The sequence below is a fragment of the Aureibaculum sp. 2308TA14-22 genome (assembly GCF_040538665.1).
Lineage (GTDB): Bacteria > Bacteroidota > Bacteroidia > Flavobacteriales > Flavobacteriaceae > Aureibaculum.
In genome coordinates, this window is sequence record NZ_JBEWXT010000001.1 from 1 (window position 1) to 115,343 (window position 115,343).

Below are 115,343 nucleotides of genomic sequence, written 5' to 3' on the forward strand. Positions count from 1 at the left end.
TAGAGATTTACGAATAGGTTATGCCTATGATTACACGACAACCAATTTAGGGAACTATAATAGTGGTACCCATGAGGTATTTATGCAATGGGATATAGATTTTTCAAAGAAAAACCTAAAATCTCCTAGATTCTTCTAAAAGAATTAGGTTAAAAAAGAATATATCTGATATTCGTGCATTTTATTAATAATTTCAGATAACGGGAAAAGTAATTAAAAATAACTCTATAACAACCATAATTTATTTACAGTATTCTCCATTAATTTTAGGGCTAAACTTTTTTTTAGGATTAGTAAATGTTAAATTATTTTACCTAAACAATACTATAACTACATATGATGACGTTATTAGAGGTAATAATTAGAATTTAATTAAGTTCTAACGTTACATAATTGGCTTCAGTTATGTAATAAACTATGAAAAAGAGCAAGGAATTAAATGTAAATAAATAACCTAATAATGAAAAAATATATTGTAATAGTTTTATTGCTAAGTGTGGTATGTCTATATGCTCAAGGCAGTGGAGGTAAATATTCAATAAATAATTTAGAGGTAAATACTGAACAATCTGAATTTGGTACTGCTTATCATGGAACAGACAAATTAGTTTTTGCAGCTCCAAGACGTGGTTTCAGAGTAATTCGCGATGTTTGGGAGCCTAATGGACAACGTTTTTTAGATTTATATGAAGGAGACATCAGTGAAGATGGATCTGTAGCAAATAAAAGAAGACTTAAAGGAGAAGTAAATTCTAGATACCATGAAGCTAGTGTAACCTTTTCTAAGGATGGTAAAACTGTTTATTTTACTAGAGATAATTATTACAATAAAAAGTTAGGTATAGACAATCAAGGGTATACCAACTTGGCCATGTTTAAAGCAACAGTAAATAATAAAGGAGAGTGGATTAATATAATACCGATGCCTTTTAATAATGTTGAATATTCGGTTGGACATCCTACGTTGAGTGCAGACGAAAAAACATTATATTTTACTTCTGATATGCCTGGAACCTTAGGTGAGACTGACATTTATAAAGTGGAAGTGAACGAGAGTGGATTTGGAAATCCAATAAATTTAGGAGATAAAATTAATTCTACTGCAAAAGATTGGTTTCCTTTTGTTGATGGTGATATACTTTATTTTTCTTCAACTAGAAGTGGAGGTAAAGGAGGTATTGATATATATGCAAGCAAACTAAAAGGGTATGTAACCGATCCGGTAAACTTAAGTTTAAATACTGCAAGTGATGATTTTGCTTTTATCATTAATAGTGAAACTAGAAGAGGCTACTTTTCTTCAAACAGAGAAGAAGGCAGTAAAGGAGATGACGATATTTATTCTTTTATTGAAGAAGAGCCAGTTGACTTTAAATGTATTCAAATGGTTACAGGAGATGTTAGAGATCAATTATCTACAAGTTTATTACCAGGTTCAGAGGTAATTCTAAGTGATAAAGATGGCAATATGATAACATCTACTATTGTTAAGGATGATGCAACTTTTTCATTTGAAGTATCTTGCGAGATAGAATACAAATTAGAAGGTAAAAAAATTGGTTTTTCACCACAATCTATAACATTTACAACATCTAATGAAGCAGATAAAGAATTAAAAATGCCATTATTGTTAGGTGCTGGCAATATAATAGCTGGTAATAATAATGGTACTCAAGGTGAGGGTGTTGATAAAAAGCCTGAAGGATTGCCAGATGTGTTGCCAGATGAAATCGTTAAATTGCCTTCTGGTAATTATGGTGTGAATATTGAACCTATATATTTCGATTTAAACTCTTCTTATTTGAACAAGCAGGCTAAGACTGAATTGCAAAAAGTGGTTGATTTAATGAATAAATACCCTAAAATGATTATTGAGGCAGCTTCGCATACAGATTCTAGGGCACCAGCCGGATATAATATTTGGTTATCTAATAATAGAGCTAAAAGAACTGTCGAGTATATTATAGGAAGAGGTATAGACCCTTCACGAATAGCGGGTAAAGGCTACGGAGAAACACAGCTGATTAACGGCTGCGATGATAATACCCCATGTACCGAAGCTGAACATCAGCAAAATAGACGGTCTGAGTTTGTAATTATCAGAATGTAATAAAAAAACGAAAAGACCTTCAAGTTAAATGAAGGTTTTTTTGTTTAATAGAGATATGCTTTGGCACAACCTTTGAATTATAGGAGCAAAGAACAACCCAATGAGAAGCTTAATAACCTTAATTTTTACCTTAACTACTTTAATTACAACGGCTCAAATTGAAAGAGCAGATTCTATTAAAGCGGCTGAATACAGTGTTAAAAACCTAAGAGTAAATACAAAATATCAAGATTTTGGTTCTACTTTTATGGGTAATGATAAAGTTGTTTTTTCCTCCTCCAGAAGAACTGCAGGAATATCAAAACGAGTTTGGAAAGAAAATAATCAGCCTTACTTAAATTTATTTATTGGCGATTTAACCGATGATGGTGAAGTTGTAAATGTTAAACCTTTTTCAAGTGATGTTAACTCTAAATATCATGATGCTTTTGTAGCTTTTACCCCAAAGAGAAACGAGGTGTATTTTACCTCTAACAATTATATTGGCGGTAAGTTAAAGTCTGAAGGGCTTAAAATTTTTAAAGCTACTATAGATGAAAAAGGACATTGGAAAGATTTTTCTTCACTCCCTTTTAATGATGACGATTATGATACAGGCCATCCAATGATTAGTGCTGATGGTAAAAAGCTGTATTTTGTTTCTAACATGCCTGGCACCATAGGAGATACTGATATTTTTGTAGTAGACTTAAACCAAGGGCATTACGGAAAGATTATTAATCTAGGAGAAACGATTAATTCTAAATATAAAGAATATTCACCTTATGTTGATGGTGATGTAATTTACTTTTCTTCTAATAGACCAGGTGGTAAGGGCGGCTTTGATATTTACATGACAAAATTAGATGGTTCAATTCCTGAACCTATTAATTTGGGAGAACCAATGAATAGTAAAGGCGATGATATTTCTTTCATTATAGATAGTGAAAAACTACAAGGTTATTTCTCATCCAATAGAAATGGTGGAATGGGAGATGATGATATTTACTCCTTTAAACAAAAAACTACTATTGCAATCTGTGATCAGATAGCTACTGGTATCATAAAAGATAAAGTTACAGGCAACAGAGTTGGAAACGCTTTTGTTGCTTTATTGGATGAAAACGGTAATCGTATCCGAAGAATTGAAACCGCTTTTGATGGTGAATATTATTTTGGTGTAGATTGTGCTACAAATTACACAATAGAAGTTACTAAAAATGGATATTTTAGTACAACCATTGAATTGAACACTTCGAATAAAAATGGTTTCGATAATAATGAAGTCATATTTATTGAAGAAAAAGAGTTTATGGATAGAAAGGATTATGAAATTTTAAATGTTCCTAATATTACGTTTACAATCAATACAGCAGAAATTACCGAGGCCTCTGATATAGCCCTAGATAAAGTAATGCGATTGATGAAAAAATATCCTAACATGGTTATAGAATTTGGAGCTCATACAGATTCTAGAGGGCCAGACGCTTATAATTTAAGTCTTACAAAAAGTAGAGCAGTCGCAACAGTTGACAACCTTATTGAAAGAGGTTTAGACCCTAGAAGAATCACAGGGAAAGGATATGGAGAAACGCAATTACTCAACAAGTGTGCTAACAATGTAAAATGTACCGATTTACAACACCTAGAAAATAAGCGAACGGAATTTGTAGTTATAAAGAGATAACAACGGAAGTAAACAAACCATTATAATAGAGCATCTTAAAATTTTTTAAGATGCTTTTTTGTTGTGATAAAATCAATATTTTCAATAAAATACGTAATTTCGCGACTCGAAAGAATTAAGATAGAAAATGAGTACGCCATTTAGAGAATATAAAGGTTTAGATTTAACAAAAGTAGCTGATGAAACCCAACAATTTTGGGAAGAAAACGATATATTCCAAAAGAGTATTACTTCACGTGATGCCGATAAACCTTATGTGTTTTATGAAGGGCCACCTTCTGCCAATGGATTGCCTGGTATTCATCATGTTATGGCACGTACCATTAAAGATATTTTCTGTAGATATAAAACCCTGCAAGGCTTTCAGGTAAAACGTAAGGCAGGTTGGGATACGCATGGTTTGCCGATTGAATTAGGCGTTGAAAAAGAGCTGGGTATTACTAAAGAAGATATTGGTAAAAAAATATCGGTTGAAGAATACAATGAAGCTTGTAAAAAAGCGGTAATGCGTTATACCGATGTCTGGGAAGAATTAACACGCAAAATGGGACATTGGGTAGATATGAATGACCCTTATGTTACTTACAAACCAAAATATATTGAATCGGTTTGGTGGTTATTAAAACAAATTTATAATAAGGGGCTTTTGTATAAAGGCTATACCATTCAACCCTATTCACCGAAAGCAGGAACTGGATTAAGTTCGCACGAGTTAAATCAACCTGGTACCTATCAAGATGTAACAGATACTACTGTGGTGGCTCAGTTTAAGGCAAACGAAGACTCGTTACCAGACTTTTTAAAGAAATTTGATCATTTGCATTTGTTGGCCTGGACAACTACGCCTTGGACATTGCCAAGTAATACAGCCTTAACGGTTGGTTCTAAGATTGATTACGTTGTAGTTGCTACCTACAATCAATATACCTTTGAACCAATTCATGTTATCCTGGCTAAAAATTTGGTTTCAAAACAATTTACTGGAAAATATATACAAACCGAAGAGGTGTCTGATTTGAAAAATTTTTCAAAAGAAGATAAAAAAATACCATTTTTGGTTGCTGTGGAATGTAAAAGTAAAGACCTTGTCGGAATAAAATACGAGCAGCTGTTAGATTATGCCCAACCTTATCAAAACCCTGAAAATGCGTTTAGAGTCATTGCTGGTGATTTTGTAACTACTGAAGATGGTACAGGTATTGTACACACCGCACCTACTTTTGGTGCTGATGATGCTTTAGTCGCAAAACAAACAAAGCCAGAAATTCCGCCAATGTTGGTGTTAGATGAAAACGGAAACCCTGTTCCTTTGGTTGATTTACAGGGTAAATTTAGACCAGAAATGGGCGAATTTGCAGGTAAATACGTAAAGAACGAATATTATGAAGATGGTAAAGCCCCTGACCGTTCCGTGGATGTGGAACTGGCAATTAAATTAAAAGAGGAAAACAAGGCCTTTAAAGTAGAAAAATATAAGCACAGCTATCCCAATTGTTGGCGTACAGACAAACCTATTTTGTATTATCCATTAGATTCTTGGTTTATAAAAGTATCTGATAAAAAGGATAGAATGTTTGAGCTAAATCAAAATATTAATTGGAAACCAAAATCAACAGGTGAAGGGCGTTTTGGCAACTGGCTAAAAAATGCCAATGACTGGAATTTGTCGCGTTCACGTTTTTGGGGCGTTCCATTACCAATTTGGAGAACGGAAGATGGTAAGGAAGAACTTATTATCGGTTCAGTTGAAGAATTGAAAGCTCAAATGCAAAAAGCCGTTAATGAAGGAGTAATGGATACGGATATTTTTTCCGATTTTGAAGTTGGCAACATGAGCGAAGAAAATTACGACCTTTTAGATTTGCATAAAAATATAGTTGATAAAATCACTTTGGTTTCACCATTAGGTAAACCAATGCAACGTGAATCAGATTTAATAGATGTATGGTTCGATTCGGGCTCAATGCCCTATGCTCAATGGCATTATCCATTTGAAAACAAAGATTTAATTGACGAAAACAAGTTTTATCCAGCTGACTTTATTGCAGAAGGAGTTGACCAGACCAGAGGTTGGTTTTATACGTTACATGCCATTGGTACATTGGTTTTTGACTCAAACGCTTATAAAAATGTAGTCTCGAACGGATTAGTATTGGATAAAGAAGGTAAAAAAATGTCCAAGCGATTAGGCAATGCCGTTGACCCGTTTGAAACTATGAAAAAATACGGTGCTGATGCCACACGTTGGTACATGATTTCCAATGCAAACCCGTGGGACAATTTAAAATTTGATATCGAGGGTATCGAAGAAGTCAGACGTAAATTCTTTGGCACGCTGTACAATACCTATTCGTTTTTTACACTGTATGCCAATATTGACAAATTTACTTATGACGAAGCCGATATTGATATTGTAAAAAGACCCGAAATTGACCGTTGGATACTTTCTGAACTCAATACATTGATAAAGAATGTAGAAGATTATTACAACGATTACGAGCCGACGAAAGCTGCTAGAGCTATTCAGAATTTTGTTACTGAAAATTTGAGTAACTGGTTTGTACGTTTAAGCAGGAGACGTTTTTGGAAAGGTGATTATCAACAAGATAAAATTTCAGCATATCAAACATTGTATACCTGTTTGTTGACAGTTGCAAAATTAGGTTCGCCTATAGCTCCTTTTTACATGGATCAGTTATACCGAGATTTGACAAATGCCACTAACAGCAAAAAAGAGGAATCGATCCATTTGGCTGATTTTCCTGTATATCAAGAAGCATTGGTAGATAAAGTATTAGAACGTAAAATGCAGAAGGCACAGGCTATATCTTCTATGGTGCTATCATTACGTAAAAAAGAAATGATAAAAGTACGTCAACCCTTACAGCGTATAATGATTCCTGTTTTAGATAAACAAGACAAAGAAGATATTGATGCCGTTGCAGATTTAATAAAATCTGAAGTTAATGTAAAAGAAATTGAATTGATAGACGATGCCTCGGGTATTTTAGTAAAAAATATTAAACCGAACTTTAAAGTATTGGGTCCTAAATTCGGAAAAGATATGCGTTTGGTGGCTTCCGAAATTCAAAAATTAACTCAAGATGATATTTCAACTATAGAAAAACAAGGTGAAATTTCTTTAAAAATTGGAGAAAAATCCGTAACTTTAACCTTAGAAGAAGTGGAAATATCTTCGCAAGATATAGAAGGGTGGCTGGTTATCAACCAAGGCAATTTAACGGTTGCTTTAGACGTTACCATTTCAGAAGATCTACGTAAAGAAGGTATTGCAAGAGAGTTAGTAAATCGTATTCAGAATTTAAGAAAAGAGTCTGGTTTAGAAGTTACAGATCAAATAAAATTAAAAATAGAAAAAGATGGCATAGTTGATGCTGCCATTGAAGCAAATGCAATCTATATTAAAAACGAAACATTAACCAATGAATTGATATTGGAAGATAGCGTTAACGATGGTGTAGAAATTGCTTTTGACGATGTAAATACAAAATTGTTAATACAAAAAAATTAAACAGATATGACTGAGAATAAAGAAAAATACTCGGACGCTGAATTAAATGAATTCAAAGAGATTATATTAAAAAAGATTGAAAATGCTGAAGAAGATTTAGCGTTGATAGAAAGTGCTTATAAAAACGATAGTAATAATGGCACAGACGATACATCACCTACATTTAAGGCTTTTGAAGAAGGTTCAGAAACAATGTCTAAAGAATCTAATGTTCAGTTAGCCATTCGTCAAGAAAAATTTATTAGAGATTTAAAAAACGCTTTGTTACGTATAGAAAATAAAACGTATGGTATTTGCCGTGTAACGGGTAAATTAATTCAAAAAGAGCGTTTAAAATTAGTGCCACATGCTACACTTAGTATAGAAGCTAAGAATATGCAGTAATTGAAAAAATTATAAAAGGCTTCCTAAAAGGAAGCCTTTTTTGTTAAAGACCGAATGAGAATTATTTTTTACATATACTTTTTGCTATTAGCTGCTCCTGTAATTGCTCAAAAAACAATTGTAAAAGAAATTGATTTTAATAACCAAAAAATTGAAATACAATTAGAAGATATTGATTTGTTAGAAATAGTTAATACCGATAAGCAAAAGGTAAGTCTATCAATGCAAGACCATGCTGAAAATCCTACACAAATTGAAATTAAAAATAGTGAAAAGACAATTGCTATTACCGCCTCAACTATTTTACCTATTGTTGACAGTTCTAAAATGGATAAATTTTGTTATGAGCAACCATTATTTTCATCCTATAAATTGATGATCCCCAAAGGATGTGAAGTATTGGTTGTTTATCATAAAGGAAACTTTAGTACAAAAAACTTTACTGGAAATATGAATGTTAGATTAAACACTGGTGATTTAACAATTGATGATTTTAATGGTAGTATAAATATTGAATCATTCTCTGGGAATATTGACGCTACTATTAATGATACGGAAGCAATCATTCTATCGAGTAAAGGAAGAATTACAACTGCTTTTTCTTCAACTAATTGGGAAAGAACAGCTATTTCACTAAAAGGAACTTTAGGAAAAAAAAGTAACCTGTTGACAATTCAGTCTGTTAATGCAAATATTATGTTAAACTCCGGCACAACTGAATAATATTCTTATTTTTGCTAAACTTTTTGGAAAAATCCCACTAATGAAAAGAGCCATTATTATAATTATTATCATTTTATTGATAGACCAATGGAGTAAGGTTTATATTAAAACGAACTTTGTCATAGGTGAAGGTTTTAACGTAATGGGCTTAGATTGGTTTAGAATTCACTTTATCGAGAATTACGGTATGGCTTGGGGTACTGAATTTGGAGGTAAAAACGGTAAATTGTTTTTAACTTTTTTTAGGTTAATAGCAATTGTAGGTATAGGTTATTGGCTGTATTCAGCTGTTAAAACAAATGGACATAAAATTTTAATTGTAGCCATTGCTTTTATTTTTGCAGGAGCATTGGGCAATATTATTGATTCGGTTTTTTATGGCGTTTTATTTGGCGATAGCCATGGTACAGTAGCTACTTTTTTACCAGAAGAAGGTGGTTATAGCACGTTGTTCCATGGAAAAGTAGTGGATCTTTTTTACTTTCCCATTATAGAAAATGCCCAATTGCCCTCATGGATTCCTGAGATTAGTTTCAATTGGCCAGATTGGATCCCAGGTATTGGTGGCAAAAATTTCTCGTTATTTGTCGATAGAAATTTCACTTTTTTCCAATATATTTTTAATGTAGCTGACTTTGCTATTTCAACGGGTGTAGGTTTGTTACTTGTCTTCAACAAAAGAGTTTTTCCTAAAAAGGAAAAGGAAGAAGAGTCAAAAGATCATATTGTTCCACCTGTTGTGGTTAGGCATTATGAAAAGCCGAAATCTTAAATTCAAAATGAAGTTAATTTCTTAACTTCGTTGTATGCAAAACACCGATTTAGAACTTCAACTCAAAACGTTACCTAATACACCCGGTGTTTATCAATATTTTGATAAAAATGATACTATTTTATATGTTGGTAAGGCAAAAAACCTAAAAAAAAGAGTAAGCTCTTACTTTACCAAAAACCATGAATATGGTAAAACCAAGGTATTAGTCAAAAAAATTGCTTCCATAAAGCATATAGTGGTTTCTACTGAAATGGATGCACTATTATTAGAGAACAATCTTATAAAAAAATACAAACCACGCTATAATATTTTATTAAAAGATGATAAGACTTATCCTTGGATTTGTATTAAAAAAGAGCCTTTTCCCAGAGTTTTTTTAACCAGAAAAGTGATTAAAGATGGTTCGGAATATTTTGGGCCCTACACTTCAGTAAGAACTGCGAAAGCATTACTTTCTTTGGTAAAGGAATTATATCAGCTCCGCACCTGTGCTTATGATCTATCTCAAAAAAATATTGAATCAGGTAAGTATAAAGTTTGCTTAGAATATCATATTAAAAATTGCCAAGGCCCATGTGAAGGTTTGCAATCAGAAGCTGATTATTTAAAGAGCATTGACGCTATCAGAAATATTATTAAAGGCAATTTTAAAGACGCATTACAACATTTTAAAAGTGTTATGCTACAATTTGCTGAAAACCATGAGTTTGAAGAAGCTCAAAAAATTAAAGAAAAAATAGATTTGTTGGCCAATTATCAGGCAAAGTCTACCGTGGTCAACCCATCCATTTCCAACGTGGATGTTTTTTCGATCACTTCTGATGAGAGTTTTGCCTATGTCAATTTTTTTAAACTGATGAATGGTGCTATCATTCAATCACATACCACAGAAATAAAAAAGAAATTAGACGAGTCGGACAAGCATTTATTAGAGTTGTCAATTATTGAAATCAGACAACGTTTCAATTCACAATCTAAAGAAATTTATGTCCCTTTTAAGGTAAATGTTGGTGATGAAATTAAAGTAACTATCCCAAAACAAGGAGATAAAAAACATATTGTTGATCTATCTTTACGTAATGCAAAATATTATAGACAAGAACGTTTCAAACAAATTAAAATCGTTGATCCTGATAGGCACACCAATAGAATAATGGCTCAGATGCAAAAAGATTTACGTTTACCAAAAGAGCCACGCCATATTGAATGTTTTGACAATTCTAATATACAAGGTACACACCCTGTAGCTGCTTGTGTGGTTTTTAAAGATGGTAAACCGAGTAAGAGCGATTATCGTAAATATAATATTAAAACTGTTGAGGGCCCTGACGATTTTGGCTCTATGGAAGAAGTGGTACACAGGCGTTATAAACGGTTGTTGGACGAAGGACAAGAATTGCCACAGCTAATCGTTATAGATGGTGGTAAGGGGCAGTTGTCATCAGCTTTAAAAAGCTTGGATGTTTTAGGTCTGCGAAAAAAAATAGCCATTATCGGGATTGCAAAACGATTAGAAGAAATTTTTTATCCCGACGATCCTATTCCATTATATTTAGATAAGAAATCGGAAACTTTAAAAATCATTCAACAATTACGAAACGAAGCACATCGATTTGCAATTACGTTTCATAGAAATAAACGAAGTAAAAGTGCCATCCAAACAGAATTAGAACAAATTCCAGGTATAGGTAAGCAAACTGTTGAAAGTTTGTTAAAACATTTTAAATCGGCCAAACGGGTTTCGAAGGCATCATTTAAGGAAATAGAAAAAATTATTGGGAACTCTAGAGCAACCAAAGTACATAATTATTATCATTTAAAAGAGAATTAACGTTAATGCTAAAAAGAATACTACTCATACTACTACTGATTCAAGCACAGCTTTTGTTTGGACAAGATAGTATTAAATCTCAAAAAGATTTAAAAGTAGGTTTAGTGTTAAGCGGTGGTGGAGCCAAGGGTTTTGCCCATATTGGAGCTTTAAAAATATTGGAAGAAGCGGGTGTGAGAATAGATTATATTGGTGGTACGAGCATGGGTGCTATAATTGGGGCATTGTATTCTTCAGGATATTCGGCAAATGAATTGGATTCTATTGTAACTTCATTTGATTTGAATGAATTAATGCAGGATAATCTTCCCCGAAAATCAAAATCAATTTATCAAAAAGAAAATACGGAAAAGTATGCTTTAACGCTACCCATAAAAAACAGGGGAGTATTATTGCCAACTGCTCTTTCAAAAGGTCAGAACGTTTTTAATCTCTTATCTCAACTCACAGAACACGTTCATAATATTAATGATTTTTCTAAAATGCCTATTCCGTTTTTTTGTGTGGTTACAAATTTAGAAAATGGAAAGGCAGAGATTTTAGAAGAGGGTTTTTTACCCGAAGCTGTTAGGGCTAGCGGTTCTTTTCCTACGTTGTTAGATCCAGTTGAGATTGATGGTAAATTATTAACCGATGGCGGTGTCACAAATAATTTTCCGGTAGATATTATGAAAAAAAAGGGCGTTGATATTATAATAGGTATTGACGTTCAAGATAAATTAAAAGGTCAAAAAGGGTTGAATTCTGCCTTAGAAATCGTAATGCAAATTGTGAGTTTTCAAATGTATAACGATTCCGATAACAAGCGAAATAAAGCGGACATTTACATACATCCTGACATTAGCGATTTCAACGTTATTTCATTCGATTTGACTAAGGATATTATTGAAAGTGGCGAAAGTGCAACACGCAAACAATTAAATGCTCTGCAAGAAATTGCTAAAAAACAAAGATTTGAAAATGATAAGAGGAAAAAAGTTGTTCAGATAAATAAAAAATTATTTATTGATGATATTAGTATTTCTGGTAATAAAAATTATACAGATGAGTATGTCATTGGTAAATTAAACTTTAAAAAGAAAGACACGATAACTTACGAGAAATTTACCGAGGGTTTAAATAATTTATCTGCTACGGGTAATTTCAGAAATATTCAATATCAATTTGTTCAAAATAAAGAAAGGACAAAAATCCAGTTAAAATTAAGGGAAGAAGAATTATCAACCTTTTTACAACTAGGGGTTCACTATGATGATTTATATAAAACAGGAGTACTTTTAAACTTTACAGGAAAGCACATGATTTTTAAGAATGATGTGCTTTCGGCAGATTTAGTATTAGGCGATAATATTAGATACAATATAGATTACTTCATAGATAATGGGTTCCATTGGAGTTACGGTATTAAAACAAGATATAACAAGTTTAACAGATCGTTTTTTGAAAATTTAATAAACGATGATGCAGCAGGTGTTAATGTTGGTAAAGTTCCAATTGAATACAATGATTATACTACTCAGCTTTATGTACAAAATGCTTTTACCAGAGGGATTGCACTACGATTGGGAGTGGAGAATAAATATGTTAGAACTTTTTTTGAAACAATTGAAAATAACCAAACTATTAAAAATTTTATAGATAATACCTCTTACGTAAGTGCATACACTAATTTATTATTAGACACTTACGATAATAAATACTTTCCTAAAAAAGGACTCTATTTTTTTGCTGATTATCATGCTTATTTATTGGCCTCTAATTTTGACACTAACTTTAAAGCTTTTTCTCAATTAAAAGGTGAACTAGGTGGTGCATTTACTATTGGAGATAAATTTACAACGCATATTGTTTCTCAGGCAGGAATTACTTTAGGAGATGGTACTAATATATTTAATTTCTTTTTAGGTGGTGGCAATCAAAATTTGATAAATAACTTCTATAATTTTTATGGTTATGATGTTGCTGACCTAGGTGAAAGTGCTTTCTTAAAAACAGCTGTTACCTTACGTTACGAATTGTTTAAAAAGAACCACATATCTTTTATTGCCAATGCCGCTAGAGTTGAAGATGACATATTCAATCAAGGAGACATTTTTGACAATACCAAGCTAGGTTTTGCTGCGGGGTATAGTATTGAATCTTTTTTAGGGCCAGTTGAAGTAAAATACACTTGGTCACCAGATACACAACAAAACTACTGGTTATTTAATGTAGGATTTTGGTTTTAAGAATTTTAGCTAAAACATGATGCAATTTTAGAACATTATTACATCATGTTTTATAGACTCAATAAGTTAACCTTCAACAATAACATCCTTATTGCTAGTAACATGTACTTTATGTTTTCTGTCAAAAACTCTAAACTTAAATTTAGTAATTAAATAAAACAATATTGGTACAACTATTAAAGTTAAAAAAGTAGCTACTATTAAACCGTAAATCACTGTCCAAGCTAAAGGCCCCCAGAAAATAACATTATCACCACCCATATAAATGTTAGCATCAAACTCGCTAAAGAATGTAAAGAAATTTATATTTAGACCAATAGCAAGCGGAATTAACCCTAAAATTGTCGTAATAGCCGTTAATAAAACTGGTCTTAAACGTGCTTTACCTGCCCTAACTATACATTCAAAAATTTCATCTAATTGAAGGTGCTCATCTTCGTTCAAATCTTTTTCAACGATCTTTCTATCAATAAGAAGTTGAGCATAATCGAGTAATACAACACCGTTGTTAACTACAATTCCTGCTAAAGATATAATACCCATCATAGTCATCATAATAACAAACGGAGCTCCTGTTATTACCAAACCTCCAAAAACACCGATAAGACTTAAGAATATGGCTATCATGATAATTCCGGGTTTTGAAACGGAATTAAATTGAAATATTAAGATAAAGAAGATTAAACTTAATCCTGTAAAAAAGGCAGTCATTAAAAATGTCATTTGTTTATTCTGTTCTTCAATTTGTCCAGTGTAATCGAACTCAATATTATCGGGTAATCCTTTAAAGCTCTTCATTTCATTTTGAACTTGAGCTACAATGGCACCTGCATCGGTAAAACCAGGAGACAAAGCCGAGTAAACAGTTACTACACGCTTTAATTTTTTGTGTTTAATGGCACTAAAACCAGAGGTATTATTGTGCTTGGCCACAGTAGAAACGGGTATTTCTTTTACTTGACCAGAAGCAGGATCTCTAAAAGTTATATTTTGGTTGAAAATTGCACTGGTATTGTATCTATTTTCTTTGTTAAAACGTACATAGATATCGAAATCATCACCGTCCTCTTTGTAAATACCTGCTTTGGCACCAAAGATTGAATTTCGTAATTGTTGCCCTACTTGCCCTGAATTAACACCTAGCTCGCCCGCTTTTTTTCTATCGACAATCACTTGGGTTGTGGGCTTGTCTTTATTTACATCAATTTTAAGTTCATCAATACCTGCTATATTTCTAGAATTGATAAAGTCACGCATTCTTTCGGCAGTATTTATTAATTCATTATAATCTTTACCGGTAATTTCAATATTTATTGGAGCACCTGCAGGTGGTCCATTAACGTCTTTTTCAACAGAAATAAGTACACCTGGATAAATACCGACCAATGCTTTTTGCACTTTTTGCCGTAATAGTTCACTGTCTTCTCCACGTCTGTATTTATACTCACGCATGCTAGCGGTAATTTTTGCTTTATGTGGCATTTCAGATGCAGAACCACCGTCTGTATTTGGATTTCCTGCACCTTCACCTACCTGTGCCACTACACTCTCAACCATAAAGTTGTAATCACCATCTTTATACTGATTATTGTTTAGTTCTGCGTAAACACGTTTTTCAATTTCTTTGGTTATGGTATTGGTTTTTTCTATATCAGTACCTTGAGGATATTCTATGTATACAATAATCTGATTGGGTTTGTTATCAGGGAAAAACTCTACTTTAGTACGTTGTGTTGCTAGAGAAGCTCCAAATGACATAAATGCTATTATTAACAAAACAAATGTTGCAATTGTAATTGCGTAAGGTCTCCATTTTGTTAATGCCCATCGTATTTGTTTTTCATACCAATTTTCTAGCTTCACTAAGGCTTTGGTTTGGAAACTATTAGCCCACTTTCTTAAAAACAACCTATAAATCCATAATAGTATAGCTGTTAAAATCATTAAAGAACCTAAACCTCTGTAAGCACCTCCAAAAATGATAACCAATAAACCAATAAAGGCCATTACACTAGTAATAATTATGATATTTTTCAGCGGCATATCTTTATCTTCGGTTGTCATAAATTTTGATACCAAAACAGAATTAAAGAAAATAGCCACAAAAAGTGACGAGCCTAGCACAACGGACAACGTTATCGGGAAAAATTTCATAAACTCGCCCATCATTCCGGGCCATAAACCTAACGGTATAAAAGCAGCAACGGTAGTTGCGGTGGAGATGATTATGGGGAATGCAATTTCACCAATACCTTTTTTGGCGGCTTCAATACGGCTCATGCCCTCCTCGTCCATCAATCGATAAACATTTTCTACAACAACAATACCATTATCTACCAACATACCAAGACCCATAATAAGCCCAAATAAAATCATGGTGTTTAATGTATAACCAAACATATTTAATATCATTAAAGACATAAACATTGACATGGGTATGGCAAAACCAACAAAAATGGCATTTTTAAAACCTAAAAAGAACATTAATACCGTAACCACTAGTATTATACCAAATATGATATTGTTTACCAGATCATCTACCATACCTGTAGTAATCGAAGATTGGTCATTGTTTAAGGTTATGCTAAGGTCTTGTGGAAATTGATCTTTTTCGGCAACCTTAACTATCTCTTTAATTTGGTCAATAGCGGCAACCATATTTTTTCCAGCACGCTTTTTTACATCAAGCATTACAACAGGTTTTCCGAATTCTCTTGCATAAGTGGTTCTATCTTTTTCACGAAAAGAAACTTCTGCAATATCTTTTAAATAAATGGGATTGTTATTTTCAGACTTTACAACAAAATTGTTCAGATCGGCAGGGTCTTCAATTTCTCCTAAAATACGCACTGTTCTTCGTTGACCACTTGCTATCAAATTACCTGCTGACATAGTGACATTACCATTATTAATAGCACCAATTACATCGTTAAAACTAACTTTTGCAGCCATCATTTTGTAAATATCTACTGCAACTTCAACCTCTTTTTCTTGAGCACCGCGGATGTCAGCTTTTTTAATTTCGGAAAGATCTTCAATTTCATCTTGCAATACCTCTGCGTACTCTTTTAGCTTTTCAATAGTGTAGTCACCAGAAATACTAATATTTAATATTGGAAATTCTTCTGACAAACTCAATTCAAACACATTAGGCTCAACTTTAGCACCATTAAAGGTAGGCCAGTCTTCGCTAGAGGTTTCTGAATCAATTTCGTCTTTTACTTTTTGCTTGGCTTGTTCAACAGTAATGTTTTCATCAAACTCTACAATAACCATAGAATAATCCTCTTGTGAGGTTGAAGTTATTTCTACAACATTACTAACCGTTTTTAATTTGTCTTCTAATGGATCTGAAATGAGTTTTTCAATATCCTCTGCAGTATTGCCCGGAAAGACGGAGCTAATGTAAATTTTTGTTTCCTTGACTTCTGGAAAGCTTTCCCTAGGCATTGCAAAATATGCTGAAATACCTAAAAATAGAATGACCGCTATCATTACATAAATGGTTGTACTATTATTGATTGCCCAAGATGATAAACCGAATTCTTTATTTACATTCTTTTTTTGTTGTTTCGCCATTTTTGTAACTGTAATGATTAGATTTAGAATAAACTATAAATACTGATTATTGGACACTGTCTTTAGGTTGATCTGCACTCAGAATCTTTACGGTTTGCCCATTTTTTACACTTCTTGCTCCTTCTTCAATAACCTCGGTACCGTTTTCCAACCCTTTTAAAACCTCAATAATATCACCTTGTGTTCTACCCGTTTCTATAATTACCTTTTCGGCAACACCTTCATTGTTTCCGTTAATATTTTTTACTATGTAAACATATTGTTCGCCATTTGCATTTTCAGAAATAATACTTTGCGGAATTAAATAGGCCTTATCGTTTGAGTAATCGTTTATCTTTAACTTGGCTGTTAAATTGGGCTTAATATCTTTGTCTTTATTAGGTACGGGTACTTCAATTTTAAAAGTACGATTACTTGGATTAATATAATCTGCCGTTTGTCTGATTTTTGATTCAATTGTTTTTCCAATAACGGGTAGCTCTACATAAACATCTTTGTTCTTTATAACATCGTTCAGGTACCTTTCAGGAACTTCGGTTTCAATGTACATATTGTTGAGGTTTACAATTCGCATTAATTGCGATTGGCCAGCACCTACAACGCTTCCTTGTTCGGTTATAATATCATCAATAGTACCTGAAAATGGAGCTCTAACAGTCGTTTTTGCTAATTGTTGATCTAATTGATTAATAGCTTTAGACTGAGCTTCATAGTTTGATTTAGCTTGTAAATACTGAATTTCGCTTCCAATGTTTTGTTTCCATAAACGTTCTTGACGCTCAAATGTGGTTTTTGCCAAATCAGCTTGAATTTGTAATTGAGCTTTTTGCTGACCGAGGCCTCCATCATCAATTTTAGCTAACAATTGACCTTTTGACACTCGCTGACCTTCTTTTACATAAACCTTGGAAAGAATTCCAGAAAATTCAGGGTATAATACCAATAAATTTTTGGTGGTTACATTCCCTTGCAATTCTAAATAGTGATTAAAAGGTTTTTCCTTTGCTGTTAGTGTAGTAATTAGCGGAATATGTTTTACTGTATCTAAACTTGATATTCTGGCATCAAGCTGCTTTAGTTGCTCTTCAAACTCCTGTTGTTTTGCTACTACTTCGGCACGTTTTGCTCTTATTTTTTCTAAATCGTTACCTGTAATAACATCTTCAACAGATTGATTTTTATCTCCACCACAAGATGATAGAATTAAGGTTATAAGTGCTATTAATGTTATATTTTTCATGTTGTATATGTTAATTGTTCGGTGTATTTAATATAGTTTCTAGTTCAGCTTTTTTGTTAATAACATCAAGCATAGATTGTAATAATTCTTGTTGAGCTGTGTATAATTGCATTTGTGCCTGACGCAATTCAAAACTTGAACCAATACCTTCAAAATATTTTGTCTGGTTCTTTTTCTCTATACGCTCAGCCAAGTTTAAATTTTGTTTTTTATTTTGATAATCTTCAATAGCAAATTGATAATTACTTTTAGCTCTTTCTAATTGCAACTGCAACTGCTTTTCAGTTTCTGTCAAATCATTCTCTGATTTTTCCAAGTTTATCTTGGCACGTTGCGTGGCTGCACTTCGCTTACCAGAACTGAATAAAGGAATGTTAAGACTAACTCCAAATAATGAAGACCCAAACCATTGTTGATCTTTATCCGCAAATGTAAAAGTATCACTATTGCCCATGTAACCTCCGTTCACAAAAGCATTTAAGCTTGGCAATGCTTTGCTTTTTTCTAATTTTAATAATAATTCTTTAGATGCTTTATCGTTAGATGCAATTCTGTAATCTACTGTATTTTTAACATTGTTACCGGTCTCTAATAACTCCAGGGTTATATTTTCTAGTGTCAAATTTTCCAAATTTTCTGTCAAAATTGTATTAGCGTAAATATCAATCCCCATAGTTACATTCAGCATTTGATATGCTAACTTTTTTAAACGTGAAGTGTTATTTAAATTACTTTCTACGCTAGATAATGTTATTTGCAATTGCTCTACACTTTCTTGTTCGTCTAAACCATTTTCATATAGTTTGGTGACTTCGTTTAGGTTTTTTTCTAGGACAGCTTTATTTTTTTCTAAAATTTTCACGCTTTCTTCAGCTAACAAAACGTTTCCGTAGGCATTAATTACTGCCTTCCGTACCTCTAAATCTGTTTTTTCTTTGGCATTTTTAGAGATTTCTAAAAAAACTTTAGCCGATTGCAGACCAACCAAATAAGACCCATCAAAAAGTAATTGACTTAAAGTTGCCGTAGCTGACATACTCTGTTTGGTGCCAAATCGTAAAGGAATAAATCCTTCTGGAGTAGCAACTTCAAAATTAGTCTGATTAGTATCGAAATAATCATTTACTACATCAATTACACTTTGGGTATTGTCAAAAGCAGCAGCAGGTAAAAGAGATACTTGCTGTTTTAACCAATTTTGATAATCTATTTTGGCATTAATTTGCGGCAAACCTATTGCAGTTGTTTCCCATTTTTGTTTTTTTGCAGCATCAATATCCAGTAAAGCGTTTTTTGCAGCTCGGTTATTTTCTATGGCATAATCAATAGCCTGTTGCAGGCTAAAACTGTTGGAATCTTGTTGCGAAAATCCCAATATGGAAAATAATAAACCAATTATTAGTAGCTGTATTTTTTTCATCTATATCAGTTGTTTTTTATCAATAATCATGTTTAATTTTTCTAATCCTTTAGTTGTACATATTCCCCGTAAATGATATTCTAAAAAATATTCCATAAGTATTTTTTTTGAGAATTTCTGAGGTGAAAAAATATCATTGTCCTTAATAGACATTACACCAGCAAAATATATTTTAGAAATGAACTCAACATCAATAGTCTCTCTATACAACTTTAATTCAATCCCTCTATTTAAATTTTCGCTTACACAATCTAACATTACTTCAAATTGTTTTGCTTTAAGTGTAGTAAATATTTTAGGATAGTATTTTTGCAATTGATATTGTGGCGATGATTTTTCATCTTTTAAATGATCCATAACAAACTGTTTGATGTCATAGATTTCTTCAATAGGATTTTTTTTAAGTTCACAAATATTATCTATTCCGCTATTAATCATACCAAAAGTATGCATCGTAGTTGCCTCAACTAATTGAGTTTTGTTAGGATAATGTTGGTATATTGTTTTTTTCGAAATTCCCATTTTATGGGCAATATCATCCATTGTTACGCTTTTAAACCCGTAACTAAGAAACAAATCAGTAGCAATATCTAATATTTTTTCTTTCATATTTGGTGCAAAACTACAATAAGGAAACTTTATAAACAAAAAAAGTTTCCAAAGTTTTATAATTTTCTATATTTTTTACAACTCATTACATTATTTTTACAAAAAAATATAGGATTTGAAACTAGACAGTTATAAAACACTTTTTTTACAACATTTATCTAAAAAAATAGAAATAAAAGAACCCGTAAATTTATATGAGCCTATTTATTACATATTAAATTTGGGTGGAAAAAGACTGAGGCCCATTTTATGTTTGTTAAGTTGCGATATTTTTGGAGGCAAGGTAAATGAAGCATTAGATGCCGCCTTGGCAATTGAAATGTTCCATAATTTTTCTTTAATCCACGACGATATTATGGATGCTGCCCCATTAAGAAGGGGTAAGGCAACAGTGCACGAAAAATGGAACATCAATACTGGTATTTTGTCAGGAGATGCATTATTAGTTTGGGCAAAACAACTACTAGAATCTTATGAAGGCAACAAGTATAAGGCATTAAATACATTATTTACAAAGACGGCGTTAGAGGTTTGTGAAGGTCAACAGTACGATTTTGATTTTGAATCTACTTTTAATGTTAATGTTACTGAGTACATAGCAATGATTACACAAAAAACAGCCGTGTTGGTGGCTGCATCATTAAAGTTTGGAGCTATAATAGCAGATGCTAATGAAGAAGATTCTGAAAATATTTATAATTATGGACTAAATCTGGGAATAGCATTTCAGTTACAAGACGACTATTTAGATGTATATGGTAAAGAAGATTTTGGTAAACAGAAAGCGGGAGATATTATTGAAAATAAGAAAACGTTTTTGTTTTTAAAAGCATTGCAATTAGCTGAGGAAGAGGATAAAGTAAAATTATTAAATTTATACAGTTCAAAAGAGTATTCAGAAAGTAAAATTGAAAATGTAATAGCTTTATTTAATACATATAACATACCAACTCTAATTGAATCAGAAATTGAAAAATACACTATGAAAGCTATTAGTTGCGTAAATAGTTTATCAGTTAATCAGAGCAAAAAAGAAGGTTTGATGAGTTTTGCAAAACAATTAATGGATAGAAAAATATAAATGAAAATCAATTTTTAATAAAAAATTGTACAGTTTCTAAATAAGTAGTAATATTGCACTCCAAATTTGGACCCATAGCTCAGCTGGTTAGAGCACCTGACTCATAATCAGGGGGTCGAAGGTTCGAGCCCTTCTGGGTCCACTTTTTTAATTAGGATTTAAGCTTTTAGATTAAAACATTTAGTTAGATAGCTTGTTGAAATTATGTGATTATTAGTATTTGTTTAAAATTTTAAAATAAATTTTATATAATCAAAAATATAATTACTTAAAGATTGTTTGAGTTATAATTTTAATTAAAAGTGTTAAAATTAATGGCGACTAACTTACATATCCTAAAAAAGAATTTATATATTTGCAATTAATTAGCGAGTTTTTCGTTAGTACTTGCAAAAAGGGGAAAGTTTATGTTTAGAAAATATATAACGTTAATATCAGTTGCACTACTTATTTTTATTTCAAGTAGTGTTTTTGCTCAAGGCTCAGGTCCGCCCGCCCCGGGTGGAGCTCCAGGAGATTGTCCAGCTTGTCCTCCATCAGACCTTCCTATTGACGGAGGGCTTGGCGTTTTACTTGCTATTGGCATAGGCTATGCAGTTAAGAAATTAAGAAAAGAAGATTAGCTATCATATGATGTTGCAAGCCTAGCAACATATTTCCCAATTACGTCAAATTCTAAATTCACCAAATCATTTGCCTTTAGTGTATTGAAATTAGTATTTGCATATGTATAAGGTATTATTGCCACACTAAACTTATTTTTACCAGAATTTAGTACGGTTAAGCTTACACCGTTTATTGTTATTGATCCTTTTTCTACAGTAAGATTGCTTTTATTTTTTTTGTACTCAAAAGTGAAAATCCAACTCCCGTTTTTTTCTTCTATGGTAATACATTTTCCAGTTTGATCAACATGACCTTGAACTATATGCCCATCTAGCCGATCACCCAACTTCATAGCTCTTTCTAGATTGATGTTGTCATTTATTTTGATTAAATTTAAATTAGTTTTAGATAATGTTTCGTCAATAACTGTTACTGTATATTTATCTTTATCAATATCTACCACAGTCAAACAAACACCATTATGGGCAATGCTCTGGTCAATTTTTAACTCATTGGTCAATTTGCTTTTTATAGTGATATGAAGATTGGTTTTATCCCTTTCCAAGCCAACTACATTACCTATATTTTCTATAATTCCTGTAAACATCTATATTAATATTAATCAGTACTTTTGTAGGCTCAAAAATACGAATTTAATTGGTGTATGAAGAAAAATGAAACCATAAAAGTAGGCATCTCGGTTGGAGACATAAATAGTATTGGTATAGAAATTATACTAAAGACATTTGAAGATAATAGAATGTTAGAATTGTGTACACCCGTTATTTTTGCTTCAAATAAATTATTTTCAACTCATAAAAAAGAATTGAATATTCATACGCGAACACATGGAGTTGATACGATTTCTAAATGTGTGCCCAACAAAGTTAATTTGGTTAATGTCTGGAAAGAACAAGTTGAGGTTGAGTTTGGAAAGGAAACTAAAAATGGCGGAAAATATGCTTTTTTATCGCTACAAGCCGCATTAAAAGCTCTAAACAAAAACGAAATTGATGTTTTGGTGACCGCACCAATAAATAAACACAACATTCAATCCGAAGATTTTAAATTTAATGGGCATACCGAGTACTTAGAAGCAAATTTGGAAGGTAAGAGTTTAATGATTTTAATGACCGATGAACTTAAAATAGGTTTGATTACTGGTCATATTCCAGTACAAAAAATAGCAGAAACCATTACGCCTGAGTTAATAGAGAGTAAAATTGACCTAATGTATAACTCGCTTTTACAAGATTTTAAAATCAACAAACCGAAAATTGCAGTGTTAGGGTTAAATCCGCATTGTGGCGATAATGGTGTAATTGGAGATGAAGACGACAAACTTATCAAACCTACTTTAGAAAAAATTCAAGTAAATGGAAAGTTAGTTTATGGTCCTTTTTCTGCGGATAGTTTTTTTGGTTCGAGTTCCTATAAAAATTTTGATGGTATTTTGGCGATGTATCACGATCAAGGTCTAGCACCTTTCAAAACACTAGCCTTTGGTAAGGGTGTAAATTTTACGGCAGGTTTAAATAAAATCAGAACTTCGCCAGATCATGGTACGGCTTTTGAAATTGCAGGGAAAGGAGTAGCTGATAATAGTTCTTTTAAAGAAGCTCTTTACACGGCTATTGATGTTTTTAAGAACAGATTGGAGTTTGAAGAGTTGTCAGAAAATAAATTACGTACTAGAAAATAATTTTTATAAAAAATTTATTACATTTGCACGCTCAATTTTGATGGATGCTTATGGAAAAGAAAATGTTTGTAATTCCGTTTAAGGGGTTAAAAGAAAAAAAACATCAATTTGAGTATAAAATAAGTCAAGAGTTCTTTGAGTTTTATCAATATGATGATGTTAGCAATGCAGATATAGCGTTGCATTTAGACTTTAATAAAAAGAGTACATTAATTGAGGTACATTTTATGTCTAAAGGTATTATAGAAGTGTCTTGCGATTTGACCAACGAGCCTTATTGGCAACCGATTAAAGCCGAGCTAGATTTGGTTATTAAATTTGGTGATACATATAATGACGAAGATATTGATATTCTGATATTACCGCACGGTGAGTATGAAGTAGATCTTTCGCAGTATATCTATGAAATGATAGTATTGGCAATACCTACAAAAAAAATTCATCCAGGAGTAAAAGATGGTACGTTAAAATCAGAAATATTAAATAAACTGGAAGAGTTAAAACCGAAAATAGAAAGTAAAAATAATAAAAGTTCTGACCCTAGGTGGGATAAATTAAAAGGACTTATAACAGATAAAAAAGAATAAAATGGCACATCCTAAAAGAAAAATTTCTAAGCAAAGAAGAGATAAAAGAAGAACGCACTATAAAGCAGCAACTCCTCAAATTGCAAAAGATCCTACAACAGGTGAAGCACATTTATATCATAGAGCTCATTGGCACGAGGGTAAATTATATTACCGTGGTCAAATAGTGATTGATAGTGAAGAGTCTGCTGCTTAGTAAAAAGCTAAAAAATACAAAAAAACCCTCTTTTTTGAGGGTTTTTTTGTATTTTTTCGTTAAAACAGACTAAAACTACTCTTTTTTTGATAAAAAACGAAATAAATTTCATTACATTTGAAAACTGTTTTGTTAAAAAATACCTACTAAAAAAAACATATGACTAAAATTACTGCTGCAATTACAGCTGTTGGGAAATATGTTCCTGACCATGTACTAACAAATCAGATGTTAGAAACCATGGTAGAAACCAATGACGAATGGATTACTACACGTACAGGCATTAAAGAACGAAGAATATTAAAAGAACCAGGAAAAGGAACCTCATTTTTAGCCATAAAAGCGGCTGAAAATTTAATTTCTAAATCTAATTTAGATCCTAAAGAAATTGATTTGGTTATTGTGGGTACTGCAACACCAGATATGCAGGCAGCGTCAACAGCAGCTTTTGTAGCTTCAGAAATTGGAGCCACAGAAGCTTTTTCATTTGATCTAGAGTCTGCTTGCTCAAGTTTTTTGTATGGAATGTCAACAGCAGCCAGTTACATAGAATCTGGAAGGTATAAAAAAGTATTGCTCATTGGAGCAGACATGAATTCTTCAATGATAGATTATACAGATAGAATAACATGTATAATATTTGGCGATGGAGCTGGAGCTGTATTGTTTGAACCTAATACAGATGGTTTAGGTTTGCAAGATGAGTATTTAAGAAGTGATGGCAAGGGTAGAGAGTTTTTGAATGTAGCCGCTGGAGGCTCAATTTTGCCAGCATCGGAAGAGACGGTTAAAAACAAACAGCATTTTGTACGTCAAGAAGGAAGAACGGTTTTTAAATTTGCGGTATCGAATATGGCTGATGTTAGTGAAAAAATACTGGAAAGAAACAATTTGACCAAGGATGATATTGCTTGGTTGGCACCACATCAGGCAAATAACAGAATTATTGAAGCAACTGCTAATAGAATTGGGCTAGATATGGATAATGTAATGGTAAATATCCATAAATATGGTAATACCACATCTGCCACACTACCACTTTTATTAGCTGATTACGAAAATCAACTCCGTAAAGGAGATAATATAATTTTTGCCGCATTTGGTGGTGGCTTCACTTGGGGAGCCATCTATTTAAAATGGGCATATAACTCATAATAATTAACCTATTAAAGCCTAAATAAAATGGATTTAAAAGAAATTCAAAACTTAATTAAGTTCGTTGCAAAGTCTGGTGCAAACGAAGTTAAATTAGAAATGGAAGATGTTAAAATCACCATTAAGACCGGTGCTGGAAAAACCGAAACTACTATTGTTCAACAAGCTCCTGCGGTTCCTATTCAGGCAGCTCCGGCTCCAGCTCAAGCACCAGCAGTCACAACAGACAAACCAGCTGAACCTACAAAGGATGATGACTCAAAGTATATTACTATAAAATCACCAATTATAGGCACTTTTTACAGAAGACCTTCACCAGACAAACCAATTTTTGTTGAAGTGGGTAGCACAATCAATGTAGGCGATACTGTATGTATTATTGAGGCTATGAAATTGTTTAATGAAATTGAATCTGAAGTTTCAGGTAAAATTGTTAAAATTTTAGTAGATGACTCTTCTCCAGTAGAATTTGATCAACCATTATTTTTAGTTGATCCATCATAATTTAAAAACCAATAAATTATGTTTAAAAAAATACTTATTGCAAATAGAGGCGAGATAGCACTTCGTGTTATACGAACTTGTAAAGAAATGGGCATAAAAACTGTAGCTGTGTATTCAACTGCAGATTCTGAAAGTTTGCATGTTAGGTTTGCTGATGAAGCTGTTTGTATAGGGCCTCCTTCAAGTAGTGAATCCTATCTGAAAATGTCAAATATTATGGCCGCGGCAGAAATTACCAATGCTGATGCCATACATCCGGGTTACGGATTTTTATCAGAAAACGCCAAATTTTCAAAAATGTGTGCTGAGCATGATATAAAATTTATTGGAGCTTCTCCCGAAATGATAGATAGGATGGGAGATAAAGCTTCTGCAAAAGCTACTATGAAAGCCGCTGGCGTACCTTGTGTTCCCGGTAGTGATGGTATAATTGAAGATTTTGAAGCTTGTCAAAAAATAGCTAAAGACACCGGCTATCCAGTTATGTTAAAAGCAACAGCTGGTGGAGGAGGAAAAGGTATGCGTGCTGTTTGGAAAGAAGAAGATCTAAAAAAGGCATGGGATTCCGCTCGACAAGAATCTAAAGCCGCTTTTGGAAATGATAGTATGTATATGGAAAAGTTGATAGAAGAGCCACGCCATATAGAAATACAGATTGTTGGTGATTCTTATGGAAAAGCATGTCATTTGTCAGAAAGAGATTGTTCGGTACAACGCCGACATCAAAAGTTAACAGAAGAAACACCTTCGCCGTTCATGACCAAGCCATTGCGTAAAAAAATGGGTGAAGCTGCGGTTAAAGCAGCTGAGTTTATAAAATATGAAGGTGCGGGTACTGTAGAGTTTTTAGTAGATAAACATAGAAACTTCTATTTTATGGAAATGAATACTAGAATTCAAGTAGAGCACCCAATTACCGAACAGGTTATAGATTTTGACCTGATTCAAGAGCAGATATTGGTTGCTGCGGGCGTACCTATTTCTGGAAAAAATTACACACCTAAATTACATTCAATAGAATGTAGGATTAATGCAGAAGATCCTTATAACGACTTTAGGCCTTCACCGGGTAGAATTACAACGTTGCACTCACCGGGTGGGCATGGAGTTAGATTGGATACACATGTTTACGCAGATTATATAATACCACCATATTACGATTCGATGATTGCTAAGTTAATTACTACAGCTCAAACTAGGGAAGAGGCGATTAATAAAATGAAAAGAGCTTTAGATGAGTTTGTTATTGAAGGCATTAAAACAACTATTCCTTTTCACAGACAATTGATGGATCACCCAGACTATTTAGCGGGTAACTATACTACAAAATTCATGGAAGATTTTGAGATGAGTGAAGAATAGTTTATCACTGATAAATACAAATCCTGATTTAACCGTCAGGATTTTTTTTGCTTTATACTTAACAATTTTCTTTACTTTTGATTGAAAATTTTAACCAAATGAAAGGAAAAGACTTACATATTGACGGTATTGATAAAATTATCCTTAAAAGTTTAATGGAAGATGCTAGAGCACCAATACTTAGTATTGCTAGAGAGGTAGGTATTTCCGGAGCAGCTATTCATCAAAGATTACGTAAATTAGAAAAATCAGGATTAATTGCAGGATCAAAATTTGTTATTAATCCAAAGGTTCTTGGATATAAAACGTTAGCTTTCGTAGGTATTTTTTTAGACACTACCAGTACATACAAAGAGGCATTAAAAAGGCTGAAAGAAATTGATGAGGTAATAGAAAGTCATTATACTACAGGTAATTACGCCATCTTCGTAAAAATATTATGTAAGGATAACGAACACTTAATGCAAGTATTGAATAAACAGATTCAGGGTATTAAAGGTGTTTCAAGAACAGAAACATTTATTTCGCTTGATCAACAAATAGACAGACAGCTTAAAATATAGTCTTAGGTACATAATCAAATTTAAGATTCAATAGTTGTAAAAAAATAATGGGAAAATCCCTTTTAAATAGAAACTTACCCCATTATCTTATATTTTTTCGTCTAACGTCTAACGTCTAACGTCTAACGTCTAACTAATCCCTACTTCCTAAAATTTGAAGTCCCCAATATAGAAGCATTGCCAAAGACCCTAAAGCAGCTACTAAATAGGTTCTAGCAGCCCATTTTAGTGCATCTTCTGAACCTTTATATTCTTCTTGGCTCACCATATTTTTATTCTTCAACCAAGCTAATGCACGGTTACTAGCATCATATTCAACGGGTAGTGTAATAAAACTAAAAATGGTGCCTAATGCCATAAAAGCTAAACCAGCTATGGCAATCCAGAAACCTAACCCTCCTGTAGTTCCGCTTGTTGCTGCACCCAAAATAATACCACCTATAACCATATACTGTGAAAATTTTGAAGTAATACTTACGGCTGGTACTAATTTAGAACGCATAGTAAGCCATTGGTAAGCTTGTGCATGCTGCACCGCATGTCCAACCTCGTGTGCTGCAACTGCGGCTGCAGCTGCATTGCGTTGGTTGTAAACGCCTTCGCTTAAATTTACTGTTTTCTTCGCTGGGTTATAGTGGTCTGTTAACATACCAGGTGTTGAAATTACTTCGACATTGGTAATACCATGATCCGCTAACATTTTTGTTGCAATTTCAGCACCGCTCATACCATTTCTAAGCTGTACCTTAGAATAATGTTTGAATTTACTTTTAAGCTTGTTACTTATCAGCCAACTCACTAAAGAAATCGCACCTATTAATACATAAAATCCTATCATAATATTTATTCATTTAAATTAATGTCATTTTTTGTTGAGGGTAACACCTCTCATTAATTATTAATATAACCTTTATGAGGGTAAAAATAAATAATCTTGATAAATTTACAGCATAAAGTATTCCAAATTATTAGAAATTGTAAAATTTGATATTTTTTCAGAAAAATAACTGCCAAATATTATTTTAAGTGTACATTTAGTATTCAAGATGACAATATGACAACCAAACCAGAATTATTATTAATTTATACAGGAGGTACCATAGGTATGATAAAGGATTACGAGTCAGATGCTTTAAAGGCATTTGATTTTAATCATTTATTTGAAAAAATACCAGAGTTAAAGCAATTGCATTGCAATGTAGAAAGCATCTCGTTTGATGAGCCAATAGATTCCTCAAACATGAATGCTAATTATTTGATTCAAATACTTGAGATTATAGAAAGGTACTATTATAAAAAAGACGGTTTTGTTGTGCTTACAGGTTCAGATACAATGTCATACACATCTTCTGCTATTAGTTTTATGATAGAAAACCTTAAAAAACCAATCATTTTTACAGGTTCTCAATTGCCAATTGGAGATTTACGCACAGACGCAAAGGAAAATTTAATAACAGCCATACAAATTGCATCAGCAACAAATAATAAAAATGAAGCTATCATCACCGAAGTAGGTTTGTATTTTGAATATAAATTGTACAGAGCTAATAGAACCACGAAAATTAATGCAGAACAGTTTGAAGCTTTTGCTTCTGCTAATTACCCTCCTATTGCAGAAAGTGGGGTTCATTTAAAATTTGAAAATCACCTTTTGCTAAAACCAGAAAACCAAAAAGAGACTTTATTTAGGAAAAATTTAGACACTAATATTGTTGTTCTAAAGCTTTTTCCTGGCATTACCGAAGCCGTTGTAAAATCTATTTTAGAGATTCCGAACCTTAAAGGTGCTATTTTAGAAACGTATGGTTCGGGCAATGCACCAACTGATAGTTGGTTCTTGTCACTCATTAAAAAAGCAATGGATAATGGAATACAAATAGTAGATGTTACCCAATGTATTGGAGGTAGCGTAATTCTGGGTCAATACGGTACAAGTGTACAGTTAAAAAAAATGAACCTGATAAACGGCAAGGACATTACAACGGAATCTGCTGTTGCCAAACTGATGTATTTATTGGGTGAAAATATAGAACCAAAAGTTTTTAAGACCATTTTTGAAACTTCTTTAAGAGGAGAAATGAGTTAAAATAGTTAACCAAAACTTTTTCACTTAAAAAAAAATTGTTTTATTTGATGCCTGCTTAAAAAACAGTTGTTTTTTAATGGAGAGGTGGCCGAGTGGCTTAAGGCGTACGCTTGGAAAGCGTATTTACGAGAAATTGTAACAAGGGTTCGAATCCCTTTCTCTCCGCAATAAATGTTGTATATAATAAAAAAATTTATATCTTTAACCCGTTAACTAAATTAATAATTAAGAATCAAACAATGAAAAAACTACTTACTATCCTCGCAATCACAGGATTATTATTTCTAGGTACAGTACAAAACAGTCATGCATTTACAACTGTTCAAACTGAGCAAGCTGCTGAAGACACAGCTGAAGCTAAAACATTTCACCAAATTTTAAAACAACGTTTTATTGAAGGTGGCCCTTTCTTTATGGGAATTGTATTAATTACCTTAATACTAGGATTGGCAATTGCTATTGAAAGAATTATTTATTTGAACATGGCTAGTACCAATACAAAAAAATTAGTAAACAGTGTTGATGAAGCACTATCATCTGGTGGAGTTGAAGCTGCAAAGGAAGTTTGTAGAAATACAAAAGGACCAGTTGCCTCAATTTTCTATCAAGGTTTAGATAGAATGGACGAAGGTGTAGAGCAAGCTGAAAAAGCTGTAGTGAGTTATGGTGGAGTACAAATGGGTCTATTAGAGAAAAACATTTCTTGGTTATCTCTATTTATTGCCTTGGCACCGATGCTTGGGTTTATGGGTACGGTAATTGGTATGATTAGTGCATTTGACTCTATTCAAGCTGCTAACGATATTTCTCCTGGAGTTGTTGCTGGTGGTATTAAAGTGGCACTTTTAACTACGGTATTTGGTCTTATTGTGGCTATTATACTTCAAATATTTTATAACTACATTATTTCTAAAGTAGATAGTATTGTAAACAATATGGAAGATGCTTCAATTTCTTTAGTAGATTTATTAATCAGACACAAAAAATAAACAACCATGGATAAATCAAAAATAGTAACTATTGTTGCCGCTGTTTTAGGGTTGATTGGTGTATTTTTCTTGGTCAGAATTATTATGGCTGGAGACGATGCCATTGAAACTGATGCAGCTCTGCAAGGTAGTATAGTAGATCCGCTTATAACGTTTTCTAAATTTCTATTGATAGCAACAGCAATAATAGCCATTGTTTTTTCAATTTTAAATATAGTAAAGCATCCTGAATCCTTAAAAAAGACCTTAATTACCTTTGGTATTTTTATAGGTCTGTTTTTGTTGGCTTATTTTACAGCTGGTGACGAATTGGCAACAGATGCACAGGGTAAGGCTATTGAAATAAAGGACATGTCGGATAAAGTTTTAACAGGGGATGCTGCACATTCACTAACCAAAAAAGTAACAGGATTAATTAACTTTACCGGTATTTTGGGTCTTATAGGTCTGTTAACTATCGGATGGGGATTTGTTAAATCATTAGGTAAATAAATAAATTATGGCAAGAAGAGACACACCTGAAATTAATGCAGGATCTATGGCAGATATTGCATTCTTGTTATTAATATTCTTTTTGGTAACAACCACTATGGATACTGATGCTGGTATTTCCCGTAAATTACCACCAAAACCAGATCCTAATTTTGTGCCGCCTATTTTAAAAGAGAAGAATGTATTTGAGGTAAACGTTAATCGAAATGATGAAATCTTAATTGAGGGTAATGAGTACATGCAGGTTAAAGATTTGAGGGAAGCTGCTATAAAGTTTATAGATAATGGAGGCGGAACAGCTGCAGATTTACAAGCAAGTGGGCTATCACCATGCACTTGGTGTGAAGGTGAAAAAGATCCGGCATCTTCTGATCATCCTAAAAAAGCTATTATATCATTACAGAGTGATAGAGGTACTTCTTATGCAATGTATGTCGCAGTACAGAATGAATTGGTGGGTGCTTATACGGACTTGAGAAACAAATATGCTCAGAAAAAATATGGAAGAGCTTTTGATGATTTAAAAATTAGTCAACAAAAGGAAATTCAAGAAAATATTTACCCTCAAATTATTTCAGAGGCAGAACCCACTAAATAAATATAGATATGGCGAAATTTGGAAAAAAGAAGAAAGGAATGCCAGCAGTTAATACAGCGGCATTACCAGATATTGTATTTATGTTATTGTTCTTTTTTATGGTAACAACTGTTATGCGTGAAACAGAACTTAAGATAAAGCCACCTAAATTGCCTTCAGCTGATCAGGTTAAAAAGCTAGAGAAGAAGAGTTTGGTTAGTTATATTTACGTAGGGAAATCAAAAGATGGAACACCCGGTGATAAAATTCAGTTGAACGATAGAATTTCTAGTGTGGAAGATATTAAAAGTTTTATTTATGCTGAAAGAGCCCAACGTTCTGAAGCAGAAATACCTTTACTGACTACTTCTATCAAAGCAGATAGTGAATCTAATGTAGGTACAATTACTGATATTAAACTACAATTAAGAGATGTAGAAGCATTAAAAATAAATTATTCTACAATTAAAGGTAGTGCATTAGATAATATTAAATAGATATTTATTGTTTTAAAATTTTACAAAGGCAATCTGAAAAGATTGCCTTTTGTTTTATATTTGTTTTATGGTAAAATACTTTTTGTTCTTTTTTATGATTTGTGGAGTGCTTTCAGCACAAAATGATAATACCCAAAGCAATGATACCATTGTAGATAATCAATATTTAGAAGATCAAATTTATGTAGGCCTTTCCTACATACTAATGAACAATTTGCCTAAAGGTATATCTAGTAATGGATTTTCTAATAGTTTAGCCTTTGGGTTTATAAAAGATTTACCTTTAAACGAAAGAAGAAATTTTGCATTAGGTATAGGCTTGGGTTATGGACGGCATACGTATTATCAAAATTTAAAAATTACCAAAGTCGAAAATATTACTGAGTTTGGTATAGCAGATAATTTTAAGAACAATAAGTTTTCAATGCATACCTTAGAAATGCCCATTGAACTACGGTGGCGTACTTCTACAATCAATAAATATAAGTTTTACAGAATTTATTTTGGAGGTAAAATAAGCTATGCTTTTGCTACTAATTCAAGGTTCAGAGAAAACGATAAGAATTCTATTAAAGTTAATGGTATTGATGAGCTTAATAAGTTACAATATGGCTTAACGCTGTCAATGGGCTACGGAACATGGAATGTAAATGTGTATTATGGACTGTCAGATTTGTTTTCTAATGCAAACCTATCTGAAACAACTCCAATCAAAATTAGAGACTTTAGGGTTGGGTTGATTTTTTACATACTTTAGAGTGCAAAATATGCATACATTACAATTTGGGATAAAAGGCCTACAAAAAAACCAATAATTACCTCGGTTAAAGTATGTGCTTTTAACTTTAGTCTTGCTGTAGCTACTATGCCAAATAATAAAAACAAGACAATAAGCATAAGTAATAGATTGCTTTTATATTCATAACTAATAACCGAAATAAAACCAATAAGGCCTGCTATTGCCAATGCATGTAAACTTGTTTTAAATTTTAAAAAAAATAATACATACACTACAGCCAAGGCTAAGCTACATGCAAAAAAAGAAATAGCAAGTATATTTATAATATCGGGTTTTAACAGCAAATAGCCTATTAAAAAACTAAGAACAGTAAAAAAAGTGACAGGGAACTTGCGTTCATCTATTGAGTTGAGATAAAAATCTTCAATTAGTTTTATTTTCTTCAAAAAGAATAACAATATTACCGGCAAAATATAAGTTGTAATAAAAATAAGCCCTAAGATTCGATACGCTATTTCTTTTGGTATATGATTAGGAATAATTATAAAATACAATAGAGCACTTGCTATTGGTATTATGATGGGATGAAAAACAAAAGAAATTAGTTTAGCAAACTTCATCTGTTGACATTTAAATTTCTTTTCGTAATCTGGCAACAGGTATGTTCAACTGTTCTCTATATTTTGCTACCGTTCTACGAGCAATTAAATACCCTTTGTCTTTTAAAATTTTAGCTAATTTCTCGTCAGTTAACGGTTTTTTCTTGTTTTCTTCTTTAACAACAGTATCCAATATTTTTTTAATTTCTCTGGTTGATACTTCTTCACCTTGATCTGTCATCATAGATTCAGAGAAGAAATTTTTAATCAATTTTGTGCCATAGGGAGTATCAACATATTTACTATTGGCCACCCTAGAAACTGTTGAAACATCCATGTTTATTTTGTCCGCAATGTCTTTTAAGATCATAGGTTTTAATTTGCGTTCATCTCCTGTTAAAAAATATTCCTCTTGCATATGCATAATAGCATTCATAGTCAACATTAAGGTTTGTTGACGTTGTTTTATGGCATCAATAAACCATTTTGCGGCATCTAATTTTTGCTTTATAAACTGCACAGCGTCTTTTTGTGATTTTGATTTGTCCTTAGAAGCTGCGTAACCTTTTAACATATTATTATACTCATTAGAAATATGTAGTTCTGGTGCATTTCTTGAATTTAATGTCAAGTCTAATTGACCTTCAATAATTCTAATGGAAAAATCGGGTACTATTTGCTCTACAATTTTATTAGTATTAGCAAAAGATCCGCCTGGTTTTGGGTTCAACTTCTCAATTTCACCAATAGCACTTTTTAGCTCATCTTCAGTGATGTCAAATTTTTGCAGCAATTTTTTGTAGTGCTTTTTTACAAAATGTTCAAAGGCTTTTTCTAAAATGGTAATGGCTAGTTTCCGTTCTTTAGTTTCGGATTTTCTTTTTAATTGAATCAACAAACATTCTTCCAGACTTTGTGCACCTACACCAGCAGGATCCAATTTTTGAACATAACCTAACATTCGTTTTACTTCAGAGGCTTCGGTAAATATATTTTCAGAGAATGCCAAATCATCAACTATATCTTCAATATCCCTTCGTATATAACCACTTTCATCGATACTGCCTACCAAAAACTCAGCTATTTGATGTTCTTGTTCGCTTAGCCTAAAAGTATTTAATTGGTTGGTCAAAAATTGATTAAATGAAGTGCCAGCTGCATACGGCACTCTTTTTTCGTCATCGTCACTACTGTAATTATTGCTTCGTAGTTTATAACTGGGCATTTCGTCATCACTCAGATATTCATCAATATTTACATCGGTTTCAATAGTTTCGTTACCAGTATCGTCATACTCATTTTGCAGATCGCTGTCATAATCATCACCTTTGTCTTTGCCGCTGTCCAATGCCGGGTTTTCTTCAATTTCTTGTTTTACTTTTTGTTCAAAAGCCTGCGTAGGCAATTGAATCATTTTCATCAGCTGTATTTGCTGAGGTGATAATTTTTGTAACAGTTTATATTGAAGACTTTGCTTAAGCATTAATTATATTAATTGAATTTTGTAAATTACAATATACGGATTTTCTTACCTTTTATACTAATTTGAAGCTGTGTGCTAAAACTCCGCGTTTTGCGGTGTTCTAGGAAACGGAATAACGTCTCTAATATTACCCATTCCAGTTGAAAATTGTACTAAACGTTCAAAACCTAGTCCAAAACCAGAGTGAACAGCAGTACCAAATTTACGCAAATCCAAATACCACCACAACTCCTTTTCATCAATATCTAAGACCTTTATTTTTTCTTTTAGGACATCTAGACGTTCTTCACGTTGTGAGCCTCCAACAATTTCCCCAATTCCAGGGAAAAGGACATCCATGGCTCTAACGGTTTTCCCATCATCATTTAAACGCATATAAAACGCTTTTATGTTAGCAGGGTAATCAAAAAGTATTACTGGACATTTAAAATGTTTTTCAACTAAAAAGCGTTCGTGCTCACTTTGTAGGTCTGCACCCCATTCGTTAATAATATACTGAAATTTTTTCTTTTTGTTGGGTTTACAATTTCTTAAAATATCTATGGCTTCGGTATAAGTTACTCGTTTAAAATTATTTTCAACAACAAAGTTCAGTTTCTCCAATAAAGTCATTTCGCTACGCTCCAGCTTAGGCTTAGACTGCTCTTCTTTGTTGTAGCGTTGATCTAAAAAGGCTAAATCGTCTTTGCAATGCTCTAAGATATATTGAATTACATTTTTGATAAAATCTTCAGCTAAATCCATATTAGCATCTAAATCATAAAATGCCATTTCGGGTTCAATCATCCAAAACTCGGCCAAATGCCTTGCGGTATTGGAATTTTCAGCCCTAAAAGTTGGTCCGAAAGTATAGACCTTGCTCAAGCCCATCGCATAGGTTTCAGCTTCCAGTTGACCAGATACGGTAAGATTGGTTTCTTTGCCAAAAAAATCTTTGGAATAATCGATGTTCCCATTTTCATCTTTTGGAGGATTTTCAGGATTTATAGTGCTAACCCTGAACATTTCTCCAGCACCTTCGGCATCAGAACCTGTAATAATTGGAGCGTGGAAATTGTAAAATCCATTTTCCGTAAAGTACTTATGTACAGCAAAAGAAAGAGCGGATCGCACACGCATTACTGCACTAAACGTGTTTGTTCTTACTCTTAAATGAGCGTTTTCTCGTAAAAATTCAAAGCTATGTTTTTTAGGTTGTATTGGATATTCCTCAGGATTGGAATCTCCTAGTATTTCAATAGTTGAAACTTCAATTTCTACACGTTGACCTTTACCTTGGCTCTCTACTAAAATTCCAGAAATACTAAGGGCAGCTCCTGTAGTGATTCTTTTTAAAATATTTTCATCAGTATTTTCAAAATCAACTACACATTGTATGTTGTTTATTGTTGAGCCATCGTTTAGAGCGATAAATCGGTTTGCCCTAAAGGTTCTTACCCATCCTTTTATAGTTACTTCTTGTAAAAATTTTTCTGCTTGTAATAATTCAGCAACGCTCTTTTGCATTTTCTTAAAAAATTAATGAAACGCAAAGATACTGATAGATTTTAAAAAAAGGAATAAATGAGTTCTAAGAAATTAGAATTTTATCCATGTTGTTTATGGCCAGCTATATTCATTAAATAATTACCATAACCACTTTTTACTAGAGGTTCAGCAATTTTTTTAAGTTGAGCAGATGAAATGAATCTTTTTTTGTAAGCAACTTCTTCTATACAGCCAATTTTTAGGCCTTGACGTTCTTCAATTACTTGCACAAATTGTTGTGCTTGCATTAGCGATTGAAAAGTACCAGTATCTAACCATGCAGTACCTCTGTTAAGGATGCTTACGTGCAATTTGTCCTGTTCTAAATAAACTTTGTTAACATCGGTTATTTCATATTCACCTCTAGCAGAAGGTTTTAGATTTTTTGCAATTTCGACAACCGAATTATCATAAAAATAAATTCCCGGTACAGCATAATTAGATTTAGGCTGTTTTGGTTTTTCTTCTATGGAAAGTACTTTGTTGTCGTCATCAAACTCAACTACTCCATAACGCTCAGGGTCATTAACGTGGTAAGCAAAAACGGTTCCTCCTTGTTTGTCAGCTGCTTCCAAGAGTGCAATTTGCAGCCCTGTTCCGTAGAATATATTATCTCCAAGTATTAAAGCTACACTATCATCTCCAATGAAATCCTCACCAATAACAAAAGCTTGTGCCAATCCGTTAGGTACTTCCTGAACTTTATATTGAAAATTGCATCCTAGTTGTTTGCCGTCCCCTAAAAGCCTTTCAAACATTGGCAAATCATGCGGTGTAGAGATAATTAAGATATCTTTTATACCAGCCAACATTAACGTAGAAAGAGGGTAATAAATCATTGGTTTGTCATAAATAGGCATCAACTGCTTACTTACGGCTAACGTTAATGGATGTAATCTTGTGCCGCTTCCACCGGCTAAAATAATTCCCTTCATATTATTTACATTTTATCTTTAGGCTCTTCGTCTAATTCATCTTTAGGTATAATTTGCAGAGCAGGTTTTTTTAATACTTCTTTGTTAGCTATTCGTCTTTCTAAAGATAATAATAACGAAGGAAGTAATAATAAATTGGATACCATGGCAAATAATAACGTAACGGATACCAATCCGCCCAGAGCAATTGTTCCGCCAAAACTAGAGACTATAAATACTAAAAATCCAAAAAACAATACTATAGAAGTATAAAACATACTTACCCCTGTTTCTCGTAAAGCATTATAAACAGATACTTTTACTTTCCAATTATTGGCTTGTAACTCTTGTCTATATTTTGCTAAAAAGTGAATAGTGTCATCAACAGAAATGCCAAAAGCAATACTAAATACCAAAATTGTTGATGGTTTTATTGGGACACCCAAATATCCCATTAAACCAGCGGTTACCAATAAGGGTAAAATATTTGGTAATAACGAGATGAGTATCATTTTAAAAGACCTGAACATCCAGGCCATAAACATTGAGATAAGAAGAATGGCCAGTGACAGTGAAAGTACCAAGTTTCTAATTAAATAATTTGTTCCTTTTAAAAACACTAATGATTTACCAGTTAAGGTTACATTATAATTTTTTGCGGGCAATACCTTATCAATTCTTGCCTGTAACCTTTCCTCTATACGTTCCATTTTATCAGTTCCAATATCCTTCATAAAGGTAGTAATACGTGCAAATTGGCCTGTAGAATCAACAAAATTATTTAGCAAATCTGAGTTTGTATTTGAATTTTTGGTGTAGGATAGTATAAAATTTTGTTCTTGTGATGTAGGCAATTGGTAATATTTTGGATTACCGTTATAATAAGCTTGTTTAGAATACTTAACTAAATTTAAAACAGAAACCGTAGGTGAAAGTTCCGGAATTTCATCAATGATTTCAACAAGCTTGTCCATTCGTTTTAACGTAGAAAGTTTCATCACGCCTTTTTTACGTTTGGTGTCAATAATTATTTCTAAAGGCATAATACCACCAAACTCATTTTCGAAAAAAACAATATCTTTAAAAAAAGTTTTCCCCTTAGGCATATCTTCAATCAAACTGCCCGAAACCTTTATCATATAAACACCAATAATACTGAAAATAATAACCGCCACCGTAGAAATATATACTCTTATGCGTTTGTGACGAACGGTGCGTTCCATCCAACTTACTATTTTGTCAATCCACCGTTTTTCTAGGTGTTTTAAGTGCTTGTATTTCGGTTTTGGTAAAAAACTATAAATAATAGGAATTATTAATAGGGATAATATAAATATGGCAAGGATATTTACCGAGGCAATTATACCAAACTCATTTAACAACTGACTTTTTGTAAAAATAAAAGTGGCAAAACCAGAAGCTGTCGTAACATTGGTCATTAAAGTAGCATTACCAATTTTGGAAATTACACGCTGTAAGGACCTTGCTTGATTGCCATGATCTTTAATTTCCTGCTGATATTTATTGATAAGAAATATACAATTGGGAACACCAATAACAATAATCAATGGAGGGATTAATGCGGTTAAAACAGTAATTTCGTATCCGAACAAACCAATAAACCCGAAGGCCCAAACCACACCAATGCTCACTACTATCATCGTTATTAAAGTAGCTCTATGCGATCTGAAAAAGAAAAAGAAAATAACAGAGGTTACCAATAATGCCAATACTACAAAAATGCCAATTTCATCTGTTATATTTTTAGAATTCATTGTTCTGATATAGGGCATACCAGAGACTTTTACATCTAAATCATTGTCTTTTTCAAATTTTTCAATAGTTGGGTTTAATACCTCAAGAATAAACTTTTTACGTTCAATGGTATTTACAATATCCTTTTTAACATAAATAACCGTCCTAATGGTTCCTGTTTTTTTATTGAATAAAAAATTATCAAAAAAGGGAAGGTTCTCAAAAAGATCATTTTTTATTTCTTTAACTTCCTTATCCGTTTTGGGCTTATTTTCGTAAATTGGTTTTACATCAAAGCGTTCGTTTTCAGTATCTTTATATAACTTTTTTATATCGCCCACGGAAACTGTGAAATCAATTTGTGGTAAAGAATCTAGTTGATTGGATAAGGCATTCCAATTATTAAATTTTTTGGCAGTGTAAATAGTAGAATCTTGAGTAGCTAAAATTATTAAATTACCTTCTTCACCAAAAATTTCCAAAAACTTATTGTATTCTAAATTTACTTCATGATTTTTAGGGAGTAAATTGGCTTCGCTATGAGAAAAACGCATGTGCTGCATTTGCGTAGCTAAAAGATAAGTAATGATTGCGAGAATTATTAATATAGGAATGCGTCCTTTAATAATAATACGTGAAATATAAGCCCAAAAATTCATTAAAAAGTTTGTGAATTTATAATGTTGGCAAAGGTACTAAAATATGCTAAAATCCTAAGCTTAGCACATAAGTTAGTTTCACTGCTAAATTGTCAGAAAATTTTGCATTACTATAAGCCCCATATCTGTAAAAAGAGCTTAACCCAAAACCTCTAAATAAATGATTTAAAACCAAACCCGACTCTAAATAGCCTTTATTCATTTTTTTAAATGAAACTCCAAAGTGTTCACTGGTACTATCTATAGTTCCGATAGCGAGCCTTGATATAATACTTAGTCGAGGTCTGAATTTGTCACTTATTTTAAAACGTTGAAAATTGTAGCGACCCTGAATAGAAACATACCTGTCTGAGATAAATTCGTTAAATGCCATAGTTTCAAAAGCATTTGTGCCTGAAAAATTAATACGCTTTCGCCATGGGTTTGCAAAAGAATAGTTAGGCGTGGCATTGTACAAATGTGTAAGTGGTGCATCTCCAAAAGTATAACCACCTTGAATTAAAAAACTGGTAGAACTTTTATTTAAAAATTTAATGTCGTGTTCATATTTTAATTTAAGTTGATTGAATTCTAAATCACCACCTAAAAAATTATTAAAAGTTTTTGCAAACTGGGCAGTAATTTTTGGATACCCATTTTTTATTGGCATTTTACCAATGGGGGTATTTAAATATTTGCTGAATGGCGTCCATTTTAAAGCGAAAGTTGCCGTAGTTAAATCATATTCAGAATAGACTAAATTATTTGTAATAAACTGATAGTCAAACTTTGGTAAATAGCTACCGACGCTTAACCTAAATTTTGTTTCTAAATTTGGTAAAACATCGTGTTTAAAATTAATAGTGTAGGTTTTATAATTAAAAAACTGACCAATATTTAAATTTCTAGGATTAATTAGAGCAAAGGAAGTTTCATCAAAAAGAAAGTCGAGTTTGGCAGCTTCTTGCAAATCGTCAGTATAAGCAGCACCAATCCAAGTATTATTTTTCTTATTTAATCTTAAAAATCCACCAAAGTGATATTTTACAGTTTTATCTTTAAAGCCATAAGCTGTATAAGTTTCTAGCTGAACAATTTTTGAGAAATTAGGATTAGTAATTCCGCCCAACCCAAATCTAAAACCTTCGTAATTGTTAAAATTTATCATTTTACTCAAATCGAAATCGAAATATTTTGTAGGATAATAGCCTTTTAAAATTTTTCTTGCAATATTTAATTTTTTCTCAGCTCCTTCAGCTTTTGATAAGCTGTCCAAAACTTTATAAGCTTCCAAACCGCGTTTGGTAATGGAATCCGTTCTATATTTATTCCAATACGCTTCACTTCTGTTTGCGGCATTATCGTCTATTTCTATTGTTGAAGCCGAATTAATTACTCTTAAAGGTTCATTTATAGCTATGTCATATATTTTACTTTTGGATATTACATATGTAGCGTCTGTTATTTCTTTTTCTCTCGGTTTTACTATAGAATCATTTTGTGTTTCACTTTCAGAAAATTTAATTACCCCTCCAAAAATTGAAACATCTTCTTTGCTTTTGCCTTTACGGATACTTATAGCAGTTTCATCTGGAAACCAGATATCAGCACTATCTTTATATGTGTAATTTTGCTCAGCTTTTATAGCTACAATCCCTCTTAGTTCTGCAATGCCTTTTTCAAGAGCATAATTTTTTTCATTGATATATAAAACACCTTCTAGACCAGCCTCATCTTTTTCGAGTTTAGATTTATAATGAATCATATAGGCAGCACCTTGTTTACTATAAATGGTGTCTAATATTTTATAATTATACTTTTTTAAAGCATTTTTTGCCAAAGGGTTTATATAGTTGTTTCCTAATAAAGTGTAAACTTCATCATAGAAAGAAAAACTCTCTGTATCTAAGGCTAAAAATTCATAAATCGGATTTTTAAATCCGGCCATACGTGTGGCCAAAATGGTTTCTTTTTTGTTTTTACCTCTTTGAAAAGTATGTTCAGCAACTTTTTCGGTAATATACAGATGATGCCGATCTACCTGCTTTTTAAATTTATAGTTGGAAGAATCTAGTGATACAAAAATTAAACTATCATTTTTTTTAATAAAAATTGAGTCAACTGTTCCGCTGATAGAATCTGGATTGGCGGTAATTAATAATTTATTATAAAGTTTGTATTTAAAAGATTGTAAAGCTTTTGTAATATTATTTTTATCTCTGTTTTTTATGGTATTCCTGATGATTTCTAATGCGGGGTTTTCTTTCGCAACTAACAAAATTTCACCAAGATTTTCTGTGCTTGCTTTCAAAAGAATAGTGATAAATCTATCACTTTTATTCACAGAAATTTTTTGTTTTTTGTAGCCAACGTAGGTAATGGTGAGTTCGTTAATATCTCTTTTTGAAACGATATTAAATTTGCCTTCGGCATCGGTAATTTCTCCTAAACCCGTATTAGTGATAATTGTGGCAAACGGTAGGGGTTTTTTAGTTTTGCTATCTTTTATAATACCAGAAATACTGCTTTGGCCTAAACCTAAAAATGGTAAAAGAAGAAAAAGAAAAATACTAAATCGTTTAAACGGATACATACTGATATTAAAATAAAAAAGCATCTGTGAAGTAAGATGCTTTTGTAAAAAGTTATTTAAGCATAAAATTATATTGTCATGATCTCTTTTTCTTTTAACTCAAATAAGTCGTCTATAATTTTAATGTATTTATCTGTGAGCTCTTGAATATCATTTTCAGCATTTTTTTGCAAATCTTCTGAGATATCTAACTTTTTTATGTCGTGATTAGCATCTCTTCGGGCATTTCGAACACTAATTTTATCATTCTCAGCTTCTGCTTTTGCTTGCTTGGCGAGATTCATACGACGTTCTTCGGTCAATGCAGGTACGTTAATGATTATGTTTTCTCCATTGTTCATTGGGTTAAAGCCTAAATTAGCAACCATTATGCCTTTTTCAATTTCTTGCAACATACTTTTCTCCCAAGGTTGAATACTAATTGTTCTAGCATCAGGAGTGTTTACGTTGGCCACTTGATTTAAAGGTGTCTGTGAGCCGTAATAATCAACCATTACACTTCTTAACATAGAAGGAGATGCTTTGCCAGCTCTAATATTTGCCAATTCTTTATTTAAATGTTCAACTGCGTTATCCATTTGTTCTTTAGCAGTATCTATTATAAATTGTACTTCTTCGTTCATAATAAAGATTTCTAAATTTCTATATCAACTTTTGTTCCAATATTTTCTCCAGAGAGTAATTTCATTAAATTACCCTCTTTATTCATGTCAAATATTATAATTGGTAATTTATTTTCTTCACTTAAAGTAAAGGCTGTCATATCCATAACTTTTAGGCCTTTGTTCATTACATCTTTAAAGGTAATATTTTCAAATTTTACCGCGTTGATATTTTTTTCAGGATCTTCAGTATAAACACCGTCCACACGTGTACCTTTTAAAATTACATCTGAATCAATTTCGATAGCTCTTAATACAGCAGCGGTATCAGTAGTGAAAAATGGATTACCCGTGCCGCTACCAAAAATAACCACCCTACCTTTTTCTAAATGCCTCACGGCTCTTCTTTTAATATAAGGTTCAGCAATCTGCTCCATTTTTATGGCAGTTAGTAAACGCGTTTGTACTTCGGCATCTTCAAGAGCACTTTGCAAAGCTAAACCGTTAATTACAGTGGCCAACATGCCCATGTAATCTGCTTGAACTCTATCCATATTACTGCCCGCTGCTGATAGTCCTCTAAAGATATTTCCACCACCAATAACTATGGCAACTTCAACGCCACTATCAACTACTTTTTTAATTTCTAAAGCATATTGTTTTAACCGGGTTTGGTCTATCCCGTAGTTTTGGTCGCCCATTAAGGCTTCACCACTTAATTTTAATAGAATTCTTTTGTATTGCATTTTTTATGAAAGTTTGACAAATATACAAAATGTTAACAATCTAAATCCGACCTAAGATTAGAAAATAAAGTGCAAAAAAAGTTCTCTTATACAATACTTTTATCTTTCTTTTTAACAATTAAAGAGGCTATCAATGCATAAATAAGCCCTGGTATAATAATACTTATAAGCCAACCAACGAACATATTGCTTAGCATAGAACTCTTAACGAGATCCATGTTTTCATTGGCCTCTTCTGTAGCAAGGGCAATCTGCTCTTCAGACATGCCAGCCATTCTAAACATACTTTCACTGGTCCGACTAGAGCTTTCTTTCATTAATTCCATTAGTTCTGGATCTATGTTCAACATAATAAGTGTGAATACCATAGCAGTGAAGGACGCTATAGCATATATTGCTATTGACGATACAAAAACCTCCCCAAAACTAATAAAACCACCTAAGTTTTTTCGTTTTCGAATCCCAGCTCTTATCAGAAAAAAAAGATAAATCACTATACCGATGGGCAGAATTAAACTATATTTAAAATTGAGACTTGGATCAATAAAGTAAAAGACAAAATAAACAGCTATGAAGGTTGCTGCGGCTAATAAACTGTTTGTTAAAATATTTTTCATGATGGTTTGGTTTTATACTTTAAAATTTCCAAAAAGGAATTTGAACTGTATGTATATCAATTGAATCGATTGCTTCTTTGCGGTATGTTTTATATTCAAGAGTTAAAAGATGTTCGCCTTTATTTATGCTATCTGTAGGAAAATAACAAAGCAAACCTTTCTCATTCATGTTGGGATGAGTATAAAATTTACATTTTAACGAATCATTATAAGAAACATCATCAATAAATATCTGATTGGCATCTAAAAGTGCTGACTTTATTTGGACTAATTTTTTTTCATTTTCATTTTCAATTCTTTTATTCCATACTTTTATAATACTATCTCTTCTATACTTCATGTAATCGTCTAAATTCGATATGTTTTTATTGTATTTACCTGTATTAAGTCCTTTGGTGAATTTGGAAGAATCTTTTTTTATCTCCCTTCGCTGTTTAATTAGTTTTAAAAGAGCAGTTGATTTTTGATTTTCAAGATTTAATATTGTTGAGTCTACTATTTTTCCCTTAAACATACTATGTCTCAATCCAGATTTCCGATAGGGCGTTATTCCATATTTTTCAGAAAGTAGTTTTTCATCTACTCCTGCTTGTCTGATGAAAACACTTGCATAATTACTTGTTATTTCATAGTTAGATAAGCTTATCATTCTTATCCTTTTACGGCTAGAGTTTGATATGGCCAAGTTCTTTTCTCGTAAATCATCATAATTATTGCTTATAACAACATGTTTTGAAATAAAATTGTTATTACCAGATTGTTCAGGAAAATGAGGATTAGCTTCCAATATAAAATCAGGTAAAACAAGTATCAGTAAAAGTAAATAAGGTATAGAAAACCAAAAAAGTCTACGTGTATATTTTGTGTCTAAAAAATTATAAAGTAAGGGTCTATAAATAAAAGATAAGGTAATGAAAGAGTAAAATCTATAGATATAGCCATAAATTTTAGAAAAGCTTTTACCTTTTATCTTTTTAAACAAACCTAAAGTAATAAAATCAATAAAAACAAAAAATGCCAAAAACCCAAAAACAGTATTTACAATTATTGAAACTGCAGAGATAGACGAATTGTCAGAACTAAAGAAATAATTTAAAACCGCAACTAGTAAAATCCAGAAAATAATAAAAAACCCAAAAGATAAAAAGATGAAAAAGAGTAAAAATGTATAAGCAAATATAGAACTACAAATTTTTTCTAAACGTTCTATGTAATCATCAAACCCGCCAACTTTATTCTTAAAATAGTTGCTAAAAGATTCAGAGTATTTTAGTTTGTCATAATCTATATCTCCAGACACGTAGCGTAATCCAATAGCTCCTATCCACAGTCCTCTCATAATTACATGGACTAATAAATTGGTAAAGAAAACCAACCATGCCGCTTGTAACATTAGTGTAGCTACTTTAAGAACAGTTGAAGCATTACTTTCTACAGGCCTATTAACGGCTAAAAAACTGATAAAAGATTCAAGAATATCTCTGCTCTCCCATATGCCAAATAATGTAAATCCAGATATTAGCAGTTCCAATTGCCAACTTTCTTGTTGTAACTTTTCTAGCCACTCCTTAAAAATATTTCTCTTGTCTTTTTCGTCTAGCATTAGAATTAAAGCTTTGGTAGTCTAAGTGCAATGTACGAAAATAATTAAAAATTTTAATTTCATAGATCAGAAGAATACTTTTACTAAAGTCCTAGAAAATAAAAAACCTCACCAATTGGCGAGGTTTTTTAAAAATTTTTAACGTGTTATCAGGCTACCCTAAAGCTACTCTTTTAAAGTCAACAACTTTAACATCGCCTAATGTTTTAACATATTGTGCAACACTTTGTTTGCTATCTTTAATAAAAGCTTGGTTTACCAATGTATTATCTTTAAAGAAACGCTTTAGCTTCCCTTTTGCAATATTATCTAGCATTGCTTCTGGTTTGCCTTCTTGACGTAATTGATCTTTTGCAATTTCGATTTCCTTGTCGATAACCGATTGGTCAACACCATTTTCATCTAAAGCAATAGGAGACATTGCAGCGGCCTGCATAGCAACATCTTTAGCCACAACGTCAGCACCATCAGCGGAAGCTGAAAGACCAACTAAAGTAGCAATTTTATTACCTGCATGAATATAAGAGCCTACAAAAGGAGCTTCAACTCGGTCAAAAGCACCTATTTCAATTTTTTCGCCAATAACACCAGTTTGCTCAATTAGTTTGTCTGCAACAGACATTCCATTAAAACTAGCAGCTAAAAATTCCTCTTTTGAAGCTGCATTTAAAGCAACTTCTGCTAATTGATTTGCTAAATCTACAAACCCATCGTTTTTTGCCACAAAATCAGTTTCACAATTTAAAGAAATTACCGCTCCAGTTGTGGCATCAGCATTTACTTTTGCAATAACTGCACCTTCAGAAGAATCTCTGTCGGCTCTTTTTGCAGCAACTTTTTGTCCTTTTTTACGCAATATTTCGATGGCAGTATCAAAATTACCATCAGCCTCAACTAGTGCATTTTTACAATCCATCATACCAGCACCAGTGGCTTTTCTTAATTTATTTACTTCAGCGGCTGTTATTTTTGCCATAATTTTTATGTTTAATCTATTAATGACTTAAATTTTGGTTAAATCATTAATTATAAGTTGTACAATAATTTATTTTTCTTCTACTACTTCTTCGGTTTTTGCCTTTGCTTTTTCTACTTTCTTAGAAACTTTTGGGGCATCTTCCTTCGCTTCTTTTTCAGATTTTCTGTCTGCCAAACCTTTAGCAATAGCTTCAGTTGCATAAGACAAAATCTTGTTGATAGATTTTGAAGCATCATCATTTGAAGGAATCACAAAATCAATTGGTCTAGGGTCAGAGTTGGTATCTACCATAGCAAAAATTGGAATATTCAATTTTTGAGCTTCGGCAATAGCAATATGTTCTCTTCTAGTATCAATAACAAATAAAGCACCTGGCAAACGTGTCATATCAGAAATAGAACCTAAATTCTTTTCCAATTTAGCTCTTTGACGATCTATTTGTAATTTTTCTCTTTTAGATAAAGCGTTAAAACTACCATCTTGTTTCATTCTATCAATTTGAGCCATTTTTTTAACAGCTTTACGGATAGTTACAAAGTTAGTAAGCATTCCGCCTGGCCATCTTTCTGTGATGTAAGGCATATTAACGCTTGCTGCTTTATCTGCAACAATATCTTTAGCTTGTTTTTTTGTAGCTACAAATAAAATCTTTCTTCCAGAAGCTGCAATTTTCTCTAATGCTGCACCAGATTCTTCAATTTTTGCAACAGTTTTGTACAAATCTACAATGTGTACTCCATTACGCTCAGTATAAATATACGGAGCCATATTTGGATTCCATTTTCTTGTCAAGTGACCAAAGTGTACACCTGCGTCTAATAATTCTTGAATTTGAATGTTCATTTTGTTTTTAGTTTACGTTCCTTATTTAGCAATAACTAAGTAGCCACATTTGGTGAGTCTTAATTATTTGGGTGCTAAACTTAAACAGTTTATAATTATTTAAAATATGATTAACGTTTAGAGAATTGATATTTTTTACGGGCTTTTTTCTGACCGAATTTTTTACGCTCTACCATTCTTGGATCTCTTGTAAGTAATCCTTCTGGTTTCAAAATAGCTCTGTAGTCTTCATCAATAGAAACTAAAGCTCTGGTAATTGCCAAACGAATTGCTTCGGCTTGACCCGTAACCCCACCTCCAAAAACATTTACTTTAACATCGTAATTTTTATCGTTGTCAGTTAAAGTTAGTGGTTGTAACACTTTGTATTGTAAAGTGCCAGTTGTAAAATAATTTTTTAATTCTCTTTTATTTATAGTAATGTTTCCTTTTCCTTTAGAAACATAAGCACGGGCAACTGCCGTTTTTCTTCTACCTATTTTATGTACTATTTCCATTATCTAAGATCGTTAAGGTTAATAGTCTTTGGCTTTTGAGCTTCTTTATTGTGCTCAGCACCAGCAAAGACATTTAAATTTCTAAATAACGCACTACCTAGTTTATTTTTTGGTAGCATGCCTTTTACTGCTTTTTCTACTAAACGAGTTGGATCTTTTTTAAACAACTCTGTTGCAGTGAGCGATCTTTGACCTCCAGGATAACCTGTATGACGGATATAAGATTTATCCGTCCATTTGTTACCTGATAGAATAATTTTTTCTGCGTTAATAATAACTACATTATCACCACAATCAACATGAGGTGTGTAGTTAGGCTTGTATTTGCCTCTAATAAGCATTGCTACTTTAGAAGCTAAACGACCCAATGTTTGTCCGTCCGCATCAACCAAAACCCACTCTTTATTTACGGTGGTTCTGTTAGCTGATACTGTTTTGTAACTTAATGTGTTCACACGATTAGTTTTTGTCTATTAATAAAATGATTTTTCCCTTAAAAAAGGGTTTGCAAAGATAATACTATTTATTTATATAACAAACAGTGTTTTATATATATTTTAATGTGTTAAATTTTAACAGAATCAAGTTCTGTTTTAACATATAATTAAGATGAGTTTACACTAAATTGCAAGCAAAGTGTAACATTTTTAAAACAATATAGTCTTTTAAAATGAACGCTCTCAACCATCAACCAAACTTGTATGAAGGTAACAACTCCGTTAGTACTCATTTTTTTCCTTTTTTTTCAATCAATAAATGCTCAAGAACCAGACTTAAAAATTCCAAAAAGAATATATACCACTAAATCAATAGGGCAAGCAAAAGCCCCGGTTATTGATGGTATTATTGATGATGCCAGTTGGGATTTGGTTGAATGGAATAGCGATTATACTGAGTACAGCCCTGATGAAAACACTGCACCAAGTCAAGAAACTAAATTTAAAATAGTTTATGATCAAAAACACCTTTATATAGGTATTAGAGCTATTGATAAAGCTGCAGATAGTATCGTAAAAAGATTATCAAGACGTGATGGTTTTGAAGGCGATTGGGTTGAAATTAATATTGATAGCTATCACGATTTACGAACTGCATTTTCATTTACAATGACAGCTGCTGGTGTAAAAGGCGATGAATTGGCTTCAGATAATGGTAATAATTGGGATGAAAGTTGGAACCCTATTTGGTTTGCTAAGACTAGTGTGGACGATGAAGGGTATTCAGTTGAAATGAAAATACCGTTAAGTCAATTAAGATTTGGTAAGAGCAAAGAGCAAATATGGGGTTTGCAACTACAGCGTTATTTTTTTAGAAAGAATGAACGGTCTCTATGGCAACGTGTTCCTAGAGATGCTCCAGGTTGGATAAGTGAATTTGGAGAACTACATGGGCTTATAGATTTAGAACCTCAAAAGCAATTAGAAATACAGCCTTTTGGGTTGGCTAAGTTGGATACTTACCCTAAAGAAGACGGAAATCCGTTTCGTGATGGTTCAGATTTTAAGCTAAATGGTGGTTTGGATGCCAAAATCGGAATTACGAACGATTTAACATTAGACTTAACCGTTAACCCTGATTTTGGACAAGTTGAGGCAGACCCTGCAGCCATTGCATTAGATGGGTTCGAAATTTTCTTTAACGAACAACGCCCGTTTTTTGTAGAAAACAATAATATTTTTAATTATCAAATTTCTAATTCGGAAGCAGGAGATACTTTCGGGTCGGATAATCTGTTTTTTTCGAGACGAATTGGTAGAAGTCCTCAAGGATATCCAGATACAGAAGATGGTGAATTTGTCAATCAGCCCAATAATACTTCAATTTTAGGGGCTGCTAAATTTAGCGGAAAAACAAAAAATGGGTGGTCAATTGGTATTTTAGAAAGTATAACAGCTAATGAATATGCTACTATTGATAATAATGGAAACAGAAGAGAAGAATTGGTAGAGCCTTTGACCAATTATTTTTTGGGACGACTTCAAAAAGATTTTAACGAACGGAATACTTTTGTTGGTGGTATTTTTACCGCAACAAATAGAAATTTGACCGATAATTTACAGTTTTTACATAAATCTGCATATACTGGCGGGCTGGATTTTAAGCATCAATGGAGCGATAGAGCATGGTATGTTGGCGGAAATGTAGTTTTTAGTAGAGTAGAAGGTAGTAAAGAAGCTATTCAAAGTACTCAAGAATCGTTAAGACATTTATTTGGTCGTGTGGACGCTACACATTTGGAAGTTGATCCTAACAAAACTTCATTAACTGGGACCGGAGGTAATATTCAAATAGGGAAACAGGCCAAAGGCCATTGGCGTTTTGAAAGTGGTTTTACATGGCGGTCTCCCGAATTAGAATTAAACGACATGGGTTTTCAACGACAAGCGGATGATTTAAGGCATTATACTTGGGTCGGTTACAGAACGCTAAAACCCTTTTCTGTTTTTAGACAATTAGGATTAAATTATAATCATTGGAGTGCTTGGGATTTTGAAAGTAATCATAATTTAATGCAATTTAATACCAATAGTTGGGCACAGTTCAAAAACAATTGGCGAGCTAATTTAGGTATTACCTATCTGCCAACAAATCAGTCCACAGTTCAGCTTAGAGGCGGCCCAAGAATTAAAAATTCTCAAATATTAAGTTATTTTTCTAGACTTGGCACTGATGATCGAAAAAAAGTATCATTCAGTTTAAGAAGTAATGGAGGTAAAACCTTTGATGATTCTTTTAGCTATTTCAGCCTTGGTGTAGGCGTTTCTTACCAACCAACAAATGCGTTACAAGTTTCTATTTTCCCGCAATACAGAATAAATGATGATAAGCTTCAGTTTGTTGATAATATTGAGTCTAATAATCAAACCAATTATGTTAATGGAACTATTGCTCAACGTACGCTTAGTATGTCTATGCGACTTAATTATACCATTAATCCAAATTTAACCATTCAATATTATGGTGAACCCTTTATTTCAAGAGGTCGCTATTCAGAATTTAAAACAGTAGTTAGTCCCCAAGCTAATAGTTTCAAAGATAGAATTCAATTATTCAATGACAATCAAATTTCTTTTGATACGAATGATGATTCTTATTTGATTGATTCAAATACTGATGGTACAACAGATTATCAATTTGGTAATCCTGATTTTTCTTATGTCCAGTTTCGATCTAATTTGGTAATGCGTTGGGAGTATATTCCTGGTTCTGAAGTCTTTTTGGTTTGGTCTCAGGGAGTAAGTGGTAATGCTGACCCAAATTATAAATTATTTAAAGGGTTGGATAATCAAATTTTAGGCGAAAAGAAAGACAACACCTTTTTAATTAAGGTTACTTATCGTTTTATGTTGTAATTAGTATTTGCTATTTATTTTCAGGTAAAGCATCAAATTCTTTTCTTTTATTGTAAAACCAATCCTGCATTTGTTCTGGTGTTTGGGTTTTCATTTTTTCTTTCATTTCTTTCATCACTCTAATATGTGCGGCATCCCCTTTTTGGAACATTTCCATTCCATGATTTTTACTTTGTTCTACCATTTCTTCAAAGGTGTTAGCATGAAATTTAGCATCGCATGGACCACCTAGTTGTTTGCAGGTCATTGTTTTCATATTGGGTTGTTTAATTTTAATGCAATTTACGTCTTTTTTAGATTTAACTAAAACTGGAACTGTAAGGAACATTTTCTATTGCGTATAAAGTATATTTTAATTAGGTTTGTTAAATTACAAAAAAACTATATCCCTTATGAAAATCTACTTAAAAATATTTGTATTCACTTTTTTATTTATCGCTAATCCAATTTTCGCACAAAGTGGAAAGACACCTGCTCCCGCTGAAAATGGGATGGTGGTTACCAGTCATTATTTAGCTTCTGAAGTAGGGCGAGATATTCTCAAAAAAGGAGGAAATGCTATTGATGCATCTGTGGCCACAGCTTTTGCCTTAGCAGTGACATTACCCTCTGCAGGAAATATTGGCGGAGGCGGATTTTTGGTCTATTATGGTGATGATGGTAAAAAAACAACGTTTAATTTTAGGGAAAAAGCTCCGTTGACGGCTCATGAAAAAATGTTTTTAGGAAAAGACGGAAAAATAAAAGACAACTCAAACCACGAAGGGTTATTGGCAACTGGAGTTCCGGGTACAGTGGCTGGGTTGTATTTAGCACATCAAAAAATGGGAAAATTACCTTGGGCAGATTTGGTGGCTCCCGCCGTAAAATTAGCAAAAGAAGGTTTCCCTGCTTCTTATCGCAATGAATGGTTTGTTAACTATATCGCTAAAAACAAATCGCGATTTCCATCAACTGCCAAAACATTTCTGAAAGACGGTAAAATACCTTACAAACCAGGAGAAATATGGAAACAACCAGAATTGGCAGAAACTTTAAAACGTATTCAAGAAAAAGGTGCAGACGGATTTTACAAAGGTAAAACTGCAAAGCTCATAGCCGATTTTATGAAGGAGAATGGTGGAATTATCACCGAAAAGGATTTAGCAAAATATCAGGCTCAAGAACTGAAACCAATTTTAGGAACGTACAGAGGTTATGAAATTGTAGGTATGCCACCACCAAGCTCTGGAGGTATTGCTTTGGTCGAAATGTTGAATATTTTAGAAGGATATAACCTGAGTGAAATGGGTCACAATTCTGCAGCTTCTTTACATGTAATTACCGAGGCAATGCGTAGGGCTTTTGCTGATAGAGCTGAATTTGTAGGCGATTCGGATTTTAATCCAGATTTACCATTAGAAAGATTGATTTCAAAAGAACACGCTAATAATTTAAGAGTCAATATTAATCTTAAAAAAGCCTCTCAGAGCGATTCTACCCATTTTAACACAAAGCATTTGGTGCCTGAAAGCCCAGAAACTACGCATATTTCAGTGGTTGACAAGGATGGTAATGCGGTTTCGCTAACCTACACTTTAGAAAATAGTTACGGTAATAAAATAGTAGTTGAAGGTGCTGGGTTTTTATTGAACAATGAAATGGGCGATTTTAACCCAATTCCTGGTTACACAAATTCCCGTGGTCTAATTGGTACAAAACCCAATTTAGTACAGCCCGAAAAACGAATGTTATCTAGTATGACTCCTGCTATTGTTGCTAAAAATGGTAAGCCAGTAATTGTAATTGGGAGCCCGGGAGGTAGAACAATTATCAATACGGTATTACAAGTAATTTTAAATGTAATTGATTTTGATATGAACATTGCCCAAGCCATTGAAGCACCGCGAATTCATCACCAATGGTTTCCGAATAGAACTTCTTTTGAAAGACATGGTATTTCACCAGATACACAAAAATTATATAAAGCTTTAGGGCATGAAATTTATTTTAGAAATATGCAAGGTCAAGCCATGGGCATTACTATTGACCATAAAAATAACAAAGTATACGGTGCCGCTGATTCTCGAAGTTTTGATGCTAGAGCCGTTGGTTATTAACTAAACTAGACAATAAGAATATTATTAGGGCTTGTTCTAATAAAAATTAAAGAATTTCTATTATCCTTAATTTAAATTAAGGAAACGTGTTTTGCGTGTAATTTTAATTAGAATGCCAGATGTCAATCTAAATGTTGGGGTCAATTGTGTGCCATCTACATTACTGTAAATAGGAATTTCAGCTTTAGTTAAAAAGGCTATTTTTGAATTAATATCTACTGAAAAACCAGGAATTATAGAAACCCAATTGCCGCCAGTATTATTCAAATTAAATTCTTCTATTTTATCTTTACTAGCGTTGCGATATTTAAATGAAATTGCAGGCGAAACTAATTTTTTAGATATAATAAACTGATCAGAAAAACTTAAGTAGGTTTGAAAATCATTACCAAATTTATAGGACGAATCACCAAAATAATTATTGTTGGTTCCAGCACTTCTATATATAAATCTTGAAGAAACAGTTAATGATGGTCTGAAATCAAAATTTTTAGAAACCATTGTCCAATAAATCATGTCAAAAGTATTACTACCAGGTTGTAAATCTGCATTTAAAGTAACGCCTTGATTGTTTTTTTCTGTTGATGAACCTAAAGGAAGTTTTGCACCGACACCAAAGTTTAAACTACTCGTTTTACCAAATACATTGTTGAATCTATATTTTACAAGTAAAATAGCATCTCCCACACCCGATGACTGATCCAAGTTTTCATTGCCAAATTGACTGATTTTTCTTCTTTGATTAACCCATGTAAATAAGCTTTCAATAGCTAAGTTATTGGTTATAGAAAAGCCTAAATTTAAAAGCCCTGTATGTGTAATTCGCAATCTGGAGCTATCATCTAATGTGGTTGAACCGCTTTTTAATGTGTTTAAATTATTATAATCATAGTTTAAACCAATTTGAAAAGTTCCTTTTCCTAACATTTCCAAACCTAAATTATTTGACAACGGTATGCCACCCGAACAACAAGTTTGACCAATAACGGAAGTTGTTATGATTACAAAAAAGATAGGAACTGATACTCGAAACTTCATAAGAAACTTTGAATCTATGTCGAAATTCTCTAGTATTTCTTACAAAATAATTTTAATGTGCTGCCAACCAATCGTTACCCAGCCCAATTTCAACATCTAATGGCACGGATAATTTATAAGCATTTTCCATTTCCTGTTTTATCATAGGCTTTATTATTTCTAATTCATCGTTATGAGCATCAAAAACTAATTCATCATGAACTTGGAGTAACATTTTACTTTTGAATTTTTCTTTTTGAAAATGCTGGTAAATATTTATCATTGCCAGTTTAATAATATCTGCTGCACTTCCTTGAATAGGAGCATTAACTGCATTTCGTTCTGCGGCTCCACGAACAACAGCATTTCGAGAATTTATATCTTTTAAGTACCTTCGTCTGCCTAGAATTGTTTCCACGTAACCATTTTCTCTAGCAAAGTGAATTTGGCTATCCATATAACTACGTAATTTCGGGTAGGTTTCATAATAGGTATCTATTAATTCTTTTGATTCGCTTCGCGAAAGCGTGGTCTGATTACTCAAACCAAAAGCAGAAACCCCATAAATAATTCCGAAATTAACGGTTTTGGCGTTGCCACGTTGTTCTCTGGTTACTTCGTTTATAGGAACATTAAAAACCTTTGCTGCCGTTGAGGCATGAATATCTTCATTGTTTTTAAACGCATTAATCATATTTTCTTCTTCGCTTAACGCAGCGATAATTCGCAACTCAATTTGAGAGTAATCTGCTGCCAATAACGTGTAGTTTTCGTTTCTCGGGATAAATGCTTTTCGTACTTGGCGTCCCCGTTCAGTTCGAATGGGGATATTCTGTAAATTAGGATTATTAGAGCTCAATCTACCTGTTGCAGCAACAGCTTGTGCGTAAACGGTATGTATTCTATTTGTTTTCGGATTTACCTCATTAGGTAAAGCATCTACATACGTACTTTGCAATTTTTTATATTGTCTAAACTCCTGAATATCTCTAATAATTTGATGGTCTTTGGCTAAATAAGATAAGACATCTTCAGCAGTTGAATATTGACCTGTTTTTGTCTTTTTAGGTTTATCAACCAGTTTTAACTTATCAAATAAAATTGGCCCTAATTGCTTTGGAGAAGCTAAATTAAATTCTTCGCCCGCTTGCTCGTAAATTCCTTTTTCCAAACGTTCTATATCCGTCGCCAATGCCGTTGATAGTTCTTTTAAAAAGGTGGTATTGATATTGATACCCTCTATTTCCATAGCCGAAAGGACTGCTACTAAAGGCATTTCCACTTCGTCAAAGAGTTTAGTCAAGTGTCCGCTCTCCAATTCTTTTTCAAAATGTGTTTTTAACTGTAACGTAATGTCAGCATCTTCAACGGCATATTCGGTTTGTTTTTCTAATGCAACATCACGCATGCTGCCTTGATTTTTGCCTTTTTTACCTATTAATTCCGTAATCGGGACGGGTTGGTAATTCAAATACGTCTCAGCTAAAATATCCATGCTATGTCGCATATCTGGATTTATCAGGTAATGTGCAATCATCGTGTCAAACAATTTTCCTCTAACCGGCATATTGTAATTTGATAATACTTTAATGTCGTATTTTAAATTATGACCTACTTTTTCAATAGATTCATCTTCAAAGAAAGGTCTGAACTCTTCTAAAATTTGTTTTGTTTCTTCTTGATTTTCTGGAAAATGAACATAAAACCCTTTATGGTGTTCCCATGAAAATGCAATTCCAATCAATTCCACTTCTAAGGCTTTTAACCCAGTAGTTTCTGTATCAAAACAGACGGACTTTTGAGTTAATAATTGTTTTAGCAATAATTTTCGTGAGAGTGGCGTTTCAGCAAACTGATAAAAATGCGAAGTTTTTTCAATTGTATTATAGCCACTTATTATTGTTTCCTCTTGAGGAGTTCCAGTTCCTGGTGCGGCAAATAAATCGAATTGAATATTATCTGTAGGGTTGTTTTTTGCCACGGCCTTTTTGGATTCAACCTTTGGCTTAACTTCTATAGATTCAGCCTTTTTACTAAAAGTTTTGATTAGATTTTCTGTTAACCTCCTAAATTCCAGTTCTTCAAAAATTTCAGTTACTTTTTGTAAATCTGGTTGGCTAAGTTCAAAATCCGTAGCATCAAATTCTACAGGAACATCTAACATTATTGTTGCCAATTTTTTTGAGAGTAAACCTTGTTCGACATTTGCCTCCACTTTTTCTTTCATTTTACCTTTTAGCTCATGGCTGTTTTCAAATAATCCTTCAATACTACCATAAGCTGCCAAGAATTTTTTGGCAGTTTTATCGCCAACACCTGGTAGGCCAGGAATATTATCAACAGCATCACCTTTCATTGCTAAAAAATCTATTACCTGCAACGGATCTTTTACTTCAAATTTTTCTTGCACTTCGGGTATGCCCCAAGTTTCGTAACCACCACCAAACCGAGGGCGGTACATAAAAATATTTTCAGAAACCAATTGTGCAAAATCCTTATCGGGTGTAACCATAAAAGTTTGGTAATCCTCTTTTTCGGCTTTTTTAGCCAAGGTTCCTATAACATCATCGGCTTCATAGCCTTCTTTGACCATAATGGGAATGTGCATTGCTTTTAGAATGCTTTCAATATAAGGCACGGCAATTCTAATAGCTTCAGGGGTTTCATCACGATTGGCTTTATATTCGGCGAACATTTCAACACGATCTACACTACCGCCTTTGTCAAAACAAACGGCTAAATGATCAGGTCTTTCTCGCTTTATTACATCCAATAAAGAATTCATAAACCCCATAATTGCTGAGGTGTCCATTCCTTTGGAATTAATTCTAGGGTTTTTAATAAAAGCGTAATACCCTCTAAAAATTAGAGCATAGGCATCTAGTAAGAATAAGCGTTTTTGTGTTGACATTATAGATTTTTCAAGTATGTTCAAATCTACAAAGATTGTTTAGAGTATTAAAATATTTTGGTGGCTAATAAAAACCTCACAAGTCTCAAAGGCTTGTGAGGTTTAAACTTTTAAATATTAGAATATATATTATTCCTCCTTTAAAAAATAATCAGCCTGAATATTTTCGATTTTACCATCTTGAACTTTACTCATGCTAAAGTTTTTATGAATGGAATAGGAGCCTGTTTCACCTTTTTTATTAACCGCAATATAGGCTACTTGGAAATCTTTATAATTACTGTTGGGTTTTGAGACAATTCGTCTAATAGCTTCTTCACAAGCTTCTTGCGGAGATTTACCTTGTCGCATTAATTCTACTACTAAAAAGCTACCAACGGTTTTGGCAACTTCTTCGCCCAATCCCGTAGCAACAGCAGCACCAATTTCATTATCTACGAACAGTCCCGCACCAATAATTGGACTGTCACCAACTCGCCCAGCCATTTTATAGGCTAGTCCGCTTGTGGTACAACCGCCGCAAATATCACCATTTTCATCAACGGCCAACATTCCAATAGTATCGTGGTTTTCAATATTGATAATGGGTTTGTATTCTGAATTCACTTTCCATTCCTCCCATGCTTTTTTGGAAGACTCGGTCAACAAATTTTCTTTTTTAAATCCACTTTCATAAGCAAATTGTTCCGCTCCTTTTCCCGCTAACATTACATGAGGTGTGTCTTCCATCACTTTTCTTGCTACTGAAATTGCATGTGTAACATTTTGCATATAAACCACAGCACCACAATCTCCTTTTGAATCCATAATACAAGCATCTAAGGTAACGTTTCCATCTCTATCTGGTGAGGCTCCATTACCGACAGTAGTATTTTTTAAATCGGCTTCTTCTACCATACAGCCTTGTTCAATGGCATCTAGAGCAGATTTTCCATTTTGTAAGGCTTCCCAAGCTTTAGTTGTTGCATTATGGAAATTCCAGGTGCAAATTACCAATGGCAACGATGCTTTTACATTTGGTGCTACTATTTTATCTTCTTTTTTCTTGTCGGATGTTTTATCGGCACAATTGGTTAATGAAGTTCCTATGGCTAATCCAACGCCACTTAAGGACGCATTTTTTATAAAATTTCTACGTTTCATTTTGTGATATTTTAGGTTATAGCAACTTTTTTTCTATTGTTTTTAATACCATAATAAAGGATATATGCATAGCAAAGGATTACAAAAATCAATGCCATTTTAAAGCCAATATTGTCAGTTAATAGACCAAATAAAGGTGGAATTATAGCACCACCTACAATAGCGGTACATAATAATCCTGATGCTTTGGGTTTCAATTCACCCAGACCATCAATGGCCAAGGTAAATATAGTAGGGAACATAATAGAGTTAAATAATCCTACTGCTAAAATGGTCCACATAGATATTAGGCCTGTAGTGCTTATCGAAATAACAATTAAAGTAACTGCTAATGTAGCAAATATGCCCAAGACTTTGCCGGGTTTCATTATTTTGGTTAAATAAGACCCTACAAAACGACCCACCATGGCACCGGTCCAGTAAAAGAGAACAAAAATACCCAACAGGGCTTTGTCATCGGCACCAACCAATGATTTTTGAAATACATTGGCTATAAAATTTGCCGTATTCATCATTACGGGGTTGTCCCTTACCAAAGGCACCAAGTTCATGTCTAAAAAATAGTTTACCAAATAGCTACCTATGGCAACTTCGGCACCCACATAAAAAAAGATACCCAACACCCCAAGCATTAAGTTTTTCTGCTTAAAAGCTTGGGCATACGTACCGGTAGATTCCTCACTTATTAGTTTGGGCAGTTTTGCAAAAAAGAAAACAACGGCAATTAAACCAATAAAAACCGCTAAGCCTATAAAAGGCATTTGCACGGCAGCGGCCTCTGCGGCCAAATACCCTTCTTTTGCTTCCCCAACTAGAGCATCGATTTCTTCGGGTGTTTTTATCTTATCGCTTAAAATAAATAAAGCACCAATAATAGGAGCAATGGCTGTACCTACTGAGTTAAATGCTTGTGACAAATTCAATCGGCTTGAGGCACCTTCTTCACTGCCCAAAGCAGCCACAAAAGGATTCGCGGCCACTTGTAAAATGGTCATGCCTCCGGCCAAGATAAAATACGCCAACATAAAAATACCGAAAACACGGTAAGATGCCGCAGGATAAAACAGTAAACAGCCCAAGGCCATGGTCAATAACCCCAGGATAATACCGCGTTTATACCCAATTTTAGAGAGTATAAAACTTGCTGGAATTGATAGTAAAAAATAAGCTCCAAAAAAGGCAAATTGAACCATACCTGCTTGAAAGTACGAAAGTGTAAACAGCTCGCGTAATCTTGGAATTAATGAATCGACCAATACGGTTATAAAACCCCAAAGGAAAAATAATACAGTTAATAAAATAAAGGAACTACGATACGATTTGGCTTGATTCATTATTTTTAGATTTATCTGGGTTGAATAAAATTCTTAGTTTAGTAGTAATTTAAAATAAGATCAGCAAGATACTAAAAACGGTTTTAATTTTTATTGTTTTTAGATTAACGCCAATAAACCAATCATAAAAAGTGTATAAGAATAATTAAACATGATTATAGAAATTTGTGCAAATGGTTACCAATCAGCAATAAATGCTCAAGAAGCTGGTGCAGATCGAATTGAATTATGTTCTGAATTGTCCTTGGGAGGAATTACACCATCTTACGGTTTGATAAAAAAAATAAAAAAAGATTTAGAAATTCCTGTCCATGTATTAATCCGACCAAGAAGTGGAAACTTTACCTATTCAGATACTGAATTTGAAATTATGAAACAAGATATAGAATTGTGTAAAGAGTTGGGTTGTGAAGGAGTGGTTTCGGGTGTTTTAAATTTTGACAATACTATTGACTCTGAAAGAACAAAGCAATTGGTTGAAATTTCGAAACCAATGAATTTTACGTTTCACAGGGCTTTTGATTGGATTGAAAATCCATTTGAAGGATTAGAGCAATTGATTGCCACTGGAGTTGATCGTATTTTAACTTCTGGCCAAGAATCTCAAGCTATAAAGGGACTAAATTTATTAAAAGAGTTAAGGGGTAGAGCTAATAATAAAATTGAAATTATGCCAGGGGGAGGTGTTACTATTGATAATATCTTGGAGTTTAAAAATGCAGGTTTTATACAGATTCATTTTTCAGCAACAACCTTACATAAATCTCCAAATAAAGTAAAAGTTTCAATGAACAGTCAACGCTTTTTTGATGAAACGACAATTGCCATTTCTGATTTAGAAAAGATAAGTAAAATGATAGAAATTGTAGAAAATAATGTCAATTCTACTGAAGAATAAGAAGATTGTCTAAAATTGTTATATTTGTATAACAAACCCACTAATTAATAGTTGATTGTTTAATAGTTAAATAGTATTCTTTATGGCAAAATTTGGTGAGTTAATCAGTTCAAGCATTCCTACTTTGATTGATTTCTATGCAGATTGGAATGAAAACAATAATACTTTTCATAAAGTTTTACGTGATGTTGCTGCAGCATTGGGTGATAAAGCTAAGGTAATTAAAATTGACATTGACAAGAACGAAACCTTGGCAAATGCACTACGCATCAAAGGCAATCCTACTTTTATTATCTACAAAAATGGCGAAATGAAATGGCGTCAATCTGGTGAACAAGATGCCAATACTTTGATTAGTTTGGTAGAGCAGTATGTTTAGCCTCCCCTAGCCCCTCCTAGGGAAGGGAATACAATTGCTATGCAATAGAATGAATAGCTATTTTATTTCTTTAAATTCGTAGCCTTTACCGCTAAAGTAATCCAATACTTTTGGTAAAACCACTTTCAAATTTTTAAAAGCTTTTACACTATCGTGAAAAACAATAATATCTCCGCTTTTGGCATTTTTGATTACATTGTTTAGGCAAATTTCTGGAGTTATGGTGGTGTCAAAATCCCAACTTAAAATGGACCACATAATTATTTTGTAATTATTTTTAATGAGTAATTTGGTTTGTGATTTTTTAATTTTTCCATATGGAGGACGAAATAATGATTCTGAGTTGTCGGAAGTTGGGTATTTTTCAATTATTTTTTTGGTTTTTACAACTGACTTTAAGTAGTCCTCATTAACTGTTTTCCAGCCCTTTTCGTGATTAAAAGTGTGGTTGCCGATTGAATGCCCTTGATTAATTATTTTGTTAAAGGTTGAGGGTTCTTTTTCTATGTTTTCACCTATACAGAAAAAGGTAGCTTTGGCATTATATTCATGCAAAGTGTTCAACACCCAATTCGTTATTTCTGGCGTTGGACCATCATCAAAGGTGAGATAAATTTCTTTTTTTTTAGCAGGTAAACTCCAAACCTGATTCGGGTAAAAAGCTCTAATCCATTTTGGTGTTTTTGTGAAGTAAGAATTCATTACTCAATAACTCCTTCCAAAGACCTAATAGACTCTATGTATCCTTTTTTAAGTTCATCTGCAAATTCCTTATCGTGTTCATCAGCCGTTGCAACCACGTTATTATACATCATTAATGTGCCTTCAATATCATCGTAATGTTGTGAAACACCATAATTGTCCAATCCACTATAAAATTCTATTCTATCTTGAAAAATATCAACTAAAGTATTGGCAACATTTCTGGCTTTTTCTTTTTTGCCAATTTGGTAATAAGCATCTGGAAAACCTAGTACGAGACCAAAATGCCCATAGCGTCTAACAGGCATTTTTTCAATAGATAAATCTAATATCTCTTCAGCTTTATCATTTTTACCTTCTTTAATTAAAGCTTCTGCCAAACGGATTAAACTATTTCTAAAACTAATACCGTTTTTACGGGTTTCCACATCCACATAAATATCGCCATTGCTGTTTTTCCAATCCCACTTTTTTACGTTGTTGTACATGGTCTCTGTGTCTATCCTGCCGAGGTCCAATACACTTTTTGGTCTTCCATTTGGACTTTTGCTTGACGTATAGATGGGTACAAATTTATACGCCAAACCATCCAATTGCAAATAGTCTTTTAGCCAAATATATTCATCTTCAGCATAAGCACCTCCTGTAAAATAAATTGGTCGTGTCCAATCGTTATGTGCCAAAATATCCAACATTAAAATACGGTGTTTTTGTATGCCAACCCTATCTATTTCAATATCTATATAAGGTACAATTTTAGCCGAATCTTTTAATGGTACTATATTGTTTTTTAGTACGGCTTCTTTATCAATAGGGATTCTTAGCCGGTTTGTTGGGTAATATTTTTCGGGGAAACCATCCTCATCAACATCGTAAAAAGTTCGTTTGTCATCGCTTGCTATCCAATTCATGAAGGCTTTTATGTCCATCACGGTATCTTTAAACGCTGGGTTTTCAATATGGTAAGCAACATCTAAAGAGCCAGTTTTGTAATCATCGTGCACCAATTGCCCAGGTATAGGGTCAGCCAAATAGGTTTTTCTTTGTTGTTGATCTATATACCAATCGGTAGCAAACAAACTGGTATTTACCAACTTAAGGTCGGTTCTATAGTCTTCAACTTCTTGCATATACCATAGGGGGAACGTGTCATTATCACCAATGGTAAACATAATGGCGTTTTCCTGTGCGGAGTCTAAATAAGCTTTGGCATTGTTTCGGGTAGCATATTTACCTGAACGATCATGGTCGTCCCAGTTTTCTGAAGCCATTAATGTAGGTACGGCCAATAAACAAACCGCTGTTGTGGCCAATGCCAATATTTTGGGATTGATTTTATCCTTAAATTGTTGGTAGAGGGCAAGTACGCCAAAACCTATCCACATAGCAAATACATAGAAAGAGCCTACAACGGCATAATCACGTTCACGCGGTTCAAAGGGTTTTGGGTTGGTGTAAAATATAATGGCCAAACCTGTAAAAGCGAAAAAGAGGAAAAGGACATAGAAATTCTTTTTATCGAATTTGATATGGAACAGCAAACCAATCAAACCCAAGATCAAGGGTAAAAAATAGTAAGTGTTCCGGCCTTTGTTGTCAAGCACCTCTTGTGGTAAATTGTCTTGAGAGCCCAATCGCATTTCATCGATAAATTTAATTCCGCTGAGCCAATTGCCATGATTATCTAAATTGCCCTGTATGTCGTCCTGCCTTCCCGCAAAATTCCACATAAAATAGCGTCCGTACATATACCCAAACTGGAAATCGATCATAAACTTTAGGTTTTCGCCAAAAGTTGGCCGGCGATTGCTTTTTGGCGGAATGCCCGCAATGGCTTTGTAGTTGGCCACAACGCTTGGATTGGGATCAACCATTCTAGGGATAAAGCCTTTATGCTTGTCGGTATAATTTGGCCTTGCGTTTTTGTAACGGTTTACGATAACATATTTGCCGGCCTCTTCGTCTTTTTCGTATTTGGGCTTATCGTCACGCCAAGGGTCGTTAGGATCTTGTTGTCGTGTTTCGGAATAATAAGAATCGTAAAAAACACTGGCATCACCGTACTGTTCACGATTGTAATATGCCAAAAGTTCACGTGCACTAGATGGGTTGTTTTCATTAATAGTAGTATTGGCATTAGCACGAATAGGTAACATTATCCATGAAGAAAAACCAATCATAACAAATAACAAGCAAAGAATAACTAAGTTTGTATGGATTAAATTCTTTTTACGAGTTTGACGTATTGCAAAATAAAAGGTAGCTATTAAAACTAACCCAGCAATTATACTACCCGAATTAAAAGGCATTCCCATACTATTTACAAAAAACAGTTCTGAAGCACTAAAAAATGCTAGCGTGTATGGAAATAAAAACTTAAAAACAAAGGCCAATACCAATACTGCAACTATATTAGCGATGATAAATTTTATGGACGTAATATCTTTAAACCGTTTATAAAAATAGATAAATACAATGGAAGGAATAATCAATAAAGACAATATGTGAACCCCAAAAGACAATCCTACTACAAATGCTATTATCAACAGCCATTTATGCCCTCTGGGTTTGTCCATTTCGGTTTCCCAACGTAGGCCTAGCCAAAACAGCAGAGCCATTAAAAAAGAAGACATAGCATACACTTCTGCCTCAACCGCACTAAACCAAAAACTATCTGAAAATGTGTAGGTTAAAGCACCTACCAAACCACTACCTAAAATAGCTATAGCATTACTTTGATTAATATCTTCACTATTTTTTTTAATTATTTTTTTTGCCAAAATGGCAATGGACCAAAATAAAAAGAGAATGGTGAATGCACTAGATAATGCCGACATAAAATTCGTCATCATCGCAATATTTTCAGGGTCTGCGGTAAACATTGCAAAAAATGCACCCAGCATCTGAAAAAGTGGTGCCCCAGGCGGATGGCCTACTTGTAATTTTACTGAGGTAGCAATGTATTCCCCAACATCCCAATAACTAACAGTGGGTTCTAATGTAAGGGTATAGGTTAAAAGGGCAATGGCAAATACTGCCCATCCCAAAATGGTATTCCATTTTTTATAATTAAATTGATCCATTGCGTAGTTTAGTTACTTCGGGGCGAATTTACTAAATAAATATTGATTAACTTTTTAGATTAACGGTTGATGATTCAAAAATTTATTAAAAATCTGTTAAAGTTTGAATGAAATTTAATTCAAAAAATTTGTCATATTAAAAGTTTGGTTTAAATTTGCACCTGCTTTTAAAGAAGCTAAAAAAGTATTGGCCCATGGTGTAATTGGCAACACACCGGTTTTTGGTACCGACATTCAAGGTTCGAGTCCTTGTGGGCCAACAAAAGTTATAATTAAGCTGTCTTTTTCAGACAGCTTTTTTTGTGAGGTAAAATTAGGACCAGTTCCTAAGCGTTAGTATAGTAATAGTTAGTGGAGCCCTTGCAGGTTCAACATCTTTTTATTATTACTTTTAAAGGATGTTTCTTTTACTTCCTTTAAGATAATTAATTATTAATTAACTAGATGCCCTTCTGAATTGAAATAGAAAAGCAACAATTTATTTAGCCAAATGCTAAAATAAAAATGAATTTTAGTTTAAACCTTTATTTAAAAAAGTTTTTAGTTAATAGTAACAAGTAATAATAATTATCGTCTATCTTAGTATCAATTAAATAGAAATATTTTAAACTTTAATGAAGTTGTTGTTTGATTTTATTTTGGTTGGAGGTATATTAATTACACTCTTCATACTTGTTCTTCTTATCAAAGTCAAGAAAAAAGTACTACCACAAAAACTATTGTTTTTGTTTTTTTCATTTCTTTTACTTGTTGCAATAAACGCTTATGCGGGCTTTCATAATATCCGAAGCCTATATTTAATAACAGTTTTGTTTGACGATATTGTTATTGTATTTGTAGGACCGTTACTATATGTCTATATTAAGTCTCTTTTAAATAACGATAAAAATTTTTTAAAAAACAGCCTAGCTCATTTTATTCCTGTCTTACTAAATTTTGTAATAATTACCTTTCCTTATTTCTTGAATAATTTTTATAAAGGAAACTCCAATTACGTAGATTTTTTAAATGAAAATATTAATCTTATAAGGATTTTTCATAACTCATATTTAATTTTTTATCTTCTGTTGTCTTTAAAGACTTTTGTAAAATATCAGAAAGTCATGAAAATTAATTTTTCCAATTTTACTGAAAGCGAATTTTTATGGATTAAAAAAATGCTAATCGGGTCACTGCTGGTAATTGGATTTGATTTTTTATTGATTTTGTTTGAAGTTGTTTTTCCTGAATATAAATTGTTAAATAAAATAGATTTAACGGTTGTTGCGATGATAATATTTATTATGTATCTGGGTTACTACGGAGTTAATCAATCCAAGGTTCTTTTACCGAGTTTTCTTTTGAAGGAAGATGGCGAGCCCATAGATATTATTAAAGAACAAAAAACAGCATCATCAATTAATTTTACCGAAGAGGAAATAGATCTATTAGAAAAAAACCTTCGAAATGTATTTAAGGATGAAAAACCTTATTTAGATGAAGACCTCACTTTAAATAAATTAGCAGGTCAAATTGGGACTACGGACAAAAAATTGTCCGCTTTTTTAAATCAACATTTACAAACTACTTTTTACAATCTTATAAATAAGGAACGTGTTGAATCTGTAAAAGAAAAATTAAACTCAGATGAGTTTGATAATTTGACTTTATTGGGCATTGCTTACGAAAGTGGTTTTAAATCGAAAACCAGTTTTAATAGAATCTTCAAAAAGGAAACAGGTTTGTCCCCTTCAGAATACAAAAAAACACACTAAAATTTTATAAAAAAGAACCACTGCTTCCATTGGGACGACTGACTTAAGCATATTTAGTTGATTTGCCATAAAAAATAACTAAATAATGAGAAAGCATAGTTTATTGGTTTTATTCTTTTTGGCAGTATTGATTAATGCATGTTCAGTAGATGTTAAAATTAATGAAGATACACAAGGGGTTATCAATATTACAACAAAGGGTGATAATTCAAATGGGACGGTTTCACGAAACGGATATTTAGAAATTGATGTTGAAGGTAAAGATGCTGATGGCATTAAATCTATATCCATCGAAATTCCATTACTAAATATCGATTTTATAATTGATAATCATTCAGGCAACGAAAGCTGGAAAATTAATCAGACATTTAATATAGTAGATTCAGTAGAAACAGGTGTATATTCTGTATATGTCATTTTAAAGGACAGGGATGGGAATGAGTATTCTAAAACAATAACATTTAAGATTGTATAAATTTTACGTTCCACTGCTTCCATTGGGGCGATAAGTACCCAGATTTTGATTTGTTTTGCTTTCAAATTAATAATTCTTATGAAGAAAAAAACATCAAAACTTATTACCAATTTAATTCTTTTACTATGTATAACCGTAAAAGCACAAACTACTACAAATGATAAAATTTATTCTATTAGTGCTACTTTATTTGATGAACACATTGCAGCACCTTTTGAAATAAGAGAAGATAGTCCTAGGCATTTAGGTGCGGCAATATCTTACGAACTATCTAGAAAGCGAAGTGGAGTATATCAATTTGCACACATATTTCAAATAGGGTATTACTATCACAAAAATTTTAATCAAGCCGGGTTTATTGCCTGGAAACCAAAATTTGAATTGCGTTTTGCAGATACTTTTAATATACATGTAATTTTAGGTGTTGGATATGCACATTCTTTTCCAACACAGCAAACTTATAAATTTGATAATGGTAAATACAAGAAAAAGACCAATTGGGGCAAACCTCACTTTATGCCATCTGTGGGTTTTGGTGCAGGGCTACATTTAGACAAGTTAGGTATTCCAATAGAAATTTTTGGCAGGTATGAAACTTTCAGTCTAGCACCCTATGCTATTAAAGGGAGAATTCCAATGACCATAAACACTATGTTAGGCTTAGGCGTCAAGTACACATTTAATTAAAAATTAAAAAATGAATAAAATAATATACATATCAATTATAGCAACTATTTTTTTTAGTTGTACAAAAGAAGATCCTGTCTATAATGAGGATAAATATGCTTGTACATCAAATATTATAAATACGCATCCTGATGCAACTCGATTTCAAAACTTTATAGAAGAAAAGGTAGCTCAGGGTTTGCCAGGCATCTCTATGCTTATTGAAACACCAAAAGGGATTTGGTCTGGTGCAGCAGGTGTTTCTGACATTCCTAATAACATTAAAATGAAACCCTGCAGTTTACACAAAATAGGTAGTATTACAAAAACATTTACTGCAGCACTCATTCTAAAACTGTATGAACAGGGAAAAATAAGTTTGGATGATCCCATTTCAAAATATTTAAATAATGGTATTGTTGCTAAAGTTGCTAATGCAGAAACAGCAACAATCAGACAGTTATTAAATCACACCAGTGGTATTACGGATTATTTAAGTCAATTGGATTATACATTGTTGAATTATTATGATAATCCAACCAAAGTTTGGACGCCAATGGAAGAGCTGGAATACATTTATAATGAACCTGCAGACTTTGAAGTAGGAACTAAAGTGGAATATTCCAATTCAAATTATTTGTTGTTGGGTATTATTGCAGAAAATGCTTTTGACTTATCTGGAGAGCAATTATATCAGAGCTTAATTTATACACCTTTAAACCTTAATAATACTCACTTGTATCAAAACGGGGATAATCCTTCGAATTTAGTTCGAGGTTATTTTGACGAATCGGGTAAAGGCTCTTTTATTGATACGACCCCATTGAGGCGTTTTAGTAATTCTATGGTTGGGGGGATGTCATCAACAGTTGAAGATTTGAATATCTTTTTAAAGGCAGCGATGACTCCAAACATCCTTTTTAATCAAGAGACTATTGATGACATGCTGGCTACTTCAAACGTGCCTTTTGCTAATGACGAATTTGTTTTTGGAGAAGAATATAAAGTGAATAAAGTAAGTGGTATTGGATTAGGCTGGTTTAAATTAGATACAGATTATGGCATTGCTTATGGACATAACGGTGGTTATAATGGACGTCGTGCCCGCATGTGGTATTTCCCAGAATCTGGAAGTTCTATTGTATTTATGTTTAACGGAAGTGGAGAATCCATTAAATCAATTTCAAGGGAATTGTTTAGAAACGAAATGATTGAATTACTGTTTGAATAATAAAAACAATAAAAACAAATAAAAATGAAAAGAATAGTCACACTCTTAATGTTGGTAACCTGTATCACTTTAAATGCTCAAATAAAAAACACTAAGCATATTGAAGGTACTTGGAAAAATGATGGTTATGGCAGGGTCATAGAAATTAAAAAGAAAAAAACGAAAATATATGATATCTGTAAAATTAACTGTATCAAATCTCAAGTAATATCTAACGAAGCACTATTAAATGAGTATAAAATTGTAAAAACCAGTGATTCAACTTTAGTGGCACAAAATGGTATTTCAAAATATCACTTTAGTAAAATTGAAAAGTTGCCTTATCTATGTTCAGCAAAATCCAGTAACAGTAAAGATCCAATTTATAATTTTGAAGTTTTATGGCAAACCTTCAAAGAGAACTACTGTTATTTTGAGGAAAGGGATATAGATTGGGATGCCCTAAAAACAAGATACAAACCTCAAATTACAAGTCAGACAAAACCTTTTGAATTATTCTTATTAATGGATGAAATGATAATGGGTTTAAAAGATGGGCACTCCAATATGTTTGTTCCGAATAAATTGGCTAAAAAATACGAAAAGTATAGAGTTGCTAAACAAAAAATAAGGGCAAAACGGATAAAGGATTCCCTTGGCCAAGATTTTAAACTAATGCCTATTCATGTGGATAGTACTCGTCTAAAAGTCATTGGAAATTATGTGAAAGACATTAAAACCTATAATTATGGAGTGCTTAATTATGGGTTAATAAATGATGATGTTGCAATAATCCAAATAAATGGGATGGACCAATTTGCCAACTATAACATTCCAAATAATATATCTGAATCTAAAGCGGAAAAGTTATATGAAAATAATGCAGCTAAAAGTAAAAATTATACACAAGATAATGCGGATGGTGCAGCGTATATTATGGATCAAGTTATTTTGGAAATTAAAGACACCAAGGCCTGTATTCTAGACATACGCTTTAATGGTGGAGGTTATGACGAGGTACAATTAGAGATACTTGAACGATTTGCAACCAAAGATACATTAGCTGCAACTAAAAAAGCGAGAAATAGTACTGGATTTACAAAAAAAACACCAATAACTATAAAACCAAGTAAAAATGCATATAAAGGCAAAGTATTTTTTCTGACTAGTTATCAAACTGCAAGTGCTGCTGAAGATTTTGTATTATGTGCAATGGCAGCAAGACCAGATGCCATAAGAATAGGCTCTAATACCGAAGGCATTTTTTCTGATTTATTAAACAAAAAATTACCTAACGGCTGGGAGTATAGTTTATCAAATGAAGTTTATGAAAGCCCAGATGGTATGAGCTATGAAGCGATTGGGATTTCACCTCATCATAAAATTGAATATGATAAAAGAGGATACTGGTTTTATAGACACTTTTATGAAAATAAAACGGGTAAAGATGCTGCAATTGAAAAAGTATTCGAAATTTTAAAGCAAAGAAAAATTTAAGACACTTAATTTTCTAATTTTAAAACCCCAAAGGAATTGGGCACATGAAAATTTGGTTTCTCAGGATTAGATACTACCCAACTGATCCATTTTATAGCTATTTTACCCTCTTTATTAGTATAGTATTCTCCTCTGTATAAACCTACATTTAAGATTCCATCATCTTTATAAATACCTAACTTTCTGAGCGAGGCTAAACTTATAGATCCTTCTACACTATAACCTCCTTTATGTTGAGATGCCTTTAAAACGAAATCATCTTTGGGCCAATCCCAATCGAAATCAATATTATTTTTATAAAAAATAGCATCGGAATCAAGACACCTACCTAAGGCATCCATTTCTAAAGAATAGTATGGTTTCGTTTCATCGGCAGCTTTAAAAAATATCTCAACTCTATCGGACTCAACGGCGTCAAGCTCTCCTAGATTTCTTTGAGGAGTTATAATTTCATTGTCTTCAACATTATAAAGAAAATACAGATGAGTATCTGACCACAACCCTTTAAAAGTTGTAGAGGGCAGGTTTTTAGGTTGCCATGGGTGTAAAAATTCGGTTAAAACATTCGCATTTTCCCATGCCTCATCAGAACCACTTCCTGTAATAATAATATCACTATTTGTCTTTTTTACAACATAAGTTTTGGTTTGTGAAGTACAAGATAAACAGAACAGCAACACTAGACTAAATAAATACTTCATAAATATTAAGACTTTGTTTAATTAATGTTTACCCGTTTTTCTATTCTCCCATCCGCTTTTGCCATCATCTATAAATATTTCGTTAACCGTTCTTGAAACCCGATCATCTACTTCTTCTACCAAACGAATCCTAAGTGGGTTTTTCAATCTTTTTTGCCAATATAGCACTGGACCATAAGGTTTATCTCCTTTTTCTATTTCATAGGTTAGATATGCCCATTTTTCCGCAAAAAAATTACCTTTTAATACAGGAATTACTTGTTGCATATTTGATGATAAAAAACTTAAGGATAATGCACGAGCCCAATAAATCCAGGGGCCACCAGTTACATACATAAACGGATTTAGCAATCTAGGTCTTGATTCTAATCCTGCATTGGAATAATTCAACTGGATGCCACTAAAACCAATTCCGGTTTCTTCATTATAAAAGGTAATCCATGGCGTATCAGCTTCCATATATATGTCGGTAAGGTCAGGCATGTCCTTAACGTTGTACACCATAATGCTGTCCCTAACTATGTCATACCATGCTGCGTGAGTCATCTGTTCTCGTTTAAATACAATTTCTCCGTTTCTTAGTGCGATGGCATCAATTCTTTTATTGATTCGCATTGTAGTAGAACTGATAAAATAAGGTAATTCAGGATAAAATTGATAACGTACAGAGGCGTCAACTTCTGGAATATCTCTCAAATTATCCCACATTTCTGCAGTTGAGATAATTGGACCAGAAATTGATTTTACATTCTTAGGTGGTTTCCAATCGGCGGTATGTGTCCATGGACGTGGCGGAGTCCATGTGCCAGGGTTCCAATGAATGGCACCATTAGTTTCCATTCTATGGAATAAAGGAACATCGGGTTTGCTTTTCAATGTTATTTGATCTAAATGACCAGAGTCGGGGTGCAAACCAATAGTATAAATATCATTATCAATTCTGAGTCCAGGTGCTTCCCCTTGAACTTTAAGATCGGTTTGGTACATTTTTGTTAAAGCATTCTCATTGTTATAGTAAACTAAAAACACTTTACTTGTTTTTGCCGGTACATTTGCTAAAAAAGCTACACGTGCTGTAGTGGTTCCGTACCAAATTGGAGCTTCTCTTGTTGGCTTTCCATTTTCGTCTGGAGCTAAATCATCTTCTTTTAAAAATTTTTTAATGTCATAAACTTGACTTGGCACTTCTTCAATAAGATGGGTTTCTGTATCAATAGAAACTACACGTATTTCACGTTTTAGATGTAACGCCTCATCTGGATAAAAAGGTAGCAATACTTCTACAGGCTCATTTTTTCTATCTATTCCGGCGGTCTCTGATAAAACGATTGATTTATAATTTTTCCAATTATTATCAAAAGTTTTGGCATCAGATGGTGCCGTAATCGTTTTGGTACTGGTAAGAATTACATCTTTTTTTGAAGCGTGAATATCTTTCTTAGTTCTTACTTTTATAGTTATTTTATATTTTTTACCTGGCTCCCATTTTACCCAACCAACAATGTGTGGATTAGAATATAAAGTACCATCTTGTGATAAGCCATAACCAGATGGTGGACGATGTGTTAAGGCAGGTCTGTTTTTATTCATTAAATCATTAGCTCTGTGCAAATCGGTAAAACGCAGTACTTTTCCATTTACAATAACTTCTACCTCTATTATTGACGCTTTAGGTAATTTTACATCGGCCATTAAATGATAAAAAGGAATAGCTGGGCTAGGATATCCTAATTCAAGTTTTTCAACTTCTAATTCCGCAACTTTTTCGACATTTCCATAACTCGGAATTGCGTAAAAGCATAAAAAAGACAAAGCAATAAACAAATAAAATCGGTGTTTTCTCATCAGATTAAATTTTATTAGTTGAAGATTGTTAATTTTTTAAATTTGTATTTCTTGTGGTAATCAAATTCATGTTTCTTAAGGTCTTAACCCCATTTTGCCAAGGACCTCCAGCTCCCCAAATATAATAAGAGAAGTACATAGTACTTTTTTGAAAAATGGGCAGCCAAGGTTGAAATTCGGCATAATAATGATGGGCATCTCTATTTTTTGGATGGTTCATCCACATATGTAGAAATACAGGCTGATCTACCGGAAATGCACCAACAAAAGTAATATCTTCTTTGGTGTCATATCCCGCGTTCCATCCTTCTTTTATATCAAATGCTTGGCCGTAATATTTCTCTGGTTTCATTCTAAACTCATTAACACCACTTAATTCGGGAACTATGAACACATCTTCCAACCAATGTTTTTCTCCCAGTTCCAGTATGGGCTGTGGGCCTAGCATATTTGCTTCTGGGTTTATAAAGGTTAACGCAAACCTAACTTCTAATAATGGAGAATTTCCATATAAGGTAAATGTTTTTTCTAAACGGTTCCCGAAGTAATCCGTCCACATTTTAACTTGAACAAAGTCTCCTTCCTTTTTAATTATTTTAGAATTATATACCTGATGCGTTTCCATACTACCTTGACCGAGAAAATCTTCAAATCCACCATATGGATAATAGCCTCTTTTTCTAAAAGAACGTTTTTCGTCAATAGCCTTTTTAGGCCATAATTTAAAAAGGATATTGTCGTTTCTGCTCTTAACAATATATTCAATTACCCTTGCTCCAGTTGCAAGTAATGTGACCTGAACGCTATCGTTCTCCATACGATATTCATTGACACCATCATTGTTTAAATCAATTTCAGCTAAAGTTGGCTTACCCTTTCTTTTACCCACGCCCAATTGCGAAACATAATTAACACCCATGGCCGATACCTTAACTTTATAGTTGCCCGCCTTTAACTTCAAATCAAATAATAAATCTTCAAAAGAACCTGTGGCCGCATTACATGTTTTCGAAGTTTTGAAAATTACTTTCTTTTCATTTTTGATATTTACAACCTCAATAGCTACGGGAAAAGAGGATTTTTCGGTAAAATTATGAATCGTTACAGGAAAACTGATCTTCGGAGCATGACTATACAAAAGACGATGTACCGAAATTGCAGGAGGTAAATCCAACATAGTTAAGGTACTTTTCTTTATTCCATTGTAATTGTAGTGAATAGCAATGGGATTGGTATTGTTTGTTGCAGAAGTCTCAGGTTGTAAAACAAAACGCTGAATTTTTGTATTGTTTGAGCCTAGGGTTAATGAAATCGAAGGTTTTCCTTTAATTTTAACTTCAGGAGGGAGTGCTAATTCTAACATTCCAGAAATAGGAACCTTAGCGGTATTTGTAATTTTTACATCTAAGTTATATCCATTGACTTTTGCTTCGATATTAATAGGGTCGCCAAAGTATTCTTCAAGATACAACCTATCAAGTACTAGCATTTGCAATGCATTTCTATATTGTGCAGGACCCATCATTTTTCCTTGCTCTAAAACACCAACTTCACGCCGATCCATAATGGCGGTCCACATAGATTCTTTAGTTAATGGTTGGCCTTTTTCAATGAACAGTACCATACTTGACAAGGCTCCTCTGTCCAATTGACCCGTTTTTAATACAAAGGGTACATCTTCGTTATCTATCTGTTCTTTATTTCCCTCGTTGGCAAAATATCCGTTGTACTTGTAAGGATCGGCTAGGGTGTCCCAAACTTGACGAAATACATATCCTTCTTTTTCCCTAGCAAATTTTACCCAAGATTCTTTGTCGTACATCTGCTGAATTTGAAACCCATCATAATTTTTTGCTCCAAAAACATAAGAAGCACCAACATCCGTGACAACGGGCAAATCAACTTTTTTGACCCAATTGGCTATATCATCTTTTGATAGATAGTCCATATAACCGTCAAATACAAACCAGCTGTTGCCTTCGTTCATGCCTGTTCCAATTATTTCAAGCGGATGACCTTTGGTTATGGTTACGCTATTGAGCAATGAGTAAGCCCCAAACCACCCTTTGTGGAAATCATACTTTTCGGTAACCTTTTTGACGTTTTCAATTTGATTTTTCAGTTTGTCGCGAGTATTTTTATCTTTTGAACTAACTATAAATAACTTTGATTGATTCTGTTCAAGGTAGAAAGCATTGATTCTAACAAAATCTTTGGCATTGAATTGATGACTGCTTAAATCAGAAGCCCAATTGGTTTTTTTCGGCAACTTTGCATCAACTTTTTTACCTAGATCTGAATCTGAGTCAACATAAATAAGAACATTGTTATTGCTCTTGAATAGGCTTTCTAAATCCGATAGCGAAGGGTCATTTAGTGTTGTGTAATCATTTGACAGCAGTTGTTTTATAAATCCTTCTTGCATTGTTAATCCCGGAATTCCAAAATCTTCTGCAATATCTATCTTGCTTTGTAAAATGGTTTTCTCCAGATCAGGAACTGCCATTTTAAAAAGATTTCCATATCTGTATAAAGTATTATAACTGTTATGCCAATAGTTGGTGTAACCATTGAAATTATTTTCGTTTTTGACAATGTTTTCTAAAGTACTGCTCTGGTCGGGATATTTATAATTATCAATACGCTGAGCAATTACAGACGTCTGTTGTAACAAGATTAATACTATAGCTAGGGTTATAAGGTGGTTAAATTTACGCGTCATACTTTAAATGCTTTATTTTTGGAGGTACATAGTGCTATTTAATACTTTAGCTTTAAGTAATTGTGTAGGGAAATGCTATTGAGATTAGCAAGGTACGATAATTATTTTTATTTTTTTGCTAGTTAATAGGCTACAGTTGCAGTAAGGTATTTACAAATTAATATATTGAAATGGGTTTATTGACTTAACGATAACTCTTTTTATTGAGTTTAAGAGTCTCTCTAACCAACAAGTTGGTTTTAATGACAGCGGTTTTAAATTCAACGAAAAATTTACTGTATTTGCCAAAGTAAATAATTTATTGAGTAGTGATTATCAAAAAATATACCAATTACTATGTGCAGAGACTACAGGTTTTTGGTGGATTGACCTATAAGTTCAATTTTTAAGTCCTGAATTTGTTTCGGGATCTTATTAAAGTTTGTTCGAAAGTTTAAAAGTACAGATTTAAAAAGTATTACACATTATTAGTGGCGTTAAGTTTTCCCCAATTCCCTTTTTTACTTAATGCTACTTGTTTTGGGTTTTTTATTCTTCCAAATATTTATCCAACAATTCCCTTATTTCTTTACCTTCCGGGCCAGGTGCATTTTGATGGACTAGTTTTCCTTTTTTATCGTATAATAAATATCTAGGTATTGTACTTAGTTTTAAATCTTTGTAAAAATTTGCACTCGAATAGTTGAGAGCCAAAATATTGTTCTTATTAAACCACAAGCCCTCTTCTGTTGAAGCTTTTTTCCATTTATTAAAGTCATTATCAATTGATATGTATAAAAAAACCACATCTTTGTTTTTATAATCCGCTTTTAATTTCTTTGAAGCTGGCATAGCTGCTCTGCACGGAGCACACCAACTTGCCCAAAAATCTATATAAATCAACTTTCCTTTATACTTTTCTTGAATGTCATTTAATTCTATTATTTCTTTTTTCGCATCTGTAAAATATACATCTTTTGTTTCCATTTTTAATTCCGAAAAGTCTAACAAGTAAGTGTTTTTTAAATCATTGATTAATAACGTATCATTGGTTACGTCTTTAAATATACTTAAATATTTATTTGAGATGTTTTTACTATTTGAATCATAGATTTTTTTAAGAAAATGATACAATAGATACTTTCTTGTTCGATTGGAGAAGTTTGGATTATTCTTAATCGAATCAAAAACAACTTCATAATTTTTAGAGAAAAGGGATTTTTCCTTCCGGTTTTTTAATGCGTATTTATAAAGGACATAGTTTTCAAGAAAATATCGATATGTTTTTAGATATAGTAACTCATCTTCTTTTAAACTCTTTTTATCAATACTGTCAAAATTAATTTTATCTTTCATTAAATTAATATTTAAATATTTATTTCGACCTTTGTTAAGGAAATAAATATCATCAGATATTAGATTGTTAAATCTAAGTGAATCCAAAAATTCATTAAACTTATAGTTGTACTTTACTAAATCTCTTTCATATTGATCTTTTTCATTTTTAGTTCTTTTGATTTTAAATTTTCTATAAAATTCAAATGCGTCTAGTGGTTTTTCAAATTTCATTTTTTTTTCAAAATTGAAATCATGTTTTAAAATTTTTCTATTAGCTATTTTAACATGAGGTCTATTATCTCGATTATGATCAAAAATTACTGTATCACCTTTGTGAAATATATAATAATTTGATTGCGGGAACTGAATATAAGCTAGACAAATTTTTGAGGCCGTTAAAGGCAAAAATAAGGTGTCTTCTGCTTCATTATCAACGTTTAAGATTATAGACTTAAAATCATAAAATTGAGAGTAATAAATGTTCTCTTTTACATTAGAAACATTATTATGAGGGTGTTTTTTAAATATTAGGGTAATTCCATTCACTTCATTCGTTTTCTCCATTCTTTTGTGTTCTTCATTCTTTTGGTTACAATGAATCAAAAAAACAAAGGATATAAGAGTAATTTTTTTTAGCATTATAATTTTTTTGAAGAAAGAGCCTTGAAAGGCTCTTTCCAGTTTAAAAATAAAGTTAACAAACATTACAAGAATCAATCCAGCTTGCAGTGTTACAACTCTCACAACACCAATTATTACCTGGCTCTTCTCCAAATGATTCGGCTGTGTCTTGGGATACATTTTTTTCAACATAAATTTCCCCATCTCCATTTCTAGTAACATACGCACAACTACCTTCATCCACTCTACCTCCAAAAACACTTTTTAACTCACTTCTTTGAAGCAATTCATTTGCTTCCACTTTAAAATTTCTCATAATTTATAGAATTTTAAATTTATATTTGCCCTGAACAATTAAAGACCATCAAGGTTTTGGTCTGCCTTTCGCGAAAAGGATATTGTTTATTGCCCCGAATGCTCGGGGCTTTTTATTTTAATTGTACGTAAACAACTCTCTAAATTTATAGAAAATTCTCGCTGCTACACTCAAATCTTCCGTTATAATTTCTGCATTGCCCAATAATTCCTGATTAAAAGTAAAGGTTTTGTTGTACGATGTTTTTGTGCCATTGGGTAAAGAAATATAAACCACATAATTACCTTCATCATCAGGAGAAATTGAAAAATTAGTAACTTTTCCAATCAACATTCCGAACTGTTGGTACGGATAATTATCCAATTTTATAAAAACCTTTTGACCCACTAAAACTTTACCCGCGTTTTGTGCTGGAATTACCAACTTGCCCACTAAACTAGATGTATTGGTAGGTAAAATAGAAAATGCAATATCACCCGAATTTACAAATTGGTTCTCGCCCCAAAAATTTTGAAAACTAATAACACCATTTATGGATGATTTTAACACGTATTTGTACTCCCAATCTCGAATAGCTTCTTTGAGAGAGTTATAACTTTGCGTTAAATTTTTGAGAAAGTTGGTTTTATCTTCTTGTTCGTTTATTCTTGTAGTTTTCAAGGTGCTGTTGGCAGAGGAAATAGCCTCTCTCATTTGAGAAATAGATATAGCCATAGCATTGATATTTTTTTGCATCTGTAGATACTCCAACTGCTTATTTTCGTACTCCAATCTTGAGATAACACCTTTTTCAAAGAGCTGTTTTTGTCGTTCAAAATCGGTCTTTTTTAATTCAACTTCTTGTTCCAATAACTCTTTTTGATTGATTTGATTTTGTAACCGTACTCTAATTTCAGATAGTGATACCCTATTGCCTTGGATTTGATTATTGTATGGGTCAAGGTCATTTAGTAATGTAAAATTTGTGTAACTTTTTTCAAAGTTGATAAGATCAATACTTATTTCGCCCAATTGCAATTGTGATGTTTTGCCAAAAGGGAAATTGAATTTTTCGGTATCAAACTGTAAGGTATCAATAATATGTTTTAGTACATAAACATCTCTATAATTGGCGGTGTTTCTTATAATTGCTAGTTTTTCATTTGGTCTTACCGTGTCTCTGTTTTTAATGAAAACCTTTTCCAATTGTCCAGAATATCTCGCAACCACCCTTTCGGTGGGTTGTTCTGTAGTAACTAATACTTTTGCAGTAACAAAATCAGGATACTTGATGATAAATGCCAATATCAAAATAATTAATGTAAACATAAAAATTAAAGAAATACCCCAACGGACAATCCAAGCTGGTGGATTCGTTAGAATTTCTTGAACTTCTTCAGAGCGTAATTCCAAATTGTCTATTTTCTTGTTTTCTGGCATTGATTTATAAATTTTGTTTAAAACACCCCTATGGTCCCCTCAAGGGGACAATTACTCATTTATAACTAATTTACTTATTTACTTAACTTCGGAATTTTATTTCTTCCGAGAATCTGTTCCCTCTCCCTCGGGGAGGGCTAGGGAGGGGCTACTTAATTTTTCTAATTCCAATTGATTTTTTACCAAATTATAATAGGCTCCTTTTTTATTGAGCAACTCCTGATGATTCCCTGATTCTTTTATCTTGCCCTCATCCATAACCACAATTTGGTCGGCATGTTTAACGGTACTTAATCTGTGGGCAATAATAATTACGGTTTTATCTTCAAAGAAATTATTCAGATTTTCCATGATGATACGCTCATTTTTCGCATCCAATGCAGAGGTAGCTTCATCAAAGAATAGTAAATCAGGATTTTTATATACCGCCCTTGCAATAAACAAACGTTGTTTTTGACCTGTGCTGATGCCTATGCCTTCATTGCCAATTTTAGTGTTAAAGCCTAAGGGTAACGATTGTATAAAATCGTAAATATTGGCTGTTTTAACAGCAGACAACAAACGCTCTTGGTCAATAATATCTTCTCCTACGGCAATGTTGTAGGCAATGGTATCATTAAAAATATAGCCTTCTTGCATTACCACACCACAATTGCTACGCCATGCTTTATGCGATATGGCACTTAGAAAATGGTCGCCATAGGTAATATTTCCTTTATTAGGTTCGTAAAACTTCAACAAAATCTTCATTAAGGTGGTTTTTCCGCTGCCACTTGCCCCAACAATAGCCGTAATTTTATTGGCAGGGATTTCCATGCTCAACTCCTTTATCACATTTTCGTCACTACCTATATATCGAAAAGAAATTTCGTTTAGTTTTAAATCTTGATTTGGTTTAATAGTTGAAATTAACTGTTTTTCCTTATTTTCCTCATCTTCTTTATCATGGATTTCACCTAATCGTTCCAAACTTATTTTAGCATCTTGTGTAGCTTGTATAAAACCGACCAATTGGGTAATAGGTCCATTTAATTGACCAATAATGTATTGAATGGAAAGCATCATCCCTAAGGTAATAGAACCTTCAATGACCAAAATGGCTGAAGTAAACGTGATAAAAATGTTTTTAATCTCGTTGATAAAAGAAGAGCCCACACCTTGGGTCTGCTCTAAGGCTAAACTTTGCATGGAAACCTTAAACAAACGAGCCTGTACAAACTCCCAGCCCCAACGTTTTTGCTTTTCGGCATTGTTCATTTTAATTTCCTGCATTCCGTTTACCAATTCAATTACGGTACTTTGTTCTTGGCTCAGTTGAGAAAACCGTTTATGGTCCAGTTCTTTTCTCCTTTTTAAGAAAAACAGAATCCAAATGACATAAATAATACTACCAACCGCAAAAATCAAAAAGATATAGAGGTTGTAGTAAATCAAAACCGCACCGAAAACGACTAGGTTCATCATGGAAAATAATGTACTTAGTGTTGAGCCTGTTAACAGTTTTTCTATTCGGTTATGGTCATTGATACGTTGCATAATGTCGCCCGTCATTCGGGTATCAAAATAAGCAATGGGCAGGTTCATTAATTTTATAAAAAAATCGGAGACCAATGAAATATTTATGCGTGTGCTTAAATGCAACAAGATCCAACTTCTAAAAATATCGACACTGGTCCTGCCAATAAAAAGCATCAGTTGGGCAATAAGTATTACATAAATAAAATTAATGTCCTGGTTCTGGATACCCACATCAACTATACTTTGGGTCAAAAAAGGAAAAATAAGCTGTAACAAACTGCCTACTAATAACCCAATAAGCAATTGTACCAATAAGTTTTTGTACTTAAACAAATATTGGAACAAAAACTTAAACGACCTTTTGTCCGTATTGTCCCATTCCAGTTCCCTAAACTTTGGGGTGACCTCCAACAACAGGGCAATGCCTTCTTTAGTGTCTGTTGTGGCATTGTTACCTATCCAACGTTGTATAAATTCATCTTTGGTATAGGTTATCAACCCATAAGCAGGGTCGGAAATAGATACCACATCGTTTTTGATCTTATAAACCACAACAAAATGGTTCTTGTTAAAATGCACAACTAAAGGTAACGGTGCTTCTGTTAGTTTTTGATAATCTATTTTAACCCCAATCGTTTTAAAACCGATGGCTTCTGCGGCATCGCTCAGTTTCATTAAGTTGCTGCCCTCACGGGTAGTCTCGGACATGTCCCTTATTTCTTGCAACGTTATCAGTTTACCATAATGCTTGGCGACTATGCGTAAACAAGTGGGGCCACAGTCTTTGGAATCTGGCTGTTTGTAGAAAGGGAATTTTTTGTTTGACACCAAAAATAATCTATTTTTTGTCCTCTAAAATTTTATCTAAATTATATAAGGCATCTTCACCCACCCCTCTATATATTATCATTTTTGTGCTATTGTCTACTAAGATAAACGTAGGGTATTTGCCAATATTTAACTTACTTATAATAGGCTTTTTCTTATTTTTAACATCTACAAATGTTTGCTTCCATGGTATGTTGTTATCATCAATATATTTTTTAACAGTATTAATATCCCTATCGTAAGCTATACCTAAAATATCAACTTCCTTTTTATAATTAGTATAAAGTTTCTTTAATCTAGGGGTGGTTTTTATACAAGGTTTGCACCAAGTACCCCAAAATTCCAACAAAGTATATTTTTTTGAAAAATATTCATTGTCATATAGATTATAAGTAAAGCTATTTGTTAGATCATTAAATTTTAGGTTATATATTTTATAACCTAATTTATGACTATAGAATGGTTTATCAAGATTAATTTTTTTTAAAAACAATTCAGTAACTGAATTATTAATACTGTCTAAAATATAAAATTGATTTTCTATTTTTACAGTATCCTTAATTTTATATTCAAAATTAAAATTATAATCACTACTTGAATTACTAAAAGGTAAAGAATCAGGTTTAACTAATATACTTAGGTAAGGATAAATTCCTTGTACTGCCACTACATATTTCCTTTTAGTAAACCTAATATTGCCTTCCCAGTAATCCTTGAATCTTATGTGAATTCTAGATCTGTTAATGTTTTCATTACTGCTTAAAGAGCCATTATAGCTAGAATAAGAATTAGGATAAAATAACACTTCTCTATCGGTAATAGAGGTTTTTTCTTTGATGTTATTATAGAATCCAACCTTGTAAGTTCGAAGGTCATCGATATCTAATTCAGAATTATTAATTCTAAAATTATTGTCAAACACAACTGATTCATCATCTTTAAAAAAATTGTTGTTATTTTTATCTAAAGTAACATTCTCTTTTCCATTTCTGTATTCCACCAAAAAATTCATAGGTTTCATATATATTTTTCTTTTCTCTGAAGATGTATCAATTTTTAAATCGATAATCTTTTGTTTATTAATCATTCCCATTTGATAGAGCTCATATTTAAACCTTTTATTATCTAATATTAGCGAAGATATATAAGAAGAGTCTTGTTTAAAGTTTTTGACATTATTCTTAAGATACTCATAGTATAAAGGATAAGAATGTTTTATGGAAGATGCCATAAAAGTATTGGTCATGCTATTAAATGCAATATTTCTTTTACTCGTTTTTCCAAGCTGAATACTATAGTGTTCAATTTGATTTTTTTCTGTACAAATTGTTAATAAAAATATTAAAATCAAGTATATTATTTTCTTCATTTAAATTTTAATTTAAAGGGTTGCTAATTTTGAATTAGCAACCCAAAATCTCAATAATAAAAAGTTTATTTTGCTACAAATCAACTAGGCTCTCTTAAATCACAACCTTTCCATTGTTCTCCCATACAAGGTATGTCTTTGCAATAACCTTCAAGACCTCTCATAGGGTCACCCGCACAATCTGAATCTAAGCTGCATTGGTTAGTACACCCCTCATCTGCATTACCTCCAAAAACACTTTTTAACTCATTTCTTTGAAGCAATTCATTTGCTTCAACTTTAAATTTTTTCATAAAAAAAAATATTTAATTTTCATACCAAAACCATTAAAATGATTTGGCATATATTTGCCCTGAACAATTAAAGACCATCAAGGTTTTGGTCTGCCTTTCGCGAAAAGGATATTGTTTATTGCCCCGAATATTCGGGGCTTTTTATTAATTGTTTTTTAAATTAATTTTATCAATTATTTTTTTAAAGGCTAGGCTATCGGAGGGTCTGGGAGAATCCTCTGCTACAAGTAAATTTTGCTTATCAAAAATAACATATCTCGGAATGAAAAGCACCTTTAAAAGCTTAATTATGTCAGAATTTTTATGATTTAGAACGAGATATTGATTTTTTAACAAACCATAGTCAGATAATTCTCTGGTTTTTTTTATCCAGGCCTCTTTATCTTCATCAATAGAAAGATATATCCAATCTACGTCATCAGAAATATGTAATTTATTTCTAATTAAATTACTTTTTTTTACTTCTGTAATGCATGGGCCACACCAACTTGCCCAAAAATCAATTACCTTAATTCGTTCTTCCGATTTTTGAAATATTTCGTTAATTGATAAGGTATCTCCTTTGAGGTTTATTATTTGACTATTTAAAACTTTTGACGACAATTTTTTGTTTAAATTGTTTAGACTTTTTTTAATGCTTTCAATTTTTGTTAATTGACTTTTCTTTGAAAAGTTGTGTTCGTAAGAATCAATCAACTGCCAGACTTTTTCTTTATTCTCATCTGGATTTTCAGTGAAATAATCAGTTATCAACCTAAAAATTGCATAATCCCGTACTTTTCCATTTAAATTGTTTAAAATAAAATTCTTTTCTTCTACAAATCTTTCACTGGAAAATGCTTTATGATTACTATTAATAAAATAATATCGCAGATAATTAAGTAAACTTAAATAAAAGAAATCTACATCAATTAATTCAGGTCTATCAAATATCTCTATGGAAATGTGATCAAAATAACTATCAATATCAAAATTCTTTCCTCCTTGTTTTATCAATTCTGGTATACTATTTTTTGGGAAAATTAACTGACCATTTATTTTTTTTGGTGCTATCAAATTATATAAATATTCAAACTCTAACCTTCCTTTAACCAATCTAATAAAATCGCTAGACATTTTATTACTCTCAATATAATTCTCGTAAAAACTAATTTTTCCTTTATTTAGATATTTACATTTATTTTTGTAATTGGTTAAATTATCCTCATGAATTGGCCATTTCGAAAATATACTATCCATTTTAGGATAGAATAAATATCTTGCTAAATTTTTCCCTTTAAAACTAATTTTTTTATCCTTGATCAGAAATGAGATACTATCTCCAGGCAAAATTAATAGCCTCACATTATAATTGGTTTTTCCAATGAAATCGAGAGTAGAAAATTTTGGATTAACAATATCTTTTATTTTTATAATTACCGAATCTTTGTTGATTCTTTTAATTGAATTAATAGTGTCTTTATTGTATCTAAAATTAAAACCAGAAAGATTAATAATTTGAAAACCATTGTCATCATATGTTTTCCCATAAAGAACAACGGCACTGCTTTTATAAGGTCTTATTAAATTTAATTCAGATGATGTTTTTTTTGATTCAAATTTTGTTTTAACACAACCGATACAACAAGAAACTATGATACATAAGATAATAATATAATATCCTTTCATTATTTTGATTTTTAATAATAAGGGTATTTTTAAAAATACCCTTATTTAATTTATTTAACATATACAAACACCGCCTGAACCACCGTGATTTTGGCATGCATAGTCCATAGAGCCAGCAATACAATCTAAACAGTTTGCAATGATATTATCTCCATTCTCATCTTTATCTTTACAGGAGACCGTGCAGTAGGGTTCTGACCCTCCAAAAACACTTTTTAACTCATTTCTTTGAAGCAATTCATTTGCTTCAACTTTAAAATTTTTCATCGTTATAGAATTTTAATTAATACTTTTGCCTTGAATGGATCAGGGCATTCAAGACTATGCCCATTATTCGCGAAATAATTCCGTACATTGCCTCGAGTACTCGGGGCTTTTTTTTATTGAAACTCAATTTTAAGAAATCTTTATAGACACACTTAAAATTGTTAGTTGAACTAATTCCGTTGTAAAACGGAATCTCATCAATATGTATTTATTATTAAATTAATACCTCACTTAAATCTTCTATACTATATTCTTTGGGTAATTTATACCCATTAATAAATAGGGTTGGGGTATGTGTAATATTTTCCGCTTTACACCACGCCTTCATATCTTCTATCTTATCATTTTGTTGTTCCAATTCTCCATTCATCGGGTATTGTTTTGCAAAGACATCATAATCTTTTTTCTCTGCCATATACCATTGATCTAATGCTTTTTGAGTTTCCTCTTTCTTATTATGGGCATCAATAGCTAAAAAATGCCGTACGGGTTTTGCTTTACGGTCTTTTTCGTTAGTTGTTGCCGTAAACAAAACTTGTAAATTAATGCTCCCAACATTTACCAAATGCTCTAAAACAGGGTGTGCTTTTGCACATGGCCCGCAATAGGGGTTACATACTTTTATAACATTATACTTTGCATTTTTATTGGTTATTGAAATGCCTAAACCATCCGTACTATGTGTAACTTTATCAGACTTTGACAATAAACTTTTCAGCACAAAAGGGTTAGCCTTTATTTTTTTAAGTCCGCGTTTATACACATTGGTTTCTTTTTGTTGTTCTATTAAGGGTTTTATTAGTTTCCAAGACACAATAGGTATTAAAAACAAAGCCGCATATAACGGCAATAATTCTATGGCAAAGGTATTTTTATAAAACCCACCTAAAAAAGCAATGCCTACTTCTGCAACCAAAACGACTTGTATAACAATACAGAATTTGCACCATTGTTTAATAACCGCTGCTTGGTAATAGATAGAAATGGCAATAGCAGGTAGCGTTATTATGCTTGTAATTGCCAATATGCCAATTGCTGCACTTGAAAAAGTAAATAATGCTAAGTAGGTAAAAGTAGCAAAGAAATAAGAAAACCCTAATAATCCTAAACTTAAGTTGCCATCAAATAATGAAGCGTATTTAGATTTTAATACCGCATTGCAATTTATATTTTTGCCACCTGTACAAAAACTTTGTAAGGTTGGATTATATTGGTCCACATCAAACCATAACAGAAATACACCTGCGGTTAAACCAACTAATTTTAACAGACCATATACAACGGTATAGGTTGTTAATGTACTATTGCCAAAAACATCTGACTTTGTAAAGCTAATTACCACCCAAAGGGTCAACAGTAGAGCCGATGTGCCAATTAAAACGGTTGTAAGCCTTTTGTCTGCTAGTTTTTTCTCAATATCAATTTCTTTTGAGGTTGCATTGGTTTCTGCCATAAGGCAAACACCTGTCCATAGTTTTAAAAACTTGGCTTTAGTCAACTCTTGTTTTTTATTTTTATCATCAAAATAGGTAACCGTTGTATCAGTAATATTGGTTAGGGTATAAAAAAGTGTTCTGCTATGGACGGAAACTTGGACAATACATGGAGTTGATAGCTCATCAAATTTTTCTTCAGTAATTTTTACAGCTAAATTTTCAATGTTGTACCTTGTCAACGTATCTGCAATGGACAACAAACTGGGGTGGTCAGGGTGCGATAAAATGTTATCTTTTAAATAGGCGTTGGTATGTTTAACCTTAAGTCGTTTTAAAAGTTGTTTTGTAGCGATGTAACAATTATCCATAATCTGACAGTTATTATTTGAAACAGTTCAATTTCAACATTGAATGTATCAATAAAATTAGATATAACTTTTGTAAAACTTGAAGTTTTTTCCTTACTAAAAGTAAGGCTTTTCCTTACTTTTTTTTACAAAAAACCTATTGCTTTCGCTTGTAGTATTAAACCTCTGTCACTATCTACTTCAAAAATTTCTTTTAAACGGCGACGTCTTTTTTCTATACCGCTGATTGTTAAAGGAATATAATCAGGCATGTCTTTCATTTTTGTAGCATTGGACAACTCATATAATATTTTTATATCAATGTCATCAAGTTTATGGGTATATTTGTTTTTTCTTCGCAATATATCATCAACGGTATCACAATAATGGGTTTTTCCGCTAACAACTTTTAATACTGCTTTTTGGAGTACTTTCTGGTCACTTGCATTATTCTTTATCAAAAAACCTTCTGGATTAAGTTTTTTAATTACAGAATTTATTCTAAAGCCATCATTATACGAAGTAATTACAATAATTTTAGTTTTTGGAGTATGCTCTCTTATCAATTCTCCTAATTTTTCGCCTGACTGATTTTTATCATCTTTAGATTCTCCGAGACGAATGTCTAGAATTACAACATCAAAAAATTCTTTAGAACTGGTTTCCTGAATTTTGGTTACCCCACTTTCATAATCAAAAGCCTGAACAATATTAAATTTTAGCCTTGGCTTATTTTTTGGAATTAGATTTAAAACCATTTTAACAGCATCGGAAAACAGCTTACAATCTTCAACAATTAATACGCTATAACTGTTTTTAAGAGGTTTTCCTGTGGTAACAACTTTCATAGCATTAAAAATTAGCGACAATTTATTTTTTTAACTTTATAATTACAAAATATAGCCGAATTATATTTAATTTAACATTTATGTTAAAAATATAAAAAATAAGCCGAAGTTCTTAGGGGAAAAACCCCTTTTTTTAAGAGGGTGTTTTTCCCTGCTTATAAAATAAAATTTAAAAGGATGAATTACAGGAAGATGCAATCAGGCAGTCTCTCTAACCAACAAGTTGGTTTTAATGATAGCGGTTTTAAATTCCGTTTTTTCCTTTTTAGTTAATCTGGAAATAAGTGTATTAGCTGCTTTTTTGCCAATGTCAAAAGCGTTCTGATCGATAGTACTTAACTTTGGATGTGACAATCTAGAAATTTTATCATCAGAAAAGCCAATGATAGAAATGTCCTTTGGTACCTGATGCCCTTTTTGTTGAGCAATTTTTAATGCCGTTACCGCAGAAACATTATTAGTAGTTAAAACACCATCTATATTTTTGTGCTCGCTAAATAATTTGTTGATTATACTATCGTATTTTGTTTTGTCTGTAATAGGCACAATAATGGCATCATTTTGATAGTTAGAGTACTTTTTTAACGACTCTTTGTAACCATTAGCACGTAGTTTTCCAATTCCTAATTTGCTTACGGTACTTATTAAAACAATTTTTTTTCGCCCTTGATTGAGTAAGTGGTTTGTCGCATTAAATGCGGCATCAAAATCATCAATAATTACCTTATCACAAGCTACATTTTCTGAAACACGATCAAACATTACTATTGGATAGCCATCATCAATAATTTTCTTAAAGTGATTGTGGTGTTTTTCACGCTGCGTTTCTCTGGCAATAGAAAGTATAAACCCATCTACACTACCATCACTTAAGAGTTCCAAGCTTTCCAATTCTTTTTGATATTTGTTATTAGAAAGACAGATAATAATCTGATACCCATTTTTATTTGCTTCATCTTCAATACCCAACAGCACCTTAGAGAAAAAATAATTCAAAATATTTGGAATAATTACGCCAATAGTTTTGGTCTGGCTATTTTTTAAGCTCAACGCCATTCTATTGGGTCTGTAGTTGTGTTTTTTTGCCAATGCTTTTACCCTAGCAATTGTGTTTTCATTAATTTCATAACTATTTTTTAATGCTTTGGAAACAGTAGAAATAGATAAATTAAGCTCTTTGGCCAGTTGTTTTAGGGTAACATGATTATTCATAAAAGGTGTACCGACTTAATAATTTTCTCAAAAATAGTAAAATACGAGCATTTTATCGCCGCTTAACTAATTTTAAGATGGAGATTGTATAAGTATTCTGGATTGAAGAATTCTAAATTTTAAATGTTACCACTGGGCGTAGAGCGTGATTAGCCAGTTCTTTACTAATACTTTCATTAAATAATTGAGATAAACCACTTCTGCCATGCGTATTTATGGCAATTACGTCAGCGTTTATTTCTTTTCCGTAATTTAAAATGCCCTCTTCTATACTGGTATCGTTATAAATAGTTACAGAATAATCATCAAGATTAAAAGCTGAGATGAAGTTGTTCAGTTTTTCTTTTGAATCTCTTGTAGGCTCAAAATTATGGATGGTATTTATATATAGAAAGTGAATTTTAGCATTGAAAAGTTTTGCAAAATCAATTACTTTATGGAAGTTGTTTTTGCTGTCCTCGCCGAAATCTGATGCAAAAATCATGTTTTTTATATCAAAATTATCAATATCTTGTTTAATAACCAATACAGGTATGTCAGATTGCCTAACTACTTTTTCAGTATTAGAACCTACCAACATTTCTTTAATTCCGGTCGCTCCTTGCGAACCCATCACAATTAGTCCAACATTATTTTTACTACTTTCTTCAATAACACCCTGAAAAGCTTTTTTGAAAATTACAGAATCAATCACCTTTAGTCCATCAAAAAAGGGAAAAGCTTTAAACTCTCCAAATTTTTTGTGAATGGTTTTCATATAAAATATGGTTTGTGCTCCACCGCCTAAATTACCATCGACCATGGGGTCAACAGAGGTAGATGGTATATCTAACATATGCAATAAAATAATTTCGCTACCTGTTTGTTTAGCAATTGAGGCTGCTACTTTACAGGCATATTTTGCTTCGTCAGAAAAGTCGATAGGAACGAGTATTGTTTTCATAAGTGATGATTTACAGAGTTATATCATTCCCCTAAAATAATCAAATTTTTCTACATAAAAAAGGCTCTTTTTAAAAGAGCCTTAATAAAAGTTGTAAAATAATTTTTAGATTTTAAAAGTAACAACTGGCCGTAAAGCATGATTTGCCAATTCTTTACTTATACTTTCGTTAAATAATTGTGCCAAACCACTTCTGCCATGTGTGTTAATTGCAATGATATCAGCATTTATTTTTTTTCCGTAATTTAAAATACCCTCTTCAATACTAACATCATTGTAAGTGTTTAAGGTATAGTTCTTTATATCAAATTCGCCTACAAATTTGCTTAGCTTGGCGTTTGTAACTTCAGTAGGTTCAAAATTGCGTGCTGTGTTTATAAAAAGCAGGTGTAGTTTGGCATTAAACGTATTGGCAAATTTTATTACTTTTGGAAATGTTGTTTTGCTTGTTTCGCTAAATTCAGATGCAAAAATAATATCATCTACTTTAAAATTTTCAATATCTTGCTTAATAACCAAAACGGGGATATGCGACTGTCTTACTACCTTTTCTGTGTTGGATCCTACTAGCATTTCTTTTAGTCCAGTTGCACCTTGAGAGCCCATTACAATTAAATCAACATCATTTTTTTTACTTTCTTCGATAACGCCCTCAAAAGCTTTATGGAACTTCACAGTTTCGTTTAATTTAACACCTTCAAAAAAAGGCTGTTTTTTTAATTTTTCAAAACGCTTGTGAATGCCTTTCATAAAAAGGATAGTTTGAGCACCACCTCTGGTAATGTCTGATTCAAGAGGGTCAATGGCATCTGTAGGTATGTCAAGCATATGTAGTAAAATAATTTCACTTCCTGTTTGTTTAGCTATTGAAGCTGCTACTTTGCAGGCATATTTTGCTTCATCCGAAAAGTCGATGGGAACGAGTATTTTTTTCATGATTTTGGGTTTTAAAATTTGTTTAGCTTAAAGATATAACTTTATAACGATAAAAAACAATGATTCTTGTCATTCTAAAATAGAATTTATATATTTGCACACGAAAACAAAGGTATTTAGAAATGGAGGGGACGAAAAGTCCCCTCTTTTTATATAAAAAAAGTGAGAGAGCAAGTTAAGAAGTTAGTTGAAGAAGCTATTCAAGAAAATCCTAAACTGTTTTTGATTGATTTAAAAATCTCACCAGATAACAGAATAAATGTCATTGTTGATGGAGATGAAGGTGTTTCGATAAAAGAATGTATAAGAATTAGTCGAAATGTGGAACATAACTTAGATAGGGAAACTACTGATTTTTCTTTAGAAGTATCTTCACCAGGACTGTCAGAACCAATAGTTAACAATAGACAGTTCAATAAAAATTTAGGTAAAACTTTAAAGGTTAAAACAGAAACCGATACATTTGAAGGGAAACTTTTAGAGGTAAATGACAAAGGAATTGTTCTAGAATGGAAAGTTAGGGAGCCAAAACCAGTTGGTAAAGGAAAAATAACTGTTGTTAAAACAGCAGATTTACAATTTGATAGTATAAAACAAGCAAAAGTGAAATTAAAATTTTAATTGAAAGAGAATGGAAAACATCGCGTTAATAGAGTCTTTTTCTGAGTTTAAAGATGATAAAAGTATTGATAGAGTAACGCTTATGGCGATACTGGAGGATGTATTCAGAGCTGCCTTAAAAAGGAAGTACGGTTCTGATGATAATTTTGATATTATTATAAATCCCGATAAAGGAGATTTAGAGATATGGAGAAATAGAGTTGTGGTAAACGATGGCGAGGTGGAAGAACCTAATGAAGAAATATCATTATCCGATGCTCAAAAAATAGAGCCTGACTTTGAAGTTGGTGAAGATGTGTCAGAAGAAGTAAAGTTAGAGGATTTAGGAAGAAGAGCAATTTTGGCATTGCGTCAAAATCTAATTTCTAAAATTCATGAGCATGATAATACTAATATCTTTAAGCAATTTAAAGATTTAGAAGGCGAAATTTACAGTGCCGAAGTTCATCATATTAGGCACAATGCCGTAATTTTATTGGATGATGAAGGTAATGAGATTGTATTACCAAAAAGCGAACAGATTAGATCTGACTATTTTAGAAAAGGCGAATCTGTACGTGGTATTATAAAATCGGTTGAATTACGTGGTAATAAGCCAACTATTTTAATGTCAAGAACGGCACCTGAATTTTTAGTAAAGTTATTTGAGCAAGAAATTCCCGAGGTTTTTGATGGTTTAATTACTATTGAGCGTGTTGCTAGAATACCAGGAGAGAAAGCAAAGGTGGCCGTTGATTCTTATGATGATAGAATAGACCCTGTTGGAGCATGTGTAGGTATGAAAGGATCTCGTATTCACGGTATTGTACGTGAACTGGGTAATGAAAATATTGATGTTATTAATTATACAAAAAACGATCAAATATTTATAGCAAGAGCATTAAGTCCTGCCAAAGTAACCTCAATGGATATTAAAGAAGCTGCCGAAGGAGAAAAACCAAGAGTAGATGTGTTTTTAATGCCAGATCAGGTTTCTAAAGCAATTGGTAAAGGTGGAGTAAATATCCGTTTAGCAAGTCAATTGACTGGTTATGAGCTTGATGTACAGCGTGAAGGAATTGCAGATGAAGATGTAGAGTTGACAGAGTTTTCTGATGAAATAGAAGCATGGGTAATAGCTGAATTTAAAAATATTGGTTTAGACACAGCTAGAAGTGTATTAGATTTAGAGGTTAACGATTTGGTAAAGAGAACTGATTTAGAGGAAGAAACTATAATTGATGTTCAAAAAATATTAAGAGAAGAGTTTGAAGATTAATCTTGTAATTGGTTTAACAAATAAAAGTAAAGTAGTAATCTAAATAATTGTATGGCTGAAAGTAAAACATTGAGGCTTAATAAAGTTTTAAGAGAATTGAACATCTCATTGGATAGAGCTGTAGAACATCTTGCAAGCAAAGGCTTTGAGGTAGAAGCAAGACCTACAACTAAAATTTCTGGTGAGGTTTATGAAGTGCTCTTGGACGAATTTCAAACCGATAAAAGTAAAAAAGTAGCTTCCAAAGAAGTTGGCGAAGAAAAACGTAAGGAGAAAGAAGCATTGCGTATTGCCCAAGAAGAAGAGCAAGAGAAAAAACGTTTGCGACAAGAGGCTAAAAAAGAGATTTTCAAAACTGAATCTGAAAAAATATCAGGGATTAAAACAGTTGGCAAAATAGATCTTGACGGTAAAAAAGCTACTAAAGAAAGTACAGAATCTGAAAAGCCCAATGCCGATAAAGAAACAGCCAAAAAGGCTGAGCCCGATGTAATTAAAAGAGAAAAACTTTCAGGTCTCAAACAGGTCGGAAAAATAGACTTGGACAAGAAGGAAAAAACTTCAAAGAAAGAAGAAGAAACAAAACCAGAAAAAAAGACTAAAGAAGTTGAAGCAATAGAAGAAGAGCCAGAAAAAATAGAAACTAAATATCAAAAATTATCCGGACCTAAGCAAGTTGGAGAAAAGATAGATTTAAAAAAGTTCGAAAAGCCCAAAAAGAAAACTGATAAAAAAGAAGCTCCTGATAAAAAACCTACTGGAGATTCAAGCAAAAGAAAGCGTAAAAGAATAAACAAACCTGTTGGTAGCGGAGGTTATAAATCCGGTGGCGGATTTAAATCTGGAGGAAAAGGAAGAGGTAGGAAAAATGTAACCAAAGAAGAGCCTTCAGAAGAAGAAGTACAAAAGCAAATTAGAGAAACCTTAGAAAAGCTTCAAGGTAAATCTAAAAAAGGAAAAGGTGCTAAATACCGAAGAGAAAAGCGAGACCAACATCGTCAACAAACGGAAATAGATCAAGAAATTGCAGCTGCTGAAAGTAAAACAATTAAAGTTACTGAGTTTGTAACTGCTAGTGAATTGGCAACAATGATGAGCGTTTCGGTAACAGAAATTATCTCTGCATGTATGTCTTTGGGAATGATGGTAACTATGAACCAACGTCTAGACGCTGAAACCCTTACTATTGTAGCTGAAGAGTTTGGCTATCAAGTAGAATTTGTAAGTGCTGAGGTAGAAGAGGCAGTAGAAGAAGTAGAAGACAAACCTGAAGATTTAGAGCCTAGAGCTCCGATAGTTACAGTGATGGGTCATGTAGATCATGGTAAAACTTCATTATTAGATTATATTAGAAATGCCAACGTTATTGGAGGTGAATCTGGTGGTATAACCCAGCATATTGGTGCTTATGGTGTAACCTTGCCAAACAAACAAAAAATAACCTTTTTAGATACTCCAGGTCACGAAGCCTTTACGGCCATGCGTGCACGTGGTGCCCAAGTTACAGACATTGTAATTATTGTAATTGCAGCTGACGATTCCATTATGCCGCAAACAAAAGAGGCGATAAGTCATGCTCAAGCAGCTGGCGTTCCATTAGTGTTTGCAATTAATAAAATTGATAAACCAGATGCTAATCCTGATAAAGTAAAAGAGGAATTGGCACAAATGAATATCTTGGTTGAAGATTGGGGCGGTAAAGTACAATCTCATGATATTTCTGCAAAAGTAGGTACAGGTGTAGATGATTTATTGGAAAAAGTAATGCTCGAAGCGGAATTGTTAGAGCTTAAAGCTAATCCAAATAAAAATGCCATTGGTACCGTTGTTGAAGCTTTATTGGATAAAGGTAAAGGCTATGTTTCAACTATCTTAGTTGAAGCGGGTACTTTAAAAATTGGCGACTACATCTTAGCAGGAAAGCATAGCGGTAAGGTAAAAGCAATGCATGATGAACGTGGCAAAGATGTTAAAAAGGCGGGTCCATCAACTCCAGTTTCTATTTTAGGATTGGATGGTGCACCACAAGCAGGGGATAAGTTTAGGGTATTTGATGACGAACGTGAAGCTAAGCAAATTGCTGCTAAAAGAGACCAATTGCAACGTGAGCAATCTGTTAGAACACAACGTCATATTACATTAGATGAAATTGGACGTAGAATTGCCTTGGGTGACTTTAAAGAGCTAAACATTATTCTTAAGGGTGATGTGGATGGTTCGGTAGAAGCTTTAACGGATTCGTTACAGAAATTGTCAACTGAAGAAATTCAAGTGAACATTATACACAAAGGTGTTGGTGCCATAACAGAATCTGACGTATTGTTAGCCTCGGCTTCTGATGCCATTGTTATCGGATTTAATGTTAGGCCTTCAGGAAACGCACGTCAGTTAGCTGATAAAGAAGAAATCGACATCAGAAACTATTCTATTATTTATAAAGTAATAGACGAGATTAAAGATGCCATGGAAGGTATGCTTTCTCCTGATATGATTGAGGAAGTAACAGGTACTGCTGAGATAAGAGAAACGTATAAAATTTCTAAAGTGGGTACCATTGCTGGGTGTATGGTTACCGATGGTAAAATATTCAGAAACTCTAAAATTAGGGTTATTAGAGATAGTGTTGTTATTTTTGATGGCGAACTCGCCTCCTTAAAACGATTTAAGGATGATGCCAAAGAAGTGGCCAAAGGTTACGATTGTGGTATGCAAATCAAAAACTTTAATGACATTAAAGAATTAGATGTTATTGAAGCTTATCAAGAAGTAGCTGTTAAGAAGAAGTTGAAGTAATACCAAGACATCATGCTGTCCCGATAGTTATCGAGATCGTTTCAGCATCCTTTCAGAATTATAAGAAACAAAAAATCCGTCCTGAGTATTCGGGACAGATTTTTTATGGTGAATGTTAATAGAATCATTTAAAGTTAGCAGTATTTAAAACATCCATTAGTTTTTCAAGCTGGTCTTCAGTACCATAAGTAGCAACATAAAGCAAGGCAAAATCGTTAATTACCGTTGCCATATAGCGTTGGTTTATTGCTGCACCTTGCATGGTCATTACCGCATCAAAATAGTGAAAAGTTTTACCATCAATATCCATGGTTTTGGTATCGCCTTTAATTTTTATGGGCACGTTGTTTTTGGTAAATTGTTTTTTACTGGCTTCTAAATAGCCGTTTCCGTCGTTAACGGAAAAAGAGGCAATGCCCAAATTTTCCACAACCAAAGTAAAGTTAGCGTTTAAAACGTTCGGGTCGGTATGATTAGCAATATCAAACTGCGAGACCATTAATAAATTGGCCGTAGTAATTTCAGCGGCTTTTATGGTTTTTGCCAATTCATCTCCACCAAGGGCTTTGGCACCTTCTTTGGTCAGTTGTTTTTGGGTTTCGTCATCTTGAATAAACCAACCTTCCGGAATTTCCAAAGTAAGACCAAAAAATTCATTGGTATATTTATTCTTTTCAACTTTTCCGTAATCAAAATCTGAAGGTATTTCTCTCTTGCAACTCATTAAGGAAATAGTGCATACAGCGATAAATAAGATTTGTTTCATTGTTTTCATAATTTTAGTTTTAATTTGATAACTGATTATTTTGATACAAAGATGCTTAACAAAGCTGTACTTTTTTAGACGGAAATAAGTCAAATTTAAACCCCTTAAAATTGGGGTGTAAAAACAAAACCTATCCCATTTTAAAATAGGATAGGTTTAATAAAAATATATGAGTAGAGTATTATTCTTTTTTTACACCAAAACTATTATTGGTATTGTCAATATCCGCCATAAGTTGTAATGGGTCTATCTCCACAGATTTAACATCTTTTTTAGCGGTAAAAGTATAAGTTGGAGCAACCCAAGACCAAGCGTCCAAATGTGTTGCTGAAGTCGGTTTGCTACCGTACATCATACGCAAGGGGATGTACAGATTTTCTTGAGAGCCATCTTTATAGGTAATCTTTAAATCAATGGGCATAGGCATTTTGCCAATCCTTTTTAACGTGATTTGGTTTGTAGTTACATTATCAATGGCATAATCTATGGTTGCCGTGGTCTGAGCAAAATAGTTCAAATACCAATCTAGTTGCAAGCCCGATATTTTTTCAGCAGTTCGCTTAATGTCATTGGGAACAGGGTGTTTGAATTTGAAATCTTCATAGTATTTTTTAATCGTTTTTTTGAGATTTTCTTCTCCAATAACATAACCTAGTTGTGCTAAAAATACAGCACCTTTGCTATATGCCGAGGCACTATAAGCAAAATTAAAAGTATAATGATCTGCATAAGTGGTTAGTGGTTCTTCCGCACCAGATTTAGCCAATCTTAAGTACCCTCTGTAAGAACCTGCATTTGGATTTTCTTTATTCTGATTTAATACTTCATTCATCGCACGACTAGAAATATAAGAAGTGAATCCTTCATCCATCCATTCATGTTTAAACTCGTTGGTAGCTAGTAAGAATTGAAACCAACTATGTGCAAACTCATGTGCTGTAACTCCTACTAAAGAACCAAAATTACGGCCACCAGTAATTAAGGTACACATTGCATATTCCATACCACCATCTCCACCTTGTATAACAGAATATTGCTTATAAGGATATTGCCCAATATGTTTATTGAAATAAGATAATAACCCCGCTGTTTTGGGTTGTAGTTTTTTCCAATTCTCAATTATTTCTTTATCATTCTTATAGAAAAAATGTAAGGTTATGTCATTTTCACCTTTAATTTTATCATGAATATAATCTGGGTCTGCAGCCCAAGTAAAATCATGAACGTTTGGTGCTTTAAAATGCCATGTCAATTTTTTTACTTTCTTTTTATGTTTTACTGGAGTATCTGAATAACCATGACCAATTTCATCTGGGTTTTGTAAATAACCAGTACCGCCAATGGTATAGTTTTTGTCAATAGTAATTTTCACATCAAAATTACCCCAAACACCATGAAATTCTCTTGCAATGTACTGATTTGCTTGCCATCCTTCAAAATCATATTCAGCTAATTTTGGATACCATTGCGTCATTGATAACGCTATTCCTTCTCTACTATTTCTACCAGAACGTCTAATTTGTAAGGGTACTTGACCTTTAAATTTCATATCAAAGACAGTTTTTGCTCCGGGGACTATTGGAGTGTTCAAGGTTACTTTTAAAATAGTACCGATTACTTCATGTTTTACGTCAACGTCATCTTGCTTTAAAGAATTGACCTTAATAAAACCAATTTCATTGGGTTTTAATTTTGCAATTCTACTTTCATAAATTGGAGCTTCTTTTGTTCCAATATTATTAATCATTCTGCGGTCTGGATCTTTAATATTTTGTAACCTCACATCCATGTCGCTGCCTGGTTGAAAGGCGTTAAATTGTAGGTGATAAAAAACCTCGTTTAAAGTATCGGGACTATTGTTGGTATATATTAGTTTTTGAGTTCCGTCATATTGATAATTTTCTACGTTCATATCAATATCCATGGTGTAATCAACATGTTGTTGCCAGTAACTAGTGTTTTGAGCGGTAACGGAAAATGCTATAAGTAAAACTAAAAAAGAGGTAATTTTTTTCATTGTTAAGTATTTTTTTAAAAGATGCAATATACTAATAACAAGTTTGATACCAAAAAAAAGGAGAAGCTAATGAAAGATATCATTAGCTTCTCCCTTTAGAGTAATGTTAATATTTTGTTTTATAATTTAATCAGACATTTTTTCAGCCATAACCAATGCATTGTACGCATTTACTATTTTGCCAGATACCGATAGGTTCTCAAACATAACTTTATTAGATTCACTTCCAGGCCTAACAACTGGGTTTTTGAATTCAATTCCAGAATCCATTATTATTTTTTTAACTTGACCAGCAGTTAAATTTGGGTAATACGAACGAACTAATGCCGCAATACCAGCAACTTCAGGAGCAGCCATTGAAGTACCTTGAATAGATTCGTATTTATCCTTAGGAACCGTAGAGTAAATCTCTAGTCCTGGTGCAAAAACATCAACATTCTTTTTGCCGTAATTTGAAAAAGAGGCTACTAACCTATCATCAAAATGACGTGTCATGGCACCTACTGTAATTACATTATCGGCAAACTCCATAACTTTGTCTTTTGAATCATTAGGAAAATTTTCGGCAGTATCAATATCGCTACCGTCGTTACCAGCTGCATGTACCAATAAAACATCTTTTTCTTCAGCATATTTAATAGCATCATAAACCCATTCTGCATTAGGCGAATAGCTTTTGCCAAAACTCATATTTACTACTTTTGCTCCGTTATCAACTGCATAACGTATTGCTAATGCTACATCTTTATCATATTCATCTCCATCAGGTACGGCTCTTAGTGACATAATTTTAACGTTATGGGCAACACCGTTCATGCCAACACCATTATTGCGTTCAGCGGCAATAATACCTGCAACATGTGTTCCGTGCATTTCGCCGTCTTTAGATCCGATAACATATGGGTTTCCATAATTGGTATCAGTTATGTCATAAGGATCGTCTCCAGCAACTCTACCGTTAAAATCTATTTTATATTGAGAATTTAACTGGTTGCTGTAATGGTTTATAATCTCGTTCAATTGCTTAAAAGCACCATCAACTGAGTCGCCTGAACTAATAATTCTCATTATAGTCATTCTACCTTGATTAAGCATCTGATCATCAAAATTAATTGCATTTAGGTTGTCCAAATTCATCTCTTTGTCTTTAAGAGTGGTTTTGAGAGTATCATTGGCTTTGACAATTAATTCTTTTATAGCTTTATATTGGTTTACCTGAGCTTCAGCACTTTTGTTTTTGTCGTCAATAATTTTCTTTAGTTTAGTAAACAATTTAAAATCGGCTTTATCGGATTCAGTAATGTCTTCGGCCGACTTTCCATCAAATTTTGGCATCCATTTTTTTACCATTCTGGTCATTTCCAATTGTTCGGGGTTTGTTGTGCCTTTTTCTCCACCTAAGAAATTCCAACCATTAATATCATCAACATAGCCATTATTATCATCATCTTTTTCGTTGCCAGCAACTTCATCTTCATTTACCCAAGCAACATCATCTAAATCTTCGTGCTCAATATCAATTCCAGAGTCAATTACACCGACAATTACAGTTTTACCTTGCTTATTTTTTAAAAAATCATAGGCTTTATCCAAACTAAGTCCAGGAATAGAATCAGTAAAAATATCCATATGCGGCCAAGCTTGTATTTCAGCTTCCGTCATTTTACCAAGTTTTGGTATTACTGTGTCAGTTGTTGTGGAAACCGCTACTTCAATTACTTCTTCGTTTGAAGTTGTTGTTGTAGTTTGGGTAGAACCACAACTAGTTATTAATATTGCAGTAATGGCAATAAAAGAAAATGTCTTTAAAATTCTCATAGTCAATAAATTAATTAAAAATTTCATTAAAAGTATATGTTTTATTTAGTCTCACTCCTTTTTCTGTATGTTTTACCGTACAAATTTCGTTATGAGCGTCATGCTCCAAAAAAAGCATAAAATTGTTGTCAGCCGCAATTTTTAAAAATGCTTGCTTTTCATCTAATGTTAATAAAGGTCTGGTGTCATAACCCATAACATAAGGCAGAGGAATATGCCCAACTGTAGGCAATAAATCTGCCATAAAAACCAAGGTTTGCCCTTTGTAATTGATGTGTGGAATCATTTGTTTTTCGGTATGACCATCTGCAAATAAAATGCCAAAATTTAATTCAGAGTTTTTGATATAAGGATTCTCTGATAGACTTATAAACTCCAATTGCCCACTTTCTTGTATGGGATTGATGTTTTCTTTTAAAAAGGAAGCTTTTTCCCTGGCATTAGGTTCTGTTGCCCATTGCCAATGGTTTTTATTGGACCAAAATTTAGCATTTTTAAAAGCGGGTTCATAGCCTGTCTTGTCTTTGTTAAATTGGATGCTTCCGCCACAATGATCAAAATGTAAATGTGTTAAAAACACATCCGTAATATCATTTTTGTGAAAGCCTAGTTTTGTTAAAGAAGTTTCTAATGTAGCATCTCCATATAAGTGATAGTAACCAAAGAACTTATCGGATTGTTTGTTGCCCAAACCAGTATCAATTAATATCAATCTGTCTCCGTCTTCAATTAACAAACTTCGCATACACATTTCAATCAGATTGTTCGCATCGGCAGGATTTGTTTTTTGCCATAACGTTTTTGGCACAACACCAAACATGGCTCCTCCATCTAGCTTAAAATTTCCAGTCTGAATAGGGTAAACCTTCATTTTTTTGTTAAAAGGCTACAAATATCCTTAAAATATGCCAAATAAATGTTAAATAAAATAGAAAAGTTTGGGTTAGAATAAGCTATTAGTTGCTAAGCTTTTGCATTTAAATTTTAGAAAAGTATAATGTTTAAAGAGAAAAGAGGCGTTGAGCGGATTCGAACCGCTGTAGGAGCTTTTGCAGAGCCCAGCCTAGCCACTCGGCCACAACGCCTTATTGTTTGTAAGAGTTTGCAAATTTAAACAAATTAATGGCTATACTACAAAATAATCGTTATTTTTTCCTTGACATTTTAATGGTTACAGAGGCTACGTTTCCACCTATTGGCGGATTGAGTTTTGAGACTTCTACAGTAGCTTTTTTAACAATAGGAATCTCCTTAATAATTTTCATTAAAATTTTATCGGCAACTGTTTCTAACAATTTAGTTCTGACTACCATTTCTTGTTTAACAATTTTATTAAGATGAACATAATCAACGGTGTCAGCCAAATTATCGGTTTTAGCAGATTTTGTGAGGTCAGTTTTTACAGTCAGATCAACACGGTATTCAGAACCGATTTTCCCTTCTTCATCTAGGCATCCATGATAGGCATAAAGTCTAATATTTCTAATTTTTATAACTCCCATTGGTCAAATTTTTTGGTAAATATAAATTAATATTGTTTCTTGTTCTATTGTAAAATCAACATTTTTATGAAAGCTCGTGAACTCTTTATATTAATAAGTATAGTAGTGGTAATTGCTATTGTAAGCCTCTCTTTTTTATGGCCTCCAATTTTATGGGGTTTTGTCCTTATTGCCCCGTTAATTTTAATGGGTGTGTTTGATATGCTTCAAAAGCATCATACTATAAGAAGAAATTTCCCCTTAATTGGCAGATTCAGATATGTGTTAGAGTCTATTAGACCTGAAATAATGCAATATTTTGTGGAAACAGATACTGAGGGCAGACCTTTAAACAGAATCTTAAGATCTTTAATATACAGACGAGCTAAAAAAGTAAATGATACAGAACCCTTTGGTACACAAATGAATTTATATCACTCGGGTTACGAATGGATGGATCATTCTATGTATGCCAAACAGAACCCTAAAGAAATTGGCAAATTCCCTAGATTGCTAATTGGTGGTGCAGATTGTAAACAACCTTATTCTTCTAGTCTATTGAATATTTCGGCAATGAGTTTTGGTTCTTTAAGTAAGAATGCGGTTATGGCGTTGAACAAGGGAGCTAAAATGGGAAATTTTGCACATAATACTGGGGAAGGTGGCTTAAGCCCTTACCATTTAAAATACGGAGGTGATTTAATTTGGCAAATTGGAACTGGATATTTTGGTTGTAGAAACGAAGATGGAACTTTTAATGAACAATCCTTTAGAGAAGGAGCATTAAAGCCTCAAGTAAAAATGATAGAAATAAAATTATCTCAAGGGGCAAAACCGGGACACGGAGGTATTTTACCAGCTTCAAAAAATACAGAAGAAATTGCTAAAATAAGACATGTAAAACCCCATGTAGCAGTTCATTCTCCTCCTGCACATTCAGCGTTTTCTAACCCAATAGAGTTTATGCACTTTATTAAAAAAGTACGTGAACTATCTGACGGCAAACCCATTGGATTTAAACTTTGCATTGGTAGAAAACAAGAATTTATGGATTTTTGCGAAGCCATGATCTGTACAGGAATTAAACCTGATTTTATTACTGTTGATGGAGGTGAAGGAGGTACTGGTGCGGCACCTGTGGAGTTTGCAAACTCCATTGGAATGCCTTTACGCGAAGGGCTGGTTTTTGTTGATGATACCTTAAGAGGGTTTGGTCTGAGGAAGGACATCAAAGTAATTGTTGCAGGTAAGATTATTACTGGTTTTCATATTGCAAGAGCCATTGCATTAGGAGCTGATGGATGTAATAGTGCAAGGGCTATGATGCTCTCAATTGGCTGCATTCAAGCGTTACAATGTAATAATAATACATGTCCAGTAGGTGTTGCTACGCAAAATAAATCATTAGTAAAAGGCTTGGTTGTAGATGATAAGGCCGTTAGGGCATTTAATTATCATGAAACCACAATTCATAGTTTTTTAGAATTAATTGCTGCCGCTGGATTAGATGGTCCTTATGATTTACGAAGAAAACACATCAATAAACGTGTAGGAATGTACAATGTACTTACTTATGATGAGATTTACCCACCTGTAAAAGAAGGGTCTTTACTTAGTTTAGAAACTATACCAGAAAGTTACCAAAAGTATTTTCAGCTTACAAGAATAATGTAATTATCAATAATTGGCATCACCGGGATAGTTTTTCATAAATTTTTCCGCCATATCAACCATGTTTTTACTACCACAGAAAAAAGGCACACGCTGGTGTAATTCTGTGGGTTTAATATCCATAATTCGCATATATCCATCACTAGCATTGCCATCAGCTTGTTCAGCTAAAAAGGCCATTGGGTTACATTCGTATAACAAACGTAGCTTTCCTTTTGGCGATTTAGAGCTTGTCGGATAGATATAAATACCGCCTTTAATCATATTTCTGTGAAAATCAGACACTAAAGAACCTATATAACGCGAAGTATAGGGTCTATCTCCTTCTTCCATTTGGCAATATTTCAAATAATCTTTTACACCTTGCGGAAAATGAACATAATTACCTTCATTAATTGAATAAATGTTTCCATCTTCGGGAAAAGTCATATCCGGATGAGATAAATAAAAAGTACCAATCGCAGGATTTAATGTAAATCCGTTAACACCATGTCCTGTAGTAAAAACCAACATGGTTGAGGTACCATAAACAATGTATCCAGCTGCTACTTGTTTATTGCCTTTTTGTAAAAAATCTTCTAATTGTACTGGTGTACCAGATTTGGTAACTCTTCGGTAAATAGAAAAAATTGTACCTACTGAAACATTTACATCTACATTTGACGACCCATCAAGAGGGTCAATTAGCACAACGTATTTATTATCATTAGCTTTGTTATTACCGGAAATAGTTACAAAATCATCTTCCTCTTCACTAGCTATGCCACAAACAATCTCTCTATTAGTGAGAGTTTCCATGAAAATAGTGTTGGCATACACATCTAATTTTTGTTGGTCTTCACCTTGAATATTGGTTTCTCCAGCAGCCCCTAAAATATCTACCAGACCCGCTTTGTTTACTTCGTGGTTTACCACCTTGGCTGCTAACCGGAGCGAATTTATCAATCGCGACAATTCGCCAGAAGAATATTTAAACTGTTTTTGGTTTTCAATGATAAACTCGCCGAGAGTGCTGTGTTTTTGCATTTTAATTGATTTGGTCAGAACTTATATGCAAATAACGTTAAATTTGTAGAAAGATTATCAAATTATGAGTTTTAAAATTAGAGAAGCTGAACCTGAGGATATGGAATCGGTACTTAAGCTAATTACAGAACTGGCAGTTTTTGAAAAAGAACCCGACGCTGTTAAAATTTCTGTAGACGACCTGATTGAAAATGGATTTAGAGAACATCCAGCTTTTTATATCTACCTAGCTGAAATGGATAATTCTATAGTTGGAATGGCACTTTTTTATCACAGGTTTTCAACCTGGGAAGGCTCCTCGTTACACCTCGAAGATTTAATAGTAACGCAACAACACAGACAAAAAGGAATTGGTAAGGCTTTATATGACAAAGTATTAAATTTTGCTTTGGAAAATAATATAAACAGGGTAGAATGGGTAGTGTTAGATTGGAACACACCTGCAGTTAATTTCTATAAAAGTACTGGGGCAGCCGTTTATGAAGAATGGAATATCTGCCAAATGCCTCGAAAAAAAATTGAGCAATATTTATCAAAATAGTATATACTTTTAATACATGAAGATATTTAAATTTGGAGGAGCTTCGGTTAAAGATGCCGAAGGTGTTAAAAATGTAGTACAAGTATTGCAAAAAGTTGGTTATAATAATGTGCTTATTGTAGTTTCTGCAATGGGTAAAATGACTAATGCTTTTGAAAAAATAGCTAGTGCCTATTTTTATAAAAAAGAAGAATTGCCTCTATTTATTAAAGAAGCAAGAGACTATCATTACACTATAATAAATAAATTATTCGAAAGTAAAAGTCATCCTATTTTCTCTGAAATAGAAAAATTATTTATAGGTCTATCAGGATTTATGATTCAAAATAAATCAACAGACTATAATTTTGTATACGACCAAATTGTAAGTATTGCCGAACTAATTTCTACAAAAATTGTGAGTCATTATTTAAATGAATCTGACATTGAAAATACTTGGATTGATGTTAGGAATTACATAAAAACGAATAATGATTACAGAGATGCTAAAGTGGATTGGAAGCTTACAGAACAAGCAATTACTCAAAACATTAATCCTAATGAATTATATATTACCCAAGGATTTATTTCACAAGACAACCAGGGCAATACTACTACATTGGGTAGAGAAGGTTCAGATTATTCGGCCGGAATTTTTGCGTATTGTTTAAATGCTGAAAGCTTAATTATTTGGAAAGATGTTGAAGGTGTTTTAAATGCTGACCCACGTTATTTTAAGAAAACACAATTACTTGAACAAATATCTTATGAAGAAGCAATAGAATTGGCTTTTTATGGAGCTTCGGTAATTCATCCTAAAACCTTACAGCCTTTACAAAAAAAAGAAATTCCTTTATTTGTAAAGTCATTTGTAAACCCCAAAAAGAATGGTACGATTGTAGGTAGGGCAAAGCAAATTGTGCCTGAGATACCATGTTTTATTGTTAAGAAAAATCAACTATTTTTATCAATTTCTTCATTGGATTTCTCATTTGTTGTTGAGCAGAATATTAGTGAAATATTCGGTTTCTTTCATCAATACAAAATGAAGGTAAACTTGATTCAAAATTCTGCCATTAGTTTTTCAATTTGTATGGAAGATAAATATAATTTGATTCAATATCTCTTAGAAGAACTTTGTCATAACTACAAAGTAGATTATTTTAAAAATGTTTCTTTATATACCATTAGACATTTTAATGATAATGCAATTGTTAAAATTGAGCAAAATAATAAAGTATTGTTAAAACAGTCAACTCAAGAAACTGTGCAAATGGTAGTTCAATAAATTAACTATCTTTGAAAGCTGTCAAAAATCCATCATGGAATTAGTATCCTCTAAAGAAATTGCTAAAGTAGTACACTTAGACAAATATGGCTTTGTAGGTACTTTTATGGGTTGGATTTTGTTAAAAGTACTACGTATTTCTAAACTCAACAGAATTTATAAAAAGCACAAGAATAAACATGATGTTGATTTTTTAAATGCAATTTTAGATGAGGTACAGATTAAATTTGAAATACCAGAAGAAGATCTCAAACGCATACCTAAAGAAGGGGCTTTTATTAGTGTTTCCAATCACCCATTGGGTGGTATTGATGGTATTTTATTACTCAAGCTTTTAGTCGAAAAAAGACCAGATTATAAAATTATTGCCAATTTTTTACTGCATAGAATAGAACCATTAAAGCCATATGTAATGCCGGTCAATCCGTTTGAGGATAGAAAGGATGCAAAATCTAGTGTTACAGGTATAAAAAATGCGTTACAGCATTTGAGAGATGGTTACCCACTAGGTATTTTTCCAGCGGGTGAAGTCTCTACATATAAAGATGGTAAATTAATTGTAGATAAACCTTGGGAAGAAGGTGCTATAAAATTAATTCATAAGGCAAACGTACCAATCATCCCCATATACTTTCATGCCAAAAATAGCCGTTTGTTTTATTTTCTTTCTAAAATAAATGACACACTTAGAACGGCAAAGTTACCATCGGAACTTTTAACTCAAAAAAGTAGAACCATTAAGGTTCGAATAGGTAAACCCATATCGATAAAAGACCAAAAAGAACATGAAAATATTGATGATTTTCATCAGTTTATACGAAAGAAAACGTATATGCTAGCCAATCCGTTTGAAGTAAATACACGTTTGATAAAAACTCCATCGCTGAAAATACCTAAACAGCCAAAAGAAGTAATTCCTGCGGTTTCTATAGAAAAAATCAATAAAGAAATAGAAGCGTTACGAAAAGGCGACGAACGTTTGCTGGAAAGCAAAAACTACGAGGTTTTTTTGGCCGAGAGTGACAAAATTCCCAATATTTTAAGAGAAATAGGCCGACTTCGAGAAATTACTTTCCGAGAAGTGGGAGAAGGCACGAACAATGCCATAGATCTGGATGTTTACGATAAATATTACCAACATATGTTTTTGTGGGATAATAAAGCACAAATTGTGGTCGGTGCTTACCGTATGGGGTTTGGTAGAGAAATCTATAAAAAACACGGTATAAAAGGTTTTTATATCAGTACGTTATTCCGAATGGAAGCGGAGCTTTTCAATATGATGGAAAAATCCATTGAAATGGGCAGGGCGTTTATCATTAAAGCATATCAGCAAAAACCGATGCCGTTGTTCTTGTTGTGGAAAGGGATAGTGCACGTAACCCTACGCTATCCGGACCATAAATATTTAATTGGTGGTGTTAGTATTAGCAACCAGTTTTCAAATTTTTCCAAATCGTTGATGATCGAATTTATGAAATCCAATTATTACGATCCATATTTGGCACAATATATCCATCCTAAAAAAGAATACAAGGTGAAGTTGAACGATGTGGACAAGGATTTTGTTTTTGACGAAAGTAAATCGGATATGCAAAAATTCGATAAAATTATTGATGAGCTTGAGCCGGGTGCATTACGATTGCCCGTTCTGTTAAAAAAATACGTAAAACAAAATGCCAGATTGGTTGCCTTTAATGTAGATCCGAAATTTAATAATGCCGTTGATGGCTTAATGTACATTAGAATTGCCGACCTGCCCGAAAGCACAGTTAAACCTGTTATGGAAGAGTTTCAGGCTGAGTTGGAAAGAAAACTTTCCGAAAGTGAAAATAAATAAAAAGGTTGGTGCCCCCCCAACCTTTTTTTATTTTAGAGATAATTTTTATATAGATTTGAACCAATCCTGAAATTGATCTCCTAACGCAAAAACTGGTTTTGTTTTACCGCCTAGAGCTCCAACTAAGCTCATCACCCATAATACAAAGCAAAATAGAGCAACAATAAAACCTAAGAAAGGAATAAGGCTTAAAAACGATAAAAGAAAAATACCTAATGTTTGTCTAATATAAAACGAGCCAAATTCAGTCTTTTTATTACCGTTCATTACAAAAGCTATAATCCAACCAATTAATGTGAGGTGGGCAACAATAGCAATAGTTTTTGCATCTTGTAAAACTTCTTTAGCGTCATCGGCAAATTCTTTAGCCTCTTGTTTTGCATCTGCGTAAAATTCTTGTGCATCTTCTTTTAGCTCAGAAGCTTTTTCGCCGGCTTTATCTGCAACATCTTTAACAGTTTCTTTGGCATCATCAAATGCTTCTTTAGCATCTTCTTTTAGTTCAGATGCCTTTTCGCCAGCTTTGTCGGCAACATCTTTAACGGTTTCTTTAGCGTCATCAAACACTTTTTTAGCATCATCTTTTAATTCTGACGCTTTTTCGCTTGCATTATCAGCAGCATCTTTTGTAGCATCTTTTGCATCGTCAAATGCATCTTTAGCTTTGTCTTCTAAATTTTTGTTTTCCTCTGACATGATTAGGTATTTATAAGGTTAATTTTTACCAAATCTACAAAAAAATAGAGACTAATGATATTAGTACGTTTCTATTAAAATTGCTACTTTTGATTTCTATGGAAAACAATCCCAAAATAGCTGTGTTTGGTGGTGGTAGTTGGGCAACGGCCATTGTAAAAATATTAAGCGAAAATGTAGATGAAATAGGCTGGTATATGCGTAGTACAGCTATTTTAGAACATATTAAGCTAAATCAGCACAATCCCAAGTATATAAGTTCGGTTGAGTTTAATACAGAGCAGTTGATTTTAAGTAATGATATTAACGAAATGGTCAATTATGCTGACTATTTGATTTTTGCAATTCCTTCTGCATTCTTAAATGAAGAATTAGAAAAACTAACAACATCGCTTAACAGAAAAGTTATCTTTTCAGCAATAAAAGGTATTGTTCCTGAATCTGGATTAATAGTAGGAGAGCATTTTCATGAAAAATATCAAATTCCATTTGAAGATATTGGTGTAATCACTGGACCTTGTCATGCTGAGGAAGTGGCTCTAGAACGTTTGTCATATTTAACTATAGCCTGTAGTGATGAAAGTAAAGCTGAAGTAATGAGCAGCTTGGTGGCGAGTAGGTATATTAATACAAAAACTTCAGATGATATTGTTGGGACGGAGTATGCCGCTGTTTTAAAAAACATTTATGCTCTAGCGGCAGGTATTGCTCATGGTGTAGGATATGGAGATAATTTTCAGGCCGTATTAATGTCAAATGCTATTAGAGAAATGAAACGTTTCATTAAAAAAGTGCATAAAATGAAACGTAATATTAACAATTCAGCCTATTTGGGTGATTTATTAGTTACAGGATACTCGGTATTTAGCAGAAATAGGATGTTTGGTAATATGATAGGTAAAGGGTATACTGTAAAATCTGCAATGTTAGAAATGAATATGGTTGCAGAAGGTTATTATGCTACTAAAAGTGCTTACAAAATAAAAGAAGATAATGGTGCTAATACACCCATAATTGATACAGTTTATAGAATACTCTATGAAAATGAAAATCCAAAAAAGGAATTTATAAAGTTAGCCGATGTTTTGGACTGACCTAAAAAGTTTAGTGATGAGTTAGGGCAAACAAACCTTCATTTAATAAATTCAACGCTTTTACTTTATCACTTTTTTCAACCAATAACGAAATGTTATATTGACTTCCTCCATAAGAAATCATACGAATGGGTACATCGGTTAAACAGTTTAAAACTGCTCCGCTAATACCTTTTCCACTATGCGAAAAATTACCAGCCAAGCAGATAATACTCATATCTGTATCATATTCCACTTTTCCAAAAACATCCAATTCTTCAACAATTTCATTTAGATATTTGGAATTGTCTATTGTCAATGATACAGCAATTTCTGATGTGGTAATCATATCAATTGGAGTATGATACTTTTCAAATACCTCAAAAACATTTTTTAAAAAACCATAGGCCATTAACATTCTGTACGATTTTATTTTTATGGCAATAATGCCATCTTTTGCAGCAATGGCTCTAACACCAACACTATTGTTACAATTTTTTATCAACGTACCTTTTGCCTCAGGATTAAACGTATTTTTCAACAGAACGGGAATATTGTTTTTTTGTGCCGGGATAATACTTTGCGGATGTAAAATTTTTGCCCCAAAATATGCTAATTCCGCAGCCTCGTCAAAAGTGACTTCGCCAACAGGAAAAGTATTTTCTACAAACCGAGGATCATTATTGTGCATACCATCAATATCGGTCCAAATTTGGATTTCCTTGGCATCCACGGCCGCCCCGATTAATGAGGCACTGTAATCACTTCCGCCTCTTTTTAAATTGTCGATTTCATTATTTGGATTCAAACAAATAAAACCTTGGGTGATGTAGGTCTTACTTTTATGTTCCGCTAAAATTGCATTTAATTTTGTACTGATTTGTTCAGTTTCTGGCTCTTCATTACTGTCAATGGACATAAAATCAAGAGCGGAAATTAAGATTGAGTCGTTGCCTAACTCATTTTGATAAAGTTGAAATAAATGAGTAGAAATAAGCTCGCCCTGAGCCAAAATAATTTTGTCGTTTTTTTCAGATGCAGCAGCTAAAGAACGGATTTCATTAAATTTAGTTTTTATAAAGCTTTGGGCTTTTAAGTAATGTGTTTCTGAACCAAACAAGTCTTTAATTAACTGATGATAACTAAACTCAAGCTCATTGATTAAGGCTATTGCTTTTTCTTTCTTGTCCAGAGCCAAGCATTCATTAATATCTACCAGACAATTTGTGGTTCCAGAAACAGCGGACAAAACAACTATCTTTTCATCGCTACAATCATTGATAATAGCGGCTACTTTTTTTATGTTTTCAGCATTGCCAACTGATGTTCCTCCAAACTTAAAAACGATCATACTATAAATTTTACACAAAAATTGGATTGTTCGTTTTGTTGTGCAATTTTTTAATTTATTTTTACAAAATATAACAAATAGTTTAATTTTAAACAATTATGAAAACGATACAACAGGCGGTAACAGCTATAATAAATAAAACACCTTTTATTGAGGAGGCTTTGTATGATAAATTGATAAATGTTTCCTCATTGGCAAGAGTTATAAAACCAGAGGTAGAAAAACTACTGCGAAAAGACATTAAAGAAGGGGCTATTATGATGGCCATTAACAGATTATCGCCTTCAAGTGTGTTGAAAATTAGAAAGAATATCAGGAAGATTGCTTTTTCTTCGGGCGATTTTATAATGCGTTCGGACCTCTGTGATTATACTTATAAAAATACACCAACGTTGGTACCTAAAATCACAAAACTGTTGAACGATATTGGCAATGACAGCGATAATTTCTTTACCATTTCGCAAGGTGTTTTTGAAACGAGTATAGTGGTCAGTAAAAAAATAGAATCCAAAATAGAAAATATCTTTAAAGACGAAGAAATACTTTGGTCTGCAACAAACCTAGCCTCGTTGACTATCAAATTACCCAAAACCAATGTTGAGCAATCTGGTATTTATTACTTTATTTTAAAGCAATTGGCTTGGGCAAATATTTCAGTACAAGAGGTTATTTCAACTACAAATGAAATTACTATTGTAGTAAAAGAAACCGACATTAAACAAACTTTTTCAATATTGATGGATATGAAGTTGGGTTAGGGATTGTTCTTAAATGGTTTTATTATAATTTTAATGTAAGTTTTGTTGTTTCTGATATTAATTGAAAAATCGAGTTATTTCAGCTATAAGAACATCTAATTCTCTGCTAAAGTCTACTTGATTCTCATTAGGCAAGGATTCCGATTCTCTAATTTTTTCATGTAAATACATTTCCGCAATACTTTTCATAGATTTATTTAGATGCGTCATATTTTTTTTGAAGCTAACTCCTCCATATTGAGCACATACCTGATCAAAAGCTGTATGTCCAAATATAGGTGGAATATGGTTAATAATAGAACGACTAATCATCGCAACACTCAAAAAATTACCCATTGCATAATTGTCATTGAGTTCATCTAGCATTCTAATTAACCTTGTTAAGTCAAATTTATCAGAATTAATTTTCCGTAATGCAACTATTCGACTATTATGTATAAATGATCGATTACTTTTTATAGCATTAAATTTTCTATTAGGATTCTGCTCATTTAATTTCAATTCACACCATTCTAATAACATTAATTTTTGCTGACTTGGAGGGATTTCTTTTCCACCTTGAGTAGTTTTTGAACCTTTGAATTCCCTATAAACAAAATTCAAAAAGTCAGTTTTTTTTCCTGAAAATTTTTTGAAATGAAACTCAAGAAAATCAGTGACTTTAGCAAATGGTAGATGATGCAAAATCCTAACAAATGTTCCATAATTTTTACGAAAATCTATTTCATTTATTTGATTAGTAGGTTTAGTCTTTTCCTGATAGATTGTGAAATCTCTACTTATGAAATATGTTTCGCCATCAACTTGAAGTATTTCTTTTTTTGATTCAGAAAATTCAGCATCATTTATAAATTCGTGATGAAAATATAATTCATATTCATCCCAATATTGAGTTAAACTCATACAGTTTTAATGTTAAGAACAATAATTTTTTATAGGCTTAAAACTCCTTCTTTTTCTTCGCCCTATAATACATATAATACGCAATTGCCACTAATACGACAAAAGGTAAAAACGTACCGATTAAAACACCAATTTCATATTGGCTATCGGGTGCGTCTTTAATTTTTTGTTCAATGTCAACTTCTTGTAAAAAAATCAGAAATCTCATTTCTTGAATTTTTTAAGTGCTTTTTTAGTAAAATCAGATAACACTAATTTTCCACTAATTTCTGCTCTTTCAATTAATAAAGTGTTCCAATTTTCTGTACCTTCCCAAAGTACTTTTTTCATTCCTTTTAACGCATCTGGATTATAATCAGCTAGTTTTTTGGAGAGACTTTCTACATATTCGTCCATATCTCCAGTAGATGCAAAAACTCTAGCATATAAATTATTCTCTTTAGCCCAATAGGCAGAATGCCATTCGGTAGCATCTAATGATAGTTTACTAAATGCTGCAATTCCCGACTTACGCGTAATGGCAGGTTCAATTACAAAAGGACCAATACCAATAGTGAGTTCTGATAATTTAATATCGGCTTTTTCTGTGGCAAAGCAATAATCGGTTGCCGCAATAATGCCAACACCACCGCCAACGGCTTTTCCTTGAACCCTGCCTATAATAAGTTTGGAACACTTCCGCATGGCGTTTATCAAATTGGCAAACCCAGAAAAGAACTCTTTCCCCTCTTCTAAATTGGTTATGGCTACCAATTCATCAAAAGAAGCTCCTGCACAAAAGGCTTTTTCGCCTTCACTTTGCAAAACAATAACTTGAATGGTGTCATCATCGCTCAAGCGATTAATATTTTCTATTAATCTATTTAATAATGCAGTAGGAAACGAATTACTTGCCGGATGCCCAAAAGTAAGGGTTGCAGTATTTTTCCTAATGCTTGTAAGTACAGTACCTTCCATTAGTTTTCTTCTTCAAGTGTTGCACCATTGGCGGTAACCGATCTATCAATTTTACGCATTAACCCTTGCAAAACTTTTCCAGGTCCGACTTCGGTAAATTCAGTCGCACCATCTGCAATCATTTTCTGAATGGATTGTGTCCATCGTACTGGAGCGGTCAACTGAGCGATTAAATTTTTCTTAATATCGTCAGCGTTGTTTACTGCCGAAGCGGTTACGTTTTGATAAATAGGACAGTTAGGTTCGCTAAATGTTGTATTCTCTATTGCGGCGGCCAATTCCTCACGGGCTGGTTCCATTAATGGCGAATGAAAAGCTCCGCCTACGGGCAGTACCAAAGCTCTTCTTGCTCCAGCCTCGGTCAAGGCCTCACAAGCTAAATTTATGGCATCTATTTCTCCAGAGATAACCAACTGTCCAGGGCAATTATAATTGGCAGCAACTACAACACCGTCAGTTTTGGCACAAATATTTTCAACAATTTCATCGTCTAAACCTAATACGGCAGCCATAGTTGAAGGTTGTAATTCGCATGCTTTTTGCATTGCCAATGCACGTTGCGATACGAGTTTTAAACCGTCTTCAAAAGATAAGGCTCCGTTGGCCACTAAGGCAGAAAATTCACCTAGTGAATGCCCAGCTACCATCTGAGGGTTGAATTTATCTCCCAAGGTTTTTGCTAACGCAGCCGAGTGCAAAAAAATTGCAGGTTGGGTTACCTTCGTTTCTTTGAGTTGTTCGGCAGTTCCC

The 115,343-nt window shown here is 32.9% G+C and carries 97 protein-coding genes and 4 tRNA genes (1 of these 101 running past the window's edge); 45 read left to right on the forward strand and 56 right to left on the reverse strand.

All coding sequences use genetic code 11. The features are described from left to right. The first annotated feature begins 13 nt into the window (after nucleotides 1-13). The 9 genes from U5A88_RS00005 to U5A88_RS00045 all read left to right on the forward strand — a co-directional run bounded on the left by U5A88_RS00005 (nucleotide 14) and on the right by U5A88_RS00045 (nucleotide 13,249). Nucleotides 14-139 carry a type IX secretion system membrane protein PorP/SprF gene (locus U5A88_RS00005; protein WP_354208100.1) on the forward strand — a complete coding sequence of 42 codons (126 nt, stop codon included), beginning with the start codon at nucleotides 14-16 and terminating at the stop codon, nucleotides 137-139. Nucleotides 140-460: 321 nt separating this feature from the next. Then, the gene (locus U5A88_RS00010; protein ID WP_354202986.1) at nucleotides 461-2,110 is read left to right on the forward strand and encodes an OmpA family protein; all 1,650 of its coding nucleotides are present in this window, start codon (nucleotides 461-463) and stop codon (nucleotides 2,108-2,110) included. A gap of 100 nt (nucleotides 2,111-2,210) precedes the next feature. Further along, nucleotides 2,211-3,776, forward strand: coding sequence for an OmpA family protein (locus tag U5A88_RS00015; RefSeq protein ID WP_354202987.1), 1,566 nt, complete (start codon nucleotides 2,211-2,213; stop codon nucleotides 3,774-3,776). Nucleotides 3,777-3,903: 127 nt separating this feature from the next. Next, complete coding sequence (gene ileS / locus U5A88_RS00020; protein ID WP_354202988.1) at nucleotides 3,904-7,308, forward strand: isoleucine--tRNA ligase; 3,405 nt, start codon at nucleotides 3,904-3,906, stop codon at nucleotides 7,306-7,308. Between the two features lie 6 nt (nucleotides 7,309-7,314). Next, nucleotides 7,315-7,692 (forward strand): TraR/DksA family transcriptional regulator, encoded by a 378-nt coding sequence (locus tag U5A88_RS00025; RefSeq protein WP_354202989.1) that lies wholly within the window; start codon nucleotides 7,315-7,317, stop codon nucleotides 7,690-7,692. Between the two features lie 54 nt (nucleotides 7,693-7,746). Next, nucleotides 7,747-8,415, forward strand: a complete 669-nt coding sequence (locus U5A88_RS00030) for a DUF4097 family beta strand repeat-containing protein (protein WP_354202990.1) — start codon at nucleotides 7,747-7,749, stop codon at nucleotides 8,413-8,415. A gap of 40 nt (nucleotides 8,416-8,455) precedes the next feature. Further along, nucleotides 8,456-9,187 carry a lipoprotein signal peptidase gene (locus U5A88_RS00035; protein WP_354202991.1) on the forward strand — a complete coding sequence of 244 codons (732 nt, stop codon included), beginning with the start codon at nucleotides 8,456-8,458 and terminating at the stop codon, nucleotides 9,185-9,187. Nucleotides 9,188-9,221: 34 nt separating this feature from the next. Then, nucleotides 9,222-11,021: an excinuclease ABC subunit UvrC gene (gene uvrC, locus U5A88_RS00040; RefSeq protein WP_354202992.1), complete on the forward strand. Its 1,800-nt coding sequence runs from the start codon at nucleotides 9,222-9,224 to the stop codon at nucleotides 11,019-11,021. Between the two features lie 5 nt (nucleotides 11,022-11,026). Beyond that, nucleotides 11,027-13,249, forward strand: coding sequence for a patatin-like phospholipase family protein (locus U5A88_RS00045; protein WP_354202993.1), 2,223 nt, complete (start codon nucleotides 11,027-11,029; stop codon nucleotides 13,247-13,249). A 66-nt stretch (nucleotides 13,250-13,315) separates the two neighbouring features. Here the strand turns inward: U5A88_RS00045 and U5A88_RS00050 are convergent, their stop codons facing one another. The 4 genes from U5A88_RS00050 to U5A88_RS00065 are packed head-to-tail and all read right to left on the reverse strand — an operon-like array spanning nucleotide 13,316 to nucleotide 20,097. Next, nucleotides 13,316-16,828, reverse strand: coding sequence for an efflux RND transporter permease subunit (locus U5A88_RS00050; protein WP_354202994.1), 3,513 nt, complete (start codon nucleotides 16,826-16,828; stop codon nucleotides 13,316-13,318). Between the two features lie 46 nt (nucleotides 16,829-16,874). Beyond that, nucleotides 16,875-18,068, reverse strand: coding sequence for an efflux RND transporter periplasmic adaptor subunit (locus tag U5A88_RS00055; protein WP_354202995.1), 1,194 nt, complete (start codon nucleotides 18,066-18,068; stop codon nucleotides 16,875-16,877). 10 nt (nucleotides 18,069-18,078) lie between these two features. Beyond that, nucleotides 18,079-19,488, reverse strand: a complete 1,410-nt coding sequence (locus tag U5A88_RS00060; protein WP_354202996.1) for a TolC family protein — start codon at nucleotides 19,486-19,488, stop codon at nucleotides 18,079-18,081. Further along, nucleotides 19,489-20,097 (reverse strand): TetR/AcrR family transcriptional regulator, encoded by a 609-nt coding sequence (locus U5A88_RS00065; RefSeq protein ID WP_354202997.1) that lies wholly within the window; start codon nucleotides 20,095-20,097, stop codon nucleotides 19,489-19,491. It abuts the gene before it with no gap. 115 nt (nucleotides 20,098-20,212) lie between these two features. On the opposite strand from U5A88_RS00065, the gene U5A88_RS00070 reads away from it, so the two are divergent. The 3 genes from U5A88_RS00070 (at nucleotide 20,213) to U5A88_RS00080 (ending at nucleotide 21,801) form a co-directional block, all read left to right on the forward strand. Beyond that, nucleotides 20,213-21,178, forward strand: coding sequence for a polyprenyl synthetase family protein (locus U5A88_RS00070; protein WP_354202998.1), 966 nt, complete (start codon nucleotides 20,213-20,215; stop codon nucleotides 21,176-21,178). 68 nt (nucleotides 21,179-21,246) lie between these two features. Continuing rightward, a tRNA-Ile gene (locus tag U5A88_RS00075) sits at nucleotides 21,247-21,320 on the forward strand. Nucleotides 21,321-21,585: 265 nt separating this feature from the next. Continuing rightward, nucleotides 21,586-21,801, forward strand: coding sequence for a PID-CTERM protein-sorting domain-containing protein (locus tag U5A88_RS00080; RefSeq protein WP_354202999.1), 216 nt, complete (start codon nucleotides 21,586-21,588; stop codon nucleotides 21,799-21,801). Here the strand turns inward: U5A88_RS00080 and U5A88_RS00085 are convergent. After that, nucleotides 21,798-22,391 carry a riboflavin synthase gene (locus U5A88_RS00085; RefSeq protein WP_354203000.1) on the reverse strand — a complete coding sequence of 198 codons (594 nt, stop codon included), beginning with the start codon at nucleotides 22,389-22,391 and terminating at the stop codon, nucleotides 21,798-21,800. The two genes, U5A88_RS00080 and U5A88_RS00085, sit on opposite strands and share 4 nt — an antisense overlap. Before the next feature lie 57 nt (nucleotides 22,392-22,448). Between U5A88_RS00085 and pdxA the strand changes: the two genes are divergently transcribed. From pdxA to U5A88_RS00120, 7 genes are all read left to right on the forward strand, one after another. Further along, on the forward strand, nucleotides 22,449-23,486 hold the full coding sequence (gene pdxA, locus U5A88_RS00090) for a 4-hydroxythreonine-4-phosphate dehydrogenase PdxA (protein WP_354203001.1): 1,038 nt from the start codon (nucleotides 22,449-22,451) through the stop codon (nucleotides 23,484-23,486). 50 nt (nucleotides 23,487-23,536) lie between these two features. After that, entirely contained in the window at nucleotides 23,537-24,073 is a 537-nt protein-coding gene (locus U5A88_RS00095) for a YceD family protein (protein ID WP_354203002.1), read from the forward strand. Nucleotide 24,074: 1 nt separating this feature from the next. Next, the gene (gene rpmF / locus U5A88_RS00100; protein WP_354203003.1) at nucleotides 24,075-24,269 is read left to right on the forward strand and encodes a 50S ribosomal protein L32; all 195 of its coding nucleotides are present in this window, start codon (nucleotides 24,075-24,077) and stop codon (nucleotides 24,267-24,269) included. 159 nt (nucleotides 24,270-24,428) lie between these two features. Next, nucleotides 24,429-25,424: a beta-ketoacyl-ACP synthase III gene (locus U5A88_RS00105; RefSeq protein WP_354203004.1), complete on the forward strand. Its 996-nt coding sequence runs from the start codon at nucleotides 24,429-24,431 to the stop codon at nucleotides 25,422-25,424. Between the two features lie 27 nt (nucleotides 25,425-25,451). Beyond that, nucleotides 25,452-25,928: an acetyl-CoA carboxylase biotin carboxyl carrier protein gene (gene accB / locus U5A88_RS00110; protein WP_354203005.1), complete on the forward strand. Its 477-nt coding sequence runs from the start codon at nucleotides 25,452-25,454 to the stop codon at nucleotides 25,926-25,928. Between the two features lie 18 nt (nucleotides 25,929-25,946). Then, nucleotides 25,947-27,290, forward strand: coding sequence for an acetyl-CoA carboxylase biotin carboxylase subunit (gene accC, locus U5A88_RS00115; RefSeq protein WP_354203006.1), 1,344 nt, complete (start codon nucleotides 25,947-25,949; stop codon nucleotides 27,288-27,290). A 98-nt stretch (nucleotides 27,291-27,388) separates the two neighbouring features. Further along, entirely contained in the window at nucleotides 27,389-27,853 is a 465-nt protein-coding gene (locus U5A88_RS00120; RefSeq protein ID WP_354203007.1) for an Lrp/AsnC ligand binding domain-containing protein, read from the forward strand. A 133-nt stretch (nucleotides 27,854-27,986) separates the two neighbouring features. Here the strand turns inward: U5A88_RS00120 and U5A88_RS00125 are convergent, their stop codons facing one another. Next, nucleotides 27,987-28,691, reverse strand: a complete 705-nt coding sequence (locus tag U5A88_RS00125) for a zinc metallopeptidase (RefSeq protein WP_354203008.1) — start codon at nucleotides 28,689-28,691, stop codon at nucleotides 27,987-27,989. A 216-nt stretch (nucleotides 28,692-28,907) separates the two neighbouring features. On the opposite strand from U5A88_RS00125, the gene U5A88_RS00130 reads away from it, so the two are divergent. From U5A88_RS00130 to U5A88_RS00160, 7 genes are all read left to right on the forward strand, one after another. Continuing rightward, nucleotides 28,908-29,939 carry an asparaginase gene (locus tag U5A88_RS00130; protein ID WP_354203009.1) on the forward strand — a complete coding sequence of 344 codons (1,032 nt, stop codon included), beginning with the start codon at nucleotides 28,908-28,910 and terminating at the stop codon, nucleotides 29,937-29,939. 78 nt (nucleotides 29,940-30,017) lie between these two features. Beyond that, nucleotides 30,018-30,104 (forward strand) — tRNA-Ser (locus tag U5A88_RS00135). 74 nt (nucleotides 30,105-30,178) lie between these two features. Further along, nucleotides 30,179-30,928, forward strand: a complete 750-nt coding sequence (locus tag U5A88_RS00140) for a MotA/TolQ/ExbB proton channel family protein (RefSeq protein WP_354203010.1) — start codon at nucleotides 30,179-30,181, stop codon at nucleotides 30,926-30,928. A 6-nt stretch (nucleotides 30,929-30,934) separates the two neighbouring features. Then, nucleotides 30,935-31,420 (forward strand): hypothetical protein, encoded by a 486-nt coding sequence (locus U5A88_RS00145; protein ID WP_354203011.1) that lies wholly within the window; start codon nucleotides 30,935-30,937, stop codon nucleotides 31,418-31,420. A gap of 7 nt (nucleotides 31,421-31,427) precedes the next feature. Beyond that, on the forward strand, nucleotides 31,428-32,018 hold the full coding sequence (locus U5A88_RS00150) for an ExbD/TolR family protein (RefSeq protein WP_354203012.1): 591 nt from the start codon (nucleotides 31,428-31,430) through the stop codon (nucleotides 32,016-32,018). Between the two features lie 8 nt (nucleotides 32,019-32,026). Then, entirely contained in the window at nucleotides 32,027-32,494 is a 468-nt protein-coding gene (locus tag U5A88_RS00155; RefSeq protein ID WP_354203013.1) for an ExbD/TolR family protein, read from the forward strand. 67 nt (nucleotides 32,495-32,561) lie between these two features. After that, nucleotides 32,562-33,251, forward strand: coding sequence for a porin family protein (locus tag U5A88_RS00160; RefSeq protein WP_354203014.1), 690 nt, complete (start codon nucleotides 32,562-32,564; stop codon nucleotides 33,249-33,251). On the opposite strand, the gene U5A88_RS00165 is transcribed toward U5A88_RS00160, so the two are convergent. The 14 genes from U5A88_RS00165 to rplM form a co-directional block, all read right to left on the reverse strand. Beyond that, entirely contained in the window at nucleotides 33,248-33,853 is a 606-nt protein-coding gene (locus tag U5A88_RS00165) for a hypothetical protein (protein ID WP_354203015.1), read from the reverse strand. The two genes, U5A88_RS00160 and U5A88_RS00165, sit on opposite strands and share 4 nt — an antisense overlap. 10 nt (nucleotides 33,854-33,863) lie before the next feature. Further along, nucleotides 33,864-35,315 (reverse strand): RNA polymerase factor sigma-54, encoded by a 1,452-nt coding sequence (rpoN, locus tag U5A88_RS00170; RefSeq protein ID WP_354203016.1) that lies wholly within the window; start codon nucleotides 35,313-35,315, stop codon nucleotides 33,864-33,866. Between the two features lie 75 nt (nucleotides 35,316-35,390). Then, entirely contained in the window at nucleotides 35,391-36,821 is a 1,431-nt protein-coding gene (asnS, locus tag U5A88_RS00175; protein ID WP_354203017.1) for an asparagine--tRNA ligase, read from the reverse strand. An 80-nt stretch (nucleotides 36,822-36,901) separates the two neighbouring features. Then, nucleotides 36,902-37,777 carry a glucose-1-phosphate thymidylyltransferase RfbA gene (gene rfbA / locus U5A88_RS00180; protein ID WP_354203018.1) on the reverse strand — a complete coding sequence of 292 codons (876 nt, stop codon included), beginning with the start codon at nucleotides 37,775-37,777 and terminating at the stop codon, nucleotides 36,902-36,904. A 5-nt stretch (nucleotides 37,778-37,782) separates the two neighbouring features. Beyond that, nucleotides 37,783-40,170 (reverse strand): efflux RND transporter permease subunit, encoded by a 2,388-nt coding sequence (locus U5A88_RS00185; protein WP_354203019.1) that lies wholly within the window; start codon nucleotides 40,168-40,170, stop codon nucleotides 37,783-37,785. Nucleotides 40,171-40,216: 46 nt separating this feature from the next. Continuing rightward, a complete protein-coding gene (locus tag U5A88_RS00190; protein ID WP_354203020.1) occupies nucleotides 40,217-42,766 on the reverse strand; it encodes a DUF5686 and carboxypeptidase-like regulatory domain-containing protein in 2,550 nt (849 codons plus the stop codon). Nucleotides 42,767-42,810: 44 nt separating this feature from the next. Further along, nucleotides 42,811-43,365, reverse strand: a complete 555-nt coding sequence (gene frr / locus U5A88_RS00195; protein WP_354203021.1) for a ribosome recycling factor — start codon at nucleotides 43,363-43,365, stop codon at nucleotides 42,811-42,813. Nucleotides 43,366-43,376: 11 nt separating this feature from the next. Continuing rightward, nucleotides 43,377-44,090, reverse strand: coding sequence for a UMP kinase (gene pyrH, locus U5A88_RS00200; RefSeq protein WP_354203022.1), 714 nt, complete (start codon nucleotides 44,088-44,090; stop codon nucleotides 43,377-43,379). Nucleotides 44,091-44,176: 86 nt separating this feature from the next. Beyond that, nucleotides 44,177-44,707, reverse strand: coding sequence for a DUF4199 domain-containing protein (locus U5A88_RS00205; RefSeq protein WP_354203023.1), 531 nt, complete (start codon nucleotides 44,705-44,707; stop codon nucleotides 44,177-44,179). A gap of 19 nt (nucleotides 44,708-44,726) precedes the next feature. Beyond that, a complete protein-coding gene (locus U5A88_RS00210) occupies nucleotides 44,727-46,310 on the reverse strand; it encodes a hypothetical protein (RefSeq protein WP_354203024.1) in 1,584 nt (527 codons plus the stop codon). 154 nt (nucleotides 46,311-46,464) lie between these two features. Further along, nucleotides 46,465-47,286, reverse strand: a complete 822-nt coding sequence (gene tsf, locus U5A88_RS00215) for a translation elongation factor Ts (protein WP_354203025.1) — start codon at nucleotides 47,284-47,286, stop codon at nucleotides 46,465-46,467. A gap of 69 nt (nucleotides 47,287-47,355) precedes the next feature. Next, entirely contained in the window at nucleotides 47,356-48,132 is a 777-nt protein-coding gene (rpsB, locus tag U5A88_RS00220) for a 30S ribosomal protein S2 (RefSeq protein WP_354203026.1), read from the reverse strand. A gap of 110 nt (nucleotides 48,133-48,242) precedes the next feature. Then, nucleotides 48,243-48,629 carry a 30S ribosomal protein S9 gene (gene rpsI, locus U5A88_RS00225; RefSeq protein WP_354203027.1) on the reverse strand — a complete coding sequence of 129 codons (387 nt, stop codon included), beginning with the start codon at nucleotides 48,627-48,629 and terminating at the stop codon, nucleotides 48,243-48,245. After that, nucleotides 48,629-49,084 carry a 50S ribosomal protein L13 gene (gene rplM / locus U5A88_RS00230; RefSeq protein ID WP_354203028.1) on the reverse strand — a complete coding sequence of 152 codons (456 nt, stop codon included), beginning with the start codon at nucleotides 49,082-49,084 and terminating at the stop codon, nucleotides 48,629-48,631. The genes rpsI and rplM overlap by 1 nt, the downstream gene beginning before the upstream one ends. Nucleotides 49,085-49,330: 246 nt before the next feature. Here rplM and U5A88_RS00235 point away from each other — a divergent pair, with 246 nt between their 5' ends. Then, a complete protein-coding gene (locus U5A88_RS00235; protein WP_354203029.1) occupies nucleotides 49,331-51,982 on the forward strand; it encodes a DUF5916 domain-containing protein in 2,652 nt (883 codons plus the stop codon). A 10-nt stretch (nucleotides 51,983-51,992) separates the two neighbouring features. Here the strand turns inward: U5A88_RS00235 and U5A88_RS00240 are convergent, their stop codons facing one another. After that, nucleotides 51,993-52,238, reverse strand: a complete 246-nt coding sequence (locus tag U5A88_RS00240; protein ID WP_354203030.1) for a DUF1059 domain-containing protein — start codon at nucleotides 52,236-52,238, stop codon at nucleotides 51,993-51,995. A 136-nt stretch (nucleotides 52,239-52,374) separates the two neighbouring features. On the opposite strand from U5A88_RS00240, the gene ggt reads away from it, so the two are divergent. Further along, nucleotides 52,375-54,081, forward strand: a complete 1,707-nt coding sequence (gene ggt / locus U5A88_RS00245) for a gamma-glutamyltransferase (protein WP_354203031.1) — start codon at nucleotides 52,375-52,377, stop codon at nucleotides 54,079-54,081. A 66-nt stretch (nucleotides 54,082-54,147) separates the two neighbouring features. On the opposite strand, the gene U5A88_RS00250 is transcribed toward ggt, so the two are convergent. From U5A88_RS00250 to U5A88_RS00265, 4 genes are all read right to left on the reverse strand, one after another. Then, nucleotides 54,148-55,119, reverse strand: coding sequence for a transporter (locus tag U5A88_RS00250; RefSeq protein WP_354203032.1), 972 nt, complete (start codon nucleotides 55,117-55,119; stop codon nucleotides 54,148-54,150). Nucleotides 55,120-55,171: 52 nt separating this feature from the next. Next, nucleotides 55,172-58,009, reverse strand: coding sequence for a DNA polymerase I (gene polA / locus U5A88_RS00255; RefSeq protein WP_354203033.1), 2,838 nt, complete (start codon nucleotides 58,007-58,009; stop codon nucleotides 55,172-55,174). A 129-nt stretch (nucleotides 58,010-58,138) separates the two neighbouring features. Next, nucleotides 58,139-59,152 carry a N(4)-(beta-N-acetylglucosaminyl)-L-asparaginase gene (locus U5A88_RS00260; RefSeq protein WP_354203034.1) on the reverse strand — a complete coding sequence of 338 codons (1,014 nt, stop codon included), beginning with the start codon at nucleotides 59,150-59,152 and terminating at the stop codon, nucleotides 58,139-58,141. 11 nt (nucleotides 59,153-59,163) lie between these two features. Continuing rightward, nucleotides 59,164-60,486, reverse strand: a complete 1,323-nt coding sequence (locus tag U5A88_RS00265) for a sugar MFS transporter (RefSeq protein ID WP_354203035.1) — start codon at nucleotides 60,484-60,486, stop codon at nucleotides 59,164-59,166. A gap of 151 nt (nucleotides 60,487-60,637) precedes the next feature. Between U5A88_RS00265 and U5A88_RS00270 the strand changes: the two genes are divergently transcribed. Together U5A88_RS00270 and U5A88_RS00275 are read left to right on the forward strand one after the other, a co-directional pair. Further along, nucleotides 60,638-61,384, forward strand: a complete 747-nt coding sequence (locus U5A88_RS00270) for a copper homeostasis protein CutC (RefSeq protein WP_354203036.1) — start codon at nucleotides 60,638-60,640, stop codon at nucleotides 61,382-61,384. An 82-nt stretch (nucleotides 61,385-61,466) separates the two neighbouring features. Continuing rightward, entirely contained in the window at nucleotides 61,467-61,763 is a 297-nt protein-coding gene (locus tag U5A88_RS00275) for a thioredoxin family protein (RefSeq protein WP_354203037.1), read from the forward strand. 57 nt (nucleotides 61,764-61,820) lie between these two features. Here the strand turns inward: U5A88_RS00275 and U5A88_RS00280 are convergent, their stop codons facing one another. Both U5A88_RS00280 and U5A88_RS00285 read right to left on the reverse strand, forming a co-directional pair. After that, nucleotides 61,821-62,465 (reverse strand): polysaccharide deacetylase family protein, encoded by a 645-nt coding sequence (locus U5A88_RS00280; protein WP_354203038.1) that lies wholly within the window; start codon nucleotides 62,463-62,465, stop codon nucleotides 61,821-61,823. Then, nucleotides 62,465-65,548, reverse strand: a complete 3,084-nt coding sequence (locus U5A88_RS00285) for a DUF2723 domain-containing protein (RefSeq protein ID WP_354203039.1) — start codon at nucleotides 65,546-65,548, stop codon at nucleotides 62,465-62,467. The genes U5A88_RS00280 and U5A88_RS00285 overlap by 1 nt, the downstream gene beginning before the upstream one ends. A gap of 188 nt (nucleotides 65,549-65,736) precedes the next feature. On the opposite strand from U5A88_RS00285, the gene U5A88_RS00290 reads away from it, so the two are divergent. The 6 genes from U5A88_RS00290 (at nucleotide 65,737) to U5A88_RS00315 (ending at nucleotide 71,150) form a co-directional block, all read left to right on the forward strand. Further along, nucleotides 65,737-65,808 (forward strand) — tRNA-Gln (locus U5A88_RS00290). An 843-nt stretch (nucleotides 65,809-66,651) separates the two neighbouring features. After that, a complete protein-coding gene (locus tag U5A88_RS00295) occupies nucleotides 66,652-67,302 on the forward strand; it encodes a helix-turn-helix domain-containing protein (protein ID WP_354203040.1) in 651 nt (216 codons plus the stop codon). A gap of 85 nt (nucleotides 67,303-67,387) precedes the next feature. Further along, entirely contained in the window at nucleotides 67,388-67,777 is a 390-nt protein-coding gene (locus U5A88_RS00300; protein ID WP_354203041.1) for a hypothetical protein, read from the forward strand. 78 nt (nucleotides 67,778-67,855) lie between these two features. Further along, nucleotides 67,856-68,464: a hypothetical protein gene (locus U5A88_RS00305; RefSeq protein WP_354203042.1), complete on the forward strand. Its 609-nt coding sequence runs from the start codon at nucleotides 67,856-67,858 to the stop codon at nucleotides 68,462-68,464. Nucleotides 68,465-68,474: 10 nt separating this feature from the next. Next, the gene (locus U5A88_RS00310) at nucleotides 68,475-69,674 is read left to right on the forward strand and encodes a serine hydrolase domain-containing protein (protein ID WP_354203043.1); all 1,200 of its coding nucleotides are present in this window, start codon (nucleotides 68,475-68,477) and stop codon (nucleotides 69,672-69,674) included. A 24-nt stretch (nucleotides 69,675-69,698) separates the two neighbouring features. Next, nucleotides 69,699-71,150: a S41 family peptidase gene (locus U5A88_RS00315; RefSeq protein ID WP_354203044.1), complete on the forward strand. Its 1,452-nt coding sequence runs from the start codon at nucleotides 69,699-69,701 to the stop codon at nucleotides 71,148-71,150. 5 nt (nucleotides 71,151-71,155) lie between these two features. Here U5A88_RS00315 and U5A88_RS00320 read toward each other — a convergent pair whose 3' ends face one another. The 16 genes from U5A88_RS00320 to U5A88_RS00395 form a co-directional block, all read right to left on the reverse strand. Beyond that, nucleotides 71,156-71,851 carry a carbohydrate-binding family 9-like protein gene (locus U5A88_RS00320; protein ID WP_354203045.1) on the reverse strand — a complete coding sequence of 232 codons (696 nt, stop codon included), beginning with the start codon at nucleotides 71,849-71,851 and terminating at the stop codon, nucleotides 71,156-71,158. Nucleotides 71,852-71,872: 21 nt separating this feature from the next. Further along, complete coding sequence (locus U5A88_RS00325) at nucleotides 71,873-73,696, reverse strand: hypothetical protein (RefSeq protein WP_354203046.1); 1,824 nt, start codon at nucleotides 73,694-73,696, stop codon at nucleotides 71,873-71,875. A gap of 28 nt (nucleotides 73,697-73,724) precedes the next feature. Further along, nucleotides 73,725-76,418 carry a YbbR-like domain-containing protein gene (locus U5A88_RS00330; RefSeq protein WP_354203047.1) on the reverse strand — a complete coding sequence of 898 codons (2,694 nt, stop codon included), beginning with the start codon at nucleotides 76,416-76,418 and terminating at the stop codon, nucleotides 73,725-73,727. 528 nt (nucleotides 76,419-76,946) lie between these two features. Next, nucleotides 76,947-78,374 (reverse strand): TlpA family protein disulfide reductase, encoded by a 1,428-nt coding sequence (locus U5A88_RS00335; RefSeq protein ID WP_354203048.1) that lies wholly within the window; start codon nucleotides 78,372-78,374, stop codon nucleotides 76,947-76,949. A 55-nt stretch (nucleotides 78,375-78,429) separates the two neighbouring features. Continuing rightward, a complete protein-coding gene (locus tag U5A88_RS00340) occupies nucleotides 78,430-78,672 on the reverse strand; it encodes a hypothetical protein (RefSeq protein WP_354203049.1) in 243 nt (80 codons plus the stop codon). Nucleotides 78,673-78,789: 117 nt separating this feature from the next. Beyond that, the gene (locus U5A88_RS00345) at nucleotides 78,790-80,091 is read right to left on the reverse strand and encodes an HlyD family secretion protein (RefSeq protein ID WP_354203050.1); all 1,302 of its coding nucleotides are present in this window, start codon (nucleotides 80,089-80,091) and stop codon (nucleotides 78,790-78,792) included. Nucleotides 80,092-80,187: 96 nt separating this feature from the next. Then, nucleotides 80,188-82,437, reverse strand: coding sequence for a peptidase domain-containing ABC transporter (locus U5A88_RS00350; protein ID WP_354203051.1), 2,250 nt, complete (start codon nucleotides 82,435-82,437; stop codon nucleotides 80,188-80,190). A 10-nt stretch (nucleotides 82,438-82,447) separates the two neighbouring features. Then, nucleotides 82,448-83,806 (reverse strand): TlpA family protein disulfide reductase, encoded by a 1,359-nt coding sequence (locus U5A88_RS00355; RefSeq protein ID WP_354203052.1) that lies wholly within the window; start codon nucleotides 83,804-83,806, stop codon nucleotides 82,448-82,450. An 80-nt stretch (nucleotides 83,807-83,886) separates the two neighbouring features. After that, complete coding sequence (locus U5A88_RS00360; protein ID WP_354203053.1) at nucleotides 83,887-84,099, reverse strand: hypothetical protein; 213 nt, start codon at nucleotides 84,097-84,099, stop codon at nucleotides 83,887-83,889. Between the two features lie 144 nt (nucleotides 84,100-84,243). Further along, nucleotides 84,244-85,767, reverse strand: a complete 1,524-nt coding sequence (locus U5A88_RS00365) for a TlpA family protein disulfide reductase (protein WP_354203054.1) — start codon at nucleotides 85,765-85,767, stop codon at nucleotides 84,244-84,246. 54 nt (nucleotides 85,768-85,821) lie between these two features. Then, on the reverse strand, nucleotides 85,822-86,034 hold the full coding sequence (locus U5A88_RS00370) for a hypothetical protein (protein WP_354203055.1): 213 nt from the start codon (nucleotides 86,032-86,034) through the stop codon (nucleotides 85,822-85,824). Nucleotides 86,035-86,248: 214 nt separating this feature from the next. Then, nucleotides 86,249-87,838: a vitamin K epoxide reductase family protein gene (locus tag U5A88_RS00375; protein ID WP_354203056.1), complete on the reverse strand. Its 1,590-nt coding sequence runs from the start codon at nucleotides 87,836-87,838 to the stop codon at nucleotides 86,249-86,251. Between the two features lie 125 nt (nucleotides 87,839-87,963). Further along, a complete protein-coding gene (locus U5A88_RS00380; RefSeq protein ID WP_354203057.1) occupies nucleotides 87,964-88,665 on the reverse strand; it encodes a response regulator in 702 nt (233 codons plus the stop codon). Between the two features lie 198 nt (nucleotides 88,666-88,863). Further along, the gene (locus tag U5A88_RS00385; protein WP_354203058.1) at nucleotides 88,864-89,877 is read right to left on the reverse strand and encodes a LacI family DNA-binding transcriptional regulator; all 1,014 of its coding nucleotides are present in this window, start codon (nucleotides 89,875-89,877) and stop codon (nucleotides 88,864-88,866) included. A gap of 112 nt (nucleotides 89,878-89,989) precedes the next feature. Continuing rightward, on the reverse strand, nucleotides 89,990-90,820 hold the full coding sequence (locus U5A88_RS00390) for a universal stress protein (protein WP_354203059.1): 831 nt from the start codon (nucleotides 90,818-90,820) through the stop codon (nucleotides 89,990-89,992). A gap of 105 nt (nucleotides 90,821-90,925) precedes the next feature. After that, a complete protein-coding gene (locus U5A88_RS00395; RefSeq protein ID WP_354203060.1) occupies nucleotides 90,926-91,756 on the reverse strand; it encodes a universal stress protein in 831 nt (276 codons plus the stop codon). 162 nt (nucleotides 91,757-91,918) lie between these two features. Here U5A88_RS00395 and rimP point away from each other — a divergent pair, with 162 nt between their 5' ends. From rimP to infB, 3 genes are read left to right on the forward strand one after another with little or no spacing between them, the layout of a single operon-like run. Beyond that, complete coding sequence (gene rimP / locus U5A88_RS00400; RefSeq protein WP_354203061.1) at nucleotides 91,919-92,377, forward strand: ribosome assembly cofactor RimP; 459 nt, start codon at nucleotides 91,919-91,921, stop codon at nucleotides 92,375-92,377. A 10-nt stretch (nucleotides 92,378-92,387) separates the two neighbouring features. Then, on the forward strand, nucleotides 92,388-93,635 hold the full coding sequence (gene nusA, locus U5A88_RS00405; protein ID WP_354203062.1) for a transcription termination factor NusA: 1,248 nt from the start codon (nucleotides 92,388-92,390) through the stop codon (nucleotides 93,633-93,635). A 51-nt stretch (nucleotides 93,636-93,686) separates the two neighbouring features. Further along, on the forward strand, nucleotides 93,687-96,428 hold the full coding sequence (gene infB / locus U5A88_RS00410; protein WP_354203063.1) for a translation initiation factor IF-2: 2,742 nt from the start codon (nucleotides 93,687-93,689) through the stop codon (nucleotides 96,426-96,428). A 124-nt stretch (nucleotides 96,429-96,552) separates the two neighbouring features. Here infB and U5A88_RS00415 read toward each other — a convergent pair whose 3' ends face one another. The 6 genes from U5A88_RS00415 to folB form a co-directional block, all read right to left on the reverse strand. After that, nucleotides 96,553-97,194 (reverse strand): hypothetical protein, encoded by a 642-nt coding sequence (locus tag U5A88_RS00415; protein ID WP_354203064.1) that lies wholly within the window; start codon nucleotides 97,192-97,194, stop codon nucleotides 96,553-96,555. Nucleotides 97,195-97,375: 181 nt separating this feature from the next. After that, complete coding sequence (locus U5A88_RS00420) at nucleotides 97,376-99,211, reverse strand: M1 family metallopeptidase (protein WP_354203065.1); 1,836 nt, start codon at nucleotides 99,209-99,211, stop codon at nucleotides 97,376-97,378. A 126-nt stretch (nucleotides 99,212-99,337) separates the two neighbouring features. Then, nucleotides 99,338-101,056, reverse strand: coding sequence for a S8 family peptidase (locus U5A88_RS00425; RefSeq protein WP_354203066.1), 1,719 nt, complete (start codon nucleotides 101,054-101,056; stop codon nucleotides 99,338-99,340). Beyond that, nucleotides 101,040-101,900, reverse strand: a complete 861-nt coding sequence (locus U5A88_RS00430) for an MBL fold metallo-hydrolase (protein WP_354203067.1) — start codon at nucleotides 101,898-101,900, stop codon at nucleotides 101,040-101,042. The genes U5A88_RS00425 and U5A88_RS00430 overlap by 17 nt, the downstream gene beginning before the upstream one ends. Before the next feature lie 143 nt (nucleotides 101,901-102,043). Continuing rightward, nucleotides 102,044-102,114: transfer RNA gene (locus U5A88_RS00435), tRNA-Cys, on the reverse strand. Between the two features lie 60 nt (nucleotides 102,115-102,174). Then, the gene (gene folB / locus U5A88_RS00440; RefSeq protein ID WP_354203068.1) at nucleotides 102,175-102,531 is read right to left on the reverse strand and encodes a dihydroneopterin aldolase; all 357 of its coding nucleotides are present in this window, start codon (nucleotides 102,529-102,531) and stop codon (nucleotides 102,175-102,177) included. Between the two features lie 66 nt (nucleotides 102,532-102,597). Between folB and U5A88_RS00445 the strand changes: the two genes are divergently transcribed. After that, the gene (locus U5A88_RS00445) at nucleotides 102,598-104,184 is read left to right on the forward strand and encodes an FMN-binding glutamate synthase family protein (protein WP_354203069.1); all 1,587 of its coding nucleotides are present in this window, start codon (nucleotides 102,598-102,600) and stop codon (nucleotides 104,182-104,184) included. Nucleotides 104,185-104,187: 3 nt separating this feature from the next. Here the strand turns inward: U5A88_RS00445 and fbp are convergent, their stop codons facing one another. Next, entirely contained in the window at nucleotides 104,188-105,207 is a 1,020-nt protein-coding gene (gene fbp / locus U5A88_RS00450; RefSeq protein ID WP_354203070.1) for a class 1 fructose-bisphosphatase, read from the reverse strand. Nucleotides 105,208-105,271: 64 nt separating this feature from the next. On the opposite strand from fbp, the gene U5A88_RS00455 reads away from it, so the two are divergent. From U5A88_RS00455 to U5A88_RS00465, 3 genes are read left to right on the forward strand one after another with little or no spacing between them, the layout of a single operon-like run. Beyond that, nucleotides 105,272-105,748 (forward strand): GNAT family N-acetyltransferase, encoded by a 477-nt coding sequence (locus U5A88_RS00455; protein ID WP_354203071.1) that lies wholly within the window; start codon nucleotides 105,272-105,274, stop codon nucleotides 105,746-105,748. Between the two features lie 16 nt (nucleotides 105,749-105,764). Beyond that, nucleotides 105,765-107,015, forward strand: coding sequence for an aspartate kinase (locus U5A88_RS00460; protein WP_354203072.1), 1,251 nt, complete (start codon nucleotides 105,765-105,767; stop codon nucleotides 107,013-107,015). Nucleotides 107,016-107,049: 34 nt separating this feature from the next. Continuing rightward, entirely contained in the window at nucleotides 107,050-108,855 is a 1,806-nt protein-coding gene (locus U5A88_RS00465; RefSeq protein WP_354203073.1) for a lysophospholipid acyltransferase family protein, read from the forward strand. A gap of 45 nt (nucleotides 108,856-108,900) precedes the next feature. Here the strand turns inward: U5A88_RS00465 and U5A88_RS00470 are convergent, their stop codons facing one another. Further along, entirely contained in the window at nucleotides 108,901-109,551 is a 651-nt protein-coding gene (locus U5A88_RS00470) for a DUF883 family protein (RefSeq protein ID WP_354203074.1), read from the reverse strand. Nucleotides 109,552-109,649: 98 nt separating this feature from the next. On the opposite strand from U5A88_RS00470, the gene U5A88_RS00475 reads away from it, so the two are divergent. Next, nucleotides 109,650-110,645 carry an NAD(P)H-dependent glycerol-3-phosphate dehydrogenase gene (locus tag U5A88_RS00475; protein ID WP_354203075.1) on the forward strand — a complete coding sequence of 332 codons (996 nt, stop codon included), beginning with the start codon at nucleotides 109,650-109,652 and terminating at the stop codon, nucleotides 110,643-110,645. 10 nt (nucleotides 110,646-110,655) lie between these two features. Here the strand turns inward: U5A88_RS00475 and U5A88_RS00480 are convergent, their stop codons facing one another. Beyond that, on the reverse strand, nucleotides 110,656-111,975 hold the full coding sequence (locus U5A88_RS00480; protein WP_354203076.1) for an aspartate kinase: 1,320 nt from the start codon (nucleotides 111,973-111,975) through the stop codon (nucleotides 110,656-110,658). Between the two features lie 98 nt (nucleotides 111,976-112,073). Between U5A88_RS00480 and U5A88_RS00485 the strand changes: the two genes are divergently transcribed. Further along, nucleotides 112,074-112,733, forward strand: a complete 660-nt coding sequence (locus tag U5A88_RS00485) for a hypothetical protein (RefSeq protein WP_354203077.1) — start codon at nucleotides 112,074-112,076, stop codon at nucleotides 112,731-112,733. Between the two features lie 57 nt (nucleotides 112,734-112,790). On the opposite strand, the gene U5A88_RS00490 is transcribed toward U5A88_RS00485, so the two are convergent. The 4 genes in view from U5A88_RS00490 to fabD are tightly spaced (at most 37 nt apart) and all read right to left on the reverse strand, a layout consistent with a single transcriptional unit that may run on beyond the window. Beyond that, nucleotides 112,791-113,636, reverse strand: a complete 846-nt coding sequence (locus U5A88_RS00490; RefSeq protein ID WP_354203078.1) for a hypothetical protein — start codon at nucleotides 113,634-113,636, stop codon at nucleotides 112,791-112,793. Nucleotides 113,637-113,673: 37 nt separating this feature from the next. Then, entirely contained in the window at nucleotides 113,674-113,844 is a 171-nt protein-coding gene (locus U5A88_RS00495) for a hypothetical protein (RefSeq protein ID WP_354203079.1), read from the reverse strand. After that, entirely contained in the window at nucleotides 113,841-114,593 is a 753-nt protein-coding gene (locus tag U5A88_RS00500) for an enoyl-CoA hydratase/isomerase family protein (RefSeq protein WP_354203080.1), read from the reverse strand. The genes U5A88_RS00495 and U5A88_RS00500 overlap by 4 nt, the downstream gene beginning before the upstream one ends. Further along, nucleotides 114,593-115,343 carry the 3' portion of an ACP S-malonyltransferase gene (fabD, locus tag U5A88_RS00505; RefSeq protein WP_354203081.1) on the reverse strand. It continues 143 nt past the right edge of the window, so the window shows 751 of its 894 coding nt (coding positions 144-894); the start codon falls outside the window, past its right edge; it ends in the stop codon at nucleotides 114,593-114,595. The genes U5A88_RS00500 and fabD overlap by 1 nt, the downstream gene beginning before the upstream one ends.

Coding starts and splice junctions, on each gene's coding strand:
- infB (WP_354203063.1), top strand. CDS start 93,687: ATGGCTGAAAGTAAAACATTGAGGCTTAATAAAGTTTTAAGAGAATTG.
- U5A88_RS00120 (WP_354203007.1), top strand. CDS start 27,389: ATGAAAGGAAAAGACTTACATATTGACGGTATTGATAAAATTATCCTT.
- frr (WP_354203021.1), bottom strand. CDS start 43,365: ATGAACGAAGAAGTACAATTTATAATAGATACTGCTAAAGAACAAATG.
- uvrC (WP_354202992.1), top strand. CDS start 9,222: ATGCAAAACACCGATTTAGAACTTCAACTCAAAACGTTACCTAATACA.
- U5A88_RS00390 (WP_354203059.1), bottom strand. CDS start 90,820: ATGAAAACAATACTCGTTCCTATCGACTTTTCTGACGAAGCAAAATAT.
- U5A88_RS00330 (WP_354203047.1), bottom strand. CDS start 76,418: ATGACGCGTAAATTTAACCACCTTATAACCCTAGCTATAGTATTAATC.
- polA (WP_354203033.1), bottom strand. CDS start 58,009: ATGTCAACACAAAAACGCTTATTCTTACTAGATGCCTATGCTCTAATT.
- U5A88_RS00295 (WP_354203040.1), top strand. CDS start 66,652: ATGAAAATTAATTTTTCCAATTTTACTGAAAGCGAATTTTTATGGATT.
- U5A88_RS00340 (WP_354203049.1), bottom strand. CDS start 78,672: ATGAGAAATTTTAAAGTGGAAGCAAATGAATTGCTTCAAAGAAGTGAG.
- tsf (WP_354203025.1), bottom strand. CDS start 47,286: ATGGCAAAAATAACAGCCGCTGAAGTAAATAAATTAAGAAAAGCCACT.
- U5A88_RS00140 (WP_354203010.1), top strand. CDS start 30,179: ATGAAAAAACTACTTACTATCCTCGCAATCACAGGATTATTATTTCTA.
- U5A88_RS00315 (WP_354203044.1), top strand. CDS start 69,699: ATGAAAAGAATAGTCACACTCTTAATGTTGGTAACCTGTATCACTTTA.
- U5A88_RS00265 (WP_354203035.1), bottom strand. CDS start 60,486: ATGAATCAAGCCAAATCGTATCGTAGTTCCTTTATTTTATTAACTGTA.
- U5A88_RS00310 (WP_354203043.1), top strand. CDS start 68,475: ATGAATAAAATAATATACATATCAATTATAGCAACTATTTTTTTTAGT.
- U5A88_RS00165 (WP_354203015.1), bottom strand. CDS start 33,853: ATGAAGTTTGCTAAACTAATTTCTTTTGTTTTTCATCCCATCATAATA.
- U5A88_RS00260 (WP_354203034.1), bottom strand. CDS start 59,152: ATGAAACGTAGAAATTTTATAAAAAATGCGTCCTTAAGTGGCGTTGGA.
- U5A88_RS00415 (WP_354203064.1), bottom strand. CDS start 97,194: ATGAAACAAATCTTATTTATCGCTGTATGCACTATTTCCTTAATGAGT.
- U5A88_RS00190 (WP_354203020.1), bottom strand. CDS start 42,766: ATGCTTTTTTATTTTAATATCAGTATGTATCCGTTTAAACGATTTAGT.
- U5A88_RS00065 (WP_354202997.1), bottom strand. CDS start 20,097: ATGAAAGAAAAAATATTAGATATTGCTACTGATTTGTTTCTTAGTTAC.
- U5A88_RS00130 (WP_354203009.1), top strand. CDS start 28,908: ATGACAACCAAACCAGAATTATTATTAATTTATACAGGAGGTACCATA.
- rpsI (WP_354203027.1), bottom strand. CDS start 48,629: ATGGAAATAGTACATAAAATAGGTAGAAGAAAAACGGCAGTTGCCCGT.
- U5A88_RS00025 (WP_354202989.1), top strand. CDS start 7,315: ATGACTGAGAATAAAGAAAAATACTCGGACGCTGAATTAAATGAATTC.
- rpoN (WP_354203016.1), bottom strand. CDS start 35,315: ATGCTTAAGCAAAGTCTTCAATATAAACTGTTACAAAAATTATCACCT.
- U5A88_RS00345 (WP_354203050.1), bottom strand. CDS start 80,091: ATGCCAGAAAACAAGAAAATAGACAATTTGGAATTACGCTCTGAAGAA.
- accB (WP_354203005.1), top strand. CDS start 25,452: ATGGATTTAAAAGAAATTCAAAACTTAATTAAGTTCGTTGCAAAGTCT.
- ileS (WP_354202988.1), top strand. CDS start 3,904: ATGAGTACGCCATTTAGAGAATATAAAGGTTTAGATTTAACAAAAGTA.
- pyrH (WP_354203022.1), bottom strand. CDS start 44,090: ATGCAATACAAAAGAATTCTATTAAAATTAAGTGGTGAAGCCTTAATG.
- U5A88_RS00160 (WP_354203014.1), top strand. CDS start 32,562: ATGGTAAAATACTTTTTGTTCTTTTTTATGATTTGTGGAGTGCTTTCA.
- U5A88_RS00495 (WP_354203079.1), bottom strand. CDS start 113,844: ATGAGATTTCTGATTTTTTTACAAGAAGTTGACATTGAACAAAAAATT.
- U5A88_RS00280 (WP_354203038.1), bottom strand. CDS start 62,465: ATGAATTCTTACTTCACAAAAACACCAAAATGGATTAGAGCTTTTTAC.
- U5A88_RS00320 (WP_354203045.1), bottom strand. CDS start 71,851: ATGAAGTATTTATTTAGTCTAGTGTTGCTGTTCTGTTTATCTTGTACT.
- U5A88_RS00250 (WP_354203032.1), bottom strand. CDS start 55,119: ATGAAGTTTCGAGTATCAGTTCCTATCTTTTTTGTAATCATAACAACT.
- U5A88_RS00455 (WP_354203071.1), top strand. CDS start 105,272: ATGAGTTTTAAAATTAGAGAAGCTGAACCTGAGGATATGGAATCGGTA.
- U5A88_RS00425 (WP_354203066.1), bottom strand. CDS start 101,056: ATGAAATTTTTAATTAATTTATTGACTATGAGAATTTTAAAGACATTT.
- U5A88_RS00445 (WP_354203069.1), top strand. CDS start 102,598: ATGAAAGCTCGTGAACTCTTTATATTAATAAGTATAGTAGTGGTAATT.
- U5A88_RS00285 (WP_354203039.1), bottom strand. CDS start 65,548: ATGGATCAATTTAATTATAAAAAATGGAATACCATTTTGGGATGGGCA.
- U5A88_RS00370 (WP_354203055.1), bottom strand. CDS start 86,034: ATGAAAAATTTTAAAGTTGAAGCAAATGAATTGCTTCAAAGAAATGAG.
- rpmF (WP_354203003.1), top strand. CDS start 24,075: ATGGCACATCCTAAAAGAAAAATTTCTAAGCAAAGAAGAGATAAAAGA.
- U5A88_RS00490 (WP_354203078.1), bottom strand. CDS start 113,636: ATGAGTTTAACTCAATATTGGGATGAATATGAATTATATTTTCATCAC.
- U5A88_RS00360 (WP_354203053.1), bottom strand. CDS start 84,099: ATGAAAAAATTTAAAGTTGAAGCAAATGAATTGCTTCAAAGAAATGAG.
- U5A88_RS00270 (WP_354203036.1), top strand. CDS start 60,638: ATGATTATAGAAATTTGTGCAAATGGTTACCAATCAGCAATAAATGCT.
- U5A88_RS00420 (WP_354203065.1), bottom strand. CDS start 99,211: ATGAAAAAAATTACCTCTTTTTTAGTTTTACTTATAGCATTTTCCGTT.
- U5A88_RS00185 (WP_354203019.1), bottom strand. CDS start 40,170: ATGAATTTTTGGGCTTATATTTCACGTATTATTATTAAAGGACGCATT.
- fbp (WP_354203070.1), bottom strand. CDS start 105,207: ATGCAAAAACACAGCACTCTCGGCGAGTTTATCATTGAAAACCAAAAA.
- U5A88_RS00045 (WP_354202993.1), top strand. CDS start 11,027: ATGCTAAAAAGAATACTACTCATACTACTACTGATTCAAGCACAGCTT.
- U5A88_RS00060 (WP_354202996.1), bottom strand. CDS start 19,488: ATGAAAAAAATACAGCTACTAATAATTGGTTTATTATTTTCCATATTG.
- U5A88_RS00480 (WP_354203076.1), bottom strand. CDS start 111,975: ATGATCGTTTTTAAGTTTGGAGGAACATCAGTTGGCAATGCTGAAAAC.
- U5A88_RS00150 (WP_354203012.1), top strand. CDS start 31,428: ATGGCAAGAAGAGACACACCTGAAATTAATGCAGGATCTATGGCAGAT.
- U5A88_RS00155 (WP_354203013.1), top strand. CDS start 32,027: ATGGCGAAATTTGGAAAAAAGAAGAAAGGAATGCCAGCAGTTAATACA.
- U5A88_RS00325 (WP_354203046.1), bottom strand. CDS start 73,696: ATGAGAAAACACCGATTTTATTTGTTTATTGCTTTGTCTTTTTTATGC.
- U5A88_RS00125 (WP_354203008.1), bottom strand. CDS start 28,691: ATGATAGGATTTTATGTATTAATAGGTGCGATTTCTTTAGTGAGTTGG.
- U5A88_RS00210 (WP_354203024.1), bottom strand. CDS start 46,310: ATGCTAGACGAAAAAGACAAGAGAAATATTTTTAAGGAGTGGCTAGAA.
- folB (WP_354203068.1), bottom strand. CDS start 102,531: ATGGGAGTTATAAAAATTAGAAATATTAGACTTTATGCCTATCATGGA.
- U5A88_RS00050 (WP_354202994.1), bottom strand. CDS start 16,828: ATGGCGAAACAACAAAAAAAGAATGTAAATAAAGAATTCGGTTTATCA.
- U5A88_RS00485 (WP_354203077.1), top strand. CDS start 112,074: ATGAAAACGATACAACAGGCGGTAACAGCTATAATAAATAAAACACCT.
- U5A88_RS00470 (WP_354203074.1), bottom strand. CDS start 109,551: ATGTCAGAGGAAAACAAAAATTTAGAAGACAAAGCTAAAGATGCATTT.
- U5A88_RS00095 (WP_354203002.1), top strand. CDS start 23,537: ATGGAAAAGAAAATGTTTGTAATTCCGTTTAAGGGGTTAAAAGAAAAA.
- asnS (WP_354203017.1), bottom strand. CDS start 36,821: ATGCAAAAGAGCGTTGCTGAATTATTACAAGCAGAAAAATTTTTACAA.
- U5A88_RS00500 (WP_354203080.1), bottom strand. CDS start 114,593: ATGGAAGGTACTGTACTTACAAGCATTAGGAAAAATACTGCAACCCTT.
- U5A88_RS00300 (WP_354203041.1), top strand. CDS start 67,388: ATGAGAAAGCATAGTTTATTGGTTTTATTCTTTTTGGCAGTATTGATT.
- U5A88_RS00380 (WP_354203057.1), bottom strand. CDS start 88,665: ATGAAAGTTGTTACCACAGGAAAACCTCTTAAAAACAGTTATAGCGTA.
- U5A88_RS00365 (WP_354203054.1), bottom strand. CDS start 85,767: ATGAAAGGATATTATATTATTATCTTATGTATCATAGTTTCTTGTTGT.
- U5A88_RS00145 (WP_354203011.1), top strand. CDS start 30,935: ATGGATAAATCAAAAATAGTAACTATTGTTGCCGCTGTTTTAGGGTTG.
- U5A88_RS00475 (WP_354203075.1), top strand. CDS start 109,650: ATGGAAAACAATCCCAAAATAGCTGTGTTTGGTGGTGGTAGTTGGGCA.
- U5A88_RS00010 (WP_354202986.1), top strand. CDS start 461: ATGAAAAAATATATTGTAATAGTTTTATTGCTAAGTGTGGTATGTCTA.
- U5A88_RS00015 (WP_354202987.1), top strand. CDS start 2,211: ATGAGAAGCTTAATAACCTTAATTTTTACCTTAACTACTTTAATTACA.
- U5A88_RS00105 (WP_354203004.1), top strand. CDS start 24,429: ATGACTAAAATTACTGCTGCAATTACAGCTGTTGGGAAATATGTTCCT.
- U5A88_RS00335 (WP_354203048.1), bottom strand. CDS start 78,374: ATGCTAAAAAAAATTACTCTTATATCCTTTGTTTTTTTGATTCATTGT.
- U5A88_RS00030 (WP_354202990.1), top strand. CDS start 7,747: ATGAGAATTATTTTTTACATATACTTTTTGCTATTAGCTGCTCCTGTA.
- U5A88_RS00375 (WP_354203056.1), bottom strand. CDS start 87,838: ATGGATAATTGTTACATCGCTACAAAACAACTTTTAAAACGACTTAAG.
- U5A88_RS00240 (WP_354203030.1), bottom strand. CDS start 52,238: ATGAAAACAATGACCTGCAAACAACTAGGTGGTCCATGCGATGCTAAA.
- ggt (WP_354203031.1), top strand. CDS start 52,375: ATGAAAATCTACTTAAAAATATTTGTATTCACTTTTTTATTTATCGCT.
- U5A88_RS00235 (WP_354203029.1), top strand. CDS start 49,331: ATGAAGGTAACAACTCCGTTAGTACTCATTTTTTTCCTTTTTTTTCAA.
- pdxA (WP_354203001.1), top strand. CDS start 22,449: ATGAAGAAAAATGAAACCATAAAAGTAGGCATCTCGGTTGGAGACATA.
- U5A88_RS00275 (WP_354203037.1), top strand. CDS start 61,467: ATGGCAAAATTTGGTGAGTTAATCAGTTCAAGCATTCCTACTTTGATT.
- U5A88_RS00035 (WP_354202991.1), top strand. CDS start 8,456: ATGAAAAGAGCCATTATTATAATTATTATCATTTTATTGATAGACCAA.
- nusA (WP_354203062.1), top strand. CDS start 92,388: ATGGAAAACATCGCGTTAATAGAGTCTTTTTCTGAGTTTAAAGATGAT.
- U5A88_RS00305 (WP_354203042.1), top strand. CDS start 67,856: ATGAAGAAAAAAACATCAAAACTTATTACCAATTTAATTCTTTTACTA.
- U5A88_RS00080 (WP_354202999.1), top strand. CDS start 21,586: ATGTTTAGAAAATATATAACGTTAATATCAGTTGCACTACTTATTTTT.
- U5A88_RS00430 (WP_354203067.1), bottom strand. CDS start 101,900: ATGAAGGTTTACCCTATTCAGACTGGAAATTTTAAGCTAGATGGAGGA.
- accC (WP_354203006.1), top strand. CDS start 25,947: ATGTTTAAAAAAATACTTATTGCAAATAGAGGCGAGATAGCACTTCGT.
- U5A88_RS00465 (WP_354203073.1), top strand. CDS start 107,050: ATGGAATTAGTATCCTCTAAAGAAATTGCTAAAGTAGTACACTTAGAC.
- U5A88_RS00085 (WP_354203000.1), bottom strand. CDS start 22,391: ATGTTTACAGGAATTATAGAAAATATAGGTAATGTAGTTGGCTTGGAA.
- rfbA (WP_354203018.1), bottom strand. CDS start 37,777: ATGAAGGGAATTATTTTAGCCGGTGGAAGCGGCACAAGATTACATCCA.
- rpsB (WP_354203026.1), bottom strand. CDS start 48,132: ATGAACATTCAAATTCAAGAATTATTAGACGCAGGTGTACACTTTGGT.
- U5A88_RS00055 (WP_354202995.1), bottom strand. CDS start 18,068: ATGAAAAATATAACATTAATAGCACTTATAACCTTAATTCTATCATCT.
- U5A88_RS00205 (WP_354203023.1), bottom strand. CDS start 44,707: ATGAAAAATATTTTAACAAACAGTTTATTAGCCGCAGCAACCTTCATA.
- U5A88_RS00385 (WP_354203058.1), bottom strand. CDS start 89,877: ATGAATAATCATGTTACCCTAAAACAACTGGCCAAAGAGCTTAATTTA.
- U5A88_RS00395 (WP_354203060.1), bottom strand. CDS start 91,756: ATGAAAAAAATACTCGTTCCCATCGACTTTTCGGATGAAGCAAAATAT.
- U5A88_RS00355 (WP_354203052.1), bottom strand. CDS start 83,806: ATGAAGAAAATAATATACTTGATTTTAATATTTTTATTAACAATTTGT.
- U5A88_RS00460 (WP_354203072.1), top strand. CDS start 105,765: ATGAAGATATTTAAATTTGGAGGAGCTTCGGTTAAAGATGCCGAAGGT.